The sequence below is a fragment of the Candidatus Planktophila sulfonica genome, from assembly GCF_002288065.1.
GTDB classification, from domain to species: Bacteria; Actinomycetota; Actinomycetes; order Nanopelagicales; family Nanopelagicaceae; genus Planktophila; species Planktophila sulfonica.
Map to the genome: position 1 here is coordinate 397595 of NZ_CP016773.1, position 112014 is coordinate 509608.

A 112014-nucleotide genomic window follows, 5' to 3' on the forward strand; every position below is an offset into this window, starting at 1 on the left:
GAAATCCGGTACACCTTGCCGCTTGCAGAAATTGTCTTCGACTTCTTCGATCAACTTAAGTCACGTACACGCGGTTACGCATCTCTTGATTACGAAGAGATGGGCGATGAAGAAGGAAACCTTGTAAAGGTCGACATCTTGCTCCAGGGCGAAGCAGTTGACGCATTTAGCGCAATTGTTCACCGCGATAAGGCTTACTCATATGGTGTGATGATGACCGGTAAATTGCGCGAACTCATTCCTCGCCAACAGTTCGAAGTTCCTATTCAGGCAGCTATCGGTTCTCGCATCATTGCTCGCGAATCTATTCGCGCGATCCGTAAGGACGTTCTTGCTAAGTGCTACGGCGGAGATATCTCTCGTAAGCGCAAACTTCTCGAGAAGCAGAAGGAAGGTAAGAAGCGCATGAAGATGGTGGGACGTGTTGAAGTTCCACAAGAAGCCTTCGTTGCAGCTCTTGCTACCGATGCCGATATCGAAAAGATTAAAGCAGCCCGCAAGCTCGAAGGCTAGTTAGTCATGCTCTCGTTCTACGTCCATATTCCATATTGCGTACGACGCTGTGGCTACTGTGATTTCAACACCTACACACCTTCTGAACTACAAGATGGCGCAACTCTAGAAATCGTTTCAGGCGATTACATCGATGCTGTTCTCAAAGAACTCGATGCCGCACCGGTAGAAACAGTTCCAACCATCTTCTTTGGTGGCGGAACTCCATCGCTCTTGCCACCTAAAGATCTAGGTCGCGTTATCACTGCCATTAAGGCGCGCAATGGCGTTACCGATGATTGCGAAATTACCCTTGAAGCTAACCCAGATTCTGTAACACAGGAGAAGCTCAACGAGCTCTTTGCAGTCGGCTTCAATCGAATCTCATTCGGAATGCAATCTTCTAACCCAGACGTACTTAAGGTTTTGGATCGCACACATAACCCAGAGAACGTTCGCAAGGCTGTCGATATGGCGCGCATTGCGGGTTTCCAATCTGTCAGCGTTGATCTTATTTACGGAGCGCCAGGGGAGTCCTTAAGTGATTGGGCTGCCACAGTAAAAGAGGCGCTCTCACTCAACATTGATCACATCAGCGCCTATGCACTCATTGTTGAAGAAGGCACAAAGCTTGCGGCACAAATCAAGCGCGGTGAATACACAATGCCTGATGATGATTTGATGGCTGATATGTATTTGCTCGTTGATCAGCAATGCTTGCAAAAAGGTTTGAAGTGGTACGAGCTATCTAACTGGTCAAAGCCAGGACATCAATGTCGCCACAATATTGCCTACTGGAAATCAAATAACTGGTGGGGCTTAGGACCTGGCGCGCATTCACATATCGATCAGAAACGTTTCTGGAATGTGAAGCACCCAAATGCTTACAAGGAAAAGGTCTTTGCGGGCATTTCACCGATTAAAGATTCAGAAATTTTGAGCGATGATGAGAAAAAGTCCGAATACATCATGCTCGCAATCCGCATGCCTGAAGGTGTGAAGAAGGCAGCTCTTACTGTTGCCCAATATGAGCGAAGCATGGAATACATCAAGAGCGGCCATGTAATAGAGAAGGAGAACGCGCTAGCGCTTACTCCTAAGGGGCGTCTTATCGCTGATCGCATCACGCATGAAATGCTTCGTTAGCACTCGCGCGATAAGATTGCCAAACTATGACCACTGATCGCCGCCTCGAGATTCTTCGAGCAATCGTCGACGAATATGTCGAAACCCAAGAGCCAGTTGGCTCAAAGGCGATTGCTGATAAGCGCGCACTTGGAATTAGCCCAGCAACTATCCGAAACGAGATGGCAGTACTTGAAGAAGAAGGTTTGATTACTCAACCTCATACAAGTGCAGGTCGCATCCCAACAGATCGTGGATACCGCCTCTTTGTAGACAAGCTTTCTGCCGTAAAGCCACTATCAACTGCCGAACGTCGCGCCATTGAAACTTTCCTTGAAGGTGCCCACGATCTCGATGATGTTGTGAAACGTTCAGCGAAGTTATTGGCAGATATCACCAAACAGGTAGCAGTTGTGAAGTATCCGAAGATTGGTGACTCACAAGGTCGCGAGATGATGGCAATTTCCGGAACAGCAAACCTTGCACGTTCTGGTGAAGATCTTGGAAATACCCTTTCTCCTATTCTTGAAGCACTCGAAGAACAAGTAGTTTTGCTTCGCTTGCTTAGCGATGCGCACTCAACTGTTCATGTCACTATCGGCAGCGAACAAGCAGATTCAAGCTTGCAGACAACATCCCTTGTCACAGTTGGTTATGGCACCGATGCATCCCTTGGAATCCTTGGACCAACACGTATGGATTACGCAGGTTCTATGGCTGCTGTATCTGCTGTAGCTCGCTATGTAGGTCGCTTCATCACTGAAGGAAATAAGTAATGGCTGATTTCTACGACCTATTGGGACTTGATCGCACTGCGACAGCTGATGACATTAAGAAGGCTTATCGCAAGATTGCGCGCGAATTACACCCAGATGTAAACCCAGATCCAGAAGTTCAGAATAAATTTAAAGAAGTAACTGCTGCATATGACACCTTGTCTGATCCGCAGAAGCGTCAGCAATATGACATGGGTGGTCAAGGTGGATTCGGCGGCGGTTTCGGCGGAGGTGGGTTTAGCGACATCATGGATGCATTCTTTGGTGGCGGTGGAAATCGCGGACCTCGTCCACGTATGCGCCAAGGACAAGATGCACTTATTCGCCTAGAAGTAGATCTCAATGAAGCATGCTTCGGAACTGAACGCGACATTACATTGGAATCAGCAGTTGTCTGCCAGAAGTGTGAAGGACAAGGAACTGCAAATAACACAGCGCCTTCTATGTGTCCTGTCTGTAAGGGTCGCGGAGAAACTCAATTTGTTCAGAAGTCATTCCTTGGACAGGTAATGACATCTCGCCCATGTAATAACTGTTCTGGTTACGGAAGTGTTATTACCGATCCTTGTCGCGAATGTGGTGGCGATGGTCGCGTACGCGCACGCCAGACAATCAACATCAAAGTCCCCGCTGGCGTTGAAACCGGCAACCGTATTCAGATGGCTGGTCGCGGTGAAGTGGGACAAGGCGGAGGACCTGCAGGAGATTTGTACGTTGAAATCGTTGAAGCAGAACATGAATTCTTGCTGCGCGATGGCGATAACTTGCACGTGGCAATTGAAGTTTCATTTGCCGCAGCAGCGCTCGGCACATCTGTTCAAGTTGAATGCCTAGATGGGCCAGTAAAGGTTGAAATCAAGGCCGGAACTCAGAGCGGAACAACGATTCCAGTGAAGGGCAAGGGCATGACTCGCCTTCGCACCACACACCGCGGAGATTTGATTGTGCACGTTGATGTGGCAACTCCGAACAAGCTCAGCCGTGATCAAGAGAAGTTGCTCAAAGAATTTGCCTCATCTCGCGGTGAGAAAGATGGCGATGTAAAGATAAAGGGCCACAGAGAAGGTCTCTTCGCTAAATTCAGAGATGCCTTCGGTCGCTAATGCTGACCCTGTTCTTCGTTGAAGATCTGCCAACCACAGTTGGTGCTACCTACGAATTCGATAATGAAGATGCCAACCACGCTATCCGTGTATTACGCATGAGCACAGGTACCATCTTCAATCTCTCAGATGGAAATGGTTCATGGGCGCAAGTTCAAGTACTTACTGTTGCTAAGAAATCTATGCAGGTAAAAGTTCTTGAGACTGGTCGCCAAGATCCACTTGATACACATTTCACCGTCATTCAAGCTATTCCTAAAGGCGATCGCATTAAGGAAAGCATTGAGATGTGCACTGAAGGTGGCGCCGATCGCATCGTGATGTGGAAGGCTGCTCGCAGTATCGGAAAATCTGATGACAAGATTGAAAAGCTTCAAACAACTGCGCGCGAAGCATCTAAGCAGTCACGACGTTTTCGTATCCCTGAAGTAATCGGTGTTGCTGCAACGAACGCAGTTGTTGATCAGATCGCGCAAGCAGATTTAGCAATTGTCTTCCACGAATCGGCGACCATGAAGGTTTCAGAACTCGTAGTTCCTGGATGCAAGAAGGTTGCCATCATCATCGGACCCGAAGGCGGGTTAACGGAAGATGAAATCGACACCTTTGCAGCAGCTGGTGCCAAGGTTGCCCTGATGGGACGCCCGGTTCTGCGCTCAGCACATGCCGGCTTGGCTGCTTTATCTGCGGTCAACACCGCCCTTTCCGTGTGGTGATTTCACCTCAATACCGATAGATTTTCAGTTATATGGAACGCCTCTTAATCACCGTGCCGCCCGCAATCCCGATGGTTTCACTCGTCGGTATCAATGATGCAAATATGTTGGCCATCGAGGCAGCATTCCCATCAGTCAATGTCACAGTCCGCGGCAACGAAATCACTCTGCGCGGCCCACATATCGATTGCATCGCCATGGAGAAGTTGATTCACGAGATGATGCTTGTGATTCGCTCAGGTCAAGTGCTCACAACGGATGCAGTCACGCGCAGCATTGCAATGCTTGAAGCAGAACCTGCTCAACATCCAGCAGAAGTTCTCTCACTCAATATTGTCTCTAACCGCGGTCGCACGATTCGTCCAAAGACTGCAAACCAGAAGCTCTATGTAGACGCCATTGAAGAGAACACAATCACTTTCGGTATCGGTCCGGCCGGTACAGGTAAGACCTACCTGGCAATGGCAAAGGCAGTTGCTGCCCTGCAAGCGAAAAAGGTCAATCGCATTATCTTGTCTCGTCCCGCTGTAGAAGCAGGCGAGAAGTTGGGCTTCTTGCCAGGGACACTGAATGAGAAGATCGACCCATATCTACGTCCACTCTTTGATGCTCTGCACGACATGATCGATGTCGAAGCAATTCCACGTTTGATGCAGACAGGCGTTATCGAAGTAGCGCCCCTTGCCTTCATGCGTGGTCGCACGCTCAACGATGCATTCATCATCTTGGATGAAGCGCAGAACACCACACCTGAACAGATGAAGATGTTCTTAACTCGCCTTGGTTTCGGCTCAAAGATGGTTATCACTGGCGATGTCACACAGAACGATCTTCCAAATGGTCAGCGCTCAGGTCTTGCCATTATTCGCGACATCCTCGATGGCGTTGATGACATTTCATTTATGGAGCTGACAGCAGATGACGTTGTGCGTCACCGTTTGATCGGCGATATCGTCAAGGCATACGACTCATATGATGCAACCAAATCGGTTCCGCGTCCGATTCGTAACTCGTAATACATATATATGACGGTTGAATTAGTAAATCGCTCTGGCGCTTTGGTGCCAGAAACTCAGATGCACTCACTTATCAATTACGGCATCGAATACATGGAGCTCAACCCTGAGTGCGAAATCTCGCTCACCTTTGTCGATGTCACAGAGATGGAAGAGCTTCACATTAAGTGGATGGATGAAGCTGGCCCCACAGATGTTCTTTCTTTTCCCATGGATATGCCCGAAGAAAAGGGCGAAGTGGTAACGCTGGGCGATATCGTCATTGCACCTGCTGTTGCTGCAAAGCAGGCACAGGATGCTGGCCATAGCGTTGAAGATGAAATCTACATACTTGCTACACACGGCTTGCTCCATATCTTGGGCTATGACCACGCAGATCCTGACGAAGAGAAAGTCATGTTCGCGTTGCAAGAGAAGATTGTGAAGGAGTGGTCGCTAGCAGCGACTGACACAATATGAAAGTAGATTTAGGGTGAAGAAAAACATTATTAAGAAGATCAACTTGGCATTTAAAGGCTTTGCCTGGGGACTCTTATCCGATGAAGAAGAGCTCCGTGATTTGATGGATCGCGCTCACACACGTGGGCTTGTTGAATCTGATGAACACGAGATGATCCACAATGTATTCGAGCTCGGCGATACCTTGGTGCGCGAGCTCATGGTTCCACGTATCGATATGGTCTGGATTGAGAGCGATAAGACCTTGCGCCAGGCTCTTTCGCTCGCGCTACGTTCTGGTTATTCACGTATCCCAGTTGTGGGAACAGGTATCGATAACATCATCGGAATTACCTATGTAAAAGATTTAGCAAAGCGCGCATTGGATCACCACGAGGCTGAGACAACTGAAAAGGTTGAGCAGCACACCCGTCCTGCTGTCTTTGTCCCAGAAAATAAGGAAGCTGCTGAACTCTTGAAAGAGATGCAGCGCGATCAGATTCACCTTGCCATCGTTGTTGATGAGTACGGCGGAACAGCCGGAATCATCACTATCGAAGATATTATTGAAGAGATCGTGGGCGAGATCGCCGATGAATACGATGATGGCGTTGAAGCATTTACCTGGATTAGCGAGAAGAAGGCACGCGCCAAGGCGACGATGCACGTTGAAGATTTGGCCGATGAACTCAAGATTGATATCGATCGCCATGAATTTGAAGATGTAGACACTATTGGTGGATATATGGCAGAAAAGTTGGGCCGCGTTCCAATTGCCGGTTCGACAATTGATTTGCAAGGTTGGTCGATTACTTCTGAACGTCCTGTAGGTCGCCGCCGCCGTATTAGCTCAGTTATTATTGAGCGTCCAGAGAAGGAGATTGATGAGCATGAATAATCCAGAAGATTCAAAGCTGGTAACTCTTGCTACCTCAACTCTTGTTCGTAGCGGCGCACAACAAGCTGCAGCACTGCGCGATAACACTGGACGCACCTACGTTGCAATCAATGTGACTTCACCATCGCTTAACCTTGATGCCTTCGAAGCAGTTCTTACTGTTGCACTTGCATCAGGTATCACCGGAATCGAGAGCGTTGTCGCAACAGGATCACAGCCTGCAAATAGCAAGGCGATTAAGGATTTCGCTCCCACTGCAACTATCTTCTTTATCGATTCGAACGGCACCGAAAGCGCGCTTTAGCCTTATTTACCCCTTAAAGATAAGATTGCCCAATGCGCGTAGTTCGTTTTACTCCTCAGCCAGATGCTGGCCTAGGTACTGATCCGCTCTTTGGAATCCTCGAAGAAGATAACCAAATCTCGATTATCTCTGGCGATCCCATCTATCACGGCATCCAGAAGACAGCGGCAAAGGTCGAACTCACCAAGGTGCGCCTCTTAGCACCAGTTATTCCTCGCTCAAAGATTGTTGCAGTAGGCAAAAACTATGCAGATCACGCCGCTGAAATGGGCGGCGTTGTTCCTGATGAACCCATCATTTTCTTAAAGCCAAACACTGCTGTGATTGGCCCTGGCGACACAATCGTCTGGCCGGCGATGGCACCCACAATTGATTACGAAGCAGAGCTTGCCATCGTCATCGGTCGCGTCTGCAAAGAAGTCCCTAAAGAGCGCGTGAAAGATGTGATCTTCGGATACACGATGGCAAATGACGTTACTTCTCGCGAACTACAGAAGCGCGATGGACAGTGGATGCGTGCAAAGTCATTCGATACTTTCTGCCCACTAGGCCCATGGATTGAAACCGAGTTCGTTCCTGGCACACAGCGCATCACCACAACTCTTAATGGTGAAATCAAGCAAGATGCCAAACTTTCCGACATGATCTTTAAAGTCGAAGATATCGTCCACTTTGTTACCCAGGTAATGACACTTCTTCCAGGCGACGTCATCATCACCGGAACTCCTGCAGGAATTGGCCCAATGCCTGAAAAATCAACCATTGCTATATCCATCGAAGGCCTCGGCCAACTAACTAATAAGGTGAGCGCTCGTCCATGACAACTGCTAAAAAGGTAAAGGTACGTTTTGCGCCATCTCCAACAGGTGACTTACACGTTGGAAATATCCGCACCGCACTCTTTGATTGGGCATATGCACGCCACACAGGTGGAACATTCCTTTTCCGTATCGAAGATACCGATACCACTCGCGTTACCGATGAATATATCCAGGCAGCAATCGACACTTTAAAGTGGCTCGGTCTGCAATGGGATGAGGGCCCAGAAGTCGGTGGCGATAACGGTCCTTACCTGCAATCACAGCGCCTTGGAATTTATGCCGAATGGGCACAGAAGTTCCTTGATCAAGGCGATGCTTACTACTGCTACTGCTCACCTGAAGAACTTGAAGCAGTGCGCGAAGAACAGCGCAAGGCAAATGTTGCACCGGGTTACAACGGACATTGCCGCGAGTTAACGGCAGATCAAATCACTGCATTTAAGGCTCAAGGCCGCGAAGGCGTAGTGCGCATGCGCATGCCTGATGGCACAACAACATTTACCGATGAGATCCGCGGAGATGTCACCTTCGATCACAAGTTTGTTCCTGACTTTGTACTCGTGCGCGCAGATGGTTCACCCCTGTACACACTTGCTGTTGCAGTCGATGACATCTTGATGGGCGTCACCCACGTGCTTCGTGGAGAAGATTTGCTCTCATCAACTCCTCGCCAGATCCGCGTCTATCAGGCGATGGGCGTGAAGATTGAGGATTACCCAGTCTTTGCTCACTTGCCATTCGTTATGGGCCAAGACAACGCCAAGCTTTCAAAGCGCAACGGTGAAGTTTCAATCGCTTGGTATCGCGAACAGGGTTACTTGCCTGAGGCAATCTGCAACTACCTCGCACTCCTTGGTTGGTCACCAGGAGATGACCGCGAAAATATTTCGATGAAGGAACTCACAGAGCTCTTTACCGTTGAGAAGGTTCACTCATCTCCAGCACGTTTTGATATGAAGAAACTTGAAGCAATTAACGGCGACAAGATTCGCGCGCTCAGCCTTGAAGAGTTCGCTACTTGGACGATGCCATTCCTTATTAAGGCTGGCGTCATCACTGGCACCGATGCTGAAATCGAATTGGTGAAGAAGGCCCTGCCTCTTATCCAAGAGCGCATCGTGAAGCTAGATGAGGCTCCTCAGCTTCTCAAGTTCCTCTTCATCGAAAAGTTTGCAGTCGATGGCGATGCAGTTTCAAAGATTTCCGATGCTGCCGCTAAAGATATTTTGAAGCGCTCACTTGCAGATCTTGAAGGCGTTGCATCATGGAACCACGAATCAATCGAGGCCGTGCTTCGCGCATCTCTGATTGAAGAACTAGGCCTCAAGCCACGTATTGCATTTACCGCTCTGCGTATTGCAACAACCGGCAGCACTATTTCTCCGCCGCTCTTTGAATCTATGGAGTTGCTCGGGAAAGAGGCTTGCCTAGCCCGAATTACGCAGGCTCTCAGCCTCTAATTTTTGGGGTAAACTTCAACCTCGCGCCGCCAAGCGCAAAGTAAAAAATAGTGGGGTATGGGGTAATTGGCAGCCCTGCTGATTCTGGTTCAGTAAGTCTAGGTTCGAGTCCTGGTACCCCAGCGCAGTACAAAGCAGTAAGCAGTACCTACAACTTCATATGTTTGTCCTAGTTATTTTTTGGCACGGCCCCGTCGTCTAGCGGCCTAGGACTCTGGCTTCTCAAGTCAGCTACGAGGGTTCGAATCCCTTCGGGGCTACAGTTCTTCTTCTTACGTAGTTAAGAATCGAGATAGTGATGGCTTTTACAGAACGCATTGATTTATCTGATGCGCAAGTAAAGGCCATTTCTGCTTTAGTAAATGGTCGTATCTCTCAGAACGAATCTGTTCTTGATGCACATGGGCGTGATGAATCTGCTTTTCCTCCTATTCGTCCATCTGCCGTAGTTACCGTTCACTCCACTGAAGAAGTTTCAAAGGTGCTTGCTTATTGCAACACGGAAAAGATTCCTGTCACAGCATTTGGCGCTGGATCATCTTTGGAAGGCCATGTTCTGCCGCTCTTTGGTGGAATCTCATTGGATTTAAGTGAGATGGATAAGATTGTAAAGATTTCACCAGATGACTTAACTGTCACTGTTCAGGCTGGCGTGAAGCGAATGGCGCTCAATAAGAAGCTAGCTAATGATGGGTTGTTCTTCTCGGTAGACCCAGGCGCTGATGCAACTATCGGCGGAATGACATCAACCGGCGCGGCTGGCACGACCACAGTTCGCTACGGGTCGATGCGCGAGAATGTATTGAAGTTAACTGCCGTTCTTGCAGATGGAACAGTGATTGAGGCAGGACGCGAGACCCGCAAACTATCGGCTGGCTATGACTTAGCTCGTCTCATTGTGGGTTCAGAAGGAACTCTGGCAGTTGTCACCGAAATTACTCTTCGCGTATTTGGTATCCCTGAAAAGATGGCTGCAGCTGTTTCGCGCTTTCCATCTCTTGCCGATGGCGTGCAAGCAGCGATTGCCATTGTCCGTTCTGGTGTTGCTATTGCTCGCTGCGAATTCCTCGATGCGCAATCGATTAAGAACGTCAACGCCCACGATGGCTTAACTCTTCAAGAAGCGCCCACACTGCTCTTTGAATTCCATGGTTCACCTCGTGGCGTTGAAGAAGATGCCAAAGTTGTTCAAGAGATCACCAGTGATTTCGGCGGAACAGATTTCGAATGGACTTCCGAAGAAGGCGAACGCCGTAAGTTATGGCAGGCACGCCACAACGCTTACTGGGCAGGCATCACAGCGTTTCCTGGAATGCGCGCAATCAGTACAGATGCAGCTGTTCCGCTATCAAAGCTTGCTGAAGCTGTTGGCGTTGCAGAAAAAATCTTGAAGGATTCACCATTCCCGCATTCAATTCTGGGACACGTTGCAGATGGCAACTTCCACACCTTTATCGTTACCGATCCCAAGAAGCCACATGAACTCGATGAAATCCGCGAGTTAACCCATAAGACCACTTCGGCGATAATCGCTATGGGTGGCACATGTACTGGCGAACACGGAATCGGCGCGGGAAAGATTGATTCACTGCTTGAAGAAGCAGGAGCTTCATCAGTTGCAGTGATGAAATCAATTAAGGCTGCGCTTGATCCCAACGGAATTCTCAACCCAGGGAAGATCTTTAACTAGAGATAGCTCTTGCAATCTTGGCGCCCAATTGAGTGACTAGGGGAGCAGGGTTAGCAATGCACTTATCTGTATTGGATTCAATCGAAGTAAGCGTGTGAATACCTGCATATCCAGAGGCATGATGCGTATCCGCATCACCGCAGACTAAGTAGGTAGGAATCGATAACTTCGCTGCGCGCTGCAAGATTCCCCAAGGGGCTTTGCCGTGCACGGTCTGTGAATCAAAGCGACCTTCACCAGTGATGATTGCATCAGCGCCGGCAATCTTGGAGTGAAATTCAACGAGATCAAGAATCAAATCGATTCCGCTGCGTGCCTCAGCTTTCAAGAAGGCATATGCCATAAAGCCAAAACCGCCTGCAGCACCTGCACCTGGCGTTGTTGAGTATTGACCACCCACAAGGGAAGCAAAGTGAGAAAGGGAACTTTCGAGAATTTCTACCTGCTCTGGCGTTGCACCTTTCTGCGGAGAAAAGACGTGCGCCGCACCCTGTGGGCCAAGCAGAGGATTGGTGACATCGCTAGCTAAGGTAAATGAAACATGTGCAAGGCGAGGATCAAAGTTAGATGTATCGATACTTGCGCAGTTAATTAATGAAGCACCACCCGGCGCAACTTCAGCACCTGTTGAATCAAGCAGCTTTACTCCAAGTGCTTGAAGCGCTCCAGCGCCAGCATCTGTCGTTGCAGTTCCACCGATAGCAAGAATGAATTTCGTGGCACCTTTATCGAGTGCTGCCAGAATCAACTGTCCTGTACCGAAAGATGTTGCGTTCAGCGCATCTTTCTTACCATCAGGTAACTGAGATAAACCAGATGCCTGCGCCATTTCGATAAAGGCGGTATCACCCTTGATTGCAATCTGTGCAGAGACGGGATTACCTAGGGGTCCTTGTACTTCAACAGAGTGCGCAGTAAATCCTGCGTGCAGCACGGCATCGAGAGAACCTTCGCCACCGTCACCGATTGCAATCTTTATCGTTTCACAATCTGGGATTACCGAATGAATTCCTGATTCAATCCATGTAGCAATGTCGCTGGAAGATGCGCTGCCCTTAAATGAATCAGGGGCGATAACAATCTTCATGTATGAATACTAAGAGCGCTGCGCTAATCTTCCATCATGAAAATCGCGAGATTCGGCCAGGTAGGTTCAGAACGTCCGGCAGTGATGGTTAGCCAGACTCAAGCAGTCTATGTAGATCACTTGATTAAGGATTGGAACCGCCCCGAACTCGAAGCTGGCGCATACGAGAAGGTGAAGTCAGCAGACCTTTCTGCGCAGGCTCCCTTTGATATTGCAGGCCTTCGCATTGCAAGCCCGGTTGCTCGTCCAACCAAGTTGATCTGTATCGGTCTTAACTATGCACGCCACGCAGCTGAATCTGGAATGACTCCACCACCAGAACCCGTTGTCTTTATGAAGGCACCTGATTGCCTTATCGGTCCTAACGATGAAATCGCTATTCCACCGAATTCAACGGCCACAGATTACGAAGTAGAACTTGCCATCGTTATCGGCAAGCGCGCTCTGTATTTGAAGAATGAATCAGAAGCTCGTAGCCACATCCTTGGATATTCAATTAGCCAAGATGTTTCAGAGCGCCACTGGCAGATTGAACGCGCTGGCCAATGGGTTAAGGGAAAATCATTTCCAACATTTAACCCAATGGGTCCAACGATCGTTACAGAAGATGAATTCAAGCCAGATGATGTTCGCTTGTATTGCACAGTCGATGGCGAGAAGCGTCAGGATTCACGCACCAGCGACTTGATCTACGGCATCGATCACATCGTCTGGTACTTGAGCCAATTTATGGAGCTATTCCCAGGTGACATCATCAATACCGGAACACCTGAAGGTGTCGGTATGGGCTTTAAGCCAACGAAGTATTTAGCTGCAGGTCAAGAAGTAATTACAGGTATTGAGGGCATCGGAGAGATGCGCTCAAAGACTAAAGCTTCTTAACTTTTAACGTTCAGACTTGTGGCGGTCAGCCATCATCTCCATGAGTGCAAAGAGAACGCCAGATACAACGAAAGTCATATGAATTCCGATACGCCATCCTTCACGGTTGGCATCGAATGTTCCTTCTTGCATAAAGTCTTTAAGAAGTTCGATGACTGAGATAGCTACGAGTGAACCGATGAGCTTGATCTTCATGCCGCTTGAATCAACATGTCCCATCCAGTGTGGGCGATCTTCTGCGCCATCTGCAATTGCAATCTTTGATACAAAGTTTTCATAGCCAGCAAAGAGCACCAAGATGATGAGATTGCCGAGCAATACTGTGTCGAGAAGTTCGAGAACCTGAAGCGTAATTTCGCTCATTGTTGAAGTAGTGATGTGGCTCATGATGTGCCAGAAAGAGTGGAAGAAGCGATAGAGGATTGGAATAAGGGCTAGAAGCAGACCGATATAAAGGGGAGCCAATAACCAGCGTCCGGCGAAGATTACTTTTTCTAGAAAGTGCTCGAGTTTCAACATGGGCAAAATTATGGCAGTCCAGTGTGACAAAGCTCGGTAGACATACAAAGATGCACCAATGAAGTTACGCCTGCTCGCCCTGATTGCGCTAACTCTGGCATCTCTATCGCCTGCAGATGCGGCACAGACCTTTACCGTCGGCGGCGATCGCCCTGTGACTGTCCATCTGCCAAACCAACTTTCTGATCCCGCGCCACTTCTTATCTTGCTTCACTCAGCTTCTACTTCGGGTTCGCACCTAGAGAAATACATGGGAATTGCACCTCTTGCTAAGAAGTCAGGCGTTATCTATATCGCACCCGATGGAATGGTGAACCCCATTGGAAAACGATTCTGGAATGCATCGAAATCTTGTTGCAATCGCTTTAAGCAAGAAGTCGATGACGTTGCCTATATCAACTCACTCATCGATGAGATCAGCGCAAAGCAACCCGTTGATCCAAAGCGCATCTATTTAATTGGCCATAGCAATGGCGCATTTATGTCATTTACCTTTGCCTGCAAGACAAACAAGGTTGCAGCAATCGTTGCTATTGCAGGTGCAATGGATGACGCAGCCGACTGCACACCATCAACGCCGCTCTCACTTCTTAATATTCACGGCACCGCCGATAAGACCATCAAGGTTGGCGGGGGAGTCATGAATGACTTCCCCTACACAAGTGTGAAGACCACAGTGAAGAAGATTGCTGCTGCGAGCAAGTGCGTTGATCCGGTGAAGGTAAAGAAAGATTTCGAACCCACCATCAAGGGCCAAGAGACAACAATCTTTGACTACACCTGTGGTACACCGACCCACTTGCAATATTGGGAGATCAAAGACGGAGCCCACCGTCCCAACCTTCCATCTGATTTTGCGCAGCAAGTGATGGACTTCCTGCTCAAGCAGCATAAGTAAAGAACTGGCAGAATCCACCCGTGCATGAATTCACCGCAGAGGTAGAAGAACTCGCAAAAGCTGTCATGGAGTACAGCCTTGCGCGATTGAAATCAGATCCACCTCTAGATGGCCCTCGCACAGAAGCAGATCTCTACTCAGAACTTGGTAACACCATTACCGCCCAAGGTCTTGGCGGCAAAGAAACTCTCAAGGTATTTACCGACACTCTTGCACTCGCTTGTATTTCAACAGACCACCCGCGCAACCTCGCATTTATTCCATCTGCACCAAGTGAATACTCAAACCTCTTTGATCTCGTAGTCGGTGCATCTTCACTCTATGGCGGTTCATGGCAAGAAGGCGCTGGTGCAGTCTTTGCGGAAAACCAAGCAATCAAATGGCTCATTGATATTGCAGGACTTCCAAAGTCTGCAGGCGGTGTATTTGTTCAAGGCGGAACGATGGGAAATCTTTCCGCCCTCGTTGTTGCTCGCGATCAAGCACGCAAAACACATCCTGATACTCAGCGCTGGGTAGTTGCCTGCAGCGCCGAATCACATTCATCAATTACATCTGCAGCCCACGTGATGGATGTTGACGTCCTGAAGATTGAAACAAATGACGAGCTTCGACTTGATGGTGCACACGTTGCTAAGGCAATCGATGAACTACATGCCACCACCAATAAGCGCGTCTTTGCAATTGTTGGAACTGCAGGCAGCACCAACCTCGGAATCGTTGATGATTTAGCGACGCTTGCCAAGACTGCCAAAGAGCGCAATATCTGGTTCCATGTCGATGGCGCATATGGTCTTGCTGGTCTTTGTGCACCATCGGTTCGTCATCTCTATAACGGCGTTGAAGATGCAGATTCATTTATCGTCGATCCGCATAAGTGGCTCTTTGCTCCATATGATGCCTGCGCACTTGTCTATCGCAATCCAGCGCTAGCTAAAGAGACTCACACTCAGCACGCCAGTTACCTTGAAACTCTTCACGATGATTCTTGGTCGCCATCTGATTATGCAATCCACTTAACTCGTCGCGTGCGCGGATTACCGTTCTGGTTCTCTTTGGCGGCACACGGCACAGATGCTTATTCAGAAGCTGTAGAAGAAGGAATTCGCCTTGCTAAGGAATCTGCAAAGCGCATCGTTGCTCACCCAAACCTTGAGCTAGTGCGCGAACCAGAACTATCTATCGTTGCCTTCACTCGCAAGGGTTGGACACCGGCCCAATATCAGCAATGGTCTGATGCGCTACTAGAAAAGCAGATTGGCTTTATTCCGCCTTCAAAGCATGCAGGTGAATCAATCTTGCGCTTTGCTTTCGTAAACCCTTGGACATCGATGGATGATGTCCAGATGATTCTCGATACGCTCTAGATTATTTAGCGGTCCAATAGGTTCTGTGTTGGATCATATGTAGAACCGTTACGGCGCTTAGCAATTGCACTGAGTGCTTCTAGAACAACGCGGTTAGCCAAGATCGCAGTGATATCTGCGCTATCAAATGCTGGTGCAACTTCGACCACATCGATTCCTACAACAGGTAGCTCAAGACAGATACGGCGAACTGCTTCAAGCAATTCACGTGAAGTCATTCCACCTGGTTCAGGAGTTCCTGTTCCTGGCGCCATTCCTGGATCAACTACATCGATATCGACAGACAGGAAGACTCCATCGCAACCATCGGTGAGTGTTGCAAATGATTCGTCCAATACAGCCTTAAGCCCACGGTGATGAATTTCAGTCATCTCGTATGAGCGCATTCCTTGATCGCGCATCCACTCGAGAGTCTTGTTATCTGGCCAGTAACCACGAAGACCTAGTTGTAAGAAACGATCTCCACGCACATAACCTTCATCAATCAAGCGACGCATAGGTGTTCCATGCCCAACGAGTGCGCCCCATTGATCTTCGCCGGTATCAGCATGTGCATCAAAGTGCACCATTGATACCTTGCCGTGGCCCAAGTGGTTTGCAATACCTGCAACATCAGCTGAAGCAATCGAGTGATCTCCACCCAACACAACTGCAATTGCTCCTGCTCGTGAAATCTTTTCAGTAGCTTCGCGCAATACGGCAAGGGATGCGACTAAATCTCCACCAGGCATCAATAAATCACCAGCATCAAAGACCTTGAGATCTTTCAAACCATCTGTGCGCAGAGCTAAATGTGGGCGTTCTCCATCATGCGGCAAGTAATCGCCACCGCGAATAGCTTGTGGACCAAACTTCGCACCTGAACGATGCGATGTTCCACTATCAATCGGTGCACCCACGATGATGACATCAGCGCCCTTATAGGTCGCAGGATCATCGAGATCGCATGCGGGAATTCCTAGAAAGGTAAATGCCGGTCCATACATATTGCCGTGGTTAACCATGGCTTGAGGATATTGGTTATTGCGGAGTTGCTGCAATTACCCCGAGACACATTTCATCAGAAGAACCTTCACCCCATGTGATGTAGCGCGGCGCCAGTGACTTTAATTGCGGAATCTTCTGGCGCAGCGTTGGATCGAATGTGCACTTCACGCGAATCGTGTCTCCTGCAACAACTTTTACCGGAGTCTTTAAGACTGTCGCAGATTGGTCATCGAAGTTGTAGTTCTTCACATCGAGGAGCAGCTTCTCAGTTGGCTTTCCTGGATTGAGGATGATCGAAAGAGAGCGGCCCAACAAGTGCATATGTGGGGCTGCCGCAATCACGGTGAAGTTGCTATTGATGACCTTGTCGCATTGCGAAGTTAAAGATGCAACAGGCTTAAATGGATCTTGGCCACAGAGGGCGTTGATACCAGCTGATTCAAAAGCACTGGTCGTGCTTGTGCGCGCAGCCAAATCAATAAGCGATTTCTTTCGGTCACAGAGTGGGCCAGTTACTCCAGCAGGGCATGCCAATTCAACAGGTGCCGGAAAGAGTTCAACATGGAGTTGTTTAACAGTTGATCCCTTTGCAGGAACTGTATCCATCACAATCTTTGATTGATCTGTCTCTACCTTGCCACCGTTAGCTGCCAGTAAGTTGTAGTGAACCTGGAGAACGAATCTTTCATTCTTCTTAAATGGTGTTCCATATCCCGCAGGTGAAACATCTTTGCCACGACCTGGCGCCCATGAGCTGAGCCAAGGGGATGAGATGAATGTTGAAAGCATTCCGCCGAGACCAGAACCACCAAAGCATGGCCAGCCTGTCCCATTCTTATCTGCAGCAATTGCTTCTTCAAGATCTGCATCAGTGACGCGGAAGATGATTGCGTGGTGAACATAATTCTTACGTTGTGGAATAAATTGAATTGAGCGAATGATGGAATCTTCAGTGACCTTTGGATCCAGTAAGAAGCAGCGATAATCGTCGGTGCCATTCTTAGGAGCAGCAGGTAGATGCGCCTTCTTCATCGTCACGGTATATCGCTTGGTCTTAGCTGGTGCGGCTTCGGCAACATGTGGCAAAAGAGATGCAGATAACACAGCAATAAGAGCAAGTGGAAGAATTCGTAACTTCATAACGGTGAGAATACCGAAAATTCGGAAATGCAGCGAAGCGAAAATCCAACTACCTTTACCAAGTGAGAATCAGTGGAGTTAAATTACAAGCGGTAGCAGCACTTTTTGTTCTATCAGCCATCTCCCTGACTCCGATTTCAGCCACAGCAGACTCAGTGCAAATTCGCACAATTGATACAGCAAATGCGGTTTCACTTGATACATCGCTCTACCTTCCGAAGAAGGTTCCAGCTCCTGCAATCTTGATCGCCCATGGATTTGGTGGCAGCAAAGATTCTGTGGCAACCGACGCTCAGTTCTTCGTAGATAAAGGTTTTGTTGTTCTTACATGGACTGCGCGCGGTTTCGGTAAATCAACTGGCCAGATTTCGATGAACGCCCCTGATGCAGAAGTTGCAGATACCAAAGCGCTGATTTCATATCTTTCTCGCAATAAGAATGTGCTTCAAGATAATTCAGGAGATCCTCGCGTAGGTATCATGGGAAGTTCCTATGGCGGAGCCAATGCGCTGATGACAGCTAGCGCTGATTCACGCATCGATGCAGTAATCGCCGACATCACCTGGAATGATTTACAAAACAACTTATTCCCACAAAGTGCAGCAAGCGTCACAACACCTGGGCCTTTTAAGAAGGTGTGGGCGGGAACATTCTTCTCGGCTGTATCGCTACAGGGTGCATACCTCGGTGAGTGCGGCACCTTTACTCAAGCTTGGTGCGACGCATATTCCAATGCTGCAATCAACGGCAAGCCAACTGCTGCCGAAAGCAAACTTCTTGAGTCTGTCTCGCCAAAGAATTATCTGCAGACAATCACTGCGCCAACCTTGCTCAGCCAAGGACAGGCAGATTCGCTCTTTCCACTGACTGAAAGCTTTAACTCGGCCAAAGCAATCGAAAAGGCGAAACCAAATCTTCCACTCGCCCTTATTTGGCACGCCGGGGGACATGATGGCGGGATAGACCAGACGAGTTACCTGCGCGAGCAATATCTGCAATGGTTCAAGAAGAATTTATTGAAAGAGAAGATTGAATTCCCAGTTTTCCAATTTACAAAGACCAACGGTTCAATCTCATTGCAAGATTCCACTGTTATTCCCAAGGTATTTGCTAGTTCTAAGCTGCCAACAGAAGCGACGGTAAAGCAGCTTCAGTTACTAACTCCAACCGTTGCACTTTCATTTCCTATCGGTGGAATTCCAAGTGCTATCTCGGCACTTCCTGGAATTGGTTCAGCCGGAGCACTTGCGTCTCGTGTTGCTTCAACCATCGCTGGATTTAGCCCAGCGCTATTGCCCGGACAAAGTGGCTTGATTGAAAGCGCTCCGCTGACAGAGCCAATCTCTGTTGTCGGTCCATCATCGATCAAAGTTCGCATCACCAGCACAACAGGAGATGCCACCCTCTTCTTCTCTCTTGTAACAAAATCACCAAGTGGTTCTATCAATCAACCAAATGGTGTTGTTGCACCAGTGCGTCTTGAAAACATTCCGCAGTCCGGAACCGAAGTAACCATTAACCTGCCTGCCACAATTCTTGATGCATCAGTCGGCGACGTCCTTGCAGTGGGTGTTTCAAGCACTGATCAAGGCTATGAATTGCCTAAGCCATCGCGCTTCTATTCAGTATCAGCGCTATCGCCACTTTCTTACACAACATCTGATGCAACCGCATCACGTGCAGGATCTGCCAACTTAATCTGGCCGATTGCTGCAGTACTTTCTGTTCTACTTGCCGCGGTTTATATCCGCGTACGCAGACCAAAGATTGCACCGAGCCACGAGAACAGCACCGCACTCGTTGAGGTTGAAAATCTAGGCAAAGTTTATAAGGACGGATACCGCGCAGTCACTGACCTTTCATTCTCGGTAGAACGCGGACAAGTTGTTGGTTTGCTCGGTCCAAATGGAGCTGGAAAGACCACAACTCTTCGTATGTTGATGGGCTTGATCTTCCCAACAGAAGGTTCCATCTTTATCGATGGCAAGCCTGTCTATCCAGGTTCCGAGGCGCTAGCTAATCTCGGTAGCTTCGTTGAAGGTCCAGGTTTCTTGCCACACCTTTCCGGTCGCGAAAATCTTTCGCTCTACTGGCGCAGTATCGGCCGCGATGGCGAGCAGTACCTTGATGAAGTAGTTGCAATTACCAAACTTGGAACCGCACTCGATAAGAAGGTTCGCTCTTACAGCCAAGGCATGCGCCAGCGTTTAGCAATCGCACAAGCAATGCTCGGTATGCCAGACCTACTTGTTCTCGATGAACCAACCAATGGTCTGGACCCACAACAGATTGCTGAGATGCGCCAAGTACTTAAGGATTACGCAGCAACTGGTCGCACCGTCATCATCTCTTCACACCTACTTGCCGAAGTTCAGCAGACCTGTAGCCATGTTGTTCTAATGCACCGCGGTCAATTGATCTCATTTGGTCCGATGAAGAAGTTGCTCGCTAAGAATCGCAAGGCCAATAACCTTGAAGAGATATTCCTCGAACTTATCGGCGATGACCTAGTCATCGGAAAGGAGAAGAAATGAGCTACACAGCTTCGAAGACTCTTCCCTATAACGTAGAGCTCTATCGCCAGTTAAAGCGCAAACGCACCGCCTTTGCTTACGCATTCGTACTTTCACTGCCAATCCTTGTTGCTATCGCAGTGAAGTTCGGCCCATCAGGAAACAGCGGGGGACCAACCCGTCTGGGTTCTGGAACAACTGACCTTATTGGTCTTGCAACCATTGGCGCTGCCAACTTCACCACCACTATGTTGTACTTCGCCACACCGTTCCTTCTTGTCACAGTAGTTGCGCTCTTTAATGGCGACACTGTTGCATCAGAAGCATCGTGGTCAACGCTTCGTTACCTACTTGCATCCCCAGTTCCACGTCGACGTTTGTTGATTCAAAAGATCAAGGTAAGCCTCACACTTTCAGCGATTGCTGTACTGCTGATGCCGATATCCGCCTGGATAGTTGGCACCATTGCATTCGGAACAAAACCTTTACAGACGCCACTTGGCGCAACTTTCACCAACTCTGTTGCCCTTTCGCGAATCGCAATCATGACTGGCTACCTTGCAATTTCACTTCTCTTCGTCGCAGGCCTTGCCTTCTACTTAAGCGTTCGTACCGATGCACCACTTGGCGCCGTCGGCGTCGCAGTTGGTATCTCAATCTTGCTCAACATTCTTGATGCCATCACCGCGCTCGGCAGCATTCGCAACTGGCTTCCTGTTCACTACGCCTTCTCATGGTTTGACGCCCTGTCCACCACCATCGATTGGTCAGTCATGATCCGCGGTGCCAGCTACTGCTTCATCTCCGGAACTGTTCTATACGCGCTAGCCATCAATCGCTTCGCTCATAAGGACATCACTTCCTAGAAGGACTACTCTAGAAACTATGCAGATCACAATTGATAAGAAGACCGGCGTATTTCTCGCCATCATTGCGCTACTTCTTGCCACAATCGCATCCCTTGCCATCAACCGCGGAGATCGCGGCGACCACAATGGCTCTCAAGGCATGGGCCACCACAACGATTCTTCTCATGGCAAAGCTTCTGGTAATTACACGGGTGCCGACATCATGTTCTTGCAGATGATGATTCCTCATCACCAACAAGCAGTTGATATCTCAGACCTTGCCATCAGTAAATCTAAGGATGCGGAACTACTGGCTCTTGCAAAGAAGATTCGCGCAGACCAGGCAGCAGAGATTGTTCAGATGAAAGCCTGGCTTAAAGATGCCGGTGCATCAGAAGATATGGGCCACTCCATGGATGGCATGGGCGGAATGCTCAACGATGCTGAACTATCAGCTCTGAAAATAGAGAGCGGCTCCAAGTTCGACATTTTGTGGCTCAAGGGAATGACAGGCCACCACGATGGTGCAATCCATATGACTCAGATGATTGAAGATGCGCAGAATGCCGATATCAAGGCTTTCGGTGTAAAGGTCATTGCTGATCAATCAGCGCAAATCGCTCAGATGAAAGAGATGCTCAACCGCATTAAATAAGAAATTCAGTGGAAGAATAGAACTATGGCAACTACAAAGAAGACTGCAGTTTCAAAGACAGCAACTAAAGCCCCAGCTAAGAAGTCCGCATCCCTAGCACCAGCCCATGCAGGCATTGATTGGCGCTCTCTCTATCTCTACGCAGTCTGTCTCGTCACCTTGCTCGTCGTACTCTTCTCAACAGTTGCCCTCGTTAACGCAATCCTCGATGCAGTATTTCCAGATCCTGCCTACGTAGACCCTTATCTCAAGGCCGAGAACGCACCAGACCCTGCGCTCTTGCAGCAGCAAGAAGATAACAATCAGCGCCAGGCGCTAAAGAACATCTTCACAACTTTCTCAACGATGGCGATAGCAGCACCTGTCTATCTCTATCACTGGCGCCAAGCTCGCAAGACAAGCAACTAATTTTCCAATGCGCCGCACCCTAACCACTGCAATCGCACTTGCACTAGCTTTCACCATCGCACCATCTGCTTCCGCTCATCAACCTGTCGTGCTTCTTGATACAGATACCACTCCAGCTGCTGGTCCACTTCTTGCCGACGGCACAGTTTCATTTGCGGTTCGAGCTTCATTTACCAAGTCAGGTCAGAAGAAAGCTTTTCGCGCAGCGCTTAAAAATGGCGATCAATTCGATCTGCAGTATTTGATTGTCGATAAGAAGCCTGAGAACGCAATGAAGAGCACCTTGCTTCCTCAGCTGGTAATTACTTCACCAACAGGTAAGAAGACCACAATCAAATACACTGAACGAACAAAATTCTACGAACCATTTGGCCGCACCAATTTCCTCTATCTAGCGCGCTATTCAGTCCCTGCAGAAGCTGGTATCTACAATTTTGTAATCACTTCCCGTGCAAAAGCCGCAATTACAATCGCAGTCGGAGATCGTGAAACACAAGGAGAAGTTCTCCGTGGACCGGCGCCAACACCGACTCCTGCAATGGCTGCAACCCCGACAGCTACTCCAACCAAGGAAGCACCACAACCTTCTGCATCACCAACTCCTGAAGTAACAACACAATCTGCCTACACAATGGCAAAAGTGAAAGAGAACAACTCAGCAGCAAGTTGTTGGACCGTTGTCAGCGGAAATGTTTATGACCTGACCCAATGGATTAAATCCCACCCTGGTGGATCTTCTGCGATCTTGAGCCTTTGTGGCACAGATGGAACCGCATCATTTAAGGCACAACACCGCGGTTCAGGTCGACCAGAATCAACGCTGGCCGGATATTTACTCGCGCCGTTAGCTAAATAGTTTTAACCAATAATTACTTTGCTGCCGCTTACTTTGGCGCGCACCTGAGGCAAGCGAGTTGTTGCTGGCCCGAAAGTTAGCTCGCCATCTGATTCGAATTGAGAACCATGCGCCTTGCACTCCCACCCAGTCTCACTTTTAACGACTGTGACTCCTTGATGTGGGCACATCAGTGAAAATGCGATGAAAGTTGAAGGGCCAGTGCGAGATAAACCCACTGGCTGGCCCTTCAAACTTCCGACCCGTACAGAACCGCCTACCTCTTTCAAGGCAGGAAGAGCTTTGATATTTACTGAAAGACGTCCATCGGCAAGTTTCTTCACCGCACTTGCAGATGCCTGGGGAGCGCCAGCCACACTCAGAGCTGCTATCCCGCAGACACCTGCAAGAACTTCACGACGAGAAACTTGCGCCATGTATTTACCTACTACTTCTTCTTGATCTTGCCGTACAAGGTGACATCTGCGCTTCCGAATGCTGCGCCATCTGGCAACGCACCTTCAGGAAGACCGAGAAGTGAGGCAAGTGCTGCGCCAATTCCTGGTGCTAGTGCCAATGTTGCTCCTGCATATGCAGTTGTGCTTACTCCGGCCTTGCGGTCATTGGTGACCTTTGCCTTCAAAGCTGCAGCATTGGTGATATTCAGAACTGCCATTGCATCTGCAGATGCCTGAGGAATTACTGCTGTGATCTGACCCTTTGCCAAATCGATTACTGGGTTCTTCAAAGTAACTTGCTTGTCATTGCTTGTATTAAAGAAAACGATATTGCTGCCAACGTGCTGTACACCTGACTTTGTTCCAGTAATGGGAATATGGAATACCACTTGGCCGTTTGCTGATGCGATGGAATCTCCCATTACTGCAGAAGTTGCTCCACCTTGAACGTATAGAACTACTCCGGCTCCCTCGAGGAGCGCTGAAAGTCCTGCACCGGTTTTCATGTGAGTCATGCTCTGACCAGGCTTTGATGTGTCAGCTACTGCGTAGCCGGTACCAGTTGCAGCTAGTACTGCGACGGAAAGTGCACTTGCGATTAACTTTGAGCGCATACGTTTCTCCTTTGTTGGATGTGTAAAAGAGAAGGTAAGTCAGGCCAATATGCCCAGCAACTTGAAGCCTTACGCCCTCACGCTCGCTCCACAAACGCACAGGAAACCCACAAGTTCCGGTAACTAAGGCAGCCTCACAACCAAATCAACTATCGAATCCGCATCAGCACTTGCTCCAAGTTCAACGCTGACATTGGTACTAAATCCACGCAACGTCGCTTCAGACAACACCACCATCTGCGCCGCAATATCTGTCATCCAATAAAAGGCACCTGGCCCCACTTGTTCAATAATTTCAGCAGCTCTTTCAAGCGCTTCATCGCTGAACTTCTCAACGCCATCGCGATTATCTGCAAGCACCTGCAGCAAGAAATCCCTTATCGCCTGCGCATCGCCTCGCACCCGCGCGTGCTCATCAAGAATCTCAGTGAGTTCGCGATCCATTGCCCTATGCCTTAACCATTTGAACATGCCTCAAAGCTAGAGCCACCCGCTGACACGGACGCGATAAGTGATATCATGATGCATCAAGATTCATCAAGAAATCCATTGGAGGCCTAGATTGACCACTCAACGTGAGAAATTCTCGTCCCAAGCCGACCCCGAAATCTTGGCCGCCGCTCGCGAGCTCGCGCAGAAGCAAGGGCGTCAATTCCAGTCTGTTCTAGAAGAAGCGCTCACTGAATATTTAGAGCGCAATCAACTTGATCGACCTCGCGCGCATGTACTTGAAGCATTTGGGCTGAGCATGGATCAGTTCGATGATCTATATCAAAAGCTCGCCCAGTAATGCCAGCTATCCAATACCTCACTGTTCCTGATGTCCTCGCCATGCATATGGTGCTCATTAAGAAATACGGCGGCAGCGATGGCATTCGCGATATGGGTGCACTTGAATCTGCCTTAGCCAGACCCCAATCGGGGTATTACAAAGATGTCATTGAATCAGCAGCAGCGCTACTTGAGAGCCTGGCTATCAATCACCCGTTTATCGATGGTAACAAGAGAGTTGCATTTGCTGCGACCGATACTTTTTTGAGAATTAATGGATACACAATCAATTCCGATAGCCAAGCACTCCATAAGGCACTAATGAAATTTTTCGATACTGGTCAATTCAAAATGGGAACCTTGGAGCCGTGGCTTCGTAAGCTATTGTGATTTAGCCCCCCACTGACATCTCCAGTAACCTCAAGCCATGAATCCAATCGCCACAGTCATCTTCGATGGCGAATGCAGATTCTGTCTCGCATCCCTTAACTGGCTACGCCTCAATGCAGATATCAACGCACACCCATTCCAACAGGCAGACCTCGCCTCCTTCGGCCTGACCCGCGCCGAGTGCGAGAAAGAAGTCATCGCAATCATCGACGGCACCACACACCGCGGCGCCGCAGCCATCGCACACCTGCTCGCACTTCGCGGCAACGGCAACCTTTCACGCCTCATCTCTTCCTCAGGAAAACTGGGCGATGCTAGTTATCACTGGGTAGCAACGCATCGAAACTCACTCGTGATCCAAGCTTTCACTAGAGTGCTTGAGCTTTCACGAAAAAACCCCGCCAGCGAATGAACACCGGCGGGGTTTTCTCCTTACGTGAGATTAACCGAGCTTACTTTCTCCAGCGCAAATCGCGCCCGTTTGCCTTACATGTAAGGTCGGCGCTCTTAGCTCCTTCTGTCAGGCATGCTTTACCGAACTTAGCCAGAGCAATCTCTGGAGTCGTAGGCAGCGCTACTGCCAACTTGATAGTTAGGAATGATGATTTAGTCGAACCGTTTTCGACCTTGCCTGTTGTTGCGTTGTAGGCAAAGTTGAAGTCATTGTCGTTCACAACAACGATATGGTTTGAATCGATAACTGCAACGCCTTCAATCTTCATCGGCATAGTAGGAATCGAAGTTGAGTTGAAGATGATCTTCTTCTGTGCCAAAGCAATCAACGCTTCAACTTCAGCATGCGTGCCAGCACCCGTGTAGCTCTCAAGTGATGGAGTTGTTGATGCGAGATCCCATTTTGTGCCAAGGATATTTGCTGAATTTTCTATTTCGATTGTAGAGAGCAAGAAAGAGTTATCAGTGCGTTCCTGAACAATCAAAGTATCTGAATCTAGAGCAACAAGAGCTGAGAGTTTAAGATCACTCGCCTTTGTTGATTTGGCATCCACGACAGACTGCTTCTCAAACCCAAAGACGAACTCACCCGTAAAAGTCTTTGAGCGAATATCAAAGCGGAGGATTCGAGTAGCAAGGCTGGCATTTCCAACAGTTGATGAAGGGTTAAGAAGTGGACTCTGTAGGCCGATGAACAATGTGCGTTCATCAGGCGTGACTGCAAGAGCTTCAAATCCACGGTTAGCCTTACGCTTGAGATAAATCTCAGGGATCGACTTTGAAATTGAGAATTCTGTGCTTGATCCAAGCCAATTTGTTGGAACGTAACGACGCTTCACCACTGCATCGGAGGTCAAGTTGGTCAGGCTCGGTGCATATTCGTCAACAATCCAGTACTGGCCATTGCTGAGACGAACAATCCCTTCTGAATCTTGTCCAGCTACGTTATACAGAGCTGAGGAGGTAATTCCCTTCACATCGGTTGGAACTGCGTCATAGCCCTTTACGTTTGGAAGTCCAGAGACACCTTTGCGGTTCTTGAGGGTAATTGCCTTTGTCTCAAGTACTTCAACATCAGCGCCTGTAATGCGCACCTTCATGATGATGGGAGAGAAACCTGGGACAACAAAGCCCGTTCCTGCTGACTTATCTGGCTGCACAGTGTCGTTATTGGGACCGCGATCTGTGATGACGTAGAAAATATCTTTTGGGTCACTTGGATCGTGATACAAATCCGATCCGATACCTCCGAGCAGTACGCCCTGGTCATCGCTGACAGCATCTGTAACAGCGGCATTCGACACGTTCTTCAGCGAGATATCGCCAAGGGTCGCAGTCGAGACAAGCGATGGTGCATCAGCAGCATTTCCTGCAAATGGAATTTGAATAAGTGCCACAGCGAGTGCGGCAGCGAGGAGTTTCTTCATGGGTTTCCTTTCAATGGGTGTGGGGATTTTGGAGGGAAGAGATGAACCCGGCTAATCAACCAGATGTCCTGTCGGTTAACGCAACGCATACTCTGAGGGGTCAACTCGGAGTAATCTCACTCCATGCAGGCAAAGATCAAGAACGGCTTCCCACCCAAGACCTGCCTGCGCTGTGAACGCCCCTTCGAATGGCGTAAGAAATGGGCGCGCGATTGGGAGAACGTGAAGTACTGCTCCGAAAAATGTAAAGCAGGAAAGTAAGTGCCCGAACTTCCAGAGGTTGAAACAGTTCGCCGCGGCCTCGATCACCTCATCACCGGTTATCGCATCACCGAAGCCCAGAACCTGCACCCACGCGCACTCAAACCAGAATCCATCGCACCACTTGCATCCCTTGTCGGCGCAAAGATCACCGGCACCAATCGCCGCGGAAAATTCCTCTGGCTCACACTCAATCGCCCCTATGTCTTAGTCGCACACTTGGGCATGAGCGGACAATTTCTCATCCACCAGAAAGATCGCCCCAAAGCCACACATATCCGCGCACAATTTCAATTGAAGAAACCACTGCGCTCACTCGATCTCGTCTTTAACGACCAGCGCACCTTTGGTTGGTTATCAGTTGAAGAGACCACCAACAACGTCCCCACATCTGCCCAACACATTGCACCAGATCCATTTGATCCACTCTTTAACAAGCAAACCACCGTCAACAATTACTTAAAGCGCAATATCAAGATAAAGACCGCACTCCTCAATCAAGAGATCATGTCCGGAGTCGGCAATATCTATGCCGATGAAACCTTATGGCGCGCCAAGATCCACCCTGAAACTTTGACCTCAGAACTAACTCCCAAGAAAGTAGCAACCATCATCGACTTCGCCACCGAAGTGATGCAGGAAGCAATCAACCAAGGTGGAACTTCATTTGATGACCTATATATCAACGTCAACGGTGAATCCGGATTCTTTGAACAATCCCTTGCCGCCTATGGCCAAGAAGATGAACCATGTCCGCGCTGTGGAACACCCATCAAACGCATTACCTTTGGAGCCCGCTCATCTCATTTCTGCCCACGCTGTCAAAGGAGAAAATAAGATGAAGAAGTTCCAAGGCCTGCGTAAAGCTTCACACTTTGGTCCCACACTCATCGTCACCACAATCGGTTTCGCATTCGCCACTCACTACTGGTGGGAAGGCCCGGCATATGTCATCGCCTTCGGAATCTTCTGCGGCCAACTCATTGTCGGTTGGACCAATGATCTCTATGACTACCAAGACGACTTAAGCCACAACCGCACCAAGAAACCACTCGTTGCAGGACTCATCACTCCTGCTTTCTTGCGCAAGTGGATCTACTTCATGACTCCCTTTGCATTCATCGCTAATCTCCTTGGCCCACTCGGCTTCTACGGAGGACTCGTCTACATGCTCGGCATCGCATGTGGCCTTGCCTATAACTTCTACTTTAAATTCACTCCTCTTTCACCACTTCCATATGCCATCGCATTTGCGGCCCTTCCATCATCGATAGCAATCTCAAAAGAGATCACACCACCTACATGGATGTGGCTCGGGGGAGCGCTCTTTGGAATGGCTGCACACTTCATCAACGTCATCAAAGATATGGATGAAGATCAGAAAAGCGGCATCAACGGCCTACCTCAACGCCTCGGTAAGCGCCGCTCCATCATGGCAGCAACGATTCTTATCGCTCTCGGTCTTCTCGCTCTACTGTAAATCTGCGCAGGCTTCCGCAGCCTTCTCATTCGCATAATCCAAGTTTGAACCTGTCTCATCAAGCCACTTAGCAGCTTCTGTCTCAAGGCACTTGTTATATGCAGCAGGATCGCTTTCCACTGTATCTGCACTACTTCCACAACCAGCAAGCAGGAATACAGATGCGATAGCTAAGGCCAAAGTTTTCTTCATCATCCTTGAATAGTAATCAGGGGTGAAAGTTGGTCAAGAGCTAAACCTCGAACTGGCGTCGAAAGCCAACCCATTCGCAGGATTTGCAGCCAACGTCTTCGGCTTGGGGAATACACCCGCCAACGATATTCTTCTTGAAATCGAAATTATCGTCGGGCATTCCGTAAACGATTCTCTTCAAAGCTTTTGCCCCGCAGTTGGGGCAATTGAAACTATCAATTCGCGTCTTGCGCTTAACAGAAGGAGCCAGCCCAAGAATCTTGAGAGATTGTTTAGTGATCTTCCCGCCCCACGTGCCTTTCTTGGGAGCTGAGATATATCCAAGGCTCATTGCGGTTTCCACCATGTCGCCTACTTGAGCAAAGGGGAACATTAATTTCATTCCCATATCAATGATGGGTTCATGTGTCCCTGTCTTCACGATATGGTCATAAAGAAAAGCGACTTCAGCCAAATACTCGGGTGTATGCCATGCATCTGCATGTAGCTGTTTGATACGCGCGATGCAGAAATCTATTGAGTCTTTCACTTCGTTATTGCCTCAGCTTGTTCAACTAACTTCCACTTGATCGCCAGGCGGATAACCCACTTTGGCCACTTGCCACGCAACATATAGAGAATCAGTAAACCCAACCAGATTGGTGGGTAGAAGAGATCCTCAATTCCCCACAGAATGCCTTCAAGGATTCCAACAGAGTAATCCTCGCCGCCAATCGTGTTTCGTTTATCGAAAACCACGGTCCAGTCAGCGAGGGCATGAAATACGACAACAATCCAATAACTTCTAGTTGCGATAAAGAGCGCACAGGCAAAGAACCCAAAGCCCGTAGCGCTCATAACGTGCCAATACGCCGCCCACCCATCCCACTCAGGTAGATAGACGTTGACATGCATAAATCCGAACATGAATGATGAAACAACAACCGCAAAGAGAGTTCCAAATCTGCGTAAGGTTCCAAAGATCAATACGCGGCTGATCATCTCTTCCGCTAGCCCAATGGAGAGTATGAAAAGCACTCCGGCAATCTTTACGCGAAAAGGCTGCTTGATGTCATACCCAATAGAGATTTCCATGATGGACCACACCACTGCAATGGAAACAGCAAATCCAGCAATAATTCCCATTCGCGGCCAACCCAAGAAAGTAATCGTCGGGGGTTTAACCATCAAGACACAAATCAATCCGAACAGCGCAATCAGGCTAAATTGCAAAGTCTCGTTGAAGTAAATGCCCTTGAAGTATGAAACCTCGGGCAAGCGAAAGAGCAGCAATGCCAATATAGTGACAATGGACAACGCCACAATGGATTCAAACTTCCCCAATGACCAATACCAACTCCGTACGCGCTCTATCGACATGCCCCAAACGCTAGAGGTCTCCACTGACAAACCCACCTAAACTCGCCCCATGAACGCATTCATGCGTAAGGCCACACAGATCCTCTTAGGTGCCACCCTCATCTATACCGGCACACTCCACCTCACAAGTAGTCGCCAAGAGTTCCAAGCTCAAGTTCCACCATGGGCACCATTCACACCTGACTTCATTGTTCTTGCATCAGGAGTAGTCGAGATAGCTCTTGGTCTAGCCCTCATATTTCTACAAGGTAGAAAAGCAGTCGGAATAGCCACAGCCGCCTTCTTCATTGCAATCTTCCCTGGAAACATCTCTCAGTTCGTCAATGGAATCGATGCCTTCGGATTAAACGATGACCGCGCTCGCGCAATCCGATTACTCTTTCAACCGCTCCTTGTTCTCTGGGCGCTTTGGTCAACAACAGCCATGCCCAAAGAAACCTTCAAGCGATTCTGGAATTATCTAAAGGAAACTATCCGCGAAAACAAATTAGCGACCGTGATCGGAATCCTCATTGGGGGAGTAGCGACGAGGTTTCTGGAGGATGGGAATTTGTTGGTGACGACTGTGTTGACGGGGATGAGTACTGTCGGGACATTAGCGTTTGTGCTTGGAATCAAGAAAGTTTGGCAGAAGAATAAAAGGCAAACCAAATAAATTGTTAGCTAGTTATCTTCAGAACAGATCAAGTTGATCAGGCTGAACGCGCATCTCCTGTGAGCTAGACACCAGCCACTTCAAAATAGTGTCTTCATCCATTTTGCCTAGCAAAGAAACATAAATTGCCGCCGACCTTGCCTGACAGTTGAACGACTTTCCAACCTTGGAGTTCAAAGTGTTTTGGTTGAATGCGATGTCACTGAATGCATCAAATTGCAAAAGCTTTCTTCTGTTCACGTTCTCGATAAGTGCGCGGATGTAGAGATAATCATAGAAATTGGGTGAGGTCGTAAGTGGCCAATCCTGATTCTCGAATCGGAACCCAATAAGCTCCCCAGAATTCTTCAGTCGCAAATCTTTTTTAGAATCAAGTGCACTTGCAGACATTAAATCTAGGAATGGACCACCATTTTGGAATACTTTCGAGGCTTGGTAAACGGCTTCGACCGGGTAATTTCGCCCCGCGATCGAAACTTGGAGATTGAAGGCACTTAGTGAAATTCCGAGTTCATTTTGAGATCGAGTTGAAATCTCTAGAATTCTTTGGATGCCGTGTTTTGAAATGGCGGCTTCATGTAGGTTGATCACGGATTTTCGACCTTGTGAAATAGCCAAGCCAGGAACCCATTGAAACTCCACTAATTCCTCTGTGAACAGGATCTCCTCTTCGCCCTGTTTAGGTCTAAAAATAATTCTTGCGGTCACGAGGTAATCCGCCATCCTGCATGAAATCTACGTTGGTCATAAGGTTTGTATTGGTAGGGTCGAAAGAAAGCACAGTCACAATCCAAATGATATTCGGGTGTCGGAAATAGCATCGGAAAATTAAGACTTTTCGCGAGATTAACAGGAATGTGGATTTTTGAAATATGGGAGGCCGCTATGTCTTTTAGAATCAGAATTTCAGATTGAATATCGGTTGGCTGATTTGATTCTAGATTATTCAGATTTCTAACATGAGGACTCAGAAACAGATTCTGGATGCCACGTAACCCTATATATTCTGTTGGATTCTCTAGTCGATGCTCGAGGAAAGCGCCGCCGGCAGCATTTCCTGGAAATGCCAAAAAAGGATGGGACAAAAGCAGGCTTGCGGGTAGTTGAAGCACTACGAAATTGAATCCGAATTGGCGAATCTTGTGTCTGAGTAACCACTCATTTGGATATTCGAGTGAAAACGAAATTGATTGAGTTATACCGTCGAATCGTTCGTTATCTGTTTCAATGAAGTCAATTGACTGACTTGTGAGTACTGCTTTTGGTTTAAAGCCAATCCTAAATATTGATTCCAGGTTATCGACGTGCGTGAAGTGGAAAAGATTTTTTACTTTTCTCCGGTTCAGCTCACCGACCAAGTTGTATCTTTCTTCATCTTGGCTTTCTCGGGCCAGGTCGAGAACTTCCTTCAGTTCTCTAGGTTCCTGCATGTCTGCCCTCAATTGGTGTCGAAGTAATAGGGGAATCCTCCCACTTGTTGGAAGCTATACAGGTGTTGCAAGAGTGGCCACTCGCTAGATCCCAAAATGAATTTGCGGGCGGCATCTATCGGAGGCACGTTCGGAATCCGAACACCCCGTTCGGTTAGCCGAACAGGCTCAAACCTGTCCGTTCACGCTCAGCCGTAGGATTATCCTACGAACATCTGTTCGAATTTTATGTTACTCTCCGCTTCCCCCAAAAAATCCGCTCGAGCAGCAACCCCAGGCCCAAAGCGGAGATGTCAGTGACTGTCTGTAACTTCTCCATCCGTCAGAAGCTCCAGTATCTATATGAAGGGAAACGGTGAGCGCCGAAAACAACGAGAAAGATATCCGAGAGCAAGAACTCTGGGATCGCATCAGCACGTCCGAAGGGACTGAACGAGCTGAAGTTCTAGATGAACTCAGCCACATCGCTTACAAGCGAGATAACTACATAGAGTGCTTACATTTAGTAGATACCTCAATTGATATCTACTTTAAACAAGGTGGATTAGAAATCTACCTCAAAGAGATCATGCATCTCTACCATGGCAAAGTGCATTGCTTTGAAAATCTCAAGCGCCACGCAGAAGCTGCAGAAATGCATCAAGAACTCGCCAAGATGAAGAATCTTGATGATGACATTGAGGCACAAGCAGAAGAGCTGCGAGCAGCAGGGCGTGCTTGGTACAAAGTAGAAGAATGGCGCAAGTCGCTCGACAATCACCTCGCCGCAAAGGCACTAACTTATCCAGACATTACAACCATGACGATGGGAGTTGATAACCTCAACATCGGAATGGCACTAGCGAAACTTAATAATTACAAAGACGCTGTCGATAGTTACTTAAGCGCTCGCACGCTCTGCAAAGAGGCAAAGAACCCCGAATTCGTTAACTGGTGCGATAACTACTTAGCGCTGGCATACATCGCCCTAAGCAACGGCCCAGAAGCACGATTCCACGCACAGCACTACTTCAACTACTGCAAAGTAGCTGAAGATGTTGGAATGGAAGGTTACGCACGTTACCGGCTCGGTACAGCACACCTTCTCTGCCAAGAGTATGAAGAAGCAGAAAAGCATCTGCATCGGTCACTCGAGCTACTTACCCTGGAAGAAGATAAGGATTGGGAAGATATCGTCGCAATCAACAAAGACCTGGCGAAAGCTTTAACAGCCCTAGATCGAGCAGAAGAGGCCCAAGCCCGCCTGGAGCGTGTCAAAACTATTGAGGAAACAATTGCAGCTTGATTTCGTCGCCGAAAGCGCTGAACAAGAATATTGTGGCATTCTACTAACAAGCGAATTTCCTGAATTAAAGAGTGCGGAGAATTGTGTTGAAGCAAATGTCGACGAATGCTGGAACTCATTGAAAACTATTGGATTAATTGGGAGTATAACCCCGTGTTCAACTCAACTAAAACGTTTGCAGAGAATTTGAATGGATAAAGTTGTTTCAGTTGATTTGAGTGACATAACACTTGGTTTCGAGAATGCGTTTATTAAATGTCCTGAGTGGTTTGGCGCTTTTGTAAATTTTGCTGCTTCGGAAGCTTTCAATGATTTACCCGGAGATGGAATCCAGGAGATTTCTATACTTACGGTACCTTCGCTAGAAGGTGTTACATCGGCACTTGCCATAGGTGCGCTTTATGGAGAAGTGCTAAAAATTAGAAAAAAAGCGACTGTTGAAAAAATTGAACTTGCCCAACTTGCGGTTGGCATGCATGTCTCTGTCCTATGTGGAACCGGTGGCCATCAAGCAGTGGGAGAGGTAACTAGCATCGATCTGAAGAATACATCTCCCCGGGTAATAATTGGAAGCACGGTTCTGTCAATTAAATCCATCAGAGAGATAACCAAACTCCCTACTGAAGTTGGTAATCCTAAACAATTCAAAAAGATGCAGGTAGCTGCTAACAAGAACCCGGAGTCACTGTTCGCCGTTCTTGCTGATTCCTCTATCCCGATATTTCGTTCTCTCTTAATGATGCGGTCAACCTCAGGAATAACTGAGGCGGAATTTGAAATTGAACTCCGAGATGAAACAACCGGGGAGACTAAGAGTATAAAAGAGTTGCTAAATCCGATTTCTGGAGGCAGTAAAGAGCTGGGTACCACCATTGTCTTGAATACAAGCACTGATGAGCAAATCGAGTGGCTAAACAATCAATTAAAGCTTACTGGTCAAAGTGCTACTTCAAATATTTCCGTAATGGGCTCATCCGCGGCAATTCTCTCTCAAATTGAGAACATATCCAATCCAAGAGTTATTGCTGTTGTCGGAAGAAATGAGCGACAGATAAACGCAGCAGTTGATGCGGTTCGAACCGTATTTGCATACAGTCAAGATATAGGAGAAAGAGATCATTGGGTCTCGCTTCCTAGAAATACAGAATTAGTCTCTTTCCGGAGAGCGATATGAATTCAATATTTACCAATAATCAATTGTATTTAGATGCTAGTGCTATCAAAAATGTGAGTATCGACGATAAATTATCAAAACAACTCTCAACAAATGTGCGCAAACTTGCCATGACCCTTCAGGATTGGATTGAACTTTCAACAGACTGGGATATTGCAGTTGGGCGCCTTCGTAGGGCAGATTGGCTTCTACGTAATGACCCTGCTCCATTGAATGCAAATCATCAAGCAATCATTGAACTCAGTGAAGGTGTCAGAACCCTTGAAGGTCTATTTAAGAATATGTCTTCTGATATCCAGCAAAACTGTACAAACATAATTGCTAGTGGTCGAAAAATACTAGAACTCAATACTTCTGAATTGACCAACATAGTTCTGCGGAATATGCAAGAAGCAAACCCAGAACAAAACGGAAATATACTTATTGTTAGACAGGAAAGTATAAGAGTAGGTGTGATTAATTGGTTGAAGGAAATTGGGATCAGTCATTGGCAGGTGTTTACAGCAAATCAATTTATTCATTCGGGAGTTAATTGCAGGCGAATGCTTGTGGTGGGATTAACCCAAGATTACCCAATTAGCCTTTTTAATTCTGTCTACCCTGAAGACGGAATTCTCACCTTCAGCCACTCGTGGATCAAGGAACAAAATGAGATTCCGGGATATTTCTCTGATATCGCTCAGATTAGAATAGAAAAGAAAATTCTCACTGATTTAGTCTCTGTTAAACAAACTGCGGACACTGAAAAAGCTGGCAACTACTTGGAACCAACTGCGGAGATAGATGGTCGCAGGTTAGCCATTGCTGCAAAAAAGGCGCTACTTAATATCAATGACAGTTCAGAGGGGGAGGAACTGCTGAAATGCAGGGCTTACTTACTTGGTTCCTCAGAAATGGTCTTTCTTCCTATTTCTTCTGGAGCAATTGATGCTGTAGACGCTACTGCTCCTGTTGGTGAACGTGTTCAGCGGATAGCGATTTCGAGCATTACGACAGATTCGATATTGCTTCTTAGAGTGGGAAGTTCTGAGGGTGAAGCGATAAGTCGGATGGCGAATGATATTGGCGGATCAGAAGCTAAACGATGTAGAAATATACAAGCGTTCTGGAAATCCAAGCTTAGAGATAAAATCTCAATTATTGGCGGGCCGAAAGTTATTCGCGACTTAAAAGACTTAGGGATAGCCAATCCTTGGATTATCGATTGGTCCCATCCATCAACGATACGTCCAAATTCTATTGATAACTTCAAAATCATATTGACGTATTTGAATATTGAACATGAGGAAACTATAGAAGCCATGAACATTTTACGTCACCTACACCAAGTTGCCGGTATGAGATTTCGCGCTATTCTGAAGCAAAAATTTGAAACTTTGGACTTGGATGAAATCTCATTGAACGGATATGTTTTGGTCGAACTAGGAAATGATTCTGAAGTTGCTAAATTAGGGGCATTCAGATGTGTTTCAATTGGAAATGAAGTTTTTGAAGTTCCAGAGTCAGCTGTTAAGCAACTTCAACCAGGAATCAAAGTGTAATCATGGCCAGAATGATTCCAAATTACTGCATAACTACTTCCCCCGGTGAGAAGCAGCTATATAAGCTTTTGCGTGACGATCCTTTAACAAAAGATTGGGTTGTGCTTCATTCGCTTCATATTGCGAATCATGTGAGTAAGGCAAAGGGTGAAGCAGATTTTGTGCTACTCATTCCAAAATATGGCATCGCTATTCTTGAAGTGAAGAGCCATAAAACTGTAAGCGTGAGTTCTGGAAGCTGGTATCTTGGAAGCGATAAGACGGCACACGAAAGCCCTTTTGTGCAATCAGAAAGAGCGATGTTTTCAATACGAGAACGGTTGCATGAGAGGGTATCTTTTTCAAAAAACGTAACATTTTTGAACTTTTGCTGGTTTACTGAAGTTCCTTTTCCCAGAGAAAGTACTTTCGAATGGCAGGGCTGGCAAGTACTCAATAGCCAAGATTTGGAAACCCCGATTGATTCCATCTTAAGTTCATTCAACTCAGGAATTGAGCATCTCAAGAATAAAATAAATTCCCAAATCGGTCATAACCCGAGTTTTAATGAAGTTCAAATTTCAGCCGTGATTGATTGCCTTCGACCAGATTTTGAATATGCCATGAGTGAAAAGCAAGTTAGGTCACAGCGGAGAGCAGAGTTGATAAAGTTTGTAGAGGATCAATATCAAGCATTGGATTTAATTTCTTCCATACCTCGGGTTATTTTCAAAGGTCCGGCAGGAACAGGAAAATCACTCTTAGCGATAGAGGTGGCTAGAAGGGCTTCTCTTGAAGGCAAGAAGGTAATGCTTCTCTGCTTCAACACATTACTAGCTGCATATTTAAGATCTCAGTATCAGAATCCAAATTTAGAGATATCAACCATTGATTCATTCGCCTACAGAATTGCTTCACTTGTAAACAAAGAGCCACTCCTAAAAAATCCAATAGAAGCTTTAAAGTCAATAGATTTTGATTCTCTTTCAGTACCGTTGGAGTCAAAAGTTGATCTACTAGTTATTGATGAGGCACAAGATACGTTGAATTCTAACTATTTCTCTCTCTTGAATTCATTGCTAGACAATGGTCTGAGTTCTGGCAGTTGGATTGCCTTTGGCGATTTTGATTCTCAACAAATTTATAACTCTGAAGATGGATTGAAAGTTGTTATGGAAAGATTTGGGGACGTTCCTGTTGCTACCCTTAGCAAGAATTGTCGTAACGTAATCCAGATAGGGCACTTTGCTGAAGGCATATTATCTTCTATGCCTAAGTGGAATTCGTTTCTGCGCACAAGTGATAATCCAAACCCAAGGCTCGTAACAATCCCTCCCGATACAGATATGGTTCCCATGCTTGATGATGTTATTAGTGAACTACGCAGTGAACATTTTTCATGGGACGAGATAATCATTTTATCTCCACTTGAAATTCCAAATCCGGCCGATTTGTTTCGTGATTCAAAGTATTCTGACAAATTTTCTGCAATCGATTCTAAACGGAGTGGGCAGATTGGCTTTTCTACGATAGGTAGATTTAAGGGTTTGGAATCATCGTGCGTAATTGCACTGGATCTTGAACAATTGAAAAACTGGTCTACAAAAAATGAACTTCTTTACATCCTGTTTACACGGGCTACTGATAGATTGGCAATTATGGCCAATAATGAGGCAAGAGTGATGCTAGTTAAAACGGTAGGTTCATCAGGATGAGCGAAGCAAAAGACAGCCAACGAGGGAAGATAATTGACTTTCTTTCCGGTGAAATTCTTGGTCCTAGAAATGAAGGAAAAAAACTCGATCTTTCTAAATCAGTAGTTTTCACATCTTGGGAGGAGAGCCATGGCCCTTGGATAGATTCTGAAACAGGAGAAGAAGTCATACCCATAAAACCTCGAGACCGTTATGGATCGGGCGTGCTTGAGCCTGTTCATGGGAGTGCTCCGCGAATAACCGAAGAGGAGGGCGACACACCTGTGGAGGAGGATTTAACTTCTTCGGTGGGCGATAGTCCGGACATCGGCGATATGGAAAAACTTGAGACAAGACCTGCTGTCGGGTCTGACGAAAATAGAGATCATTTAGATATTGAAGTTCGATCGAACAAATCTTGGTTAAACCCAAGGACTATAGGAATTTCGTTTCTCATTAAGGATGCAAATAAAGGTCAGATTAGAGTTTTGATCTCAGGTGGAACTTATAGGCCTTTCGTTGTGGGTATCAAGCCAGGGGAGCCTAGCAAAAATGATTCAGAAGCCGCTGCGCCAAGCAGGGTCTATGAGAATACCTGGTACGTACGTCAGAGCTTTTCAAATACATTCGTTTTTGATTCAAGTGATTTACAGGAAGTTAAAGTGAAGGAGTTCCTTACTGGAAAATTGGTAGATAGCCAGGGAAGAAAACTCAATATCGAAGTGAAGTTACTTGTCCGACGAGAATCAGAAAGCAGATTTCTTTGCACACTTTCTTGTGTAAATCGATCAAGTATCGTTTCAGACGAGAATATCTTGTACCAAGCAAAATTAGTGGCGATGACGGAAGACGGGCCAAGTTTTGGACCATATCCAGAGTCTGCGAGAGATTTTGAAATGGATTTAGATGACGAAAGTGCATTATTGCTATACAAGAATTATCCAACATTCGGTATTGGACACAATGCAGGCGTTGAGTGGGATAGAGATCCTAAAGCAAGCATCATAAAGTTAACCTTGACTTCACTTCCTAAATTCGAAGCTCCTAGCATTACTCCGACCGTCTATTTCGAAGACGGTTCAGAAGCAATAATTGATATGCGACTTATGGCGGATAAATCAAGAAAAGAAGAGGCTTTGGGCGAGTTAGAAAAACTTGTCTCTTCCTATTCAAATTGGATCTCTAATCAGGAGACTAAATCAAAGTCTGATCCTGACATTCTTCAGAAATACACAAAGTCTGCCAAATCTAATATTGAGGATTGCAGAAAAGCTTGCAGCCGCATGCTTAAAGGAATAGATTCATTGAGAAATAACCCCGAAGTATATGAAGCTTTTAGGTTAGCGAATTTCGCGATGCTTGAGCAGCAATATCGTTCAAGATTAGAGACCAGACAAATTAATTACTCGGGTCGGATTTCGATAAGTGGTAACAAGCCGAGCGAAGCTATACCCCCATCGGGTGGTCTTTGGAGACCGTTTCAGATTGCCTTCTTTTTGTCCGTGATTGAATCAAGCTCAAATGAGTTGAGTGAGGATCGTGACTTAGTTGACCTAATCTTCTTTCCGACAGGCGGTGGTAAAACGGAAGCTTACCTAGGTGTGGCAGCTTTTGTTATATTGCTTAAGCGAATGAAGGATTCAAATGATTCCGGCACTACAGTATTAATGCGCTACACCTTGCGACTTTTAACTACGCAGCAATTCTTGAGAGCAGCCTCACTCATTTGTGCCCTAGAAAAAATTAGGCGGCAAAACGAAGAAAAATTCGGTAAAACTCCTTTTTCAATTGGCGCCTGGCTTGGAGGAGTGGTTACCCCTAACTCAAACCAGAAAGCACTCACAGCACTTGCAGAAATGAAGAAGCGTGGAGAGGACGCACCAAATCCATTTCTACTATTGCGTTGCCCTTGGTGCGGAACTGCGATGGGTCCGGTAAAAAGTGATCTAAATTCAGGCCCAGATAAGAATTTCACGGCTGGCTATAAGATTTTAACGACTTCTCCAAAACAGTTTAAATTCCACTGCCCAGATCTTGAGTGTGACTTTGCAGGTGGCCTTCCATTAAATGTAATTGATGAGCAGATATATCAAAATCCACCCACGATTCTGATTGGCACAGTAGATAAATTTGCGCAGATGAGTTGGCAAGAGGGTGCGCGAAGCATATTTGGACTTGGTGCTGACGGCCAAAGAATTTCCACGCCTCCAAGTCTAATTATTCAAGATGAATTTCACTTGATCTCAGGCCCACTCGGTTCTCTTGTCGGAATTTACGAAGGAGTAATCGAAGAATTGTGCACCATCGATATAGATGGTGTGAAAACACTGCCAAAAATTATTTCTTCTACGGCAACTATCCGAAGATTTCGAGCTCAAGCGGAAGCGATATATGGAAGAAAGAAAGTTTCACTGTTTCCACCCCCATGTATTGATGCATCAGATTCATTCTTTGCGGTCTGGGATCGTCACAAAGATGGAACTCTCAAGAATGGAAGAATGTATTTAGGGGTGAATGCACCAGGTCTTGGCTCTGTGCAATCAGCACAGGTCCGAGTTGGAGCTGCATTGGCTCAAGCGCCGATGGGTATAGATAATGACGAGGAACGAGATCCTTGGTGGACAAACTTATGGTTCTTCAACAGCATCAGGGAACTTTCAAATACAGTGTCACTGTTTCAGAGTGATATACCAAATTATTTGAAGGACATGAAGCGAAGATATGGCCATCAGAGTCGCCACTTAAATGTAATAAACGAGTTAACGAGCCGTCGCCAAAGCCACGAGCTGCCCAAAATCCTGAGAGAACTCGAGGAACCCTATCGTGGGATTGCAGAGCCATCCCAGCGTGGGATTTGGGATGCTTGCTTAGCATCAAACATCATTGAGGTTGGAATCGATATTAATAGGTTGTCTCTCATGACGATTGTCAGTCAGCCAAAATCCACGGCCCAGTACATTCAGGTTTCAGGTCGTGTGGGAAGAGATCCTTTACGTAAACCAGGGTTAGTTGTAACGATATACACGAGTAATAGACCAAGAGACTTATCGCACTTTGAACATTTCCGGTCTTATCATGAAAAACTCTACGCACAGGTCGAACCTACAAGCGTTACCCCGTTCTCCGCACCCGTAATAAAACGCGCTTTAAGAGGCGCTGCAGTGTCATATTTGAGAATGGTGATTCCAATGGGGACTCCTCCCAAGGAAGTAGACACGCGAAAACTTGTATTCATTTTGACTCAATTACGCACTAGAGCTGACAGGTTGAATTTGTCTTCCGATGACTTAAAAATTCTCGATGCAGAAATCCAACTCATTTTGAAAGAATGGAATGTATACAGAGCTGATGAATGGGGTGCGCAAGAGGGATCGCCAAATGGCTTGCTCGCCGCGCCCAGTGAAGACAAAAATATAACTGGTTACCGCTGGGTCATACCTGTTTCTATGCGTAACGTAGATGCCAGCGTTGAATTAGAAATTTCCAGAAAATACAGACTCGCCCAGATGAATGACGAGGAACCAATCAGTGTCTAATTTCAATAATCAACTCCGGAGAGAACAACTCATAACACCCTTCGGTGTGGGTGCAATGACTGTTTTGCCAGATGGAATGAGCATAATAATGGCAGGTACAGACCATTGGTTTGGAAACGATGGTGGGGTACTGAAGTCAGAGTGCGAAATTGATGATTGGCGGTTATCTGGAAGACTAGGCGTTAAACATCTTTATAGCCCGCCAACCGTAAAATCTAACGACGGACAAATGTTTGTAAGAGGAAGATTACCTGATCCGAAGGTTCCGGTTCTTAGGTTTCCTACTTGGTACTTCTGTAAGTATTGCAGCCGAATGGAGAAAAAAGAACTAGATTTTTTTGGACCTTTGAGATGCCCTAATACAAGTCACTTAGAAAAAGGCATGAGACCGCCAGTTATGTTTCAGGTCCCATATGTTGTTATGTGTAAGAGCGGCCATTTAGATGACTTTCCTTGGCGAGAATGGGCTCATCGATCTGCAAGCATTACTTGTATGGGAGTGTTGAGGTTTGCTCCATCAGGGAATTCAAATCCACAAGGTACGAGAGTTTATTGCGACAGTTGCAAAGCATCACGAAATCTGGAATTCATAACTTCAGAACGAAATGGGCGTACCTACCTATCAACTGCACTAGAAAAAGGAGAAGAATTTCTTTGTAGTGGAAGAAGGCCTTGGCTTGGTGATAGCAGCGATGCAAAAGAAACCTGTGCAAATGACATTAGAGGTTCATTCCGAGGCTCCTCTAACCTTTACTTTTCTTTAGTAGAGACGTCGCTGTACGTACCGCAAAGCTCAAGTAATGTTCCTGAAGAATTACTGGAATTACTCTCGCGCACCTATATGAACGCTTGCAAAATTTTGGCTAATGGTGATTCAGTCATGGCATCTTCTATGGCTCGACAAATTGACTTACAAAATAATGGTGGCTTAAAGAGTTATACCGACGAAGAAGTAATTGCGGCTTATGATGATATTTTTGGATTGAATGGTGCAACAGATTTCGCAAGAGATCAATCAAGAGAATCCTACTTGCGAATGGAGTACGAACTATTCCAAAGTACATTTGAGAATGATCGTTTACGAATTCAAGAATCAAGCACTCCTTATTCAGAAACAGTCTCTAGATATTTTGATTCGATAAAATTGGTTCCAGTGCTTGTAGAAACCTCAGCTCTTTGGGGATTTACCAGATATGAATCTAACCCATCCCTTTCATTTGAGGATGGCCGAAAAATGCTTGCTCTAAATCCAAGTTCTTCTTTTGCACCGGATTCATGGCTTCCTGCTAAACAAACTAAGGGAGAGGGCATCTATCTTCAATTTTCCGATGCTCTATTGAAAAAATGGGAAAGTCGTCAAAGTGTAATTTCGAGAGTTTCTAAATTTACTAACACAGAGTTTTCAGATTCATTCCGATCGGTGCAACTTTCCCCTAGATACGCAATGATTCATACATTTTCACATTTGCTTATTAAGCAATTAGTTTTTTACTGTGGTTATAGCCAAGCAAGTTTGAAAGAGAGGCTATATGTGAGCGATGGGGATCAAAGCATGTCAGGACTTTTGATCTATACAGCTTCAGGAGATTCTGAAGGAACGCTTGGTGGTCTTGTGAGAATGGGAAAGCCTGGGTTCCTAGAACAGATCATCGAACAGGCTCTTCGTGAGGCGGAATGGTGTTCGAATGATCCAGTCTGTTCTGAAAGTGGTGAAGTTCAAGAAGATGGGGATGTCATAAATCGGCTCTCAGCCTGCTATGCGTGTGGCTTAATCCCGGAAACAGCATGTGAATCATTTAATCTTTTCTTGGATCGTTCACTAATTGTGGGCGAACTTTTAGCCCAAGATTTATCTTTCTTCCAGATCTCGCGGTAAGCCGACGGGGCGCAGTCCATGCTTGTCAGTGGTGGCAGATAATCTCTTGATATGAGAAAAGTATGTCCAAAATGTGGGTCAAAGAGCGGAATCCGGGAAATCATCTACGGGCTTCCAGATGAGCCTAGTGACGACTCCAAATTTGTACTTGGGGGCTGCAGTATTTCTGATCAAGACCCAACTTCGACTTGTATTGAGTGTGGGCGGGAGGGTGATTATGAGGATCTCGCCCGTGTTTTTAGAAGCTGATATGCGGAGTCAAACTCTTTACACCAAAGAATTTTCCCAGAATCGACGTTTTATCCTGGATTTTTTGACTAGAAGTTGGAATACTCCGAACATAATAGAGGAGCTAAATTGTTGACAGTAGTTGATTTGTTTGCCGGATGCGGTGGCCTTTCCCTTGGGCTCGAGCAGGCTGGTTTTGAAACAGTATTTGTTAATGAGTTACATCCTGATGCGATGAAAACATTTGTGATGAATCGGCCGAATTCGCCGATACAAAATACCAAGTACCAAGTTTTAGATATTTTGAAGCTAACGCGAAAAAAAGCTGATTTAACATCGCTTGCCGCACACCTCAATAAACAATATAAGGGGATTGATTTAGTTGTTGGTGGGCCACCCTGTCAGGGTTTTAGTGGAATAGGACACCGTCGCACGTTTGAAGTTACGAAAGAAGACATTCCGACCAATTACCTCTATCGTGAAATGGCTAAAGTCGTAGCTGAGATCGCACCTAAAGCGTTTGTTTTTGAAAATGTACGAGGATTGCTTACATCCAGATGGACGCCGGAAGGCGAGAAGGGCGAGATTTGGAAAGATGTCTTAAAAACTTTTAGCAGAATTACCGTAAAAGTAAATGGAAAGACTCTTTCTTACCAAATCGGATATGAATTGGTGTATGCGAAGGACTATGGTGTCCCACAAAATCGCCCAAGAATTGTCATGATAGGTATTCGAGAAGATATCCCTGTTGCCACTAGTTCGAAACTAGTTGGCAATGGCTTGCTCCCTCAACCAACGGGTGGCGCACCTGATCCATATGACTTGCTCTCGGATCTCGTCGATCCCAAATGGGTCCCAGGTGGGTCAACTCTGATTTATCCGAAGGAAGCACGTAGCGCTTTCCAAAAGTTACTGAGAGATGACCCAATTACAGGGAAGATCCTCGCCAAAGGTTCTCCGATTAGTGATCATGTGTATTCAAACCACTCTGAGCTTGTAATGAAGAAATTTCAATACATGATTGAGCATGATGGCAATATCGCTGCCTCGATGAAGACTAAGAAATTTGCACAGAGATTATTGCCAGAGAAGTGGGGCCCAGGAGGGCCTAATATAACCGCAACTTCACTTCCGGATGACTATGTTCATTTCTCACAACCAAGAGTACTGACTGTAAGAGAATGGGCACGTCTTCAAACTTTTCCTGATTGGTATCAATTCAATGGAAAGCGAACCACTGGAGGCAGAAGGCGTGCTGGAGACCTTGAGGTGGGAGACTGGACGCGAGATCTTCCGAAGTACACACAAATCGGAAATGCCGTTCCTGTCCTACTTGGTGAAGCAATAGGAAATCATTTGAAAAAAATATTGGGAGTTAAATAGTTAACTTTGCTAAGTCAATAATTCTTGGCGGTGGGAAGAGGCTTTCAAAAGAGTTATTAGCAATTTTCCAAAGATATCCATGATCACGTGCAAAAGGAGCTCCGCTTGGCCTCAATTTTGTTGATAATGTGTAATCCATAGAGATCTGGCTAGAAAGAACCAAGGGGCCAAAATAGGAAACAAATGGCGATGCAGTAGCCATAACTTCAAAGTAATGAAAGTACTCATGTCCAGATTCAGGGCGGTTCTTAGCCTTGACCCAAAAAGTTTGCTTGTGTTTTTTTGAAAGTTCTTCTTGTAGCTCATTCAATTTCCAACTTACAACCGGTTTCCTAGTTCCGTTGCATTGATGCACATTAACAATCAGGCCATTCTTTGCATCTAAGTCAAGAAATAACCCCTGTCTATTTGGCTGGTGTTTAACGGTTACATACAATTCAACTTGTTTTGTTGCAGGCGACAGATAACCGTAAGTTTCAAGAATTTCAGCGCCATTTTTAAGTTCGCTTATGCCCCAATTAGGAACCATGCTAAAAAGCACGCTTCGTTGGGTCTGATTTGGATTATTTCGTCTCGATGCCTTGATCTCTATACCCTTATAGTCAGGATTCTTACTTGAATTTCTGCTTATCCCAAGCAACTTTTCAAGAGTATCGCCTACTCCGCTTGCGGCATTTGTTGTGGACCGTACAAATCCAGCTGCCTCGATTTCCTTTAGTTTTCTGAGGAGCTCTGTTTCAACAAGTGAGTAATTTGAACCTGCTGACATTAGTGCTAAATAAAGCGGGGAATTTGTATTGTTCATTGACTTCCAGACGGTTGGGTCAGAGGCATTGAAAACAAAGAGCTGACCGTTACTGACAAACAATGCAATCAAATTCCAGGGCTTTGAGTGCGCATTGAGTTTCGAAATCCAAATTCTTGGATCGCCAGACTTTGTATTAGGTCTATAAAGCGATGCAAACGACCCAATGACGCCACTTTCAGTAATTATGTTTGCAGGGATTTTGACTTTGTTTTCAGGTCCCTGTCCTTGATGATCAAAATAATGTAAACCAGATTTGGCTAAAAAAATCCGTAAATCCTCGTGGGCGTCAAGAATTGATTTTTCTAAACCAGTTGGGGTGGGAACTAAGAATCCAGCCTCAACACGAAAAGACGAAAGAGAAGCTATTACTTCGCTTATGGAGATGTCAGCCTTAGTTAACATTCAACCTCTCCAATCAAGAACGTTGCTAGGCGAAAGCTCAAACTTTCTCGCTGTGGCCCATGACTTAGGCTACTGTCATATAAGTCTTTTCTCACCAAGTTCTGGGATCTAACAGGCCATGGGATCAATCCGAAGCAACTCTTAGGGTTATAAACATTGAACTTTATGGTTTGACTATACGGCTAGGACAGCCTAATTGGAATATCATTCCGCACTGGCAAACGTCGTTTTGTATGTGAGCGAAGTCGTCTAAAATGAACACATGTACTCCGTCCTCCCTTTCTTGATTCCCGTAATAGTTATTCTCATTTTGGTAATCCGTCGCACCCCGAAGAGCACTCCCGCTTCGATGGCACGCCCTGACTACTTTGAACAAGCGCCTCAATCTAGATTTGTTACGAGTGACCTAGGCGCATTTGTTGTCGTGAACCAATCGGGCGATGACGATTCTGAATACAACTACGGAGTAGTGGGCGAGAGTTTCCAGAGAGATCACTTGATGGCGTTGATTAGAGCGCATAAGGCATTTGAGACGGGGGAGATATTGGCGACGGCTGTTCTTGAGCCAGAGCCTACGAATCCCTTTGATTCGACTGCGGTGAAGGTTGTTATTGAGGGTGTGCAGGTTGGGTATATCGCAAAGTTTGATTCAGCTGCGGTGACGAAGATGATTGAGAAGAGCGGGAAGAAGAGTTATGAAGTTCCGGCAAAGATTGGTTTTGATGCCGAATCACCAGCTCCGCTTATTGGAGTGAAGATTGCACTGACGGTGGAGTGAGCTTCGGTTCCTCTTCGTAAATCCTTTTCTCAATGTCCTTGAGTTCCTTCAAGACTGCTTCGATTCCATGTTCATTGACTGCTGTTGCAGAGCCTAGGAATCTATTGAATTCGCGGCCGGTTGTGGGATCGAAGCGGACTCCTGAGGTTTTCTGGCGGTTGGAGACGCTGAGGAAGTAATCGGATTGGTCGGGAGTTGTTGAGGCCATGAGAAGTTTGTCGAAGTCCCATTGTTGAGTCTTGATGGGGCCAGTGAAGATGAGGCGGTCGGTGGTGAGCATGACGACGCCTTCATCTTTATCCATCTGTAGTTCTTCACCGGGGATTACTTGGCCTTGCATGGCTCCTACGCGAAAGCGGATGCCTCCGCCGATGGGAATGCTGACTCCGGATGATCCGCCGGTGTAGCGAGAGGGAGTGCGGCCTGCTTCGTGGAAGATGCCTGTGGCAGACCAGAGAGTGTGTTCACCTTTTGCTTGCATGAGTGAGTTGGGGACTGAATCTTCGCCCTTGGATGCGGCAGTGAAGACGGTGATGAGTTTGGTGAGCGTCTCTTTATCTTCTTGCCAGATTGCGTGAAGGCGGTTGTATTCATTGGTTGCGGCTTTGTCGGCGCGCTTAGCTTTGAAGTTTGCTATCCATCCCATGGCATAAGGGTAGTGACTGGGAGTGACAATCGGCGTACCTTTAACTATGGCTAAAGAAGAGAAAGACCGGGTAGAGACTTCGATCCTGCCCCTTAAGTATGTAGATCTCGTTGAAGATATCTTCCATGCGGTGCTGGCTATCGCACTCTTTGCTATTGGTGTGGGGGCCTTCTTCTTCAGCATCAAGCGCTTGCTTGAGACAGCGCCCTTCTTTCCTAATGGAATGATTCAAGGCGTTAATGACATTTTATTTATCGTCATCATCTTAGAAATCTTGCGCACCGTTATCTCGCGCTTTACCGATGGCGTGTATCAGCTCGATAAGTTCCTGATTATTGGCGTGATCGCGGCTGTGCGACATATCTTGACTGTGGGCGCATCTCTTACCTTGGAAAGCGGAAAGAGCGATACGGCGTTTGAGAGAGCGATTTATGAGATGGGGCTTAATGCCCTGATTGTTGTGGCGCTGGTCTTTGCAATCTTTATGTCAAAGAGCGCGCATAGAAAAGCGAAGTAGCTTTACTCGAAGTCACCGCCGCGCCCTGTTAGGCGCTGGCGGTTCTTTCGAGGTCGATCAGCTCTCGTAATGAGAAAGATAACCGCGGCTGAATAGATCGCGATGAGAGCTAATCCGAATCTCATGGCTATCCGAGTACTGCTAAGACAACGAGTGCGAAGATTGCAAGGTCAAGGGCGACGATTGCAATTGCTGAGAGCGAGAGCAAGCCGCGTGAATCTGCGATTTTCTGTGAGAGTGCAGATGGCTTATCAATCTTCTTAAGGTCAAGTAGGAGCGCTTCGCCTTCGCGAACGGCTGCGTATTGGCTGATGGTGGCAAGGATTCCGGTTGCTGCTGCAACGCCGAGTGCTAAGTACTTTGCGCCATCTGATGCTGTTTCAAATGATCCGATTGCAGCGAGAACTAGAACGCCGATCAATACAAGTGCTGGTGCAACCTGTGCTTGAATGATTTGGGCGCGCATCTGGTTCCACTGCTTGAGTAATGATTTTTCATCCATGGTGTTGCCTCTCTCCGTGAGCTATCCAAAGTGGATACGTAAGAGGTTAAGGGGTGCGGGGGCGAAGTGCTACCCCAAATTTCTGTGTATTTGGGTGGGGTGGTGACATTGTCGGTCTGGGGTTTTAACCTCGGGGGATGAGAAAGCATCTGCGCTTGGTCGCTTTGTTAATCCCAATGGTTCTTGTTGCCTCGAATTCATATGCTGCAGTTAAAGCTGGAAGTGCGTGCACCAAGGCGGGTACGAAGAGCGTCAGTGGTGGAAAGAGTTACACCTGCATTAAGAGCGGTAAGAAGTTGGTCTGGGATAAGGGTGTAGTTGTTGCTAAGCCGTCGGTAGCAAAGCCAACCCCGGCGCCATCTGCAAGTGCATCGACTGCGCCTGTTGCGAAGCCGGAAGTTATAAAAGTCGATTTCAGCAATACATTTTCAACTGATCAGGGGTACTACACAGATTTTACGGATCCTTGTCAATGGGATTCTGCGCTTGACGGAAAACTGATGGAGATACAGCAGTACTTCTGGAACATCAATCGATGTGCAGGTCAGATGCGTATCAGTAAGTACACATTAGGCAATGCTCGACCGTCCAGCACTTTTGATTCGAAATCACTATTCGCTAATCCTGAGCCTTGCAAGTTAGTAACTCCAAAAGGAGTGATGACTAATAATGGATACTCCACCGCAGAGCCAGAAAGAAACAGATGGTCGGATGAAAGACGTTATCCATCACCCGACACAGTTATTCAACTTGTGCCGATCTATTCTGAAGACACAGCGGAACCGAGGAATTCACCATCTGAGGACTATGTGGTGTACCTGAATTTTTTGAAGGATTGGATTAATTACTCAAGCGATCTTGGATCAAACGTGGAAATTCGCATTCCAAGCAAATATATAAAGATGGATAAGAAACTTGGTGATTACGGGATTAGCCATACAAATCGCTACGACTCGCCAGGTCACGTTGCATTCAATAAGGCGGTGGTCGTAGCCACTGATGACTCGATTGACTTCAAGGGCGTAAATATTGCGATTGTTGTTCCGCCTGCGGGCACTGACACTTCTGTGTTCGCGCAAGCGTCAATTGGTTCATTGGTAACAAAAGAAGGATCTGTTGGCGTGGCAATGTCTGAATACGGAGTAAAAGCCGCAAGACCTAATGCATCCAATTTTTCAGGGCTTGGACACCCATTCTTCTGGATTCACGAATTAATGCATTCAGGATATGGATTCGATGATCATTACGGGGATACACAGCAGAATTTGAATACTGAATACGGCATGGGGTGGCTCACCTTAATGACTCCATATGGAGGCGATCTAACTACTTGGGAAAAGTGGATTCTTGGATTTATGAAGGATTCGCAAATCCAATGCGTAACTGGAGGTCCATCATCTACACATTGGATTGCACCCTCGACAGTAAAAACTACGGAGAGCAAAGCAATTGTTATCCGAGTCTCCGCTACGAAAGCGATTGTTGTTGAAACTTTGAGGCCTGGAGGTCTCTATTACAAAATTCCAAAAGATACGCAGGGAGCTCTCGTCTACGAGATAGACCTACTGCAGGCAAATCATGGAATGGGTATGAAACTGTCTCTTCCGATTGGGCGTAACGTGAACAATAAGCCATTCTTTATGGCTTCGTATCCACTTAAACAAGGAGAGTTCACGATTTCAAATGGATACAAGATCACAATTGTTGAATCAGGTACTTTTGGTGATGTCGTGAAAGTGGAAAAGGTGTAGTAGATGAGAAGAAATATTCTTACATGGGCTTTGGTGGCTGGCATTGCTTCTGTATTTCTAGTTCCGAATTCATCTGCGGCAGTCAAGGCAGGCGCCGCCTGCACCAAGGTGGGTGCGAAGAGCGTCACTGGTGGAAAGAGTTACACCTGCATTAAGAGCGGTAAGAAGTTGGTTTGGGATAAGGGTGTGGTTGTTGCGAAGCCAACTCAGTCTGCAGTTCCTTCTTCAACTAGTTCAGCAAAACCAAGCGTGGCAAAGTCACCGACCCCCATTCCTAATGCCACTGCCGAATCGGTCTCCATGCCAACTAATTTTTCTGATTTATTTGAGAAGCGCAGAGGTATTGCAGTTGCAACTTGGAACAAAATTAATTCAAAACTGAATTCTGAAGTGCAACTTCCACCTGTTGAGGTTTACAGGGGGCCTAATACTCCGGTGTGGGTGAATGATCCGACAGAATATTTCAATTTTGTTGCGAAGGTTTTCTCAGGCAAGAAACTTCCGAAGAAGATTGTTGTATTTTACTGGAGCAACGAAGACAGGGCTGCTGTTGCGGCAAAGGCTCTTTCAATTATGGGATCAGAAAATGACAAGAAACACACCACGGAGACCACGGGTCCCTTTGTTGACTGTTACACCCCTACGAGTTGCGATGTTGGCCATGCATTCATTGGGAATGATGGAGTCGCCTACCTTGGCCTGGGAATACCAGACACCCTTGAAGAAGCCAAGAGAGCTGCTGGCGGATTTGGCGGCGTAGAGGTAGTTGAGTTTTACCACTCGTTAAATTTGCTTCCCTATCATTTAAATTCTCTTTCTGTGGCCGCGCCAAAAGCGAATACCAAATCTCCCTTCCAACCGCCGTTCTGGTTGAAACAGGGCTCCGAGAATCTCATATCATCTTCTTTGGCATTTAAAAAAGATCTTAAGGGCTACACTCAAAATAGTGGACGAAAAGCTTGGGTAGATCAAACAATTCCAAATTTTGGCCCTGAATGGATTGATGAGTATTTGAGCATCGAGAATCTCGGAAATCGATGGTCGGATTCCAGTTTTAAGAATTCTAAACCTCACCTCATAATGGGCATGTACCTGATTGAAATTCTGGTGGCATTGAAAGGACCTCTGGTAATGCTCGATTTTTTTGAAGAGATGAGCGAAAAGAAATCCTTTACAGATACATTTCAAAATATCCTAGGCGTTTCTTGGAACGAGGCAAAACCTGAAATAGCAAAAGTTATCTACGATAGATACCTGTACAACTACTGAGTTAAGAGAGAGCCATGACAACATTTAATTGGGGTTTTGTTGGGGCGGGAATGATTGCCAAGAAGGCGTTATATCCTGCTATCTCCAGATCTAATGTGGGCGAGATTCATGCAGTGGCATCGCGCGATGCAGATAGGGCGATGACTATCTCGCCTAAGGGTTTGATTTATACCGATTACGACCAGTTATTTGCTGACCCTGCGGTAGATGGTGTCTATATCTCTTTGCCGAATGCTTTTCACTTGCCAGTTGCTATAAGAGCGATGAAGGCAGGCAAGCATGTCTTGTGTGAGAAGCCGCTGGGAATGAATGCAGCTGAAGTAAAGGAAGCGATTGCTGTTTCAGAGGCGATGGGCGTTTTATTTGTTGAGGCATCATGGAATAGATGGCATCCGCGTACACAAAGAATTCAAGAGATTGTGCAGTCAGGTGAATTGGGTGCGATTAAACGTATTCGTGCAGCCTTTACATACGATGGATTAGATGGCGGCAATATTCGCCTTGATCCAACTATTGGTGGGGGAATCTTGTATGACTTGGGGCCATATTCAACTGTGGCACCGTTGTGGTTGATGGACTTCCCTGAAGTTTCTAATTTATCTGTGCAGTCGGTGAAGCATTCAGGTGGAGTCGATGAGACAACGCGTGTGAATTACACGTTGGGCAATACAGTGTGCGAGACGGTGGCATCGTGCAATATTCCTGAGACAAGCTGGTTAATTGTTGATGGCGAAAAGGGAAGTGCGAAGATGTTGGGCGATAACGTCTTTAACTCACGCCATGCGGGAAGCTTGCTTGAGGTTGAAGTGGGTGGGGTTAAGCGGGTGGAAGAGTTTGGTCCAGTTGATCCGTATCAAATCATGGCCGATAACTTTGCGCGCAAGGCCATGGGTGGAAGCGATTGGGTAATGCCGCTGACAGAATCTGTGCGCTTTGCAGAACTCTTTGATGCAGCCTTTGCTCAGATAAAGATGTAACTACTTCGTCTCTGCAATACGAGCTTTGACCATATCGAGGATTAACTTCTCTTCGACTTTCCAATCACTTGGAATCACGATGGTCTTCTTATTTACCTTCAAGTGATCCATCTTGTCGCGGAATGCATCGAGGACATCGGTGCTCCATGGAGCGATGGTGATGTGGTTCTTTGAACAAGATCCGCCGAAAATGTAGTCATCACCTAGCTTGAGCATGGGCTGGTTCCAGGCGATCACAAGTTCAGTCTTTGGGTATTTGGTTTGAATCACTTTAAAAATCTTGCGCAGAGTTGTTGCCTGCTTTGGATGAATGGTCTTGTAGTAATCAGCTGGGGTGTCGTGGCGACGTGATGAAGTAGAGCCGCGGGAGTACATAACGAGTGCGTTTGCATGGGCTTGAGAGAAGCCGTAGTTCTCGCGCAGGTGTGCAATCTGTTGTGGGTACTTCTCGTCCTTGATTTCCTTCATGACCTTGAACCAGTAGGACATCTTTTCGCCATAGCGCTTTTCAATAGCGGGGAAGTGAGCCTCACGTGAAGGATCTTTAGGCATAGGCCCAGAATACGCGAGATTGAGGCATAGACTGAAGGTATTGCATTCGATGAGCGGAGAATAATGAAGCGCCAGAAGAAGTTAGCCCAAATTGATTATGTCGTGAGCTTAATGGGAGCCATGATGCTGGTCTGCTTCTGGCTCATCATCTCGACACTTCCAGACTTTTTCTTCATTAATCCGCAAGGAACCAGTAGCGAAATCCGCCGAGCCGAATTGGTTCTATCAACAATTGGTTGGATTCTGCTCTCTACAGTAGCTCCGCTACTGCTATTTCTCTATGCAGCAGGTCTTCACGGAGCTCGAAAATTTCTTCCGGTTGCTGCCCTGTGGTGGCCCATCAGTCTCACCATCTCTCAAGTAACTGTGTACATACTCGATGGTGCTTTCTATTTAGACTATTTAGTTAAGTTTCCAATCTTTATCTTCACCGACATCATTCTTCCGATATTCGTCCTGATTCTCTGGCATGACCTTCGCGAAGATAAACCGCTTGAGATTCATGAAGATGCACGAGACCTGCCGCAACCATGAAAAGTAGAAATCGCTTAGAAGGCTTTTCCTTAATTGCAGTAATTTTTGGCTTGCTTCTCTCATTTGCTGTTTCACAGGCGCTTTCTCCGCTTCCTTCATCTGCACTTCTACTTAAGGAAGATAAAGAAGTCGTCTATGAGACCGCGGGTGAATCTGTGGGCAGCGCATCCGTTTTACCTGTAGTTGTCGCTGGTTCAACAGGATCTCCTGGTCAGGTTGGATCTAAGGGAGCGGTTGGTCCGATTGGACCCCAAGGCGAACAAGGGATTCAAGGTCTTCAAGGTGAAGATGGTTTACAAGGACCAGCAGGTCCACAGGGCGAAAAAGGTGACAAGGGCGATCAGGGAATTCAAGGCGTGCAAGGAGAGCAGGGAATTCAAGGTGCAACGGGCGCAACAGGTGCAACGGGCGCAACAGGAAGTTCTGGATCTTCGGGTGGCACGGGATCTCAAGGTGCAACGGGCGCAACAGGTTCTATTGGTCCGATGGGACCAACTGGCCCCGCTGGCACTTTTTCTTCCTCTGGTTTTGTTGAAGTGAGAGCATGCAGCTACGTGAGCGGTAAAGAGAAAATCCCCGTAGGAACGTTGATTATGGGATCGTGCGCAACAGCAGGAGTAACTGGAACCGATGTTGTGATTGTGATGCGCCCCTAGAAATTATGAACGTTTCACTTGCAATTGATGTCGGAGCTACCAAGGTAGCGGTCGGCTTAGTGACGCTTTCTGGGCAGGTGCTTGCTCGTATTGATGTGAATTCAAAGGCTGGCTCGATTGCAGAGCTCAATGGTTCATTGGCGGACGCGATTAAGAGCGTGATGGCCACACCTGATGTGGTTGTGGTGGGTGCGGGGATTGGATCAGCAGGTCCTATCGATAATGTGAAGGGCACAATCAATCCGGTCAATATTCCGCATTGGGTTGATTTCTCACTCGTTGATTTTGTCCGTGAAGTTTCTGGTCTTGCTTCTGTTCGCATTATTGGAGACGCAAGTGCGCTTGCTTATGCTGAGTTTGTTCTGGGTGCAGGTCGTGGTGCAACGAACTTGATGGGTATTGTGGTTTCAACAGGAATTGGTGGTGGCGTTGTTTTGAATGGCGCATTCCATGTGGGGCGCACAGGTAATGCGGGAATGATTGGCCATAGCGTTGTTGTGCAAGGTGGAAATGAATGTGCGTGTGGTCAACGCGGATGTGTTGAGGCGTATTCGAGTGGAACCAATATGGCGAAAGATTTTGGTGCAGCTAACTTTGAGGCCGTGGCTAGTGCTGCACGTTCTGGTGATGGTGCAGCAGTTGCTGCAATCGAAAAGGGCGCAGCTGTTTTAGCTCTTGGGCTTTTAAATGCGGTGGCGCTAATGGATCTCGACACCATTGTGGTGGGCGGGGGAGTTATGTTGGCCGATGATGTCTATTGGCCGATATTGGTGAAGCACTTTGAAAAAGAGATGAAAGTGCTCAATTTCCCTGGGAATGTGGCGTTAAAGAAGGCAACACTCGGCAAAGATTCAGGACTTGTTGGCGCTGGTTTGGTTGGATTCATCTCACCAACAGAAAGGGCATAGCGTGCTGGAATTCTCAGAACGTCCGTGGGGCACTTATCAAGTGCTTCATAGCAATGCCTTTTCACAGGTGAAGGAAATTACCGTGAAGGCCGGAGCTCGCCTTTCTTATCAAACACATGAAAAGCGCGCAGAGCACTGGTTTATTACCCAGGGGCCAGCGATTGTCACCATCGATGGAGTAACAAAGACACTGCAGATGGGTGACTCAGTAGATATTGCTGTCGGTGTTGCACACCGTATGGCAGCACCTGAAACAAATGGTGTGACATTCATTGAAGTACAAACAGGTACTTACTTTGGCGAAGATGACATCGTGCGCCTTGAGGATGATTTCGGCCGCAACTAATGAAGGTTGTGCGGCGCAGCGTTACTGAAGGTTTCTCGCTCGCACTCGATACACCGCAAGGCCATAAGACATTTCCGGCTTCAGTTCCGGGTTCAATCCATACAGACCTCATTGCATCAGGCGTAATCGGTGATATTCGCATTAATGGCACAGAAGCTGAACAAGAGTGGATCCGTAGCGCTGATTCGGTTTACTCGGCGCAGATTCCAGCAAGGAGTGGTGGCGGTAAGTACGAACTGAAGTTTGATGGCTTAGATACCTTGGCAACAGTTTCGGTCAATGGTGCGGTGAAGTTGCAGAGTGAAAACATGCACCGCGCGTATTCGATTGATGTAACCGACGTTGCTTCTGGTGCGATGGATCTAAAGGTGGAATTTAAGGCACCTCTCCCTGAAGCGTTGAAGAGGCAAGATGAGATGGGTAAATATCCCAACCCATATGACATGCCCTATAACTACTTTAGAAAGATGGCGTGCAGCTTTGGTTGGGATTGGGGTCCCATCACAGTAACCAGCGGAATTTGGAAACCTATTTGGTTGATGCAGTGGGATGAAGGAATTCTTGATGAAGTAGGAGTTGTTGCAGATGTAGTTGGTGGGGTTCCACAGTTGCGTGTGCGCACAGTGGGACGCGGAAGTGCAACGGCTGTTTCAGTGCGCATTAGTGGCCATGGCAAAGAGAAAAGCTTCACGACTACTTTAGGCAGCGATGAAGTAATTAACTGCGAGGGCTTTGAGTTGTGGCATCCGCGTGGTTTCGGTGAGGCTACGCTGTATTCAGTCGAGGTAGCACTGCTTAACGCTGCAGGTGAAGTCATTGATGAAGTCAGTAAGCGAGTGGGCTTTAGGCATGTATCTCTTGATCAAAGTAATTTCGGAGATCGTCAGATGTTTGCCATCTGCGTCAATGGCAAGCGCGTCTGGGCCAAGGGAGTGAACTGGATTCCAGATGATCCTTTCCCGCATCGAGTATCGAAAGAGCAGTATGCGCAGAAGATTCATGATCTTTACTCAGTTGAAGTAAATGCCATCCGTGTGTGGGGTGGAGGAATCTATGAGTCAGATGATTTCTATGACCTATGTGATGAACTCGGAATTATCGTCTGGCAGGACTTCCTCTTTGCATGTGCGGCATATCCCGAAACTCCTGCGATGTTTGAAGAAGTTGCTGATGAAGCACACCAAGCAATTACGCGATTGGGTTCACATGCCAGCCTTGTGATGTGGTGCGGTGGCAATGAATGTATTGAAGGCTTCCAGCATTGGGGATGGCAAGAACCGTTAGCTGGAAAGGCGTGGGGGCTGAACTTCTATCTCGATACTTTGCCTACAGCATTAGCTGCTTTCGATGGTTCGCGTCCTTATATTCCAGGTTCTCCTTTCTCGACGCTGAAAGAAGATGTGAAAGATTTTTCATCAGGAACAAATCACATCTGGGATGTCTGGAATGACACTGGATATCAGCGCTATGAAGAATATTCGCCATCGTTTTCTGCAGAGTTTGGATATAACGGTCCTGGTTCTTGGCGCACGCTAACCAAGGCGATTGGTAAAGCGAATCTAGATTCAGCAGATAGTGATTTAGCAACGCATCAGAAGGCATTCTTCGGAATGGATAAAGTGGCAAATGGTTTGGTGCGTGAATTTAGTAAGCAATTCACACAAGGCCCCGCTTGGTATTTTGCAGCGCAGTTAGTGCAGGCGCGTGCTGTTGAAGTTGGTTTGAAGCACTTTAGAAGTCAGTACGAAACCTGTTCAGGATCTGTCTTGTGGCAATACAACGATATGTGGCCAGCAATTAGTTGGGCAGTTCTGGATTCAGCATCTTCGCGAAAGTTATCTTGGTATGCCATGCGCGAGGCATATAGGCCGCAGGTATTGCACTTCTCAGGCGTTGAGCGAAAGCTGATTCTGATTAACGATACGGATGCGCCTTGGCACGACATGCTCAACCTGCATCTGGTGGGTAAGAACGGTGAAGTCATTGAGCAGAGCTCACGAGAAGTAGTTCTTGCCCCGCGTTCGCAGGCAAGCTATGAATTGGGCGAAGTATTTAAGACCTCAGATATTGCAGCGATTGATGGATATCTGGTGGCTGAACTTGGAGAGATTCGTACTGCGCGACGCATCTGGGATGCAGCAGTGCAGGAAGTATGCGGGCATAACGTGGCATTGGTTGAAAGAGTTGAAGGCAAGCAGGTGCAAGTTCTTGTGCAGGCCGAGTGCTTTATTCACGAACTTTCAATACTGCCTGAATTAGTTGCAGCAGATCGCGTCACGGTATCGGTTGAGCGAGTTACTTTGCTGCCGGGTGAATCAATCAACGTTGTAATTGATTGTTCTAGTAATGAGGATGCTCAGCTGGTTGCAGCAAAGATTGAAGAGATTACCTGGAGCCTGAACCGCTTAATGAATTAAAGCGAGCGCAGTACTGCTGTAACGATTCCTAGAACTTATCAACAGAGAGCAGAATTCTTAGCTCATAGCGGGGTAGGGGCACCTACCTTCCGCCGATGGATTTCATATACAGCCGGCATGCACGCCGGCAAATGTTGGAACGCAGAGTAACCGAAGAGGAAATTAATTACGTTTTACATCGATATTCACTGACCTACCCAGCTGACAAGGGAGGAACATCTCTCTTTGCAGAACTTCCAGATGGGCGCAAATTGGTGGTCTGGCTAGCAAATAGTCGGCCGCTGAATAAACCGTTCTTTATAAAATCAGTAGCTAGGAGAGATCGACATGTGTAATTCGATTATTGAAATTGACCTTGAAGTCGAGGCTGCGGCAGTTAATTTCCTGCAAAAGGGTTCGGAACGCACTGATCCTTTTGGAGAAGATATAAATGTAGATTTCGCGGCAACAGGCGAGGTGGTGTCGGTGGAATTTCTGAGTTTTAAGAAACTCGACTTGACCGAAGCGGAATTAATCGCTTTGAATCCTCATGCAAATATGGAAGCAATTTATGCCATTGAGTTTGCACAACGCTTCTTACTCGCAACGCTTTCAGAGGCTTCCTTGCAAGGTAAGGCAATCGAGGAAGCGAGTTAGAGCGAGCGCAGTACTGCTGTAACGATTCCCAAGACTTCACAGTTATCGCCATCGATTGGCGCGAAGTCATCGTTTGCAGGAAGCAACCAGATGTGGCCTCCTTTTCGTGAGAATGTCTTTACAGTTGCTTCGCCATCAATCATTGCTGCAACGATGTCGCCATTGTTGGCATCTTTCTGCTGACGAATAACAACGTAATCGCCATCGCAGATTGCTGCATTGATCATTGATTCACCCTTAACCTTGAGCATAAATAATTCGCCCTTGCCAACGAGTGATTCAGGAAGTGGGAAAGTTTCTTCAACTTGCTGATCTGCAGTAATTGGAACACCTGCGGCGATGGAACCAACGAGCGGGATAAAGCGAGTCTTATCTGTGTGGGCACCTTCACCGGTCATTGAATCGGGAAGTACGACCTCCATTGCGCGGCCTCGGTCGGCATCGCGGCGGATGAAGCCCTTCTCTTCCAAGATATCGAGCTGGTACTTAACGGATGCGGGGGAGTTGAGCCCTGCTGCCTCACCGATTTCACGCATAGAAGGGGCATAGCCCTGGGATTCGGTCGAGGTCTTGATGAAGTCGAGGATCGTTACCTGGCGGGTGGTCAGCTCAGGCTTGGGTGTGGGGTTCTTGGCCATACACAGATTCTTCCACAGGTTGGGGATAAATTCAAACAAATGTTCGAAAAAATGTTGCAGATGTCAGTGGGCAGGTATATGGTTTTCCTATCGAACAAGTGTTCGAAAACCTTCCCCAAGGTTTACGTCGATAGCAGGAGAGACGAACCATGAGCACCATGACTCTTAACCAAAGCAGTGTAAATCAAGCACTTTCGACCGTTCCGTCTGGCATTCGTTTGAATCGCCGTGGTCGTCTAGCGCGCACCTTTGTGGTTCTCTCTCTCGCTATCGTCTTGGGGTCAGTTGTCAGCGCAAAGGCAGGGGCTGGTACGGATGTAGCTCCTCAAGCTGCCGGATCCTTCATCACAGTCACTGTGGCACCCGGAGATACCGTCTGGTCGCTGGCTACACGCCTTGCAGACGGCGGCGATGTGCGCTCGCTCGTCTCAGAGATCATCTCGGTCAACTCATTGGCCTCAGTCGATGTTGCAACAGGGCAGAAGCTGCGTATCCCGCTTAACTAGCCAGATCTGCAGGGTTGGCCGCGACACGAAGACGCGCCACGCCTTTCATCCTGCAAACTCTCAAGATTTGCTTTACAGTTCCCACTATATGTAGGGGTCGAAGACGCAAAAACTTCCATAAGTAGTGTTTTTACGGTAGTTTAGCGAATTCGCCAATACACCTGAATTTGGGAAAAACTGAGCATTCGAAGGGAGACACGCCGAAATGATTTGTCCGTTCTGCAGACACGATGATTCTCGAGTCGTCGACTCCCGTCCGGTCCAAGATGGCACAGAAATCCGCCGTCGCCGCGAATGCCCTAAGTGTGGCCAACGCTTCTCAACACAAGAGGTGGCGCTGCTCAACATCATCAAGCGATCAGGGGCTACTGAACCATTTAGCCGCGAGAAAGTTCTTGTGGGCGTCCGTAAGGCATGCCAAGGTCGCCCAGTAAATGAAGATGATTTGGTTCTCTTAGCCCAGCGAGTAGAAGAAACCCTTCGCTCAACCGGTCAAGCAGAAATCGAAGCTCAAGAAGTAGGGCTGGCAATTCTTGCGCCACTACGCGAACTCGATGAGGTGGCTTACCTCCGATACGCGTCTGTGTACCGTAACTTTGCCTCCCTTGAAGATTTTGAAGGTGAGATTGCACTTCTCCGCGCCCTCCCATCAAATGCAACAACAGCTACAAAAGCAGTAAAAACACCAGATACAACATCAACAGTTCAACAGAAGACGGGGAAATAACACATGTCAGATACGGTCATCAATCGACCAGTAAAGATCAAAGCTCACAACACCCTCAAGGGTAAGGGCTTAACGATCGAACGCATTTATACAAAAGAAGGCGTTCATCCATACGATGAAGTTAAGTGGGAACGTCGCGACGTCGTTCAGGCTAACTGGAAAACAGGCGAGACCGTATTTGAACAACGCGGTGTTGAATACCCTGACTTCTGGTCAGTGAATGCTTCAACAATCGTAACCACCAAGTACTTCCGTGGCGCAGTCGGTGCTGAAAACCGCGAATGGTCTCTTAAGCAGGTCATTGATCGCGTTGTACTCACCTACACAAAGGCCGGAAAAGAATTCGGTTACTTTGCAACTGATGCAGATGCAACAATTTTCGAGCACGAACTTACACACATGCTCATGCACCAAATCTTCTCTTTCAACTCCCCAGTTTGGTTTAACGTCGGAACTGCTGCCCCACAGCAAGTATCTGCATGCTTCATCTTGTCTGTTGATGACACTATGGATTCAATCCTTAACTGGTACCGCGAAGAAGGAATGATCTTTAAGGGCGGTTCTGGTGCCGGTCTTAACCTTTCACGTATCCGTTCTGCAAAGGAACTTCTTAAGTCAGGTGGAACAGCTTCAGGGCCAGTTTCATTTATGCGCGGTGCTGATGCATCTGCAGGAACAATCAAATCTGGTGGCGCAACCCGTCGCGCTGCAAAGATGGTTGTTCTCGATGTAGATCACCCAGATATCGAAGAATTTATCGAGACCAAGGTCAATGAAGAGGACAAGATTCGCGCCCTCCGTGATGCTGGCTTTGATATGGACCTTGGTGGAAAAGACATCATCTCTGTCCAGTACCAGAATGCAAACAACTCAGTACGCCTTTCAGATAAGTTCATGAAGGCTGTTGAAAACGGTGAGCAGTTTGGTCTAACAGCTCGTTCAACTGGTGAAGTTATTGACACAGTTGATGCGCGCGAACTCTTCACAAAGATCGCACAAGCTGCATGGGCATGTGCTGACCCAGGAGTTCAATTTGATGACACCATCAATGATTGGCACACAACTCCAGAGACAGGTCGCATCAATGCGTCAAACCCTTGCTCTGAGTACATGTCACTTGATAACTCATCATGTAACTTGGCTTCACTTAACTTGATGAAGTTCCTCAAGGCAGATGGTTCATTCGATGCAAAGACATTTGCAAAGGCATCTGACTTGATCATCACCGCAATGGATATCTCAATCTGTTTCGCAGATTTCCCAACCGAAGCAATTGGTGACACAACTCGTGCCTTCCGTCAGCTCGGAATCGGATACGCAAACCTTGGCGCGCTTCTAATGGCATCAGGCCTTGCATACGATTCAGAAGGCGGCCGTGCTCTTGCTGGTTCAATCACATCGCTTCTCACCGGAACGACATACAAGCGTTCTGCTGAACTCGCGGGAATCGTTGGACCATACGCAGGCTTCGCACAAAATGCTAAGCCACATGCACGCGTTATGCGCAAGCACGCTGCTGCTTCATCTGCTGCAAAGCAAGAAACCACACTCGATATCGATGTATGGGCAGAAGCAAATAAGGCGTGGGATGCATGTCTTTCAATTGGTGACAAGAACGGATGGCGCAACGCGCAGATCTCAGTTCTTGCACCAACAGGAACAATTGGTTTGATGATGGATTGCGATACAACCGGTATCGAACCTGACTTCTCACTCGTTAAGTTCAAGAAGCTTGTCGGTGGCGGATCTATGCAGATCGTTAACCAGACAGTTCCACAGGCTCTTCGTAAGCTTGGATACACCGAAGAAACCATCGAAGCGATCGTTGAATTTATCGCTGCAAATGGACACGTCATCGATGCCCCAGGACTTAAGCAAGAGCACTACGAAGTATTTGACTGTGCACTTGGTGCACGATCAATCGCTCCAATGGGCCACGTCCGCATGATGGCTGCTTGCCAGCCATTCTTGTCAGGTGCAATTTCAAAGACAGTTAACCTTCCTGAAGATGCAACTGTTGAAGAAGTTGAAGAAGTTCACCTCGAAGCATGGCGTATGGGCATCAAGGCACTTGCTGTCTACCGCGATAACTGCAAGGTCGGTCAGCCACTTTCAGATGGCAAGGCTAAGAAGAAAGAAGCAGTTGTTGAAGAAGACGTTGCAACTCCAGTGCGCAAGCGCCTTCCTAAGTCACGTCCTGCAACAACAACTTCATTCTCAGTCGGAGGCGCAGAGGGTTACATGACCGCTGGTGCATACGCTGATGGTGCACTCGGTGAGGTATTCCTCAAGCTCGGTAAGCAGGGTTCAACTCTTGCCGGCGTCATGGATGCATTCTCAATCGCAGTATCGATCGGTCTTCAGTACGGAGTACCTCTCGAGACATTCGTAGAGAAGTTCACCAACCTACGCTTCGAACCAGCAGGTATGACAGATGATGCAGATGTTCGCATCGCACAGTCAATGATGGATTACATCTTCCGTCGCTTGGCACTTGATTACCTTCCATTCGAACAGCGTTCAGCAATGGGTCTTTACACAGCAGCAGAGCGCGCAGCAGCTCTCGATAACGGTGGTGAGTACGTTGAACTCGCTAAGGAAACCGATAGCCCAAAAGCACCTGTTGCGGCGGCTCCTGTAGCTGCTCCAAGTAAGCCGGTAGCAGTAAAGATTGAAGCAGCGCCAGCTGCTCCACTTGCTGCAACGATTGGTTCATCATCTGATCTCCTAGAATCAATGGGAATCAAATCAGATGCGCCAATGTGTATGACATGTGGCGTGAAGATGCGTATGTCAGGTGCTTGCTACGTATGCGAAGGTTGTGGAAACACATCTGGTTGCAGCTAATAGCTAACTGTTAGTTAAGAAATCCCCCGACTTGGTTACAGGTCGGGGGATTTCTCTTTCTTAATTCAAAACTTTCATAAATTAAAGAATCAAAAATGGTTCCAAATGCTATTTTTCCCTTGGCGAACAGATGCGCCTCTGAGGACTCGCATCTGGTGGCCGGCAAGTCAGCTTTGATTCAATTCGAAGGTGGCTACCGGCCTCGTCACCAAAATGGAACGCCGCCTTGAGAATTCTCAAGACGACGCCCAACTTCCGTTACGAAGTATCTGAATGCCCGTCGTTCTTGCGGCGGGCATTCTTCATTTCTATAAATAGAAATATGAATCTGCACGTGCACAAAACGATTTCGAGCGCTTCTTCTAGCTTCATAACTCCTCCCTTCTCTCATCCGCCACGGATGCGGCGGAATAATTGGGGGAAGTCAGTGACGGACCCAACGAGATCTGGAAGCGAAGTGCGCGAAAAATAGGTCTTTGAACCAAGCGTTTTATTTGATTTCTCGACCCCTGTGGATGAGTAGTAGACTCACGGTGTTGTTATCGGGGTCGATGTAATTTCGAACCGGCGGTTATAGTCCGCGACCCGCACATATCCAATGGGCGGTTGACTCAGTGAAACTCTGGGACCGACGGTTAAAGTCCGGATGAGAGATAACAGCGGAATCGGTGCACCATGTTTATCGATGACGCCTACGCGCATCTGTACTCACTGAGCCTTCAGGGTCTCGGTGTGAGTACCCCCAACCCAAATGTTTCTGCCGCAATTTATGGCAAAGATGGGTCACTAATCTCTGACGGTTTCCATAACCGCAAAGTCTCAGTAGATCACGCAGAAGTTGTGGCTCTTAAAAAGGCCGGCAGCGCAGCGCGTGGAGCGACGATGGTTATCTCGCTTGAACCCTGTGCGCATACCGGAACAACTCCACCATGTGTTCAAGCAATCATTGATGCCGGAATCGCGAAGGTTATTTACGCAGTTGCCGATCCCAATCCGATTGCAGCTGGGGGCGCCCAGAAGCTCGCAGATGCTGGAATCGTTGTCGAGCATCGCGAATCTGCAGAACTTAACTTTGTGCAACGCGCATGGCTACATAAAGAGCTCACAGGTCGCCCGCTCATGATCTGGAAGGTTGCGACAACCCTTGATAGCAAAGTCGCTGCCAGTGATGGAACTTCGCAATGGATTACAGGCCCTGAGTCCCGTGAAGATGTTCAGGAACTTCGTGCGCAATCTGATGCAATCTTGATTGGCACAAATACGGCTCTGGTTGATAACCCACATCTGATTCCACGCGGGCATGAAGCACGCCCTGTGCGCGTGATCTGCGGCGAACAAGAAGTTCCTGCCACCAACAAAGTATTTGATAACGAAGCTCGCACCATTGTCGTGAAGAGCAAATCAATCCCTGAGCTAATCAAGGTATTAAGTGATGAAGGCTTTAATCAGGTGCTTGTCGAAGCAGGTCCCACTTTGGGTTCAGCTTTGATGGCTTCTGGAAAGATCGACGAACTGATTGTCTATCAGGCGCCAAAGATGCTGGGCGCAGGCAAAGAATTTGTGAGCCATCTAGGTATTTCAACTCTTAATGATCATCTCAAGTTGCAACTTCTTGGTGTGCAGCCATTTGGTGGCGATATCAAATCTCACTATCTAGTGAAGGGGCGCTAAATGTTCACAGGACTCATTACCGAGCTCGGCACAGTGCAATCAATTGAACGTGGCGAAAGCTCAGCGATCTTCACAATCAAAGCCCCAGAGTCAGTACAGGACTTAGCGATTGGCGATTCCATTGCAGTTAATGGAACTTGTTTAACTGCCACCTCATTGTCCGCAGATTCATTCACAGCAGATGTAATGGTGCAGACACTGTCACTGACATCTCTTGGTCAATTAGAAGTTGGTTCGCCTGTAAACCTTGAGCTAGCAGCGCAGATGGATATGCGTATGGGTGGCCATATCGTGCAGGGCCATGTCGATGGCACAGGCACTGTGGCGCAATTGGCACCAGGTGAAAAGTGGGCACAGTTTGATGTTGTGGCGCTCGATCATTTAACTAAATATGTCGTGGCACAGGGTTCAATCACCCTCGATGGAGTCTCACTCACCGTGGGCGGCATCGATGATGCAACCAACACCATCACGGTTTGGCTCATCCCTGAAACTCTTGCAAAGACAAACCTGTCTACTAAGAAAGCTGGCGATCTCATCAATATCGAAGTCGATATCTTGGCTAAATATGTCGAACGCTTGATTTCGAAAGGGGTTGCTCGTGGAGAATAATTTCAACGCAGCTCTCGATCGCTTTAGACGCGGTGAACTTGTCATTGTTGTCGATGATCACGACCGCGAAAATGAAGGCGATCTCATTATGTTGGCAGAGAAAGCCACTGCTGAAAAGACAGCTTTCATGGTTCGCCACACCACCGGAATCTTGTGTGTAGCAATCACTTCAGAACATGCGCATCAACTTCGTCTTCCTTATATGGTCGAACAGAATCAAGATGTTCGTAAGACTGCCTTTACTGTCTCCGTCGATTTGGCTGAAGGAATCACAACGGGCGTCAGTGCAGTAGAACGCACCAAGACAATTTGCGCCCTCGGTTGTGCAACATCACGTGCCACAGATTTCATTCGCCCAGGCCATATCTACCCACTCATTGCACATAAAGATGGTTTGGCAGCACGTGGGGGACATACCGAAGCAGGAATCGCACTTGCTGAACTCACTGGCTCGTACCCAGCAGCCCTGCTCTCTGAAATTGTTGCCGAAGATGGATCGATGGCACGTGGTGAAACTCTGCAAGCATTTGCTGCACAACACCAAATCCCGATTATTTCTATCGCAGAAATTAAGAGGCACCAGGAATCACTTGCTCCGGTTGCTCGTGTTTCTACATACCCGACTCATGAATTCGAGTGGGTTCCTGTGCAGTTACGTGATGCCGAATGGGATCTTGCAACGTACCCATCACTGAAACACCGCGAGCAAGTAGTGATGCGTTTCTGTACCGAAGATAAGGTGCCGATGGTCCGAATTCACTCGGAATGCTTTACAGGAGACGTTGTTCATTCGCAGCGTTGTGATTGCGGACAACAACTCGATGCATCTATTGCAGCAATCGAAGCCTATGGCTGTGGCTACATCATCTATATTCGCGACCACGAAGGCCGCGGCATTGGACTAACTGAAAAGCTCAAGGCATATATCTTGCAGAATGAAGGCCTCGATACCGTCGATGCTAATCTCAAATTAGGCCATGTAGTTGATTCACGTGATTGGTCTGAGGCCATTGCAATCTTAAAGAACTTGGGCGTATCAGCAATAAAGCTATTGACTAACAATCCTGAAAAGGTGAAAGCTGTCGCCGAAAGCGGAATAGCTTGCGAGCAGGTTTCTTTAAGCGTTGAACCTAATGAATTTAATAAGAAGTACCTAGCAACTAAGGCAGAGCGCCTTGGTCACACTGGAGGAAAATAATGGCCGGCCACGCACCCGAAATCGCAGTACCGAAATTTCCTAAGGCAAAGGTCGCCATCATTTCTTCTTCATGGCACCTCGATATCTGTAACGACCTCATCGCTGGCGCAACTCGCGCACTAGAAGCTGCAGAAGTTAAGAAGATCAAAGTTGTCTACGTACCTGGCTCATTTGAGATTCCGCTGGCCGCACAGAAGATGTTTGAAAAGGGTTATGACGCAGTAGTTGCTGTGGGCCTAGTCCTTAAGGGTGAAACACCACATTTTGATTACGTCTGCCAAGGCGTTACACAAGGTGTTGTCGATGCTCAACTGAAGTGGTCGAAGCCAATCGGTTACGGCGTATTGATGTGTAACGACCTTGATCAAGCAATCGCACGTTCTGGCCGTCCCGGAAGTAAAGAAGATAAGGGATACGACAGCGCCATTGCTGCCCTTGCTTTGATGGGTCTTTAATTCTCCTCATGAAGAACGTCGCATGGAATGAAGGCAGCTGGACTCGTGAACCTGTCTCGCAATCACAAGAGGGCGCTCTTCTCACAGTAGAAGCAGCTGCTGAAAGCGATTGGTGGCGCACTACTTCCTACGGCTTTATCCATGATGACGGCCACGCCCTCGTTAAAGAATTTCCCAACGAATCAGCGATCGAAGTGACATTCGTTTTAAATTACACCGAACAATTCGACCAAGCTGGAATTTTTATTACTGCAGATAGCGAAAACTGGATTAAGGCAGGCGTTGAATTCTGCGATGGTTTTCCTCAGGTCGGAGCAGTTGTTACGCAGAAGAACTCAGATTGGTCGGTAGCTCCTGTTGCTGAATGGATGAATAAAGAGGTAACTATTCGCGTCAGTCGTTCAGGGGATGCAGTCACTGTCCGAGCGGGAATTAACAATGATTTACGCCTAGTTCGCGTGGCTCCTCTTGATCCATCGCGTACATGGAAGGCAGGCCCAATGTTCTGTGCACCAACGCGAGCCGGGTTGAAGGTAAGTTTCACAAAGTGGTCTGAAGGACCAGCTGATTCAGATCTGCACTAATTTATTTAAAATTAGGCAACGAGCAGCGAACGCTTAGAAAGCCCCATCCAAAAACCCTCAATCAAAGTCTCTGGAATTGCATCGGCTTGCGTTGCCGCGCCAAGAGTTACAAATAACGGAGTGAAGTGCTCAACGGTTGGGTGGGCATAGTTCACAGCTGGCGCTAAATCCTTATAAGAAGCGAGCATGTCTACATCACCGCGAGAAAGTGCATCAGCGGCCCACTGATCAAAGTCTGATGACCAGCCCGGAGCCTTGGCATCAATCGACCAATCGCGAAGGAATGGAAGTCCGTGAGTCATAAAACCTGAACCGACAATCAATACGCCTTCTTCGCGCAATGGGCGAAGACGCTTTCCAAGTTCAATGAGCTTTCCAGGATCCGATGTCGGCATAGACATCTGTAGAACAGGAATATCTGCATCGGGATACATGATGCGAAGTGGAACCCAAGCGCCATGATCAAGGCCGCGACGAGATTCGTGAAGCGGTTCGTTGTCAGGCATCATCGCGGCAATGCGTGCAGCAAGTGCTGATGCATCAGGAGTTTCGTATGTCATCTCATAGAACTTTTGAGCAAAACCACCGAAGTCATAGACAAGGGGAGTGCCGGCGACAGGAGAGGTAATTGAGATGGGTGCGGATTCCCAATGTGCTGAGACAATCAGAATCGCCTTTGGCTTCTCAAACTTCTTGGTGATTTCAGCGATTTCAGAGGACCAGACAGGATCATCGAGCAGCAACGGTGCGCCGTGGCCGATGTAGAGAGCTGGCATCTGTGTCATACATGCAGGCTACACCTAAGTAGTTGAAATTTCAACTACATCTCAACCTAGTAAGGTGCACCCATGAGCGATCTATCGGCACAGGTGCGTAGCGCACTCGATGCTGCGGTCACCGCAATTGGTGGATCTGCTCGTGAAGGCCAGATCGAAATGGCTGAGGCAGTTGCCAATGCAATGACTGATCGACATCACTTGATGGTCCAGGCAGGTACAGGAACCGGAAAGTCACTTGCCTACTTAGTTCCGGCTTTAGTGCATGGCCGTAAAGTCTTAGTCGCAACAGCAACTCTTGCGCTGCAACGCCAGCTAGTAGAACGCGATTTACCGGCTGTTGTTCCAGCACTTGAAAAAGCTTTAGGTCGCGACATCACGTATGCAATTTACAAGGGCGTAGGAAACTATGTCTGTCTGCAGAAGATGAATGCAGATGAGCCTGACCCTGATGGCGAGCTTTTGCTCGAGGCTTCATATCTAGAGAAAGATGCAAAGCGTCTGATTGCATGGGCGAAGACTCCTGGAGTTTCGGGAGATCGTGATGATGCTCCAGAAGTAGATCGCAGAGTATGGGCAGCCAACTCTTTATCGGGGCGCGAATGTGTGGGCGCTGATTCATGTGCGTGGGGAGCCCAGTGCTTTGCAGCGAAGGCGAAGGCGAAGGCGCAAGATGCTGATGTTGTCGTTACTAACCACACCTTGCTCGCAATTGAGATCGTTGATTCGCATCCCATCTTGCCTGAACGCGATGCGGTGATTCTGGATGAAGCGCACGAATTTATGGATCGCACGACGCAAGCAGTTACCGAAGAGCTAACATCTGGTCGCGTTCAACGCGCAGCTGCAATGGCCCGTAAGTACATGCCTGGCAAGCCATCGGATGCCTTTACCAATGCAGCAGATAGCTTTCATGATGCGATGGCTGATTACGGCGAAGATGTAAAGGGCGATTTCTCGGCGCAAGGAAGACTCGAAGAGATTCCAATGTCACTGGAAGCACCGATTCGTAAGGTGAAAGAAGCAGCTTCTGCGCTGGTGCAGTTGATTAATGCTGATGACGAAATTATTGATCCTGATGAGAATGCTGAGCGTGCTCGTGTTAAGGGCGCGGTCCAAGAGATTGCAACAACAGCAGGCAAGTTGCTCAAGATGGGTAACGAGCATGTGCTCTGGTACGAGCCAACGTTTTCAACTCTGCACTTGGCGCCACTTTCGGTTTCGCATGTTTTACGTAGCAATCTGCTGACGCAAAACCCAGTGATTGCAACGTCTGCAACGCTGACAGTTGGAAATAATTTCGATGCGATGGCGCGCAGCATTGGTTTCGTTGTCGGTTCTGACTCTGATGAAGAGATCAAACCTGGCGAGATAGACCCAGCAAATTTACAGATGCTCGATGTGGGATCTCCTTTTGATTTCGCTAATCAAGGCGTTCTCTATATGCCTAAGCATCTTCCTGAACCAGGCCGTGATGGTCCAAGCCAAGAGGTATTAGATGAACTGGGCGAACTGATTGATGCAGCTGGCGGCCGCACATTAGCTCTCTTTAGTTCATGGCGCGGAGTCGAGGCAGCCGATGCTCATCTGCGCAAAGTATTGGTGGACCTACCGATTTCAATCATTACCCAAAAACGTGGCGATGCAGTGGGTCCATTGGTAGAACGTTTCGCTAAAGATGAAACATCAATCTTGCTCGGCACAATGTCTTTATGGCAGGGCGTCGATGTTCCCGGAAACTCGTGCATCTTGGTCGCTATCGATCGCATTCCTTTCCCGCGTCCTGATGAACCAGTGATGTCTGCCCGTTCTTCCTTAGCCGATGCATCAGGTGGAAGTGGATTTATGCAGGTATCAGTTCCGCGCGCAGCGCTGTTATTGGCGCAAGGTACGGGGCGATTGATTCGCAGTATTGATGATCGTGGGGTCGTGGCAATTCTTGATTCACGCATTGTGACAAAGCGCTACGGAAGTGTCCTACTTAACTCGATGCCGCCCCTATGGCGCACTAGCGATGGGGCGGTAGTACGAGATTCACTGCGCAGACTTGCGAGCAGCGTGGAAGACTAGGGGAATGCCGAGAATTTCGACCACATCGCTTGCGCAGCACCGAGACTGGCGTCGCAACCAGCTCATCGAAGCTGCAGCAGCGATAGCTCTCGAATCTGGCGGAGAAGCAGTCACTGTTGCTGCAGTTGCGCAACGTGCCGGACTTTCGCGAACTTCTGTCTACGAGTATTTCGCCAGCAGCTCAGATCTCATCGCAGATCTCATCATCGATGAACTTCAGACTTTTTCACTTACTCTCGAAGAAGCGATTGCTGGGATTTCTGAACCAACTGATGCAATCGAACAATGGATTACGACTTCACTTATTTATGTTGCAGATGGCAGACATCTCTTGGCAAAGGCACTGAACTCAACTCAGCTGCCGCAAGAAAGAAGTGCCGCGATTGGTACAGCTCACCGCCGCTTGCTCTCTTCCCTTACTCAGAACCTACAGGGTTTAGGTGTTACCGATATCCATCAGGCGCTTTCGCTTATTCAAGCTGCCACGGATGTTGCGACAAAGCGCATTGAAAGCGGAAACGATGCAGAATCAGAGATCTCGATGACCTCACGATTCTGCATCGCTGGAATCCGCGCCCTTATTTAATAGGGATTGAGATAGTTAGATCCAAAGCTTGCCAGGTATCTGCCTTTGCTCCGGCTGTTGCGCTTAAGTTGCACTTTCCAGATTTCTTTGCGCTCACAAGATTTCCTTCAACGGCGCAGCTCTTATTCAAAGACTTGTAGGTGATGGTGCTACCGAAGTTTGTCTCTAGAGGAAGCGCCTTTGTTCCGTTCTTTTTAATGGACTTTGTCATGCCAACGATCTTCTGAGTTCCTGGCACCAAGATGAACGGGAAGTTTCCAGTTGCTGCAGCTGTCGTTGCATTTCCTGCAGTCGAATATCCAAGTGCACATTGGCCTTTACCCTTGAGTGCAGTGAAGATTCCATTAGAAAATGTGCAATCAGGTGTGAGTGATGTGAAGTTGACCGCGAGCCCTGACTTTGCAGTGGCAACAATCTTTGCCTCTGCGCGATATGCCAAGTTACGTGGAACGTTGCGCACTAGCGGAGTTCCATTCAGAGTGACGGTGATTTCATCAGCTGCAAGTACAGGTGCTGCTGCCCCCATAGCAAAAGTCATCGGGTAGAACTTATCTTCCGAGAAATCTGTTGGAGCTGTGTGGTCAAAGCGGAAGAAGAGCCCACATTGCGCTGTAGTGCAATCTACGGTGACACCTTTACCGGTGATTGAGCTGGCGACCTTCAAAGCAATTGGGCCTGTTGGGCTTGTAGTTCCTGGTCCACCCGCTGCGGTTACCCATAACTGAATGGTGTCACTACACGTTACTGGGCGCGCTGTTCCGACGGGTGCGATGCACTGCTGAATATAGAGTCCAGCTTTTGTAGGGAATTTAGTGAAGCCACCGTTGATGGTTGCTCCTGCTGGATCAAGATTTGTCAGCGGGCTGCTTGCGAATGCAAATGTTTCAGCCTGCGCTGGGGTAACCATCGAAGCTGGGGCAATCAATCCAATGGCAAGGGCAAGGGCGATAGCTCTTTTACGTCGTGACAACATTTCTTCTCCTTAAGTAGTTTCTTACTTTGAAATTGTTATTGGAATAAAGAGATCTTGAGAACGATCTCCTTCGTGTAGATGATCTGATCTCACGGTGATTGCACATGTAACTTTGGTGCAATCAAATTTGCCTATCTTCTTGGTAACGGTAACTTTCTGAGAGAAGCGACCCCCAGGAATAAATGGAGTAGCTAGCCCTTTGCCGTATGTCGGAGCGTTGGAAGATATCCAGTGAGAAACACCTTGAGTGCCTGATTTATCTGCGCCGCCTCCACAAGGTGAAGGTGCAACACCTTTCTTTGGCTGTACGCAGTAGGCAAGATAGATCCCGATGGTTTCATCGAAACCTTTCCCTGTAACTCGAATATCTGATCCTGCTTTAACAGTGGTGTTCTTGATGCTGATGCTCTGGCCTTGCGCACCTGTAGCAGTTGCAGCCGCCCAAGAGGCAGTGTTTGAGAGCATGGAGATTCCCAGTGCCATCAAGGCCATCAGCGACGCTTGCATCTTCATATGGCCAAAATCTTAAAGTTCGCTTGATCCAGCGTTATCCGACAAGACCAGCAGACGTGTCGGAAAGAAATTTGAGAGGATATATCCATGCGTGCCAGAGCCAAGATTTCGTTGATTTCTGTTGCCACTATCACGCTCTTACTTCTCTCTGGTTGCGCGTCGCAAGAGAGCGCAGTTCTTGAAATCTCCTCGGCAAAAGCAGTAAATGTCTCCACAACGCAAGCGCCTCAAGTAACTCGAGTCATCGCGCTGGCCAATGGTTCGGCTGAAATAATTGCATCCCTAGGTTTTATGTCGATTCTCATCGGTCGAGATATTGCAAGTACCGATAATCAGTTGCGCGATATTCCGATTGTTACTTCCGGACATCAAGTAGTCGCTGAGAAAATCATTGCTCTTAATCCGCAGTTAGTAATCATTGATAAATCAACTGGTCCAGCATCTGCACTAGCAGCGCTTAGGAGCGCTGGCATTGCAGTGGTTCAAACCCCTGAAGCCTGGACCCTTGCCGACATTCCATTAAAGGTCACGCGTATTGCCCAAGCGATTGGTGCTCCACAAAGCGGTGAAGCTCTCAATCGTGCGATGGCTCGCACTCTCGAAATCTCTACGCAGAGCAAAGTGAAGAAGAGAATTGCCTTTCTCTATCTCAGAGGCGGAAGCGCCATATACCTGATTGGCGGAAAAGAATCGGGTGCGGATTCACTGATCCAAGCGATTGGCTCAATCGATGTCGGAGCCGAAAAGTTCTCGAATCCTTTTACTGCAATGACAAGTGAATCAATACTTTCACTCAACCCAGAAATCATTCTTGTCATGAGCAAAGGGCTTGATTCGGTTGGGGGAGTAGATGGCTTGCTGGCGCTGCCCGGCATTGCGCAGACAGATGCTGGTGAAAATAGACGAGTGATTGCTGTCGACGATTCGCTTTTGCTCTCATTTGGTCCGCGCACTCCAAATCTGATTAATCGCTTAGCAACAGCGGTGCAGAAGGTGGCGCCATGATTAAGCGGTTAGCGCCTCTCGTACTAGCTGTTCCGTTTCTCTCGATGTTCGCACTTTCTGTTGGGGCCGCTGATGTAATTGATATCTGGCGATACATCTTTAATCCATTTCTTGATACACAATCACCATCACATCAAATCATCTGGGAGATCCGCGCCCCACGTGTGGCAGCTGCGCTTTTAGTTGGAGCAGCACTTGGAATTGCTGGTTCGCTCGCTCAAAGTTCAACAAATAACCCGCTCGCCGATCCTGCGATTCTCGGTACATCTGCCGGTGCTTCACTCGGCGTCCTTCTCGGCGTCCTTCTCAACGTTGTCACTATCGGATCATTGGGATCAGTTATCTGCGCAGCAGTTGGCGCACTGGCTGCGACGCTGCTTACATTCTCTTTAGCAAGATCAGCTCTCTCCTTGATCACCATTGGAATCGGTGTCTCAGCAATTCTCAACGCCATTGTCGGTCTGACCATTACTGCAATTAGTCGTCCGGATGCGCGTTCCATTTCATTCTGGTCCTTTGGTTCGCTCTCATTGGTGACAGGCAAGAATTTGGTGATACTCACACCGATCCTTGTTGCGGGCGCGCTCTTTGCCTGGAAGATGGCGCCACGATTGGATTTACTCTCACTTGGAGATTCATCCGTTCGCCACATGGGATTTAACGCATACCGAATCCGTCTTGCCACATTTGCAGTTCTAGCAACTCTCGTCGCTGTCACTGTTTCAACCGTTGGTTCAGTCGCTTTTCTAGCACTTGCGGCTCCACATATTGCTCGCTACTTACATGGTCCAAGAAATCGAAACTTAGTTATCTTTGCCGGACTTATAGGCGCACTAATCTTATTAATCGCCGACACCGCTGCGCGCGCACTCATTCCACCTTTCGAACTTCCAATCGGTTTACTCACCTCATTAATTGGCGCGCCCATCCTGATTGCCACGCTTAAGAAAAGCGGCGATATATGGCGCTAGTAAAGATTGAAAACGTCTCTATAGAACGTGGAGCTCGTGTTGTAGTGCGCGACTTCAGCGCAACTTTAGAACCCGGGAAAATCACTGCAATTATCGGCCCCAATGGAAGTGGTAAGAGTTCGCTACTCGGTGCAATTGCAGGTGACCTTCCATTAATCGCGGGCAATATCTACTTTGGTGATAGAAATCTGTGCGAGCTTTCAGATGCCGAGCAGGCAAAGATTCGCAGCGTCGTGCAACAAAATCGTAATTATTGGCTTTCATACACCGCTCGTGAAGTGATCGAAATGGGCCAGAGCGGTGAAGCGCTTCTGAAGGTAGATGAAGTGATGCTTGCCTTAGAAATTAATCACTATGCCGATCAGAGAGTTACAACTCTTTCAGGAGGTGAGGCGCAACGTATTGAGATTGCCCGGGCGCTTATTCGCGATAGCGAGGTCTACCTCTTCGATGAACCACTTTCAGCGCAAGATAGCGCGAGTAAAGTCCGCATCATTAACTATTTAAAGCAATTACGCGATGCTGGAAAGACCGTTGTGGTGATTGCTCATATCGATAGAGAAGCTTTAACGTGGTGCGATCAAGTCATCAACACATTGGCGAATTAACGGCCACGTTTTTGCAAAGCTGGGATGTAGCGGTAGTCGCGTGACATCATCAAATTTCACCCAGCGCACTTCATGAGATTCATCGTTTAATTCGTGGCCCTCTAGATTCTCGTTGGCGAAGGCGATAACGGTTGAGTAGCTCCAACCTTCGTGATCATCAGTAAAGGTATGAACGGGCTGCAAATCTTCAGGTTTGATACCGGTCTCTTCAACTGCTTCTCGGATAGCGCCTTCAATAATTGTTTCGTGCGAATCGCGAGCACCGCCTGGAATTCCCCAGGTATCGCCGTTATGCACCCATGGTGCTCGATGCTGCAAGAAGACTGAACCATCGCGAATAATCAAAAGGCCTGCTGCGCCGTGCTTGCCCCAATGTTTTGAGCCGCATGCACATTCGATCCAGCCATCACCATCGCGCGCAGTCATACTCCTAGAGTATCCACAGTTCGTAGTTTTTGAACTTTAAAGCGGTACACGCGCACTTACCCTCCCGCGCATGAAGAAGTTAATTGCGTTCTCATTAATCCTTACATCTATTGCACTTCCCGCACATGCCACAGATTGCATAGAAAAGGCATGCATTGATGTCTATACCCAAGATGGAAAGATCATCATCGAGGGGCGAAAGGGAAGTGGTCTGCCTGAGAAGAAGGCAGTGGCACCAGCGCCTGTGAAGACTCGCAAAGCGATTGTGCGAAAGCCAGTTGCGCCAAAGCCAAAGGTGACAGGAAGTGCAAAGCCCAAAGTAATTACGTCAACGAAGAAGCCAGTGGTGCGAAAGAAACCCACGCCATCAGCTACTGCAAGTGCAACATCGCTGAGCGACAAGTTAGTTGAAATCCTGCCAAGTGCCGGAATCGCATATTCACCTTCTTTTCAGCCACTGATCAAAGTTCCAGTCTTCTTCTGGAGCGATATTCCTGAAGTCATCACAAAGAAGATTGAGATTGTTGGCGAGGTAGTCGATGTAAAGCTCAAACCAACCTTTCTCTGGCATTACGGAGATGGCGTTGTATTTGTAACGCGAAAAGTTGGCGCTCCTTATCCCGAAGGCGAAATCCAACATACCTATTCCAATCCGGGCCATTACTTAATTCAACTTATAACGCGGTGGGAAGGCAGCTTCACCATCAGCGGAGTCACCGCGCAAATTCCAGGAAAGATCGACACCGTCTCCATTCTTCCCATCACCGTAGTTGCAGCACCTACTCGTTTTACTCCACCCGTTCTCTATAAGAAAGGCAGACCATGACAACCCTTACTTCCCCTCACGATCTACTTGCCGCAATTCCATTTCTTATCGGCTACCACCCAGATCGTTCTCTCGTCCTTGTTTCACTGAAGAACGAAACAATTGGTATGGCGATGCGCGTTGATTTACCGAGCGATATTGCACCTGAAAGCTATGACTTACTTGCTTCCCACTTAGTGCGCGAAGAAGCCGATGGGGCATTTATCGTTGCTTATAGCGGTGAATCCGAAAGCGATGCCGAAAGCGCTGTTATCAATACTTCTGCGGCTCTTATCCGCGCGGGCCTGGATATCAAGGAATCCCTGGTCGTTCGCAATAACCGATTCCGTTCGATGCTCTGCACAGATCTGACATGTTGCCCGCCTGAAGGAAGTGAAATTCCTGACCTCGATACTTCACGAATTGCTGCCGAACATGTCATCGCAGGACACCCGATGCCGTACGAATCAGTTGAAGGTCTTGTGCAATCCATCGCTGCCGTTCCGTCTTCGTTTGAACTGAGTTGGCAGGATGAAGTACTGGCCTTCATCGTTTCCAGTGATGCTGAAGAACTCAATGATTTACAGCGCGATGGTGCAACGGCGATTATTGATTTGGCGGGCGAATACCGAGAAGGGCGAGGCGCCGAAGATCGTGAATTAGTAGCTCGGGTTATTGGTCGTATGAGCGATATTCAAGTGCGCGACTTTGCGCTAGGTTCACATTCTGAAGAGAGCGCCGATCATTACTGGTCGATGTGGCATCAACTTCTGCGCATCGCACCCCGTGGCTTTGTTGCTCCCATTGCTTCTCTCTTTGCGGCGATGGCGTACGAGCGCGGAGAAGGAGCGTTGGCACATAAGGCGCTCGACCGGGCGCTCGATGATGATGACCAGTACTCCTTAGCCCTCCTTCTGCGACGAGTCTTCACTGCAGGCTGGCCACCTCACTCATTTACGGCGATGCGGGCTGAACTTCACCCCAAAGTGGTGGCGACAATCTTCGGGTAATATTTACACCGGTCACGAGTTCTCATCGATAGCCCCGGCTGATGAGACGGCAACCCTCCACCGCGGTGGGGTGCTCCGGGTGACGACCAGGCAGGTGCGTGTAATGCGCAGTTGCAAGTGCGTGAAGGATTTTTCTATGAGCAGAACACCTAACTTCGATGTCACCGGTGCGTGGCTTGAGGGCGATGACCCAGGCGATCGTGAGTTCGTCAAGATTGGTTTCTTACTTCTTGAAAATGGCGAGACCTTGCCAGATATCACTATCGCGTATCAAACATGGGGAACTCTCAACGCAGATAAATCCAATGCAATCTTAATTAACCATGCGATGACCGGTTGGTCTGATGTCACAGGGTGGTGGCCACAGATGGTTGGTCCTGGTCTTCCTTTTGATACAGATAAATACTTCATCGTCTGTCCCAATGTCATTGGTGGTTGCCAAGGATCTACTGGTCCTTCAAGTATTGCTCCCGATGGAAAACGTTACGGTTCACGCTTTCCCATCATCACGATTCGCGACATGGTCAACGCCGAAGTTGCCTTCAGTAATGCACTTGGAATTGATAAGTATCTATTGGCAGTTGGTCCATCTCTTGGTGGAATGCGTTCGCTGGAATGGGCTGTCCAACTTCCAGATCGCGTCGGTGCAATCTGCACCATCGGTTCATCAGCTGTTGCCACAGGAGACCAAATCGGCACAGCTTCGATTCAAATTCGTGCCATCAAAGCGGACCCACATTTCAATGATGGCGATTACTACGAGCAAGAGCGCGGACCAATCGATGGCATGGGAATTGCCCGCCGCATCGCGCACCTGACCTATCGCACCGAATCTGAGATGGATGTTCGCTTTGGCCGCCAGCTTCAGGGAGATGAGACCGGCCGTTACGCCGTTGAGTCATACCTGGACCACCAGGCGACAAAGCTGGCCAAGAGATTTGATGCCAATACCTATATCGCTCTGACTGATGCGATGAACTCACATGACATCGGCCGCGACCGCGGAGGAGTGGCAGCAGCCCTTGAAGCCATCACAGTTCCGGTCGTTGTGGTCTCGATTGATACCGATCGCCTCTTCCCACCTCGACTTCAGGTTGAGATATCTGAGCTAGTTCCGACTGCAGATGCGCCAATAACCATCAGTTCTGACTTTGGACACGATGGATTCTTAGTTGAGGCAGAGGCGATGGGCGATGCGATTCGGCACGCCTTGAAGGTTGCGGGTACAATATAGGTATTGCTTCGAGAAGTTCGAAGAAAACAACCAAAGGACAATTGTGGCTGTATTTAGTGCGCTCAAAAACAAGGCAAAGGGCAAGAAAGCTGCAGCAAAGCCAGCAGCAAAGAAGGCCGTAGCTAAGAAAGCTCCTGCAAAGAAGGCGGCACCTGTTAAAAAGGTCGTTGCAAAGAAAGCAGTTGCGAAGAAGGCAGCGCCAGCTAAGAAGGCAGCACCGGTTAAGAAGGTTGCACCAGCAAAGCCAGTCAAGATTGAACTGAAGAAAGATCTCTCTGCCAAGGAAGTACAACAACTCGTTGATTTGAAGAACGCAGTTGCGCGCCAGAAAGAGATCATTGAAACTCTTGCAGCGAGCGGAATTGATAATTACCGCAAGGCAGTGAAGAAAGAATTTATGGCGCTCGCTCTTGAAGCACGCCAGCTCGACATTGAAATTCCAGAAGCAACTGAGAAGGCACGAAAGGCCGGACTTGGCGCACCAAGCCGCATCTTGTCGAAGGCACAGCTTGCTCTCATTGCACCGAAGGAAGAGCCAAAGCCAGCCGCAGAAAAGGGCGGCAAGGCTGCAGTTGTTCTCGATGAAGATGGCAATGAAATCGTTGTCGAAGAAGTCGAGCTCGAAGATGTAGAAACACTTATCGCTGAAGCTGCTGAAATCATTGATGCAGAGGCAGATGGAAAAGATCAGCCACGCGTCGTCACTCTCTCAGATGAGACAAAGAATGAAGAAGGTTCATTTACCCTTCTTGATACCGATGCAGATGATGAAGAAGAAGATAAGAACGAGCGCGAAAAGCATAAGAAGGATCTCAAGAATGTAAACCTCGTTCTTGAAGCAATCAACGGCAAGATTCAGGGCGTTGAAGTCGCTCCTAAGCACAATATTGATCAGGCTGATGCAAAGGCTCTGACCTTCAAGCAGATCCAACAGCAATTTGCGATGAATACCTTCAATGAGAAATCAGCGAAGATGATTGCAGAAGCTGTAAACCAGGGTTACCTCAAGAACCTTGAAGATTTGCAGTACTTCTTCAACGAGCAGGCCCGATTTATTCAGATTGAAATCAAGCGCCTCCCACCAGAACAGACTGTTCTTACAGCAGGTGCAACAGCTGACCCAGTTAAGGATTACCTCAAGCAGATCGGTCGCGTAGCACTTCTTAACGCAGAGCTTGAAGTAGAACTTGCTACACGCGTTGAAGCTGGCCTCTTTGCTGAAGAAGCGCTGAAGAACACTAAGAAGATTGATAAGAAGCTTAAGCGCGAGCTCGAGTGGATCGTTGAAGATGGAAAGCGCGCAAAGAACCACTTGCTCGAAGCAAACCTTCGTCTCGTTGTCTCTCTTGCAAAGCGCTACACAGGTCGCGGAATGTTGTTCCTCGACTTGATCCAAGAAGGAAACCTCGGTCTTATCCGTGCTGTCGAGAAGTTCGACTACACAAAGGGCTATAAGTTCTCGACATACGCAACATGGTGGATCCGTCAGGCAATCACCCGCGCGATGGCAGACCAGGCTCGCACAATCCGTATTCCTGTTCACATGGTTGAAGTCATCAACAAGCTTGCACGCGTGCAGCGCCAGATGCTGCAAGACCTAGGTCGCGAACCAACACCTGAAGAGCTCGCTAAGGAGCTCGATATGACACCTGAAAAGGTTGTCGAAGTTCAGAAGTACGGTCGCGAACCAATCTCGCTTCACACACCACTTGGTGAAGAAGGCGACTCCGAATTCGGTGATTTGATTGAAGACTCTGAAGCTGTAAAGCCAGAAGAATCAGTGACATTCACGATCTTGCAGGAGCAGTTGATGCAGGTTCTCGGTGGGCTCACCAACCGTGAGGCTGATGTGATCAAGGCTCGTTACGGACTTACAGATGGTCAGCCAAAGACCCTTGATGAGATCGGCAAAGTTCACGGCGTAACCCGCGAACGTATTCGTCAGATCGAATCAAAGACAATGTCGAAGCTGCGCCACCCTTCACGTTCGCAGTCATTGCGCGATTACCTCGATTAAAAAGATCGGTTTTCGCAATGTCTGATGCAAAGGCTTTTATCAACCCTAAGAGCGGATCTATTCGCATCACAGGAGTTGTCGATATCGTCGATGCAGATGGCAATGTGATTGAAACTATCGAGAATCCAAAGTTCTGCGGTTGTGGTCAATCAAAAGAAAAACCCTTATGCGATGGTTCGCATAAGGGCCTTCGTAAAGAAGAGTAATTACTTAACTTCAACCAACTTCTCTGACTCGTCCTGAATCTTTGCAGCGACAGTCTTAAGCTTTTCGGCATATTCCTTGCCATGATGTGCGCAGAACATGAGTTCGCCACCAGTTACCAAAATCGCACGCACGTAAGCCTGTGCGCCACAACGATCGCATCGATCGAGGGCATTTAGAGGTGTGGATTCGAGGATTACTTGCTCGGTCATCGCGCTCTCCGTTTCGCTTCAGTCTTGCCTTGGTCTGTGGGAAGTTCTGTACATCTATGGAACATCATGCCAGTTCTCTTTATTCCCCGCTCGGTAAAAAGATTCGAATATTGTGTGAAATATCGATTTTCTTGAGATATCTCACCCTAATTAATCAATATATGAGACCTTCGGCGCGCTTAACCAGATGCGAACCATTCGCTGGCTAACCTTTGCCACCGTGGCAGATGAATTGAACTTCGACGTAGCGGCGGACTCTAAGGATTCCTATACCGCCAAAGACTTAGCTGTCCTCGAAGGTCTCGATGCCGTTCGTAAGCGCCCAGGTATGTATATCGGTTCAACCGATTCCCGCGGCCTTCAGCACTGTCTCTGGGAAATTATTGATAACTCTGTCGATGAATCCTTGGCAGGTCATTGCAAGAAGATCGAGATTAATCTTGAAGCCGATGGCTCTGTAGAAGTTCACGATGATGGCCGCGGTATTCCTGTCGATAAGGAACCAAAGACTGGCCTTACCGGCGTTGAAGTTGTTATGACCAAGCTCCACGCAGGTGGAAAGTTCGGTGGCGGTTCATATGCTGCCTCCGGCGGTCTCCACGGTGTGGGTGCATCCGTTGTAAACGCACTTGCAGAACGCCTTGATGTTGAAGTCGACCGTAACGGCAAGATTTACTGGATGTCATTTAAGCGCGGCGTCGCTGGCGTATTCGATGGCGATGGACCAAAGGCTGAATTCACGCCGCAATCAGGTCTTCGCACTATCGGCAAGATTTCTGCAAAGGTAACTGGAACACGCACTAAGTGGTGGTCAGATCGTCAGATCTTCCTGAAGGATGCTGAACTCGATCTTGAAGATATTTACGCACGAGCACGCCAAACATCATTCTTGGTCCCAGGACTTTCAATCACCGTTAACGATAACCGCAAGAAAGAGAAGACCACTCAGGTCTTCTTCCATAAGGGCGGAATCTCTGAGTACTGCGACTTCTTGCAGCCAGATGCACCAGTTGGTGAAGTAATTCGTATTTACGGTACTGGCCACTATCAAGAGACTGTTCCAGTTCTCGACGATAAGGGCCACATGGTTTCAACTGATGTCGAGCGCGATATGGAAGTTGATATCGCGATGAAGTGGGGCGTTGGCTTTGATTCAACCCTTCGCTCATTCGTGAACATCATTGCTACCCCAAAGGGTGGATCTCACGTACTTGGCTTCGAGCGCGCAATCACGAAGGCATTTAACGAAGCGATGCGCAGCGCAGGTATCTTGAAGAAGAATGAAGCCGATGTCATTAAAGATGACGTCATGGAAGGCCTCACAGCCGTTGTCACAGTGCGTATGTCTGAGCCACAGTTCGAAGGTCAGACCAAGGAAGTCTTGGGCACAGCAGCTGCCACAAAGATTGTCTCGGCAGTCGTTGCCGACAAGTTGAAGGAATTCTTCGCAACAACTCGTCGTATTGATAAGGCCAACGGCAAGTTGATCATGGAAAAGATTGCCAATGCCTCACGCACACGAATTAGCGCGCGTGCTCATAAAGATATTCAACGTCGTAAGAACGCTCTTGAATCTTCATCACTTCCAACAAAGCTTTCCGATTGTCGTTCAGAAGATGTCACTCGTACCGAACTCTTCATCGTAGAAGGTGACTCAGCGCTAGGCACAACAAAGGCTGCCCGAAACTCAGAATTCCAAGCAATCTTGCCTATCCGCGGAAAGATCCTTAACGTTCAGAAGGCATCACTTTCACAGATGCTCGATGATAAGGAGTGCGGATCTATCATTCAGGTTATTGGCGCTGGCTCAGGTAAATCATTTGAACTTGATGAAGCTCGCTATGGCCGCATTATCTTGATGTCAGATGCTGACGTTGACGGCGCGCATATTCGCTGCCTCTTGCTTACATTGATGTATCGCTACATGCGTCCAATGCTCGATGCCGGACGCGTCTTTGCTGCTATTCCACCACTGCACCGCATTGAAACAATGGGCGCAGGCGGCAAGAAGGGTGAATACATCTATACATACTCAGATGATGAGATGAAGAGCGTCACCGCAGATTTGAAGAAGAACGGCAAGCGTTGGAAAGAACCAATTCAGCGCTACAAAGGCCTTGGCGAAATGGATGCTGATCAGCTCCGTGAAACCACTATGGATCCTGATGTTCGTACGCTTCGCCGCATTACTGTCCCAGACGGTGAAGCTGCTGAGAAGATGTTTGAGCTCTTGATGGGTTCAGAAGTTGCTCCTCGTAAGGAATTTATTGCAACTGCTGAGATCGATCGCGAACAGATCGACGCTTAAGCCTTAGTTTTTAGTCAATCGAAACTAAGTCGAAGTACTCTTCTTTCCAAATATCTTCATCGCCATCAGGCAGCAAAATCACGCGCTCTGGTTTAAGGGCTTGCACGGCTCCCTCATCGTGAGAAACCATGATGACTGCGCCTTGGTATTCACCAAGGGCTCCAAGGATTTCTTCTCGAGATGCTGGGTCTAAGTTGTTTGTAGGCTCATCGAGAAGCAGAACGTTTGCAGCCGATACAACCAATGTTGCGAGTGCAAGACGAGTTCTTTCGCCACCAGATAAGACCTTGACTGGCTTATGAACATCATCGCCAACGAAGAGGAATGAACCTAGAACGTTACGGGCTTCTGGTTCACGCAAGTCATCCTTTGAGGACAACATATTTTCAAGAATGGTGCGCTCGAAGTCGAGCATTTCATGTTCCTGGGCGTAGTAGCCGAGTTTCAAACCGTGGCCATGTTCAACTTTTCCGGTATCGGATTCAAGTTGGTTGGCAAGAATCTTAAGAAGAGTGGTCTTGCCAGCTCCGTTAAGTCCCAAGATCACAACGCGTGAGCCCTTATCGATAACGCAAGAAACGTCGGTAAAGATTTCAAGAGATCCGTAGTTCTTAGAAAGCTCTTCACCCGATAGGGGAGTCTTGCCACAAGGAGCAGGTGTAGGGAAACGAAGCTTTGCGACCTTATCTTTAACGCGAACATCTTCAAGACCGGCGCGCAATTTATCTGCGCGACGCAACATTCCTTGAGCCGCGGTTGCCTTAGAAGCCTTAGCGCGCATCTTCTCGCCCTGCTTCTGCAAAATTTCAGCTTTCTTCTCGGCGTTAGCGCGCTCTTTCTTTCGGCGATGTTCATCTTGTTCGCGCTGTAAGAGGTACTGCTTCCAACCCATGTTGTAGACATCGATAACGTTACGGTTGCCGTCGATGTAGAAGACCTTATTGACAACAGTTTCAATCAAGTTCACATCGTGGGAGATGATGACCAATCCACCGGCATAGTTGATGAGGTAGTTACGCAGCCACATGATCGAATCAGCATCAAGGTGGTTTGTAGGCTCATCGAGCAGAAGTGTTTCAGCGCCTGAAAAGAGGATGCGAGCAAGCTCGATACGACGACGCTGACCACCAGAGAGCGTGTCGAGCTGGTTGTTAAATACTGACTCTGAAACTCCCAGAGAGGTTGCAATCGCCTCGGCTTCAGAAGTTGCGGCATATCCACCGGCTGCTGAAAACTCTGCATCAACGCGTGTATAGCGTTCCAAAGCTTTTTCTAGTTCGGCGCCTTCAGTAGTTGCCATCTCTTGTTCTACTTGGGTCATACGCGCAGCGATTTGATCGAGATCGCGGGCAGACAAGATGCGATCTAAAGCTGTTCCTTGGTCTTCACCAGTACGAGGATCCTGGGGGAGGTAACCAATCTTTCCTGTGCGCTGAACGCCGCCACCTGCAGGCAGGTTTTCGCCAGCTAATACTTTTGCAAGAGTTGATTTACCAGCACCGTTACGGCCAACGAAGCCGACGCGGTCGCCATGGTTGATGCGCACATTAACGCCAGATACTAAGAGGCGCGCTCCGGCACGGAGTTCAAGAGCGGATGTGGAGATCATTTGGCGTATCTTCCCACAGTATTCCTATTACCTTGTAATCAGCCTAGAATCTTCAAATGCTCAGCCTGATGATTCTGCTCATCGCACTCTTACTTCTTGCGATTTCCTTCTATCAGATTCGAATTCTGAAGCGCATCAACGAAAAACTTATCAAGTTAGTAGCTCCTGAAAGAGATGTGCGTCGCATTGCCAAGGCACAGAGCGAAGCAGCTTGGGAGAACTATCGACAAGGTGAGTTCTATTCGCAATTACTTCGATTGATCGATCTCAGCGCTCCGATTCCATCTACTCGCAGCTGGGCAGCATCACCTGATGTTTTGCTGACACTTCTTGATCTGGCTAAGAGTTCTAAACCAACGCGAATACTCGATTTGGGTTCAGGAATGTCCACCTTGGTGCTTGCAAAGAGCGCTCCTCAAGCAACAATCACAAGTATTGATAACTCTGCTGAATACGCCGGAAAGACAAAGAGACTTCTTGCTGCCCATGGTGTTACCAATGTTGATGTGCGTATTGCTCCGCTTACACCACATGCTTCAGGAGTCGATTGGTACGACTTATCTCAGCTCAACGATGTAACCAATATCGATCTTCTCTTTATTGATGGACCTCCGGGATCTAAGAATCCCAAGGCGCGCCACCCAGCTATCGTTGAATGCATTTCGAAGTTGAGTCCACGAGCAATTATTGTCATTGACGATGCTGGGCGAGAAGGTGAAAAAGATATGGCTCACGAATTTGCAAAGGCTCTTCCAAGCCACACCCTTGAATTTCTATCTCACGAAAAAGGAACGGCAGTTCTACTGCCTAACTAATTACTCTTTGCCGATACGTGTGCGGCGTGGAACTGCGAATGATTTACCGACAGCAGTGAGTTCTTCTGAAACCTGCTTGCGGATTGCATCCTCATTCTTAAGCAAAGTTGTGAGGGCTGCGATGATTGCCTTGAGTTCTTTCGACTCTGTTTCAAGTTCGAGCTTGCTCATCTTTGTCAGGCGACGAAGTGGCATATCCAAGATGTAGGTTGCTTGTTCATCGTTGAGCTTGAAATCCTTGATGAGCTTCTCTTTTGCAGCTGCTGCGTCATCGCTTCCGCGAATAATCTTGATGACCTTATCGATATCAATGATTGCCTTGAGCAATCCATCAACCAATGAAAGGCGATCTTCAGCCTTTGCCTTACGAAATTCTGAGCGACGACGCACAACTTCAATGCGGTGATCGATAAATACCTGCAAGAGTTCCTTGAGGCCAAGTGTCTGTGGCTTGCCTTTAACGAGAGCAACAGCGTTGATTGCGAATGCATCTTCCATTGGAGTGAGCTTGAAGAGCTTTTCAAGGACATCTTCGGGCTCGAAACCGTTCTTGAGTTCGATAACTACGTTTGTGCCTGTCTGGCCATCGGTGAGATCGACGATATCTGAGATACCTTGAATCTTCTTTGCCTTAGCAAGGTCTGCAATACGTTCAACAATCTTTTCAGGACCAATGTTGAACGGCAGCTCCTTGATGATGATGCCCATTTTGCGTGAAGTAACTTTGCTGATCTCAACAGTTGCGCGGACTTTAAATGAGCCCTTACCTGTTGCATACGCTTCACGAACACCTTCGAGTCCAACGATTTCTCCACCTGTTGGGAAATCTGGAGCCGGTACATGCTTCATGAGCTGATTGAGAGTCGCCTTAGGGTTATCAATGAGAAACTTTGTTGCAGCGATAACTTCACCGAGGTTATGGGGAGCCATGTTGGTCGCCATACCGACTGCGATACCTGAACCACCGTTGACCAATAGGTTAGGAAAAGCGGCTGGAAGAACAAGTGGCTCTGAAAGCTGACCGTCGTAGTTAGGGCCGAAGTCGACTGTATTTTCATCTGCTTCTGCCACCATCGACATTGCCGCTGATGCAAGGCGCGCTTCTGTGTAACGCATCGCTGCAGGACCTGCATCGAGTGAACCGAAGTTTCCGTGGCCATCGATCAGAGGAATCTGCATTGAGAAAGATTGAGCCATACGCACAAGTGCGTCGTAAATTGCTGAGTCACCGTGAGGGTGCAACTTACCCATTACTTCACCGACAACACGGGCGCTCTTTACGTGCCCGCGCTCTGGGCGAAGACCCATATCGCTCATCTGGTGAAGGATGCGACGGTGTACAGGCTTTAATCCATCGCGCGCATCAGGAAGAGCGCGTGAGTAAATTACTGAGTATGCGTACTCAAGAAAAGATTCCGACATTTCAGAAGAGACATCGATATCAACGATCTTGCCAGGAAATTCTCCTGGCTTAGGTCCGACGACCTTCGCTGATTTTTTTGGAGCTGCTGTCTTCTTTGTTGCCATGGCGCGTATTCTGCCAAGCGAAGTAGCTAAATCTTGGTACCTACACGCGGTCTAGCCCCAATGATTGCCACACATTGGGCTGCAATCTCGGCGCCAGCCATTAAAGCTCGGTTGAGGTCCTTATGAATCGCAAAATGAGAAATAAATCCAGCTGCAAATGAATCGCCAGCCCCGGTTGTATCTGCAACGATTGCAGGAATTGCTGGGATAGAGATTGATTGCCCACCGCGTGACTTTCCTATAGCGCCATGTGATCCACGTTTAATGACAACGGTCTGGCACTGCTCGAGAAGATTGTTGAGAGCAACTTCAATATCACTCGCTCCTGAAAGATAGATCGCCTCTTCTTCATTGAGAAGAAGTACATTCATGAGCGGAAGCCAAGATTTCACTTCATCGATAGCAACCTCCTTCATCCCACCAACAGATGCTGGGTCAAAGTAGATAGGAATATTTGCTTCACGAATCTTTGCAATCATCTCTTTAATGCCAGGAAGTGAAAGAGGATCGAGCGGGGAGTACCCAGAGATATAGACCGCGTCATAACCCTTTAGTTCTGGCAGATCACCAATATGAAGACCGGAGTTGGCACCATTGTCGGGAAACATTGTGCGCTCACCTGTTGGGTCAACCAGAACTACGACAACTCCTGAATGACCGTGATCAACTACAAGATTGTGATGCTGTACGCCCAGCGCATCGAATTCACTTACTAGCGCTGATCCTGCTGCATCATCGCCTACATGGCCCACGATCGTTGATTGAGCACCAGCTCGAGTAAGCCACGAAGCTACATTTCCGGCAGCGCCACCACCGTGCGTTGAAATCGTTGCGGGTGTATCGCTGCCGTAATTAATCTGCGAAGGGAGTACGCCAATCTTGGTAACAACATCGAGCATGACATCGCCAATGCATAAGACCTTGGCGCTCATGAAATTACTTTGCGACCGCTACTGCGATATCTGCAGCAAGAGCTGAATTCGACTTAATGATTTCGATATTAACCTTGAGTGATTCACCTTCGGATGCGGTATGAAAATGCTCGAGAAGGAATGGAGTAACTGCCTTGCCGACTATTCCATTCTTGGCAGCGCCCTCAAGTCCGCTCTTCAAGATGGCATCGTGGCGTACGCGATCCATCTCTTTAAGAACAGGGTTAGCGACTATGAGTGCATGGATATCTGTCTTCAAAGAATTACGCGCATGGATGATCGCTGCAATTTCATCGGCCGTATTTACTTGATGCTCAAGTGTGTAGCCAGAGTCAGTGAGGTAGAAACCAGGGAAGTGGGTTGTCTTATAACCAACGAGTCCAATAGCGAGAGTCTCAAGGCGCTCGAGCGTTGCTCCGACATCGAGAATAGATTTCACTCCGGCACAGACAACGGTGATATCAAGATCAGAGAGCGCAGTGAGATCGGCTGATTCATCGAATGATTCATTTGCTCCGCGGTGAACTCCACCGAGGCCGCCAGTTGCAAAGACATGGATACCAGCCAAGACTGCAAGGTGAGCTGTTGCTGCAACAGTTGTTGCCGCTGACTTTCCAGTTGCTGCGATGATTGCAAGATCACGGCTTGAAGCTTTGGCGATGTCATCGCGGTTTGCAATGGCAACGAGCTGATCATCGGTAAGTCCGATGCAGACCTTTCCATCGAGAATCGCAATCGTTGCAGGCGTTGCTCCGTGATCACGAACAATCTGCTCAACTTCGCGCGCTACATCAAGGTTTGATGGGCGTGGAAGTCCGTGGCTAATAATCGTTGATTCAAGTGCGACAACAGGCTTGCCTGCTTTAAGGGCCGCAGCAACTTCAGGAGATGGAACGAATTCATACGAGTTCATGGCGGCAACAATACCCGTGAGAAGATAGCGCCGTGCATTTATCGCAAATCATGCCCTCGATCTTCTCGAGTCTGGGTTTAACAACAGCGCATGATTCAATCAACTGTGGCGAAAGTCCTAGCGGCCGCGAACTCGTATTTCTTGTCGATGGTCTTGGCGCCGATGTCTTAAGTAAATTTGCAGAAGTTGCTCCAACTCTTTCGCGCATGGTTCTGCACGGAACAATCACGACATCTTTTCCATCTACAACAGCAACAAGCTTGGCAACTCTGACAACAGGTGAAATGCCGGGCGCCCATGGAATGTTGGGATACACAGTCCAAGTTCCGCGCAGTGGGGGACGAGTACTTAACTCTTTAAAGTGGGATGAACGCGTTGATCCGGTTATTTGGCAACCAGTGCCAACCCTCTTTGAACGAGCAAGTGCCGCGGGAATCGCCACAACGCATGTTGCTGCCAAGCGTTATGAAAATACTGGATTTACTCGCGCCGTATTTCGCGGAGCCCATTACAAGGGCGCCAATGTTTCGGCCGATTTGATTTCAGAGACTGTCGCAGCACTTCAGAAGTCACCTTCATTTGTTTATCTCTACGTTAATGATGTTGATTCGGCTGGCCACTCAGATGGAGTTGGTTCAGAAAAGTGGTTAGCGGCCTTGAAGAGTGTGGATGAATTGGTGCAGGCGCTTATGCAGAAGTTACCCAACGGAACTCGCATTTGGCTGACTGCCGATCACGGAATGATTAACGTGGAAGAGAAGATCATCCTGGGCCAAGATAATGAATTGCTTACGGATGTGGCTGTGATTGCGGGAGAACCGCGTATGCGCCATCTCTACCTTTCATCAGATAGCGCAAATGCAGAGAATGAAGTGATTGCTCGTTGGCAGAGCGCGTTGGGCGCAAAGGTCACAATGCATACGCGTCAGAGCGCAATTACTGCAGGGCTCTTTGGCCCAAATGTTTCACTCGATGCATCAGAACGTGCCGGTGATGTCATTGCGATTGCTCAAGCCAACGTTGTTCTGCTTGATCCAGAACGCGCAGATAAAGAAGGCGCGATGATTGGCCACCATGGTGGCGATAGCGTTATTGAAAGTTCAGTGCCGTTATTGCTGCACAGCGTGAAGAATTAGTTATCTTCCTCAGTAGGTTCTTCAGACTTTCGTCCAAACATAATTTCATCCCATGAAGGAACTTTTGCGCGAGCTGTAATTCCATCTTGTGAATCAGCAGCTGATGGAGTCTCGCGAATAACAGCAAGACGTGGTGTCTCAGCCTTTTCTTCAGGAGCGTTGAGAAGATCTGCGATACGAACGATTTCTGGTTCTGGAGCTACTTCTTCACGTCGTGAAGAATGTGATGGCTCTGAATAAATGATTGCTGTTGATGGAGCGCGAACTGGTGCTTCCTCATCAATAAGCCAAGCGCCGTTATCGTCTGATGCATCGAGTGCGCGACGTGAAAGATCAAAGTTCCAGGTTGCGATGCCATTGCCGTCGCGGTTTGGGTAGTGAAGTTCGATATGCCAAGTGCCATCAAGTTGGCGCCATGTATTCCATGAAACTTCATCGGTATCGACGCCACGTGCTGCAAGCTTGGCAAGAACTACTTCGCGGAATGTGAGATCGATGCGGTGAATATCTCTACGCATGATGAGGTTACGAGCATTTTCAAGGATGTATTCGCGCTCTTGCATGACGGGGCCTGAGAAACGTTCGACCTTATCGACAGTTGTCTGGCCCTCGCGCGCAATCTGTTCAAAGCTATCGCCGGCGCGAAGTCTGCGCTGAATCTCTTTGACCGAAATTGTTTCAACTGCATCCATTGCAGGAACTGAAGTCAGACGTGGCTGATTCACAGTTGCGCGGAGAGTGTCGCTGATACGAAGTGAATAGTTATTCCCATCGGTATCGACAAGCGAGAGATGGCTTCCATCATCTGTCTTGCCATCTAAACGAAGCTCAGTCATGGGGTGAGAATAACCGATGGGGTGGTATTTTCTCGAGAGTTAGACCCTTTAGACTTCATATATGCATGAAGATTTGCTCGAACTTGCGAAGAAAGTCGGCGCCGAGGCGGCTGCGCTCCTCATGGACCGCCCACCCGCCTTTGAAATCGAAGAGAAATCCACTGCCATCGATATCGCCACTCAGATGGATAAGAAGGCAGAAACTTTTATTGTGCAATCACTTCTTGCAGCTCGTCCCGACGATGGAATCATCGGCGAAGAAGGCGCTGAGGTCGCAAGTAAATCTGGCATCACATGGGTTATCGATCCACTTGATGGAACCGTTAATTACTTTTATGGACTTCCTGGCTGGAACGTCTCCATCGCTGCAAAAGATAAAGATGGCTCTGTAGTCGGAGTTGTCGTTGCACCTACGATCAATTCAACGTGGTGGGCTTCTCGCGGTGGCGGAGCTTTCTTCAATAGCAGCAAGATCAAGACCAATGAGCCAGTTGAATTCAATCGCGCATTCATCGGAACAGGTTTTCAATACGATGTTGCTCATCGCGGACGTCAGATCGAGAACGTCGGTCGCATGCTTCCGTTGATTCGCGATATTCGTCGCAATGGCGCAGCAGCTGTCGATATCTGTTCAGTTGCCATGGGCTCACTCGATGCTTACTTTGAAGATGGGTTGAAAGAGTGGGATTGGGCAGCAGCTTCCCTCGTTGCCACTGAGGCAGGGGCGCGCTTCGGTCTCTACGGTCAGGCTCCCTATATGACCACCTTGGCGGCAGGTCCAACCTTGTTCGCCGAACTCGAGGGCTTCCTCAACCTCCACGCGTAATTCCAGGGGGTCATTTGACCGATTTACGCTCAGAGCCCCTTCTATGGCAAGATACGCAGTCTGCACGGCGATACCCGTGCTTATAGATAAGTAATGAACAGGAATCACCATGAATATTCTCGACGTCGTAGATGCAGCCTCACTTCGTAAGGACATCCCACAGTTCCGCGCAGGCGATGAGCTCAAGATTCACGTCCGTGTTATCGAAGGTAACAAGTCACGTCTTCAGGTATTCCAGGGAATCGTTATCGGTCGCCAGGGCGACGGAGTCCGCGAGACTTTCACAATCCGTAAGGTTTCTTACGGCGTTGGCGTAGAGCGCACATTCCCAGTTCACACACCAGTTATTGAAAAGATCGAGCTTGTCACTAAGGGCGATGTCCGTCGTGCAAAGCTCTACTACCTCCGCGATCTCCGCGGTAAGGCTGCAAAGATTCGCGAAAAGCGCGATGGCATTGTTGGCTACGGTGATGGAATTCTTTCAACACCGGCTCCTGTCGTAGAAGCTGTCGTCGAAGTGTCCGAGCCAGCTGCGGTCGAAGTTGTGGCAGAGGTTCCAGCTGAAGTTACGATTACAGAAGATGTCGTAGTAACAGAAGCTGTAGTTGAGACTCCTGAAGTTGCTGCTGAAGCAACTGAAGAATCTAAGTAACTTCACCTCTTCACATGCCACGCAAGGGCTCAGTCCTTCGTGAGTTCCCGATTCTTATAATCGTTGCGCTCGCCGTTTCACTTCTAATCAAGACTTTTCTTGTGCAGTTTTTCTATATCCCTTCGGGCTCTATGGAGAACACGCTGCAAATTGGTGATCGCGTAGCCGTTAACAAGCTGCCATTTATCTCAAAGACAATTAATCGCGGCGATGTTGTGGTCTTCCGTGATCCTGCTAATTGGCTTCCTGAACCATACGAAGCATCTGGAAATAAAATTCTTGGAAAAGTTAAAGATGGCCTCGTAACTGTGGGCATACTTCCCAACCCTGCAAAGCAATACCTGGTTAAGCGCGTCATTGGCGTAGCTGGTGACAAGGTCATCTGCTGCGATAACGGCAAGCTGACAATCAATGGAAAAGAAACTTCTGAGCCATATATTTTTGCAGGCAATAAAGCCAGCGATTTAGATTTCAACATCACCGTCCCAGAAGGAAAAATCTGGGTAATGGGCGATCACCGCGGTTCATCTGCTGACTCTCGTTATCACCAAGATGATGTCAATAATGGTTTTGTTCCGGTCTCTAAAGTAACTGGACAAGTCTTTGCAACAATCTGGCCAATCAAGAGCGTTGGATTAGTTCCAGGCCAGAACCCCATCAAGTAATCAGACACCGCAAACATTATGAAAGCGATCGAAGAACTTCTTCGTAACGCAGGAATCTCACCTATTGCAGGTGTTGATGAAGCTGGTCGCGGTCCATGTGCGGGTCCACTTGTTGTTGCCGCAGTCATTCTCAAAGATCCGAATGCGCCAGAGCTAGCTGAAGTGCGCGATTCCAAAGAAGTCTCTGAAAGCAAACGCGAAATTCTCTTTGATGTGATTATGAATATCGCCGAAAGTGTTAGCGTCATTATTGTCCCGCCATCTGAAATCGACGAACGCGGTGTGCATGCGGCAAACCTCGATGGAATGCGCCGTGCGGTGAAGGGGCTTTCTATTGAACCGGCATATGTACTGACAGATGGTTATGCAATCGAAGGTTTAGCTATTCCCAATGTTGCGGTGTGGAAGGGCGATCAAGTTGTTACTGCAATTAGTGCAGCATCAATTATCGCCAAGGTAACTCGTGATCGCATGATGATTGAGCTAGATAAGACTTATCCGCAATATGGCTTTGCAAAACATAAGGGCTATATCACTGCCGTTCACACAAAAGCCCTTGCCGAACATGGCCCGTGTATAGAACACCGTAAATCGTTTTCAAATATCGCTGCCCTTCTTCAATAGTTTCCACAGGCGCCTGCTTTTCTTAATATCAAGTAAGGACCAACCTCTAACCTCCCGCGCATGGTGGCTAGAGTTAAACGTCCAGGAGCGAAGCAGCGCACAGGTGCCTTTGGTGAAGAATTAACTGCGCAATATTTATTGGCGCGTGGAGATGAAATCCTCGATCGCAACTGGCGGATACGTGAAGGTGAAATAGACCTTGTTTCACTCAGTAGCGATGGTGCTTTTCATTTCGTCGAAGTTAAGACTCGTAGCTCACTCGCATTCGGTCATCCCTTCGAGGCAATTAATCGGGATAAAGCACATCGCATGCAGCGGCTGGCGATGGGATGGCTGGCAACACACGGATGCTTGGGGTGCGAATACACCATTGATGTCGTTGCAATTCTGATTGCTGCAGATGGAACTCATACCTTGGAATACCGAGGTAATTTGCTATGAGTATCGGACAAACTCAGAGCATCGCATTACTGGGGCTCACCGGAAGTGTTGTTGAAATCGAAGTTGATATCTCAGATGGCATTCCCATGTATTCATTGTTGGGGCTTCCGGATGCTGCGTTGCAAGAATCCCGTGACCGGGTACGAGCTGCGATATCAAATTGCAATGAGGTCTGGCCCAATAGAAAGGTGACTGTCTCGCTATCGCCGGCTTGGTTACCAAAGAGTGGTTCCAGCTTCGATCTCTCCATTGCACTAGCGATTCTGATTGCGCATGGCACCGCTCCACAAGAACCCTTTGCATCCATGGTAGTACTTGGCGAGCTGGCACTCGATGGCAAAGTTCGCTCGGTGCGAGGTGTATTGCCAGCCCTCATTGCAGCTTATAAATCTGGAATCACGCGGGCAATTGTTCCGGCTGCTAATCGTTCTGAAGCTGCACTGATGACACAGATGCAGATCCTTACCTTTGAATCACTTCGAGAAGTTCTTCTATGGGGTCGTACGGGCGAGCATCCTGTTGCCCAAGAACTCGATTTAGAGAAGACAGATGTCGATGAATATCTCGACTTCGCCGATGTCGCAGGACAAACCAAAGCGCGCTTTGCTGCCGAAGTCGCTGCCAGCGGTGGACATCATCTCTTGCTTATTGGTCCACCAGGAACTGGCAAGACGATGATTGCTTCGCGCATCCCAACAATTCTTCCTTCTCTCACTATCGATCAAGCACTCGAAGTTACGGCAGTGCATTCCATTTCAGGAGCGCTGGGTTCACGTTCACCGATGTCACTTATTGCCCCCATAGTTTCGCCGCACCACACGGCTTCGCGCGCTTCCATAGTTGGCGGAGGTTCTCATGTCATCAAACCAGGTGCGTGCAGCTTGGCTCATCACGGAGTGCTCTTTATCGATGAAGCACCTGAATGCGCGATCGGAGTTCTCGATTCGTTACGCCAGCCTCTTGAATCCGGAACCATCACTATTGCCCGCAGCGTTGGAAACATAACTTTCCCTGCACATTTTCTCTTAGTGCTTGCTGCAAACCCATGTCCTTGCGGAAAGTACACAGGCAAAGGTCGCAACTGCACCTGTTCTTCAGTGCAGGTTCGTCGCTATTTAGGAAAACTCTCCGGTCCGCTCATGGACCGCATCGATATGCGAGTACAAGTTGATCCTGTCAGCCGAGTCGAAATGGCACAGACAGACCTTGGCGAAAATAGCGCCGAAATTCGTGCTCGTGTAATCAAGGCACGAAAAGCTGCGGCAGATCGTTTTAGTAATGATCCATGGCAACTTAATGCTCAGATTCCAAGTCGTGAACTTCGCGGCAAGTATCGCCCACAACGCGATGCCATGAATTTTCTCCACGATGAACTAGATCGCGAACGAATTACTGCGCGCGGACTTCACAAAGTTATCCGCTTGTCATGGACCCTTTCAGATTTAGCAGGGCACACAGTTCCGACCCTCGATGATGTCGAACGAGCACATTCACTACGCGAAGGAACTGATCTATGAAAGAACGTGCACAACGCCTAGCGCTCTTTTCAGCCATTGAAGGTGGAGCAACTTTCTGGAGCCGGGAAATCACAGAACGAGGTGTGCAATCAGTTTTCGATCGCATCAAAGGCAATGTGTATGACTCTGTAAAGCATGCGGCGTTAGTTGAAAAGGTTCAAAGTTTTGATAGCCCTACAGCTTTTCAATCGATAGAGAAGTTAGGCGCCCACTTCATCATCCCAGGAGATGCGCAATGGCCGCTGCGCGTGGATGAACTTGAGTGCCCGCCCATTGGTCTGATTGTTAAAGGAAATATTGAAATCCTAAGTAATCCTTCTCTTGCAATTGTTGGTACACGTAACCCAACACCGTATGGCGTTCGTATCGCAGGAGATTTCGCTGCGGGCTTTGTTGATCGCGAATGGGACATTGTGAGCGGGGGAGCATATGGAGTTGATACGGCAGCTCATCGCGGCGCACTCGTTGCCGAAGGTCGCACCATTGCAGTCATTGCATCAGGAATTGATCTGCAATACCCATCAGGAAATAGCAGGCTCTTTGAAGAAATCTGCGAGAACGGGGCGATAGTTACTGAAGTAATGCCCGGAGTTCCGGCGCTTCCACATCGTTTCTTGACTCGCAATCGACTTATCGCAGCGCTTTCACAAGCAACGCTGGTTGTCGAGGCGGCTTTTCGAAGCGGTTCGTTGCGAACTGCACGAGATGCAGCCGAACTCATGAGACCTGTAATGGCGATACCTGGGCCAATCAATTCACCTTCATCAGAAGGCTGCCATCGACTTATCGGCGAGAGAGCAGCTGAACTTGTGACATCTGTGCCTGATGCAATCGAGTTAATTTCAGCGCTTTAGGTTCTTCTCGCATGTAATGAGAGAATACCTATATGAGTGATTTCCGTTCGGGCTTTGTGGCTATTGTCGGCCGCCCTAACACTGGTAAATCAACTCTTATTAATGCACTCGTTGGAAGCAAGATTGCGATTACATCGCCTCATCCCAACACCACTCGTCATGCTATCCGCGGAATCGTTAACAATCCTGATTATCAGGCAATTCTTGTAGATACACCTGGAATCCATAAGCCAAAGACGCTGCTTGGATACCGCCTCAACGCTGTCGTCAACGAGAGCCTTGATTCAGTCGATATTGTGATGATGTGTCTACCTGCTGATGAAACTTCAGGTGCCGGAGATGAATTCCTCGCTGCTGAAATTGCAAAGTATTCACGTGCCAAGAAGTTCGCACTGGTTACCAAGACAGATTTAGTTTCAAAGAAGAATTTAGCAACTCGCTTGCTTGGGATTTCCTCACTTGCAAAGGGATTTACTTGGGATGAAATCGTTCCTATCTCTGCAGCAATTCACGAGCAGATTGATCTCCTTGAAAAGTTGATTGGCGATAACTTGCCTGTAGGTCCTGCCTTTTATCCAACAGATGTAAAGAGTGATCAGAAGATTGAAACTCTCATCTGCGAACTCATCCGCGAAGCTGCCTTACGCGATGCTCGCGAAGAACTTCCTCACTCAATCATGGTCACCATCGATGAGATGGCAGAACGTGAAGAGAAAGGCAGCCGTCCTTTCTACGATATTCACGCAACTATTCACGTTGAGCGCGATTCACAGACCGGCATCTTGCTTGGCCACCAAGGCGAGCGATTGAAAGATATTGGAATGCGCGCACGAAAAGATATTGAGCGCGAACTCGGTGCACGTATTTTTCTTGGACTTCACGTTAAGGTTTCAAAAGAATGGCAGCGAGATCCAAAGCTGCTTGAGCGCCTCGGATTTACTGAGCGCTAATAAGACCTGTTGCTAAGGCAACAAGTAGAGCTGAACCCAGCACAACGCGGTAAATCACAAAAGGTGTAAAGCTCTTCGTTGAGATGAACTTCATCAACCAAGCAATCACGGCATAACCAATTAGAAACGCGGTGACCGTTGCCGCGAGTATCTCTGGCATGGAATAGACCGAAACTGTTGAATCATCCATTGCTTGCTTGAGTTCGTAGAAACCACTTCCGAATACCGCAGGTACTGCCAATAAGAATGAGTAGCGCAGTGCTGCTTCTCGCTTGTATCCCAAGAAACGACCGAGAGCGATTGTTGCGCCAGAGCGAGAGACGCCAGGAATCAGAGCCATGGATTGTGCGAAGCCGTAAATAACTCCATCGCGCACAGAAAGGTTCGATAAATCTTTAGCGCTCTTACCGACACGATCGGCGAATCCGAGAATCAACCCAAAGATAATGAGCGTTGATGCAATAACCCACAAAGAACGGAAGTGGTTGGTGATGTACTCCTGGCCGAGATAGCCCAACACAACAATCGGCAAAGTTCCGACAATGATGAGGCTTCCCAAGCGGGCCTCAGCAGATCCATCACGTTTAATCCAGGCACGTGCGATATTGAGAATATCTCTGCGGAAGTAGAGCAAGACTGCGAGCTCGGTACCAATCTGCGTAATGGCAGTAAAGGCTGCGCCCGGGTCAGTTGCATTGGGTAGAAACTCTCCAACGATACGGATATGCGCACTAGATGAAATAGGCAGGAACTCAGTAAGTCCTTGGACTATTCCTAAAAAGAGCGCTTCTAACATGGAAGTTAGTATCTCAATAATTACTTCGCGACAGGTTTACGGCTCGCGAAGTAAGAACCAATTAATACCAATGGAAGTCCAAGGACGATTCCAACTGTGAGTGGTTCATTCAAGATGATGACTCCCAAAATCACTGCGATTGCTGTGTTGAGGTAAGTAACTAGAGATCCACGGGCGACGCCGATGATGGATGCAAGAGTAAAGAATGCGGCAAAGGCAGCTCCCGTAGATAGAACTCCCAGTCCCACGATCGCGCGGATTGCGCCATCTGAAATCTGATGTGTCGGCCATTGTGCAATAGTGAAAGGCATATAGAAGATTGCAGTCATCAACATCGCGACCGCATTAATTGCAATTCCTGATACATGGGGAAGTGCACCTTGCACCATCATCACAGCGTACGAGTAACCGATAGATGCGACCAGAACCATTGCAATCGAAAGTGGATCAGCAGATCCGGTAATGCTTTCGATACCAACGACAGCTACGAGGCCGATAAAACCCGCGATGATTCCGAATAAGCGCGTGTGATGCCAGACTGATTTATCGCCACGCATTGAAGCAAAGATCGTTGCCCAGATAGGCACTGACGCGACAAGGAGCCCAGCCAGCCCTGATGAAATCTTCTGCTCTGCAGTTCCGATCAGAATCCAAGGCCCAATCATTTCTAGCAGCGCATAAGCAAAGACATAACGCCATCCACGAACAGCTGCAATGAACTGACGTTGCTTAATGGCGATAGGAATCAATATTGCTGCGCCGATTGCTGTTCGAAGACAGACAACAGTTGCGGGACTAAATCCATTATCTGGATCAACGGCTACCTTGATGAAAAGGTAAGGAATACCCCATAGGAAGCCGACAAGAATGAATAAGAACCAACCGCGACGTGACATGTTTTCCTTACTTGTTGATGACGCTCTTATAGAGCGCAATGGTTTGGGCAGCGACGGCATCCCAGCCGAACTCTGATTGGGCACGTGCACGTCCTGCTTTTCCATACTTTTTAAGCAGGGCAGGATCTGCCATCAGTGATGAAATAGCTGAAGTTAAATCTGCTTCAAACTTTCCGTGATCTATTGTGTAATCAACGAGCTCACCGGTCTGCTTATGTGAAACAACTTCAGGGATTCCACCGACACGAGACGCGAGCACTGCAGTTTCGCACCCCATCGCTTCAAGGTTCACGATTCCAAGAGGTTCATAAATAGATGGACAGAGGAATAAATCCGCATGAGTAAGTGCTGCTGTCAGCTTGTCATGGGGGAGCATCTCTTTAATCCACCAGACGTTAGAACGCGTGCTCTGAAGTTCTGCAATCAGTGCGGCAACTTCATTGCCAATCGTCTCTTCATCAGGACTTCCGGCAGCAAGCACCAGCCCGTATTCGGCTGGAACTTTCTTCCAGGCACGGAGTAAGTGAGCTAAACCTTTTTGGCGAGTAATGCGGCCGACGAACATTGCGTAGCGACCAGTGATTCCAAATTCCTTCAACACTGCATCATCGTGATTTGGCGCGAACTTTTCAGTATCAACGCCATTGCGGATTGTGACCACCTTGGCAGGATCAACTTCTGGATAGGCGTTTAATACATCTGCACGCATTCCATCGCTGACAGCGATGATGGCAGCAGCCGCTTCGTAGGCAGTCTTCTCAGCCCATGAAGAAATCTTGTATCCGCCACCGAGTTGTTCTGCTTTCCATGGGCGCAAAGGCTCGAGCGAATGTGCGCTGACGATATGAGGTGTGCCGTAGAGAAGTGAAGCTGTATGTCCTGCCATATTGGCATACCAAGTATGTGAATGGATTACGTCAACGTTGTGAAGGTTTTGGGCAATCGCTAAATCTGTAGCAATCGCTTGAAGCGCAGGGTTTGCAGATGCGAACTCGGCGGGAGTGTCATAGCCATGAGATCCATCGGTGCGAGCTCCACCAAAGCAGTGAATATCGACTTCGACACCTGAAACTGCGCGAAGAGCTTGGGTTAACTGAACAACGTGGACGCCGGCTCCACCATAAACCGCTGGAGGCCACTCTTTGGTAACGATTCCGATTCGAGTAGCGCTCATGAGGTAAGAGTATCGGTGACTCTAGATAGATTGAAAGTTGTTGGGTAGCCTTGCTCCATGCCTCGCTACGAAGTTCCTCTAGGAATTGTTCTTGCGGGCGGCGAAGGCAAGCGTTTGATGCCACTTACTGCAGATCGCGCAAAGCCTGCAGTTCCGTTCGGCGGTTCTTATCGCCTCATCGACTTTGTACTTTCAAATCTTGTAAATGCTGAAATGCGCAAGATTGCAGTTCTTACTCAATACAAATCACACTCACTCGACCGCCACATCACTACTACCTGGCGTATGTCGACTCTTCTTTCAAATTACATCACTCCAGTACCTGCACAACAGCGTCTTGGACCACGTTGGTACACAGGTTCTGCCGATGCCATCTTGCAGAACTTCAACTTGATTCAAGATGAAAATCCAAAGCATGTTCTTGTCTTCGGTGCTGACCACGTTTATCGCATGGATCCAAGTCAGATGTTTGAACAACATCTCGAGACAGGTGCAGGAATCACAATTGCTGCAATTCGCATGCCGCGTGCAGAAGCACACGACTTCGGCGTTATCGAACTCGCAGAAGATGGAATCACCATTAAGGCATTCCACGAGAAGCCTTCAAATCCACCGGCGATGCCAGGACACCCTGACCTCTGTCTTGTCTCCATGGGTAACTACATCTTTAAGCGCGATGTCATGGAAGAAGCGCTCATTCTCGACTCTGAAGATCTTGAATCACGCCATGACTTAGGTACCAACATTATTCCGATGCTCACAAAGGCAGGCCTTGCAAAGGTCTATGACTTTGAAAATAACGTGGTACCTGGTGCAACCGAGCGCGATAAGGGTTACTGGCGCGATGTAGGTTCTATCGATGCTTACTACGACGCGCATATGGATCTAGTTTCGATCCATCCAATCTTCAATCTCTACAACCGCGAATGGCCGCTGCTTACCAACCCACCTTCACTTCCACCTGCAAAGTTCAGCGCAAGCGGAATCGCACAAGATTCAATCGTGGGTGCAGGCTCAATCATCGCGGGTGGTCACGTTAACCACACCGTCACTTCTTACGATGTACACGTAGGAAATGGTGCATTTGTTGATGGCGCAGTCCTCATGCCAGGTGTAAAGATTGGCGATCGCGCTGTAGTTCGTAAGGCAATCATCGACAAGAACGCGATTGTCGAAGCAGGTGCGCAGATTGGCGTAGATCTCGAACGAGATCGTCAGCGCTTTACCGTCACCGAGAGCGGAATCGTCGTCGTCGGCAAGGGAATGATCGTTACTGCGTAAGCTTCTTAATCTCTCCAGCTACAAAATCAATCGATTCCTGCGCAGTAGGCGTCACAGCCATATTGGTAAAGAATCCATGAATCATTCCTGCGTACTCTTTATAAATCACGGGCACCCCATCGCGCTGCAATAGCTCAGCATATTTCTCGCCATCACTAATCAGTGGGTCATATTGGGCGGTAATAACTATTGCAGGGGCAAGGTTCGCAAAAGTAGTTGCTTTCATTGGCACCGCATATGGATTTGTATCGTGCTGACTTCCTTGTAAGTACTGATCCCAGAACCACTTCATCGCTTGCGTTGAAAGCCCATAACCGGTGGCGTTGTTGATATATGAATCCGTTTGAAAATCGCGGTCATTGCACGGATAGATAAGAAGCTGAAAAGCAACACCCACTTTGTTATCGCGCGCCTTGATTGCAACACCGGAAGCCAAGTTAGCTCCTGCGCTATCGCCAGCAACTCCGATTTTTGTAGGATCAATCTGCAATAGCGCGGCGTTGGTGATTACCCATTGAAGAGTTGAGTAGCAATCATCGAAAGGAATCGGGAATGGATGTTCGGGCGCCTTCTGATAATTGACGCTGATGATTGTCGCTCCACTTTGATTAGCTAATCGCGCAAGTGAAGCATCATAAATATCGAGGAAGTTAAGAACCCACCCACCGCCATGGAAATACACAATTGCCGGTGCGCTGGTAGCCGTTGTCGGCCGATAGATGCGGATAGGTAAATCAGCAGTTGGCCCTGGAAAAAATCTATTGATGACTTCGTGCACTGGTTCTACGGGACCAGCTAATGCAGGACGTGATTGCGTGTTCTTGCGAATGACATCGACAGGGGCTTCCCACACTTGTGGAAGACCAGCTGCAGCACCTGCTTCAAGGAAAGCTTTGATTTCTGGAGCAAGTGACATGGAGTTATTGAATCAGAGTTCACCACGAGAGAGAAGGTCTAACACTTCTTTCGCGCGCTCTCGCAATTCCGGTAAATCACTCAATCGTTTCAACCCGGCTAATTGCTGGCCCATGCGATGGTTCTTTGCAAAACGTTCTTGATTGCGATCAAGGAAATCCCAGTACAGCGTTGTAAATGGACAGGCGTCATCACCGATGCGTTTCTTGGGATCAAAGGCGCATCCCTTGCAGAAACTTCCCATCTTAGAAATATATGAACCACCTGATGCATATGGTTTGGTAGCTAACTTGCCGCCGTCTGCATGCAAACTCATTCCAATCACGTTGGGAACCATGACCCAATCTGCAGCGTCGATAAATGCTCGGCGCATCCAATCTAAGAATTCTTGTGGTGAGGTTCCGGTGATGAGTGCGAGATTACTTAAGACCATCAGACGTGGAATGTGATGAACCCAGGCGCGTGCTTCGATATCTCGCACCTGAGTTGATACGCATTTCATCTCAGTTTTGCTCGAATCTGTGAAGAGAGGCAAGAGTGGGCGAGACGCAGCTAAAGCATTTTCATTGCGATAGAGATCGCCGAAGTGCCAATAGAGACCATTGATGTATTCGCGCCAGCCAATGATTTGGCGAATAAATCCTTCAGCACTCGGTATCGGAATATCACCCTTAGCAAAGCGCTTGAGCGCTGCAGCAATTACCTCTTCAGCATGGAGCAATCCAACATTGAGATAAGGACTTAAGAGTGAGTGATTGACCGCCCAGGAATCAGCAACCATCGCATCTTCATAAGCTCCGAATTCAGCAAAACCTGTCTTAAAGAAGTGTTCCATTTGTTTAAGTGCAGCAGCACGAGTTGTGCCCCATGTTGTATCGGGATCATCGCCAAAGACAGGAATCTTGCGCTTCTTAATACCTGCAATTACTGCCGCATCGATTTCATCGCGTGGGTGTTCAAGATAAGCGGGCCATGTGTGTGCACTCTTGGGAGGCGGAAGACGATTATCGGCGTCGTAATTCCATTTGCCACCGACAGGGTCACTGCCTTCCATCAAGATATTCAAGCGAACACGTTGTGCACGATAGAAGTTCTCCATCACCAAGCTCTTCTGTGCATTTGCCCATTGCGCAAAAAGTGGGCGGGATGTCAGAAAGAAATCGTTAGGGATAAGTGTCAGTCCGAGGCCCTTTAACTGTTCGAACTGTTGATGTGAAGAAGGTTCGGTAACTTCAATCTCAACGCCTGGATGAGTTGCTCGAAAATCGTTGATTCCCACTTCAGTGTTAGCGCTTTGGATGAAAGTGACTGTAAATCCTTCATTGCGTAGCTCTTGCAGGAAGTGATCGCGAGCAGACATCAGAAAGAAGAGGCGCTGAATATGCCAAGAGCGAGTAGTGAGCATGCGTTCACTCTCGATGAAGAGAATCTGATGGGTCTTTGGATCAGCTTTCTTCAGCGCTCCGTAATTGCGATTCAGTTGGTCGTTAAGAAGAAGTACTGTCTTTTTAGATTGAGCAGTTACCAATTGGTTGTTCTATCTCGCAGGGTTCGGTATGCGCTCACAACATCGGGCGTTGCAGGTGAATGAGTAGATGTGACCTCACCCAAATTCCATTGTGGCGGGGTATCTCCACCCAAGAGCGCCCACGCAGCTTGTCTGGCAGCGCCATCAGCAACATATTCACCAGGTTGTGGCACAAGTACTTCGCGACCAAAGAGTGATGATGCAATAGATGAAATAGCAGGATTCTTGGCAGCTCCACCAATTAGTAGAACACGATTAATCGAAACTCCTAATTGTTCAAGAGCATCAACTGCATCAACGAGGCCACACAACATTCCTTCAATCATGGCACGTGCGATATCTGCAGGATTTGAGTTTGAAAGGTTCATGCCAGCAAAGACACCGGTTGCATCAGGACGATTTGGAGTGCGTTCACCTTCGAAGTAAGGAAGGAGAGACAAACCATTTGCACCTGGCTTTGCGCTCAGCGCTAGAGCGCCCACTTCATCATGAGTCTTTCCTAAGATACGAGTGGCTGCATCCAAGATTCGCGCAGCATTGAGCGTGCAGACCAGAGGCAGGAAGCGACCTGTTGCATCAGCAAAACCTGCAACCGCGCCACTTGCATCATGGGTTGGCGTATCGGAAACTGCAAAAGCGGTTCCACTTGTACCAAGAGAGACAACAACGTCACCAGGTTGGGCTTGAACACCAAGAGCTGCTCCTGCATTGTCGCCTGCTCCTGCTGCGATAGGAATACCTGAAAGCGTTTCGCCACCAAAGGCGCTTGGCGCAACGATACGTGGAGTAACAATCGCTCGATCTGTTCGTAGCGCTGATTTCAATAAATCGTCGCGATATGTTGAAGTGACAGGATCAAAGTAGCCGGTACCTGATGCATCAGAGCGATCGGTAAATAGCTTCTCGAAATCTTTTCCACCTTGTAAGCGCCATGAAAGCCAGTCATGGGGGAGCGCAACTGCTGCAACTTTATCTGCGTTTGCTTTTTCATTTTCAGCAAGCCAGCGAAGTTTCGTTGCAGTAAAGGATGCAACTAGAACAGATCCAACTTTCTTTGCAGCTTCAGCATCGCCTCCCATTTCAGAATTAAGATCGCGCGCCGATTGTGCAGAGCGAGTGTCATTCCATAAAAGTGCGGGGCGAATAACTTCGCCATTGCTATCGAGTGTGACCATTCCATGCTGTTGTCCGCCGATTGAGATTGCAGCAACATCGTCTAATCCGCCGGCATCGGCGATCGCACTTTCGAGGGCTTTCTCCCAGAGGGCTGGCTCTACTTCTGTTCCATCAGGGTGAGAAGCGCGACCCTGGCGAAGTAACTCACCAGTATTAGCGTTGCGAATAACGACCTTTACGGATTGGGTCGAAGAGTCCACACCAGCGGTGAGTTGGGGTTTTGCCATGGCGAAAGGCTAGACTGTGCCAGTCAGTGTTGACCACAGTGCGGCTTATTTATTTAGCCAAATCTCACTTAATTTTGGAGCGTTGCAATGCGTATTGGAATTCTTACAGGCGGCGGAGATTGCCCAGGACTTAACGGCGTTATTCGCGGAGTAGTTACAAAGGGAATCAAAGAGTACGGATACGAGTTCGTAGGATTCCGTGATGGTTGGAAGGGTCCTCTTGAGGCTCTCACCATGCCTTTGGATCTTGCAACTGTAAAGCCAATCCTTGCAAAGGGCGGAACCATCCTCGGTTCATCACGTACCAACCCATTTAAGATGGAGAACGGCGTCGAGCGCATCAAGCAGAATCTTGCTGATCAGGGCATCGATGTTCTCATCGCAATCGGTGGCGAAGACACACTCGGCGTTGCAACAAAGCTCGACGCGCTAGGCGTCAAGGTCATCGGTGTTCCAAAGACAATCGATAACGACCTTAACAACACAGATTTCACATTCGGTTTCGATACTTCCGTCAACATTGCAATGGAAGCAATCGATCGCCTTCACACAACTGCAGAATCACACCACCGCCCATTGATCGTTGAGGTCATGGGTCGTCACGCTGGTTGGATTGCACTCCACTCAGGTATTGCAGGAGATGCGGCATGCATCTTGATTCCAGAAGTTAAGTTCTCTGTCGACAAGGTATGCGAATACGTAAAGTCACGTTTTGAAACAGGTACAGCTCCAATCATCGTTATCGCTGAAGGTGCAATTCCTCAGGATGGCGACATGATCACTAAGGATCAGCCACTCGATGCATTCGGCCACGTACAGCTTTCAGGTATTGGCGATTGGCTCGCAGCTGAGATCGAGACAAAGACTGGATACCAGACGCGTTGCACAGTTCTTGGTCACATCCAGCGCGGTGGAACTCCATCAGCTTTTGACCGCGTTCTTAGCTCACGCTTTGGACTAGAGGCAATCACAGCTGTTCACGAAGGTGACTTCGGCAAGATGATGGCTCTTCACGGAACAACAATCGCTCGCGTGCCTTTGGCATCAGCGACAGATGTTCTTAAGACTGTTCCAATCGAGCGCTACGAGGAGATCACTTCGTTCTTTGGATAATCTCCCTCCGAGATTGCCACTGAATTACCTATTCTTATGACTATGAATACCTCTTCCTCGCAGCTAGATAATCTCTTCGACCCATCACTCGTCGCTGCCCAGCAACCTAATTGGCCGGGCGGACATGATGGCGAGCAGATGAAGAAGGCAGTTGCTGATCTTCGCGCTCTTCCTCCACTTGTCTTTGCTGGCGAGTGCGATGATCTTAAGGCGAAGATCGCAGAAGCTGCAGCAGGTCGAGCATTCTGGTTACAAGGTGGAGATTGCGCCGAAACATTTAATTCAGCAACTGCTGATTCAATTCGTAACCGCATCAAGACAATCTTGCAGATGGCTGCTGTATTGCAGTACTACTCAAGCTTGCCTGTCATCAAGGTAGGCCGCATGGCCGGGCAGTTCGCAAAGCCACGCTCCAATGACCTTGAGACTCGTGGCGATGTCACACTTCCTGCATACCGCGGCGATGCTGTAAACGATATTGAATTCACAGAAGCAGCTCGCACCCCAGATCCAAATCGTCTTGTGCGTGTTTACAACACATCTGCTGCAACTCTTAACTTAGTTCGCGCATTTACCCGTGGTGGTTTTGCAGATCTTCGTCAGGTGCACGAATGGAATAAGGGCTTTATCCGCGATTCTAAGTTCGGCGATAAGTACGAGCAGATGGCAAATGAAATCGGTCGCGCACTTTCATTTATGCAATCAGCTGGCGTAGATCCAGAACAGTTCAAGGCTGTTGATTTCTATGCAAGCCACGAAGCTCTCATCATTGAATACGAGAAGGCACTTACTCGTATCGATTCACGTACGCAGCTTCCATACGATGTTTCAGGACACTTCATCTGGATCGGAGAACGCACACGTCAGCTCGATGGCGCACACGTTGATTTCGCATCAAAGGTACGCAATCCAATCGGTATCAAGCTTGGACCAAAGTCGACTGTAGAAGATGCACTCGCACTTATTGCAAAGCTCAATCCAGATAACGAGCCAGGTCGCATCACTTTCATTACACGTATGGGTGCGGGCACGATTCGCCAGGCACTTCCAGCGCTTGTCGAAGGTGTTACAAAGAGCGGCGCGCAAGTTCTCTGGGTATGCGACCCAATGCACGGCAACACTTTTGAATCCAAGAATGGCTACAAGACTCGTAACTTCGAAGATGTTCTCGATGAAGTACGCGGATTCTTTGAAGTCCATAAGAAGCTCGGAACCCACCCGGGTGGAATCCACATTGAGCTCACTGGTGACGATGTCACTGAATGCCTTGGTGGCGGAAACGAAGTATCTGAAAAGGATCTCGAATCACGCTATGAAACAGCATGCGACCCACGCTTGAATCACTCGCAATCACTCGAGCTTTCATTCTTGGTTGCTGAAATGTTGCGCGACCGCTAATTTAGCGAGCGTGACGCTGCTTCTTTCCACCCTTGCAACACCTATCGGTAATCTCAATCTGATTGCAGATCAACACATCCTGCTTGCGGCAAATCTCTCCAATCTCAAGGCGCTCAAAGAGAGCCTAGGTGCCGATGATGCCGCGCACGACATCAAGAGTGTTGCAAAGATTCCTGTCATCACGGATCTGATTAACGATTACTTTGCTGGAGATATCTCAGCGCTTAATTCGATTCAAGTACGTCAACCTGGTGCTCCATTTTCACAAGCAGCGTGGAAGGCGATGAGGAAGGTAAAGCCTGGCGCAGTTATCTCTTACGCTGATCTAGCAGATCGCGCTGGAAGCCCTGCAGCTGTTCGTGCTGCCGGTAGTGCGTGTGCAAAGAATGCAATTGTTCTCATTGTTCCCTGCCATCGCATCGTAAAAACTGGCGGAGCGCTAGGAAATTATGCCTACGGATTAAGTAAGAAAGAGTGGCTACTTCGCCATGAGGGCGCTCTTTAATATTTTTTCCAGGATTTCAATCGCCTGAGAACACTGCGCATCATCGAAATCAAGATGAGTAACAAGACGTGCATAGTGAGGACCCAGTGCGCTAATCCATAGACCAGCTTCTTTGCAGCGCGCAGTTAAATCAGCGGCTGTTATTCCGACCTTTGATAGATCAAGACCCACAATATTTGTCATAACCTTTGCAGGATCTACGAGGGATGCATCAACGGCAGCGAGTGCAACAGCAATCTTCTTTGCGCGAGCATGATCTTCGGCAAGACGAGCAATATTGTTATCAAGAGCGTAATGAGCTGCCGCTGCAATGATTCCTACTTGTCGCATTCCAGCGCCGTAACGTTTTCGCCAGATGCGCGCTTCGCCAACACGTTCCTTCGTTGAAAGCATGACTGAACCGATGGGTGCGCCAAGTCCCTTTGAAAGACAGACGCTAATGGTGTCAAAGTGCTTGCCGTATTCAGCGAAAGAGACACCGGATGCAACATGGGCATTCCAGATGCGTGCGCCATCGAGGTGCATGGCGATTCCGCGTGCACGCGCAGCTGTTGAGAGCTTGGCAATTTCCTCAATCGGCTGAACAGTTCCGCCACCGAAGTTATGTGTGTTCTCAACTGCAATTGCCTTAGTTGAAACCAAATAAGGGCCAGCGTTCTCATGTGCAATAGCTAAAGGATCTTCAGCCTTCAGAAGGCCATCAACTGATGGCCAGGTACGCGTTGTGATTCCGCTAAAAGTTGCCGCAGCTCCAAGTTCGGCTCGGACAATATGTGATCGCGTTTCTACGAGAAGTTCTTCGCCGGGCTTTACCAATGTACGTATAGCTAGCTGGTTAGCAAGTGAACCTGTGGGGGAGAAGAGGCCAGCTTCCTGGCCGAACATTGCAGCAACGCGTTCTTCGAGTGCATTAACGGTTGGATCATCGCCATATACATCATCGCCGACTTCAGCAGATGCCATAGATTCGCGCATTGCAAGGCTGGGCTTAGTGACAGTGTCAGAGCGTAGATCAATAGCCATTTACTTATTCTCCGATGATGAATTCTCAGTGAGAACGATGACGAACATTGCAGTCAGAACCATAAGACCACCAAGGGTAGCTTGAATGGTCAAACGTTCACCACCGAAGATAAATGCAAAGATTGCCGCGAAGACAACTTCCATCGTGAGAATTACGGCAACCTTAGTCGTGGTCATATGCGCCTGAGACCAGGTCTGAACCACAAAGGCAACGGCAGTACAGATAACGGCGGTAAAGATAACGACTGCCCATACGCCTGAATCTGGTGGCGCTGAATAGCCTTCGGGGATTGATGCGATTCCAGAGAGAAGTGCGCAGACTGCAAGCTGTACAACTGTCATCGCATAGACGTCGCGACCCGATGACCATTTACCTAGCGCGATGATGTGAGCACCAAAGAAGAAGGCGCTTGCAAGAACCAGCATCTCTCCAAATCCAACCGAGAAGCCACGGATGGAAAGTAGCCCAAGTCCAACCGTTGCCACAAAGACACAACCCCAAATTAATTTGGTGAGCTTCTCTTTCAGAAAGTAACTAGCTAGCAATGGCGTAAAGACAACATAGAGCCCGGTAACAAAACCTGTGATGGCTGCTCCTGTGCGTGCTAGCCCAAGAGTTTGAAAGATATAGCCCAGCCCTAGAAAAATGCCGGCATAGCTTGCGGGTAGAAGTAACTCGCGATTAAATTTCTTGATCACACTTGGTTTCAAAGCAATCATGACAATGACTGCTAGCGAGAAGCGAGTAAAGAGAAAGTTATTAACGCTCTGACGTTCGATGGCATCTTTCATCACAACAAAGGCCATACCCCACGCAGCAGAAACTGAGAGAAGCGCCCAGGGCGCAAGGCGAATCTTTAAAGCGTGAGATGAACTCATCCACGCAGCTGCTTTAGAAGTGCGATTTCCTCGCCATGTTCAGGTTCCATTCCTGGAGTTTCGAGAATAAGTGGAGCATTCGCTACCGCAGGATGCTTCAGCAATTCCGCGAATGGATCGACTCCGATAAAGCCCTTACCGATATTTTGGTGGCGGTCTTTAAGCGCGCCACAGACATCCATTGAATCATTGGCATGGATAAGTTGAATTCGTTCGATGCCAGCAACTTGAACGAGAAGATCGAGGGTCTCCTTCATTCCACCCTTCTTGGCAATGTCGTGCCCTGCTGCAAAGACGTGACAGGTATCAAGACAGATGCCGACCTTTGGGTGGTATTCCAGAGCTTTCAAGTAGTTCTCTAAATCTTCTAGGCGCTTCACAAGTGATTGACCTTGTCCAGCAGTAGGTTCCAGCAAGAGCATTGGTGCATCATCATCGAGCGCTTCAAGAATAGGCATAACGCCCTTCTTAATCTGCTTCCATGCGTTATCGACGTTATCTTCCTTCACAGCAGATCCTGTGTGAATAACAACTCCGAGTGCGCCAATCTCTTGGCCGCGCTTAAGCGAATAAGCAGTCGATGCCAATGAGTTCTTATATGTATCTTCAGTTGGCGAACCTAAGTTAATGAGAAATGGTGCGTGCACATAAGTTTCAATATCGAGCGCCTCAGCCTTTTCGCGAAAGAGCGCATCAGCTTCATGATTAGTCTCAGGCATCGCCCATCCGCGTGGATTCGATGTAAATACTTGAATTGCTTCAGCTTGTGTTAACTCGGCATATGCAATGGAACGCTTAGCCATTCCTCCTGAAGTAGGAGTATGAGCGCCGATACGTGGCTTTTTTGGTGACTTAGCAGCTGGAGACATTTGCCTACCCTACTGTGATGGTCACCGTACTGCCACGTTTGACCTTGCTTCCCACCTTCGGAGAAATATTTGTCACCTTCTTGACCGCTTTCTTACCGATCTTCTTGACGACGACCTT

Annotated in this window: 115 protein-coding genes, 2 tRNA genes, 2 pseudogenes and 2 riboswitches (2 of these 121 only partly in view); of the genes and pseudogenes, 81 read left to right on the plus strand and 38 right to left on the minus strand. The window is 48.0% G+C overall.

Annotation, left to right across the window (positions count from 1 at the left end):
- The 14 genes from lepA to A1sIA56_RS02055 all read left to right on the plus strand — a co-directional run.
- Nucleotides 1–513, plus strand: the end of a protein-coding gene (gene lepA, locus A1sIA56_RS01990; protein WP_095673286.1) for a translation elongation factor 4. 1368 nt of this gene lie to the left of the window's left edge; 513 of the gene's 1881 nt are visible here — the last part of the coding sequence; the start codon falls outside the window, past its left edge; it ends in the stop codon at nt 511–513.
- Nucleotides 514–519: 6 nt separating this feature from the next.
- Entirely contained in the window at nt 520–1638 is a 1119-nt protein-coding gene (gene hemW, locus A1sIA56_RS01995) for a radical SAM family heme chaperone HemW (protein WP_095673287.1), read from the plus strand.
- Nucleotides 1639–1664: 26 nt separating this feature from the next.
- Complete coding sequence (locus A1sIA56_RS02000) at nt 1665–2393, plus strand: HrcA family transcriptional regulator (RefSeq protein WP_095673288.1); 729 nt, start codon at nt 1665–1667, stop codon at nt 2391–2393.
- Nucleotides 2393–3496: a molecular chaperone DnaJ gene (gene dnaJ, locus A1sIA56_RS02005; RefSeq protein ID WP_095673289.1), complete on the plus strand. Its 1104-nt coding sequence runs from the start codon at nt 2393–2395 to the stop codon at nt 3494–3496. Before A1sIA56_RS02000 ends, dnaJ begins: the two co-directional genes overlap by 1 nt.
- Entirely contained in the window at nt 3496–4212 is a 717-nt protein-coding gene (locus A1sIA56_RS02010) for a 16S rRNA (uracil(1498)-N(3))-methyltransferase (RefSeq protein WP_095673290.1), read from the plus strand. The genes dnaJ and A1sIA56_RS02010 overlap by 1 nt, the downstream gene beginning before the upstream one ends.
- 32 nt (nt 4213–4244) lie before the next feature.
- Nucleotides 4245–5228: a PhoH family protein gene (locus A1sIA56_RS02015; protein ID WP_095673291.1), complete on the plus strand. Its 984-nt coding sequence runs from the start codon at nt 4245–4247 to the stop codon at nt 5226–5228.
- A gap of 9 nt (nt 5229–5237) precedes the next feature.
- Nucleotides 5238–5687, plus strand: a complete 450-nt coding sequence (gene ybeY, locus A1sIA56_RS02020; RefSeq protein WP_095673292.1) for an rRNA maturation RNase YbeY — start codon at nt 5238–5240, stop codon at nt 5685–5687.
- 13 nt (nt 5688–5700) lie between these two features.
- Complete coding sequence (locus tag A1sIA56_RS02025) at nt 5701–6564, plus strand: hemolysin family protein (protein ID WP_223298464.1); 864 nt, start codon at nt 5701–5703, stop codon at nt 6562–6564.
- Nucleotides 6557–6868 carry a cytidine/deoxycytidylate deaminase family protein gene (locus A1sIA56_RS02030; protein WP_095673293.1) on the plus strand — a complete coding sequence of 104 codons (312 nt, stop codon included), beginning with the start codon at nt 6557–6559 and terminating at the stop codon, nt 6866–6868. The genes A1sIA56_RS02025 and A1sIA56_RS02030 overlap by 8 nt, the downstream gene beginning before the upstream one ends.
- Before the next feature lie 32 nt (nt 6869–6900).
- Nucleotides 6901–7689, plus strand: a complete 789-nt coding sequence (locus tag A1sIA56_RS02035) for a fumarylacetoacetate hydrolase family protein (protein ID WP_095673294.1) — start codon at nt 6901–6903, stop codon at nt 7687–7689.
- Nucleotides 7686–9149, plus strand: a complete 1464-nt coding sequence (gene gltX / locus A1sIA56_RS02040; protein ID WP_095673295.1) for a glutamate--tRNA ligase — start codon at nt 7686–7688, stop codon at nt 9147–9149. Before A1sIA56_RS02035 ends, gltX begins: the two co-directional genes overlap by 4 nt.
- 51 nt (nt 9150–9200) lie before the next feature.
- Nucleotides 9201–9272, plus strand: a tRNA-Gln gene (locus A1sIA56_RS02045).
- Between the two features lie 64 nt (nt 9273–9336).
- Nucleotides 9337–9409: transfer RNA gene (locus tag A1sIA56_RS02050), tRNA-Glu, on the plus strand.
- Between the two features lie 38 nt (nt 9410–9447).
- A complete protein-coding gene (locus A1sIA56_RS02055; protein WP_095673296.1) occupies nt 9448–10839 on the plus strand; it encodes an FAD-binding oxidoreductase in 1392 nt (463 codons plus the stop codon).
- Here the strand turns inward: A1sIA56_RS02055 and A1sIA56_RS02060 are convergent.
- Nucleotides 10832–11926 carry a glycerate kinase gene (locus A1sIA56_RS02060; RefSeq protein WP_095673297.1) on the minus strand — a complete coding sequence of 365 codons (1095 nt, stop codon included), beginning with the start codon at nt 11924–11926 and terminating at the stop codon, nt 10832–10834. The two genes, A1sIA56_RS02055 and A1sIA56_RS02060, sit on opposite strands and share 8 nt — an antisense overlap.
- Before the next feature lie 36 nt (nt 11927–11962).
- On the opposite strand from A1sIA56_RS02060, the gene A1sIA56_RS02065 reads away from it, so the two are divergent.
- On the plus strand, nt 11963–12808 hold the full coding sequence (locus tag A1sIA56_RS02065; protein WP_095673298.1) for a fumarylacetoacetate hydrolase family protein: 846 nt from the start codon (nt 11963–11965) through the stop codon (nt 12806–12808).
- Nucleotides 12809–12811: 3 nt separating this feature from the next.
- On the opposite strand, the gene A1sIA56_RS02070 is transcribed toward A1sIA56_RS02065, so the two are convergent.
- Nucleotides 12812–13327 (minus strand): TIGR00645 family protein, encoded by a 516-nt coding sequence (locus A1sIA56_RS02070; RefSeq protein WP_095673299.1) that lies wholly within the window; start codon nt 13325–13327, stop codon nt 12812–12814.
- A 58-nt stretch (nt 13328–13385) separates the two neighbouring features.
- On the opposite strand from A1sIA56_RS02070, the gene A1sIA56_RS02075 reads away from it, so the two are divergent.
- Together A1sIA56_RS02075 and A1sIA56_RS02080 are read left to right on the plus strand one after the other, a co-directional pair.
- On the plus strand, nt 13386–14225 hold the full coding sequence (locus A1sIA56_RS02075; RefSeq protein WP_095673300.1) for a CE1 family esterase: 840 nt from the start codon (nt 13386–13388) through the stop codon (nt 14223–14225).
- A 20-nt stretch (nt 14226–14245) separates the two neighbouring features.
- A complete protein-coding gene (locus A1sIA56_RS02080; RefSeq protein ID WP_095673301.1) occupies nt 14246–15592 on the plus strand; it encodes a pyridoxal phosphate-dependent decarboxylase family protein in 1347 nt (448 codons plus the stop codon).
- A 5-nt stretch (nt 15593–15597) separates the two neighbouring features.
- Here the strand turns inward: A1sIA56_RS02080 and speB are convergent, their stop codons facing one another.
- Together speB and A1sIA56_RS02090 are read right to left on the minus strand one after the other, a co-directional pair.
- Nucleotides 15598–16596: an agmatinase gene (speB, locus tag A1sIA56_RS02085; protein ID WP_095673302.1), complete on the minus strand. Its 999-nt coding sequence runs from the start codon at nt 16594–16596 to the stop codon at nt 15598–15600.
- 16 nt (nt 16597–16612) lie between these two features.
- Nucleotides 16613–17719 carry a monooxygenase gene (locus A1sIA56_RS02090; protein WP_095673303.1) on the minus strand — a complete coding sequence of 369 codons (1107 nt, stop codon included), beginning with the start codon at nt 17717–17719 and terminating at the stop codon, nt 16613–16615.
- A gap of 62 nt (nt 17720–17781) precedes the next feature.
- On the opposite strand from A1sIA56_RS02090, the gene A1sIA56_RS02095 reads away from it, so the two are divergent.
- Genes A1sIA56_RS02095 through A1sIA56_RS02115 form a run of 5 tightly spaced genes read left to right on the plus strand, consistent with a single transcriptional unit; the run spans nt 17782 to nt 22999 of the window.
- Complete coding sequence (locus A1sIA56_RS02095; protein ID WP_095673304.1) at nt 17782–20253, plus strand: alpha/beta fold hydrolase; 2472 nt, start codon at nt 17782–17784, stop codon at nt 20251–20253.
- Entirely contained in the window at nt 20250–21098 is an 849-nt protein-coding gene (locus A1sIA56_RS02100) for an ABC transporter permease (protein ID WP_095673305.1), read from the plus strand. Before A1sIA56_RS02095 ends, A1sIA56_RS02100 begins: the two co-directional genes overlap by 4 nt.
- Nucleotides 21099–21117: 19 nt before the next feature.
- Entirely contained in the window at nt 21118–21735 is a 618-nt protein-coding gene (locus A1sIA56_RS02105) for a DUF305 domain-containing protein (RefSeq protein ID WP_095673306.1), read from the plus strand.
- Nucleotides 21736–21759: 24 nt separating this feature from the next.
- A complete protein-coding gene (locus A1sIA56_RS02110) occupies nt 21760–22143 on the plus strand; it encodes a hypothetical protein (RefSeq protein ID WP_095673307.1) in 384 nt (127 codons plus the stop codon).
- A gap of 7 nt (nt 22144–22150) precedes the next feature.
- A complete protein-coding gene (locus A1sIA56_RS02115; RefSeq protein WP_095673308.1) occupies nt 22151–22999 on the plus strand; it encodes a cytochrome b5 domain-containing protein in 849 nt (282 codons plus the stop codon).
- A gap of 2 nt (nt 23000–23001) precedes the next feature.
- Here A1sIA56_RS02115 and A1sIA56_RS02120 read toward each other — a convergent pair whose 3' ends face one another.
- From A1sIA56_RS02120 to A1sIA56_RS02130, 3 genes are all read right to left on the minus strand, one after another.
- A complete protein-coding gene (locus A1sIA56_RS02120; protein ID WP_095673309.1) occupies nt 23002–23415 on the minus strand; it encodes a QcrA and Rieske domain-containing protein in 414 nt (137 codons plus the stop codon).
- A gap of 11 nt (nt 23416–23426) precedes the next feature.
- Nucleotides 23427–24050 (minus strand): hypothetical protein, encoded by a 624-nt coding sequence (locus A1sIA56_RS02125; RefSeq protein ID WP_095673310.1) that lies wholly within the window; start codon nt 24048–24050, stop codon nt 23427–23429.
- Between the two features lie 123 nt (nt 24051–24173).
- Entirely contained in the window at nt 24174–24494 is a 321-nt protein-coding gene (locus A1sIA56_RS02130; protein ID WP_223298465.1) for a hypothetical protein, read from the minus strand.
- A gap of 118 nt (nt 24495–24612) precedes the next feature.
- Here A1sIA56_RS02130 and A1sIA56_RS02135 point away from each other — a divergent pair, with 118 nt between their 5' ends.
- The 3 genes from A1sIA56_RS02135 to A1sIA56_RS02145 are packed head-to-tail and all read left to right on the plus strand — an operon-like array spanning nt 24613 to nt 25623.
- Entirely contained in the window at nt 24613–24840 is a 228-nt protein-coding gene (locus A1sIA56_RS02135) for a hypothetical protein (RefSeq protein WP_095673312.1), read from the plus strand.
- Nucleotides 24840–25211, plus strand: a complete 372-nt coding sequence (locus A1sIA56_RS02140) for a type II toxin-antitoxin system death-on-curing family toxin (RefSeq protein ID WP_095673313.1) — start codon at nt 24840–24842, stop codon at nt 25209–25211. The genes A1sIA56_RS02135 and A1sIA56_RS02140 overlap by 1 nt, the downstream gene beginning before the upstream one ends.
- 37 nt (nt 25212–25248) lie before the next feature.
- The gene (locus A1sIA56_RS02145) at nt 25249–25623 is read left to right on the plus strand and encodes a DCC1-like thiol-disulfide oxidoreductase family protein (RefSeq protein WP_095673314.1); all 375 of its coding nucleotides are present in this window, start codon (nt 25249–25251) and stop codon (nt 25621–25623) included.
- A gap of 40 nt (nt 25624–25663) precedes the next feature.
- Here A1sIA56_RS02145 and A1sIA56_RS02150 read toward each other — a convergent pair whose 3' ends face one another.
- Nucleotides 25664–27091 (minus strand): esterase-like activity of phytase family protein, encoded by a 1428-nt coding sequence (locus A1sIA56_RS02150; protein WP_095673315.1) that lies wholly within the window; start codon nt 27089–27091, stop codon nt 25664–25666.
- A gap of 123 nt (nt 27092–27214) precedes the next feature.
- On the opposite strand from A1sIA56_RS02150, the gene A1sIA56_RS02155 reads away from it, so the two are divergent.
- The 3 genes from A1sIA56_RS02155 to A1sIA56_RS02165 are packed head-to-tail and all read left to right on the plus strand — an operon-like array spanning nt 27215 to nt 28832.
- On the plus strand, nt 27215–27352 hold the full coding sequence (locus A1sIA56_RS02155) for a DUF2256 domain-containing protein (RefSeq protein ID WP_095673316.1): 138 nt from the start codon (nt 27215–27217) through the stop codon (nt 27350–27352).
- Nucleotides 27353–28189 (plus strand): bifunctional DNA-formamidopyrimidine glycosylase/DNA-(apurinic or apyrimidinic site) lyase, encoded by an 837-nt coding sequence (mutM, locus tag A1sIA56_RS02160; RefSeq protein ID WP_095673317.1) that lies wholly within the window; start codon nt 27353–27355, stop codon nt 28187–28189.
- A gap of 1 nt (nt 28190) precedes the next feature.
- Nucleotides 28191–28832 (plus strand): UbiA family prenyltransferase, encoded by a 642-nt coding sequence (locus tag A1sIA56_RS02165; RefSeq protein WP_095673318.1) that lies wholly within the window; start codon nt 28191–28193, stop codon nt 28830–28832.
- Here A1sIA56_RS02165 and A1sIA56_RS02170 read toward each other — a convergent pair.
- The 3 genes from A1sIA56_RS02170 to A1sIA56_RS02180 are packed head-to-tail and all read right to left on the minus strand — an operon-like array spanning nt 28824 to nt 30383.
- Entirely contained in the window at nt 28824–29027 is a 204-nt protein-coding gene (locus A1sIA56_RS02170; protein WP_150121988.1) for a hypothetical protein, read from the minus strand. The two genes, A1sIA56_RS02165 and A1sIA56_RS02170, sit on opposite strands and share 9 nt — an antisense overlap.
- A gap of 37 nt (nt 29028–29064) precedes the next feature.
- On the minus strand, nt 29065–29553 hold the full coding sequence (locus A1sIA56_RS02175; RefSeq protein WP_095673320.1) for a hypothetical protein: 489 nt from the start codon (nt 29551–29553) through the stop codon (nt 29065–29067).
- Nucleotides 29550–30383, minus strand: a complete 834-nt coding sequence (locus tag A1sIA56_RS02180) for a CPBP family intramembrane glutamic endopeptidase (protein ID WP_095673321.1) — start codon at nt 30381–30383, stop codon at nt 29550–29552. The genes A1sIA56_RS02175 and A1sIA56_RS02180 overlap by 4 nt, the downstream gene beginning before the upstream one ends.
- Before the next feature lie 49 nt (nt 30384–30432).
- Here A1sIA56_RS02180 and A1sIA56_RS07025 point away from each other — a divergent pair.
- Nucleotides 30433–30807 (plus strand): annotated as a pseudogene (locus tag A1sIA56_RS07025) (DoxX family protein); the annotation flags it as partial.
- A gap of 249 nt (nt 30808–31056) precedes the next feature.
- Here A1sIA56_RS07025 and A1sIA56_RS02190 read toward each other — a convergent pair.
- Both A1sIA56_RS02190 and A1sIA56_RS02195 read right to left on the minus strand, forming a co-directional pair.
- Nucleotides 31057–31746 (minus strand): DarT1-associated NADAR antitoxin family protein, encoded by a 690-nt coding sequence (locus tag A1sIA56_RS02190; RefSeq protein ID WP_095673322.1) that lies wholly within the window; start codon nt 31744–31746, stop codon nt 31057–31059.
- Nucleotides 31743–32468 (minus strand): DarT ssDNA thymidine ADP-ribosyltransferase family protein, encoded by a 726-nt coding sequence (locus tag A1sIA56_RS02195; protein ID WP_095673323.1) that lies wholly within the window; start codon nt 32466–32468, stop codon nt 31743–31745. The genes A1sIA56_RS02190 and A1sIA56_RS02195 overlap by 4 nt, the downstream gene beginning before the upstream one ends.
- Before the next feature lie 355 nt (nt 32469–32823).
- Between A1sIA56_RS02195 and A1sIA56_RS02200 the strand changes: the two genes are divergently transcribed.
- The 7 genes from A1sIA56_RS02200 to A1sIA56_RS02230 all read left to right on the plus strand — a co-directional run bounded on the left by A1sIA56_RS02200 (nt 32824) and on the right by A1sIA56_RS02230 (nt 45164).
- Nucleotides 32824–33753 (plus strand): tetratricopeptide repeat protein, encoded by a 930-nt coding sequence (locus A1sIA56_RS02200; protein WP_095673324.1) that lies wholly within the window; start codon nt 32824–32826, stop codon nt 33751–33753.
- Nucleotides 33754–33943: 190 nt separating this feature from the next.
- A complete protein-coding gene (locus A1sIA56_RS02205) occupies nt 33944–34927 on the plus strand; it encodes a hypothetical protein (protein ID WP_095673325.1) in 984 nt (327 codons plus the stop codon).
- Nucleotides 34924–36468, plus strand: a complete 1545-nt coding sequence (locus tag A1sIA56_RS02210) for a hypothetical protein (RefSeq protein ID WP_095673326.1) — start codon at nt 34924–34926, stop codon at nt 36466–36468. Before A1sIA56_RS02205 ends, A1sIA56_RS02210 begins: the two co-directional genes overlap by 4 nt.
- 2 nt (nt 36469–36470) lie before the next feature.
- Nucleotides 36471–38162 (plus strand): nuclease-related domain-containing DEAD/DEAH box helicase, encoded by a 1692-nt coding sequence (locus A1sIA56_RS02215; protein ID WP_095673327.1) that lies wholly within the window; start codon nt 36471–36473, stop codon nt 38160–38162.
- Nucleotides 38159–41677, plus strand: coding sequence for a helicase-related protein (locus A1sIA56_RS02220; protein WP_095673328.1), 3519 nt, complete (start codon nt 38159–38161; stop codon nt 41675–41677). Before A1sIA56_RS02215 ends, A1sIA56_RS02220 begins: the two co-directional genes overlap by 4 nt.
- Nucleotides 41670–43553 carry a DUF1998 domain-containing protein gene (gene drmB, locus A1sIA56_RS02225; RefSeq protein WP_190277019.1) on the plus strand — a complete coding sequence of 628 codons (1884 nt, stop codon included), beginning with the start codon at nt 41670–41672 and terminating at the stop codon, nt 43551–43553. The genes A1sIA56_RS02220 and drmB overlap by 8 nt, the downstream gene beginning before the upstream one ends.
- Nucleotides 43554–43913: 360 nt before the next feature.
- On the plus strand, nt 43914–45164 hold the full coding sequence (locus A1sIA56_RS02230) for a DNA cytosine methyltransferase (protein WP_223298467.1): 1251 nt from the start codon (nt 43914–43916) through the stop codon (nt 45162–45164).
- Here the strand turns inward: A1sIA56_RS02230 and A1sIA56_RS02235 are convergent.
- Nucleotides 45157–46374: an MvaI/BcnI family restriction endonuclease gene (locus A1sIA56_RS02235; protein WP_095673331.1), complete on the minus strand. Its 1218-nt coding sequence runs from the start codon at nt 46372–46374 to the stop codon at nt 45157–45159. The two genes, A1sIA56_RS02230 and A1sIA56_RS02235, sit on opposite strands and share 8 nt — an antisense overlap.
- 262 nt (nt 46375–46636) lie before the next feature.
- Between A1sIA56_RS02235 and A1sIA56_RS02240 the strand changes: the two genes are divergently transcribed.
- Entirely contained in the window at nt 46637–47152 is a 516-nt protein-coding gene (locus tag A1sIA56_RS02240) for an HIRAN domain-containing protein (RefSeq protein WP_150121989.1), read from the plus strand.
- On the opposite strand, the gene A1sIA56_RS02245 is transcribed toward A1sIA56_RS02240, so the two are convergent.
- A complete protein-coding gene (locus A1sIA56_RS02245; RefSeq protein WP_095673333.1) occupies nt 47118–47798 on the minus strand; it encodes a hypothetical protein in 681 nt (226 codons plus the stop codon). The two genes, A1sIA56_RS02240 and A1sIA56_RS02245, sit on opposite strands and share 35 nt — an antisense overlap.
- Nucleotides 47799–47844: 46 nt before the next feature.
- Here A1sIA56_RS02245 and A1sIA56_RS02250 point away from each other — a divergent pair, with 46 nt between their 5' ends.
- Nucleotides 47845–48315 (plus strand): phosphate-starvation-inducible PsiE family protein, encoded by a 471-nt coding sequence (locus A1sIA56_RS02250; RefSeq protein ID WP_095673334.1) that lies wholly within the window; start codon nt 47845–47847, stop codon nt 48313–48315.
- Between the two features lie 127 nt (nt 48316–48442).
- On the opposite strand, the gene A1sIA56_RS02255 is transcribed toward A1sIA56_RS02250, so the two are convergent.
- Nucleotides 48443–48817 (minus strand): hypothetical protein, encoded by a 375-nt coding sequence (locus tag A1sIA56_RS02255; RefSeq protein ID WP_095673335.1) that lies wholly within the window; start codon nt 48815–48817, stop codon nt 48443–48445.
- Between the two features lie 137 nt (nt 48818–48954).
- Between A1sIA56_RS02255 and A1sIA56_RS02260 the strand changes: the two genes are divergently transcribed.
- The 3 genes from A1sIA56_RS02260 to A1sIA56_RS02270 are packed head-to-tail and all read left to right on the plus strand — an operon-like array spanning nt 48955 to nt 52814.
- Nucleotides 48955–50568, plus strand: coding sequence for a hypothetical protein (locus tag A1sIA56_RS02260; RefSeq protein ID WP_150121990.1), 1614 nt, complete (start codon nt 48955–48957; stop codon nt 50566–50568).
- 3 nt (nt 50569–50571) lie between these two features.
- On the plus strand, nt 50572–51837 hold the full coding sequence (locus tag A1sIA56_RS02265; protein ID WP_095673337.1) for a hypothetical protein: 1266 nt from the start codon (nt 50572–50574) through the stop codon (nt 51835–51837).
- Between the two features lie 14 nt (nt 51838–51851).
- The gene (locus tag A1sIA56_RS02270) at nt 51852–52814 is read left to right on the plus strand and encodes a Gfo/Idh/MocA family protein (protein ID WP_095673338.1); all 963 of its coding nucleotides are present in this window, start codon (nt 51852–51854) and stop codon (nt 52812–52814) included.
- Here the strand turns inward: A1sIA56_RS02270 and A1sIA56_RS02275 are convergent, their stop codons facing one another.
- Complete coding sequence (locus A1sIA56_RS02275; RefSeq protein ID WP_095673339.1) at nt 52815–53366, minus strand: DUF4287 domain-containing protein; 552 nt, start codon at nt 53364–53366, stop codon at nt 52815–52817.
- A gap of 63 nt (nt 53367–53429) precedes the next feature.
- On the opposite strand from A1sIA56_RS02275, the gene A1sIA56_RS02280 reads away from it, so the two are divergent.
- The 7 genes from A1sIA56_RS02280 to A1sIA56_RS02305 all read left to right on the plus strand — a co-directional run bounded on the left by A1sIA56_RS02280 (nt 53430) and on the right by A1sIA56_RS02305 (nt 58863).
- Nucleotides 53430–53900: a hypothetical protein gene (locus tag A1sIA56_RS02280; RefSeq protein WP_095673340.1), complete on the plus strand. Its 471-nt coding sequence runs from the start codon at nt 53430–53432 to the stop codon at nt 53898–53900.
- Nucleotides 53897–54556, plus strand: coding sequence for a collagen-like domain-containing protein (locus tag A1sIA56_RS02285; RefSeq protein WP_095673341.1), 660 nt, complete (start codon nt 53897–53899; stop codon nt 54554–54556). The genes A1sIA56_RS02280 and A1sIA56_RS02285 overlap by 4 nt, the downstream gene beginning before the upstream one ends.
- A gap of 5 nt (nt 54557–54561) precedes the next feature.
- Nucleotides 54562–55464: an ROK family protein gene (locus A1sIA56_RS02290; protein ID WP_095673342.1), complete on the plus strand. Its 903-nt coding sequence runs from the start codon at nt 54562–54564 to the stop codon at nt 55462–55464.
- Between the two features lies 1 nt (nt 55465).
- Nucleotides 55466–55810, plus strand: coding sequence for a phosphomannose isomerase type II C-terminal cupin domain (locus tag A1sIA56_RS02295; protein ID WP_150121991.1), 345 nt, complete (start codon nt 55466–55468; stop codon nt 55808–55810).
- Nucleotides 55810–58227, plus strand: coding sequence for a glycoside hydrolase family 2 protein (locus A1sIA56_RS02300; RefSeq protein WP_095673344.1), 2418 nt, complete (start codon nt 55810–55812; stop codon nt 58225–58227). Before A1sIA56_RS02295 ends, A1sIA56_RS02300 begins: the two co-directional genes overlap by 1 nt.
- Nucleotides 58228–58322: 95 nt before the next feature.
- The gene (locus tag A1sIA56_RS07030; protein ID WP_150121992.1) at nt 58323–58562 is read left to right on the plus strand and encodes a DUF4258 domain-containing protein; all 240 of its coding nucleotides are present in this window, start codon (nt 58323–58325) and stop codon (nt 58560–58562) included.
- Nucleotides 58555–58863 (plus strand): DUF2283 domain-containing protein, encoded by a 309-nt coding sequence (locus A1sIA56_RS02305; protein ID WP_095673345.1) that lies wholly within the window; start codon nt 58555–58557, stop codon nt 58861–58863. Before A1sIA56_RS07030 ends, A1sIA56_RS02305 begins: the two co-directional genes overlap by 8 nt.
- On the opposite strand, the gene lexA is transcribed toward A1sIA56_RS02305, so the two are convergent.
- Nucleotides 58860–59501, minus strand: a complete 642-nt coding sequence (gene lexA, locus A1sIA56_RS02310; RefSeq protein ID WP_095673346.1) for a transcriptional repressor LexA — start codon at nt 59499–59501, stop codon at nt 58860–58862. The genes A1sIA56_RS02305 and lexA overlap by 4 nt on opposite strands.
- A gap of 149 nt (nt 59502–59650) precedes the next feature.
- On the opposite strand from lexA, the gene A1sIA56_RS02315 reads away from it, so the two are divergent.
- The 8 genes from A1sIA56_RS02315 to A1sIA56_RS02350 all read left to right on the plus strand — a co-directional run bounded on the left by A1sIA56_RS02315 (nt 59651) and on the right by A1sIA56_RS02350 (nt 68101).
- The gene (locus tag A1sIA56_RS02315) at nt 59651–60007 is read left to right on the plus strand and encodes a LysM peptidoglycan-binding domain-containing protein (protein ID WP_095673347.1); all 357 of its coding nucleotides are present in this window, start codon (nt 59651–59653) and stop codon (nt 60005–60007) included.
- A 205-nt stretch (nt 60008–60212) separates the two neighbouring features.
- Nucleotides 60213–60734, plus strand: coding sequence for a transcriptional regulator NrdR (gene nrdR, locus A1sIA56_RS02320; RefSeq protein WP_095673348.1), 522 nt, complete (start codon nt 60213–60215; stop codon nt 60732–60734).
- Between the two features lie 3 nt (nt 60735–60737).
- Nucleotides 60738–63581: a vitamin B12-dependent ribonucleotide reductase gene (locus A1sIA56_RS02325; RefSeq protein WP_095673349.1), complete on the plus strand. Its 2844-nt coding sequence runs from the start codon at nt 60738–60740 to the stop codon at nt 63579–63581.
- A gap of 534 nt (nt 63582–64115) precedes the next feature.
- Nucleotides 64116–64243, plus strand: a riboswitch (FMN riboswitch).
- Nucleotides 64244–64256: 13 nt separating this feature from the next.
- Nucleotides 64257–65252, plus strand: a complete 996-nt coding sequence (gene ribD, locus A1sIA56_RS02330; RefSeq protein ID WP_095673350.1) for a bifunctional diaminohydroxyphosphoribosylaminopyrimidine deaminase/5-amino-6-(5-phosphoribosylamino)uracil reductase RibD — start codon at nt 64257–64259, stop codon at nt 65250–65252.
- On the plus strand, nt 65253–65864 hold the full coding sequence (locus A1sIA56_RS02335; protein WP_095673351.1) for a riboflavin synthase: 612 nt from the start codon (nt 65253–65255) through the stop codon (nt 65862–65864).
- Nucleotides 65854–67062: a 3,4-dihydroxy-2-butanone-4-phosphate synthase gene (gene ribB, locus A1sIA56_RS02340; RefSeq protein ID WP_223298469.1), complete on the plus strand. Its 1209-nt coding sequence runs from the start codon at nt 65854–65856 to the stop codon at nt 67060–67062. The genes A1sIA56_RS02335 and ribB overlap by 11 nt, the downstream gene beginning before the upstream one ends.
- Nucleotides 67062–67517 (plus strand): 6,7-dimethyl-8-ribityllumazine synthase, encoded by a 456-nt coding sequence (gene ribH, locus A1sIA56_RS02345; RefSeq protein WP_095673352.1) that lies wholly within the window; start codon nt 67062–67064, stop codon nt 67515–67517. Before ribB ends, ribH begins: the two co-directional genes overlap by 1 nt.
- Before the next feature lie 8 nt (nt 67518–67525).
- Complete coding sequence (locus tag A1sIA56_RS02350) at nt 67526–68101, plus strand: DUF1349 domain-containing protein (protein ID WP_095673353.1); 576 nt, start codon at nt 67526–67528, stop codon at nt 68099–68101.
- A gap of 11 nt (nt 68102–68112) precedes the next feature.
- Here the strand turns inward: A1sIA56_RS02350 and A1sIA56_RS02355 are convergent, their stop codons facing one another.
- A complete protein-coding gene (locus A1sIA56_RS02355; RefSeq protein WP_095673354.1) occupies nt 68113–68886 on the minus strand; it encodes a dioxygenase family protein in 774 nt (257 codons plus the stop codon).
- A gap of 63 nt (nt 68887–68949) precedes the next feature.
- Between A1sIA56_RS02355 and A1sIA56_RS02360 the strand changes: the two genes are divergently transcribed.
- Nucleotides 68950–70947: an ATP-dependent DNA helicase gene (locus A1sIA56_RS02360; protein ID WP_095673355.1), complete on the plus strand. Its 1998-nt coding sequence runs from the start codon at nt 68950–68952 to the stop codon at nt 70945–70947.
- Nucleotides 70948–70951: 4 nt separating this feature from the next.
- Nucleotides 70952–71533, plus strand: a complete 582-nt coding sequence (locus A1sIA56_RS02365; RefSeq protein WP_095673356.1) for a TetR/AcrR family transcriptional regulator — start codon at nt 70952–70954, stop codon at nt 71531–71533.
- On the opposite strand, the gene A1sIA56_RS02370 is transcribed toward A1sIA56_RS02365, so the two are convergent.
- Both A1sIA56_RS02370 and A1sIA56_RS02375 read right to left on the minus strand, forming a co-directional pair.
- Nucleotides 71526–72506, minus strand: a complete 981-nt coding sequence (locus tag A1sIA56_RS02370; protein ID WP_095673357.1) for a hypothetical protein — start codon at nt 72504–72506, stop codon at nt 71526–71528. The genes A1sIA56_RS02365 and A1sIA56_RS02370 overlap by 8 nt on opposite strands.
- Before the next feature lie 21 nt (nt 72507–72527).
- Nucleotides 72528–73019, minus strand: coding sequence for a hypothetical protein (locus tag A1sIA56_RS02375; RefSeq protein ID WP_095673358.1), 492 nt, complete (start codon nt 73017–73019; stop codon nt 72528–72530).
- Nucleotides 73020–73106: 87 nt separating this feature from the next.
- Here A1sIA56_RS02375 and A1sIA56_RS02380 point away from each other — a divergent pair, with 87 nt between their 5' ends.
- Genes A1sIA56_RS02380 through A1sIA56_RS02390 form a run of 3 tightly spaced genes read left to right on the plus strand, consistent with a single transcriptional unit; the run spans nt 73107 to nt 75603 of the window.
- Nucleotides 73107–74024: a heme/hemin ABC transporter substrate-binding protein gene (locus tag A1sIA56_RS02380; RefSeq protein ID WP_095673359.1), complete on the plus strand. Its 918-nt coding sequence runs from the start codon at nt 73107–73109 to the stop codon at nt 74022–74024.
- A complete protein-coding gene (locus A1sIA56_RS02385) occupies nt 74021–74995 on the plus strand; it encodes a FecCD family ABC transporter permease (RefSeq protein ID WP_095673360.1) in 975 nt (324 codons plus the stop codon). The genes A1sIA56_RS02380 and A1sIA56_RS02385 overlap by 4 nt, the downstream gene beginning before the upstream one ends.
- Nucleotides 74986–75603, plus strand: coding sequence for an ABC transporter ATP-binding protein (locus tag A1sIA56_RS02390; RefSeq protein ID WP_095673361.1), 618 nt, complete (start codon nt 74986–74988; stop codon nt 75601–75603). The genes A1sIA56_RS02385 and A1sIA56_RS02390 overlap by 10 nt, the downstream gene beginning before the upstream one ends.
- On the opposite strand, the gene A1sIA56_RS02395 is transcribed toward A1sIA56_RS02390, so the two are convergent.
- Complete coding sequence (locus tag A1sIA56_RS02395) at nt 75562–76029, minus strand: NUDIX hydrolase (RefSeq protein ID WP_095673362.1); 468 nt, start codon at nt 76027–76029, stop codon at nt 75562–75564. The genes A1sIA56_RS02390 and A1sIA56_RS02395 overlap by 42 nt on opposite strands.
- A gap of 70 nt (nt 76030–76099) precedes the next feature.
- Between A1sIA56_RS02395 and A1sIA56_RS02400 the strand changes: the two genes are divergently transcribed.
- The 5 genes from A1sIA56_RS02400 to A1sIA56_RS02420 all read left to right on the plus strand — a co-directional run bounded on the left by A1sIA56_RS02400 (nt 76100) and on the right by A1sIA56_RS02420 (nt 81301).
- Nucleotides 76100–76855, plus strand: coding sequence for a hypothetical protein (locus A1sIA56_RS02400; protein WP_095673363.1), 756 nt, complete (start codon nt 76100–76102; stop codon nt 76853–76855).
- Nucleotides 76852–77844: a DUF4192 domain-containing protein gene (locus A1sIA56_RS02405; RefSeq protein WP_095673364.1), complete on the plus strand. Its 993-nt coding sequence runs from the start codon at nt 76852–76854 to the stop codon at nt 77842–77844. The genes A1sIA56_RS02400 and A1sIA56_RS02405 overlap by 4 nt, the downstream gene beginning before the upstream one ends.
- Before the next feature lie 10 nt (nt 77845–77854).
- Nucleotides 77855–77970, plus strand: a riboswitch (SAM riboswitch).
- A 10-nt stretch (nt 77971–77980) separates the two neighbouring features.
- Nucleotides 77981–79078 carry a homoserine O-acetyltransferase MetX gene (gene metX, locus A1sIA56_RS02410; protein WP_095673365.1) on the plus strand — a complete coding sequence of 366 codons (1098 nt, stop codon included), beginning with the start codon at nt 77981–77983 and terminating at the stop codon, nt 79076–79078.
- Between the two features lie 397 nt (nt 79079–79475).
- Nucleotides 79476–81095: an RNA polymerase sigma factor gene (locus A1sIA56_RS02415; protein WP_223298481.1), complete on the plus strand. Its 1620-nt coding sequence runs from the start codon at nt 79476–79478 to the stop codon at nt 81093–81095.
- 17 nt (nt 81096–81112) lie between these two features.
- Complete coding sequence (locus A1sIA56_RS02420) at nt 81113–81301, plus strand: CDGSH iron-sulfur domain-containing protein (protein WP_095673367.1); 189 nt, start codon at nt 81113–81115, stop codon at nt 81299–81301.
- Here the strand turns inward: A1sIA56_RS02420 and A1sIA56_RS02425 are convergent, their stop codons facing one another.
- Nucleotides 81302–81511: a DUF7455 domain-containing protein gene (locus A1sIA56_RS02425; protein WP_095673368.1), complete on the minus strand. Its 210-nt coding sequence runs from the start codon at nt 81509–81511 to the stop codon at nt 81302–81304.
- Nucleotides 81512–81698: 187 nt separating this feature from the next.
- Between A1sIA56_RS02425 and A1sIA56_RS02430 the strand changes: the two genes are divergently transcribed.
- Nucleotides 81699–83819, plus strand: a complete 2121-nt coding sequence (locus A1sIA56_RS02430; RefSeq protein WP_420021860.1) for a DNA gyrase/topoisomerase IV subunit B — start codon at nt 81699–81701, stop codon at nt 83817–83819.
- A gap of 10 nt (nt 83820–83829) precedes the next feature.
- On the opposite strand, the gene abc-f is transcribed toward A1sIA56_RS02430, so the two are convergent.
- Nucleotides 83830–85428: a ribosomal protection-like ABC-F family protein gene (gene abc-f, locus A1sIA56_RS02435; RefSeq protein WP_095673369.1), complete on the minus strand. Its 1599-nt coding sequence runs from the start codon at nt 85426–85428 to the stop codon at nt 83830–83832.
- 56 nt (nt 85429–85484) lie between these two features.
- On the opposite strand from abc-f, the gene A1sIA56_RS02440 reads away from it, so the two are divergent.
- Complete coding sequence (locus A1sIA56_RS02440; protein WP_095673370.1) at nt 85485–86243, plus strand: O-methyltransferase; 759 nt, start codon at nt 85485–85487, stop codon at nt 86241–86243.
- Here the strand turns inward: A1sIA56_RS02440 and A1sIA56_RS02445 are convergent, their stop codons facing one another.
- From A1sIA56_RS02445 to A1sIA56_RS02455, 3 genes are read right to left on the minus strand one after another with little or no spacing between them, the layout of a single operon-like run.
- Nucleotides 86244–87770, minus strand: a complete 1527-nt coding sequence (locus tag A1sIA56_RS02445) for a DNA gyrase/topoisomerase IV subunit A (protein WP_095673371.1) — start codon at nt 87768–87770, stop codon at nt 86244–86246. It abuts the gene before it with no gap.
- Nucleotides 87771–87796: 26 nt separating this feature from the next.
- Nucleotides 87797–88702 (minus strand): carbohydrate kinase family protein, encoded by a 906-nt coding sequence (locus tag A1sIA56_RS02450; protein ID WP_095673372.1) that lies wholly within the window; start codon nt 88700–88702, stop codon nt 87797–87799.
- A 4-nt stretch (nt 88703–88706) separates the two neighbouring features.
- Nucleotides 88707–89615, minus strand: coding sequence for a pseudouridine-5'-phosphate glycosidase (locus A1sIA56_RS02455; RefSeq protein WP_095673373.1), 909 nt, complete (start codon nt 89613–89615; stop codon nt 88707–88709).
- 32 nt (nt 89616–89647) lie between these two features.
- Between A1sIA56_RS02455 and A1sIA56_RS02460 the strand changes: the two genes are divergently transcribed.
- A complete protein-coding gene (locus A1sIA56_RS02460; RefSeq protein ID WP_223298470.1) occupies nt 89648–90751 on the plus strand; it encodes an alkaline phosphatase family protein in 1104 nt (367 codons plus the stop codon).
- Here the strand turns inward: A1sIA56_RS02460 and sepH are convergent.
- Complete coding sequence (gene sepH, locus A1sIA56_RS02465; protein WP_095673375.1) at nt 90748–91587, minus strand: septation protein SepH; 840 nt, start codon at nt 91585–91587, stop codon at nt 90748–90750. The genes A1sIA56_RS02460 and sepH overlap by 4 nt on opposite strands.
- A 61-nt stretch (nt 91588–91648) precedes the next feature.
- On the opposite strand from sepH, the gene A1sIA56_RS02470 reads away from it, so the two are divergent.
- From A1sIA56_RS02470 to era, 8 genes and pseudogenes are all read left to right on the plus strand, one after another.
- Nucleotides 91649–92413, plus strand: coding sequence for an inositol monophosphatase family protein (locus tag A1sIA56_RS02470; protein WP_095673376.1), 765 nt, complete (start codon nt 91649–91651; stop codon nt 92411–92413).
- Between the two features lie 109 nt (nt 92414–92522).
- Nucleotides 92523–92864: pseudogene (rplS, locus tag A1sIA56_RS06975) on the plus strand (50S ribosomal protein L19); the annotation flags it as partial.
- A 215-nt stretch (nt 92865–93079) separates the two neighbouring features.
- Nucleotides 93080–93730, plus strand: coding sequence for a signal peptidase I (lepB, locus tag A1sIA56_RS02480; protein WP_095673378.1), 651 nt, complete (start codon nt 93080–93082; stop codon nt 93728–93730).
- An 18-nt stretch (nt 93731–93748) separates the two neighbouring features.
- Nucleotides 93749–94354, plus strand: coding sequence for a ribonuclease HII (locus A1sIA56_RS02485; RefSeq protein WP_095673379.1), 606 nt, complete (start codon nt 93749–93751; stop codon nt 94352–94354).
- Nucleotides 94355–94414: 60 nt separating this feature from the next.
- The gene (locus A1sIA56_RS02490; protein ID WP_095673380.1) at nt 94415–94795 is read left to right on the plus strand and encodes a YraN family protein; all 381 of its coding nucleotides are present in this window, start codon (nt 94415–94417) and stop codon (nt 94793–94795) included.
- Nucleotides 94792–96312: a YifB family Mg chelatase-like AAA ATPase gene (locus tag A1sIA56_RS02495; protein ID WP_095673381.1), complete on the plus strand. Its 1521-nt coding sequence runs from the start codon at nt 94792–94794 to the stop codon at nt 96310–96312. Before A1sIA56_RS02490 ends, A1sIA56_RS02495 begins: the two co-directional genes overlap by 4 nt.
- The gene (gene dprA / locus A1sIA56_RS02500; RefSeq protein ID WP_095673382.1) at nt 96309–97166 is read left to right on the plus strand and encodes a DNA-processing protein DprA; all 858 of its coding nucleotides are present in this window, start codon (nt 96309–96311) and stop codon (nt 97164–97166) included. The genes A1sIA56_RS02495 and dprA overlap by 4 nt, the downstream gene beginning before the upstream one ends.
- 32 nt (nt 97167–97198) lie before the next feature.
- Nucleotides 97199–98116, plus strand: a complete 918-nt coding sequence (gene era / locus A1sIA56_RS02505) for a GTPase Era (RefSeq protein ID WP_095673383.1) — start codon at nt 97199–97201, stop codon at nt 98114–98116.
- Here the strand turns inward: era and A1sIA56_RS02510 are convergent.
- Genes A1sIA56_RS02510 through glgA form a run of 3 tightly spaced genes read right to left on the minus strand, consistent with a single transcriptional unit; the run spans nt 98103 to nt 100982 of the window.
- Complete coding sequence (locus A1sIA56_RS02510) at nt 98103–98912, minus strand: undecaprenyl-diphosphate phosphatase (RefSeq protein WP_095673384.1); 810 nt, start codon at nt 98910–98912, stop codon at nt 98103–98105. The two genes, era and A1sIA56_RS02510, sit on opposite strands and share 14 nt — an antisense overlap.
- 20 nt (nt 98913–98932) lie before the next feature.
- Nucleotides 98933–99808, minus strand: coding sequence for a DMT family transporter (locus tag A1sIA56_RS02515; protein ID WP_095673385.1), 876 nt, complete (start codon nt 99806–99808; stop codon nt 98933–98935).
- Between the two features lie 7 nt (nt 99809–99815).
- Complete coding sequence (glgA, locus tag A1sIA56_RS02520) at nt 99816–100982, minus strand: glycogen synthase (RefSeq protein WP_095673386.1); 1167 nt, start codon at nt 100980–100982, stop codon at nt 99816–99818.
- 57 nt (nt 100983–101039) lie between these two features.
- Between glgA and glgC the strand changes: the two genes are divergently transcribed.
- Complete coding sequence (glgC, locus tag A1sIA56_RS02525; protein WP_095673387.1) at nt 101040–102263, plus strand: glucose-1-phosphate adenylyltransferase; 1224 nt, start codon at nt 101040–101042, stop codon at nt 102261–102263.
- On the opposite strand, the gene A1sIA56_RS02530 is transcribed toward glgC, so the two are convergent.
- The 3 genes from A1sIA56_RS02530 to xylB are packed head-to-tail and all read right to left on the minus strand — an operon-like array spanning nt 102253 to nt 106109.
- Complete coding sequence (locus tag A1sIA56_RS02530; RefSeq protein WP_095673388.1) at nt 102253–103179, minus strand: alpha/beta hydrolase; 927 nt, start codon at nt 103177–103179, stop codon at nt 102253–102255. The genes glgC and A1sIA56_RS02530 overlap by 11 nt on opposite strands.
- Nucleotides 103180–103191: 12 nt before the next feature.
- On the minus strand, nt 103192–104706 hold the full coding sequence (locus A1sIA56_RS02535) for a cryptochrome/photolyase family protein (protein WP_095673389.1): 1515 nt from the start codon (nt 104704–104706) through the stop codon (nt 103192–103194).
- On the minus strand, nt 104700–106109 hold the full coding sequence (gene xylB / locus A1sIA56_RS02540) for a xylulokinase (protein ID WP_095673390.1): 1410 nt from the start codon (nt 106107–106109) through the stop codon (nt 104700–104702). The genes A1sIA56_RS02535 and xylB overlap by 7 nt, the downstream gene beginning before the upstream one ends.
- A gap of 87 nt (nt 106110–106196) precedes the next feature.
- Here xylB and A1sIA56_RS02545 point away from each other — a divergent pair, with 87 nt between their 5' ends.
- The 3 genes from A1sIA56_RS02545 to A1sIA56_RS02555 are packed head-to-tail and all read left to right on the plus strand — an operon-like array spanning nt 106197 to nt 109125.
- Entirely contained in the window at nt 106197–107222 is a 1026-nt protein-coding gene (locus A1sIA56_RS02545; protein ID WP_095673391.1) for a 6-phosphofructokinase, read from the plus strand.
- A gap of 42 nt (nt 107223–107264) precedes the next feature.
- A complete protein-coding gene (locus tag A1sIA56_RS02550; RefSeq protein WP_095674171.1) occupies nt 107265–108620 on the plus strand; it encodes a class II 3-deoxy-7-phosphoheptulonate synthase in 1356 nt (451 codons plus the stop codon).
- Nucleotides 108621–108630: 10 nt separating this feature from the next.
- Nucleotides 108631–109125 (plus strand): methylated-DNA--[protein]-cysteine S-methyltransferase, encoded by a 495-nt coding sequence (locus tag A1sIA56_RS02555; protein WP_095673392.1) that lies wholly within the window; start codon nt 108631–108633, stop codon nt 109123–109125.
- On the opposite strand, the gene A1sIA56_RS02560 is transcribed toward A1sIA56_RS02555, so the two are convergent.
- The 4 genes in view from A1sIA56_RS02560 to pknB are tightly spaced (at most 4 nt apart) and all read right to left on the minus strand, a layout consistent with a single transcriptional unit that may run on beyond the window.
- Complete coding sequence (locus A1sIA56_RS02560) at nt 109099–110148, minus strand: threonine aldolase family protein (RefSeq protein WP_095673393.1); 1050 nt, start codon at nt 110146–110148, stop codon at nt 109099–109101. The two genes, A1sIA56_RS02555 and A1sIA56_RS02560, sit on opposite strands and share 27 nt — an antisense overlap.
- Nucleotides 110149–111027 carry a DMT family transporter gene (locus A1sIA56_RS02565; RefSeq protein ID WP_095673394.1) on the minus strand — a complete coding sequence of 293 codons (879 nt, stop codon included), beginning with the start codon at nt 111025–111027 and terminating at the stop codon, nt 110149–110151.
- Entirely contained in the window at nt 111024–111896 is an 873-nt protein-coding gene (locus A1sIA56_RS02570) for a deoxyribonuclease IV (protein ID WP_095673395.1), read from the minus strand. The genes A1sIA56_RS02565 and A1sIA56_RS02570 overlap by 4 nt, the downstream gene beginning before the upstream one ends.
- A gap of 4 nt (nt 111897–111900) precedes the next feature.
- Nucleotides 111901–112014: the 3' portion of a Stk1 family PASTA domain-containing Ser/Thr kinase gene (gene pknB / locus A1sIA56_RS02575; RefSeq protein ID WP_095673396.1), read on the minus strand. It continues 1785 nt past the right edge of the window; 114 of the gene's 1899 nt are visible here — the last part of the coding sequence; the start codon falls outside the window, past its right edge; the stop codon is at nt 111901–111903.

What these genes read in the sequence shown, in the direction of transcription:
- A1sIA56_RS02570 (WP_095673395.1), bottom strand. Translation starts at nt 111,896, where the DNA reads ATGTCTCCAGCTGCTAAGTCACCAAAAAAGCCACGTATCGGCGCTCAT.
- sepH (WP_095673375.1), bottom strand. Translation starts at nt 91,587, where the DNA reads ATGACTGAGCTTCGTTTAGATGGCAAGACAGATGATGGAAGCCATCTC.
- A1sIA56_RS02140 (WP_095673313.1), top strand. Translation starts at nt 24,840, where the DNA reads ATGCCAGCTATCCAATACCTCACTGTTCCTGATGTCCTCGCCATGCAT.
- A1sIA56_RS02375 (WP_095673358.1), bottom strand. Translation starts at nt 73,019, where the DNA reads ATGAAGATGCAAGCGTCGCTGATGGCCTTGATGGCACTGGGAATCTCC.
- A1sIA56_RS02280 (WP_095673340.1), top strand. Translation starts at nt 53,430, where the DNA reads ATGAAGCGCCAGAAGAAGTTAGCCCAAATTGATTATGTCGTGAGCTTA.
- A1sIA56_RS02350 (WP_095673353.1), top strand. Translation starts at nt 67,526, where the DNA reads ATGAAGAACGTCGCATGGAATGAAGGCAGCTGGACTCGTGAACCTGTC.
- A1sIA56_RS02355 (WP_095673354.1), bottom strand. Translation starts at nt 68,886, where the DNA reads ATGACACAGATGCCAGCTCTCTACATCGGCCACGGCGCACCGTTGCTG.
- glgC (WP_095673387.1), top strand. Translation starts at nt 101,040, where the DNA reads ATGCCTCGCTACGAAGTTCCTCTAGGAATTGTTCTTGCGGGCGGCGAA.
- A1sIA56_RS02210 (WP_095673326.1), top strand. Translation starts at nt 34,924, where the DNA reads ATGAATTCAATATTTACCAATAATCAATTGTATTTAGATGCTAGTGCT.
- A1sIA56_RS02250 (WP_095673334.1), top strand. Translation starts at nt 47,845, where the DNA reads ATGGCTAAAGAAGAGAAAGACCGGGTAGAGACTTCGATCCTGCCCCTT.
- A1sIA56_RS02470 (WP_095673376.1), top strand. Translation starts at nt 91,649, where the DNA reads ATGCATGAAGATTTGCTCGAACTTGCGAAGAAAGTCGGCGCCGAGGCG.
- A1sIA56_RS02065 (WP_095673298.1), top strand. Translation starts at nt 11,963, where the DNA reads ATGAAAATCGCGAGATTCGGCCAGGTAGGTTCAGAACGTCCGGCAGTG.
- A1sIA56_RS02115 (WP_095673308.1), top strand. Translation starts at nt 22,151, where the DNA reads ATGCGCCGCACCCTAACCACTGCAATCGCACTTGCACTAGCTTTCACC.
- A1sIA56_RS02380 (WP_095673359.1), top strand. Translation starts at nt 73,107, where the DNA reads ATGCGTGCCAGAGCCAAGATTTCGTTGATTTCTGTTGCCACTATCACG.
- xylB (WP_095673390.1), bottom strand. Translation starts at nt 106,109, where the DNA reads ATGGCAAAACCCCAACTCACCGCTGGTGTGGACTCTTCGACCCAATCC.
- glgA (WP_095673386.1), bottom strand. Translation starts at nt 100,982, where the DNA reads ATGAGCGCTACTCGAATCGGAATCGTTACCAAAGAGTGGCCTCCAGCG.
- A1sIA56_RS02030 (WP_095673293.1), top strand. Translation starts at nt 6,557, where the DNA reads ATGAATAATCCAGAAGATTCAAAGCTGGTAACTCTTGCTACCTCAACT.
- A1sIA56_RS02260 (WP_150121990.1), top strand. Translation starts at nt 48,955, where the DNA reads ATGAGAAAGCATCTGCGCTTGGTCGCTTTGTTAATCCCAATGGTTCTT.
- A1sIA56_RS02335 (WP_095673351.1), top strand. Translation starts at nt 65,253, where the DNA reads ATGTTCACAGGACTCATTACCGAGCTCGGCACAGTGCAATCAATTGAA.
- A1sIA56_RS02155 (WP_095673316.1), top strand. Translation starts at nt 27,215, where the DNA reads ATGCAGGCAAAGATCAAGAACGGCTTCCCACCCAAGACCTGCCTGCGC.
- A1sIA56_RS02300 (WP_095673344.1), top strand. Translation starts at nt 55,810, where the DNA reads ATGAAGGTTGTGCGGCGCAGCGTTACTGAAGGTTTCTCGCTCGCACTC.
- A1sIA56_RS02245 (WP_095673333.1), bottom strand. Translation starts at nt 47,798, where the DNA reads ATGGGATGGATAGCAAACTTCAAAGCTAAGCGCGCCGACAAAGCCGCA.
- A1sIA56_RS02550 (WP_095674171.1), top strand. Translation starts at nt 107,265, where the DNA reads ATGAATACCTCTTCCTCGCAGCTAGATAATCTCTTCGACCCATCACTC.
- A1sIA56_RS02070 (WP_095673299.1), bottom strand. Translation starts at nt 13,327, where the DNA reads ATGTTGAAACTCGAGCACTTTCTAGAAAAAGTAATCTTCGCCGGACGC.
- nrdR (WP_095673348.1), top strand. Translation starts at nt 60,213, where the DNA reads ATGATTTGTCCGTTCTGCAGACACGATGATTCTCGAGTCGTCGACTCC.
- A1sIA56_RS02145 (WP_095673314.1), top strand. Translation starts at nt 25,249, where the DNA reads ATGAATCCAATCGCCACAGTCATCTTCGATGGCGAATGCAGATTCTGT.
- A1sIA56_RS02495 (WP_095673381.1), top strand. Translation starts at nt 94,792, where the DNA reads ATGAGTATCGGACAAACTCAGAGCATCGCATTACTGGGGCTCACCGGA.
- A1sIA56_RS02180 (WP_095673321.1), bottom strand. Translation starts at nt 30,383, where the DNA reads ATGTCGATAGAGCGCGTACGGAGTTGGTATTGGTCATTGGGGAAGTTT.
- A1sIA56_RS02490 (WP_095673380.1), top strand. Translation starts at nt 94,415, where the DNA reads ATGGTGGCTAGAGTTAAACGTCCAGGAGCGAAGCAGCGCACAGGTGCC.
- A1sIA56_RS02015 (WP_095673291.1), top strand. Translation starts at nt 4,245, where the DNA reads ATGGAACGCCTCTTAATCACCGTGCCGCCCGCAATCCCGATGGTTTCA.
- lexA (WP_095673346.1), bottom strand. Translation starts at nt 59,501, where the DNA reads ATGGCCAAGAACCCCACACCCAAGCCTGAGCTGACCACCCGCCAGGTA.
- dprA (WP_095673382.1), top strand. Translation starts at nt 96,309, where the DNA reads ATGAAAGAACGTGCACAACGCCTAGCGCTCTTTTCAGCCATTGAAGGT.
- A1sIA56_RS02285 (WP_095673341.1), top strand. Translation starts at nt 53,897, where the DNA reads ATGAAAAGTAGAAATCGCTTAGAAGGCTTTTCCTTAATTGCAGTAATT.
- A1sIA56_RS02315 (WP_095673347.1), top strand. Translation starts at nt 59,651, where the DNA reads ATGAGCACCATGACTCTTAACCAAAGCAGTGTAAATCAAGCACTTTCG.
- A1sIA56_RS02130 (WP_223298465.1), bottom strand. Translation starts at nt 24,494, where the DNA reads ATGGATCGCGAACTCACTGAGATTCTTGATGAGCACGCGCGGGTGCGA.
- A1sIA56_RS02235 (WP_095673331.1), bottom strand. Translation starts at nt 46,374, where the DNA reads ATGTTAACTAAGGCTGACATCTCCATAAGCGAAGTAATAGCTTCTCTT.
- A1sIA56_RS02415 (WP_223298481.1), top strand. Translation starts at nt 79,476, where the DNA reads ATGGCGCTCGCTCTTGAAGCACGCCAGCTCGACATTGAAATTCCAGAA.
- A1sIA56_RS02440 (WP_095673370.1), top strand. Translation starts at nt 85,485, where the DNA reads ATGCTCAGCCTGATGATTCTGCTCATCGCACTCTTACTTCTTGCGATT.
- A1sIA56_RS02240 (WP_150121989.1), top strand. Translation starts at nt 46,637, where the DNA reads ATGTACTCCGTCCTCCCTTTCTTGATTCCCGTAATAGTTATTCTCATT.
- A1sIA56_RS02125 (WP_095673310.1), bottom strand. Translation starts at nt 24,050, where the DNA reads ATGCGCTCAAAGTTAATCGCAAGTGCACTTTCCGTCGCAGTACTAGCT.
- A1sIA56_RS02560 (WP_095673393.1), bottom strand. Translation starts at nt 110,148, where the DNA reads ATGGCTATTGATCTACGCTCTGACACTGTCACTAAGCCCAGCCTTGCA.
- A1sIA56_RS02275 (WP_095673339.1), bottom strand. Translation starts at nt 53,366, where the DNA reads ATGCCTAAAGATCCTTCACGTGAGGCTCACTTCCCCGCTATTGAAAAG.
- ribD (WP_095673350.1), top strand. Translation starts at nt 64,257, where the DNA reads ATGTTTATCGATGACGCCTACGCGCATCTGTACTCACTGAGCCTTCAG.
- abc-f (WP_095673369.1), bottom strand. Translation starts at nt 85,428, where the DNA reads ATGATCTCCACATCCGCTCTTGAACTCCGTGCCGGAGCGCGCCTCTTA.
- A1sIA56_RS02565 (WP_095673394.1), bottom strand. Translation starts at nt 111,027, where the DNA reads ATGAGTTCATCTCACGCTTTAAAGATTCGCCTTGCGCCCTGGGCGCTT.
- A1sIA56_RS02445 (WP_095673371.1), bottom strand. Translation starts at nt 87,770, where the DNA reads ATGGCAACAAAGAAGACAGCAGCTCCAAAAAAATCAGCGAAGGTCGTC.
- A1sIA56_RS02060 (WP_095673297.1), bottom strand. Translation starts at nt 11,926, where the DNA reads ATGAAGATTGTTATCGCCCCTGATTCATTTAAGGGCAGCGCATCTTCC.
- dnaJ (WP_095673289.1), top strand. Translation starts at nt 2,393, where the DNA reads ATGGCTGATTTCTACGACCTATTGGGACTTGATCGCACTGCGACAGCT.
- A1sIA56_RS07030 (WP_150121992.1), top strand. Translation starts at nt 58,323, where the DNA reads ATGGATTTCATATACAGCCGGCATGCACGCCGGCAAATGTTGGAACGC.
- A1sIA56_RS02170 (WP_150121988.1), bottom strand. Translation starts at nt 29,027, where the DNA reads ATGATGAAGAAAACTTTGGCCTTAGCTATCGCATCTGTATTCCTGCTT.
- A1sIA56_RS02000 (WP_095673288.1), top strand. Translation starts at nt 1,665, where the DNA reads ATGACCACTGATCGCCGCCTCGAGATTCTTCGAGCAATCGTCGACGAA.
- A1sIA56_RS02485 (WP_095673379.1), top strand. Translation starts at nt 93,749, where the DNA reads ATGAAAGCGATCGAAGAACTTCTTCGTAACGCAGGAATCTCACCTATT.
- A1sIA56_RS02110 (WP_095673307.1), top strand. Translation starts at nt 21,760, where the DNA reads ATGGCAACTACAAAGAAGACTGCAGTTTCAAAGACAGCAACTAAAGCC.
- A1sIA56_RS02205 (WP_095673325.1), top strand. Translation starts at nt 33,944, where the DNA reads ATGGATAAAGTTGTTTCAGTTGATTTGAGTGACATAACACTTGGTTTC.
- A1sIA56_RS02360 (WP_095673355.1), top strand. Translation starts at nt 68,950, where the DNA reads ATGAGCGATCTATCGGCACAGGTGCGTAGCGCACTCGATGCTGCGGTC.
- A1sIA56_RS02515 (WP_095673385.1), bottom strand. Translation starts at nt 99,808, where the DNA reads ATGTCACGTCGCGGTTGGTTCTTATTCATTCTTGTCGGCTTCCTATGG.
- A1sIA56_RS02545 (WP_095673391.1), top strand. Translation starts at nt 106,197, where the DNA reads ATGCGTATTGGAATTCTTACAGGCGGCGGAGATTGCCCAGGACTTAAC.
- A1sIA56_RS02100 (WP_095673305.1), top strand. Translation starts at nt 20,250, where the DNA reads ATGAGCTACACAGCTTCGAAGACTCTTCCCTATAACGTAGAGCTCTAT.
- A1sIA56_RS02010 (WP_095673290.1), top strand. Translation starts at nt 3,496, where the DNA reads ATGCTGACCCTGTTCTTCGTTGAAGATCTGCCAACCACAGTTGGTGCT.
- A1sIA56_RS02305 (WP_095673345.1), top strand. Translation starts at nt 58,555, where the DNA reads ATGTGTAATTCGATTATTGAAATTGACCTTGAAGTCGAGGCTGCGGCA.
- A1sIA56_RS02420 (WP_095673367.1), top strand. Translation starts at nt 81,113, where the DNA reads ATGTCTGATGCAAAGGCTTTTATCAACCCTAAGAGCGGATCTATTCGC.
- ribH (WP_095673352.1), top strand. Translation starts at nt 67,062, where the DNA reads ATGGCCGGCCACGCACCCGAAATCGCAGTACCGAAATTTCCTAAGGCA.
- gltX (WP_095673295.1), top strand. Translation starts at nt 7,686, where the DNA reads ATGACAACTGCTAAAAAGGTAAAGGTACGTTTTGCGCCATCTCCAACA.
- ybeY (WP_095673292.1), top strand. Translation starts at nt 5,238, where the DNA reads ATGACGGTTGAATTAGTAAATCGCTCTGGCGCTTTGGTGCCAGAAACT.
- A1sIA56_RS02090 (WP_095673303.1), bottom strand. Translation starts at nt 17,719, where the DNA reads ATGAAGTTACGAATTCTTCCACTTGCTCTTATTGCTGTGTTATCTGCA.
- A1sIA56_RS02385 (WP_095673360.1), top strand. Translation starts at nt 74,021, where the DNA reads ATGATTAAGCGGTTAGCGCCTCTCGTACTAGCTGTTCCGTTTCTCTCG.
- hemW (WP_095673287.1), top strand. Translation starts at nt 520, where the DNA reads ATGCTCTCGTTCTACGTCCATATTCCATATTGCGTACGACGCTGTGGC.
- A1sIA56_RS02215 (WP_095673327.1), top strand. Translation starts at nt 36,471, where the DNA reads ATGGCCAGAATGATTCCAAATTACTGCATAACTACTTCCCCCGGTGAG.
- A1sIA56_RS02120 (WP_095673309.1), bottom strand. Translation starts at nt 23,415, where the DNA reads ATGGCGCAAGTTTCTCGTCGTGAAGTTCTTGCAGGTGTCTGCGGGATA.
- A1sIA56_RS02105 (WP_095673306.1), top strand. Translation starts at nt 21,118, where the DNA reads ATGCAGATCACAATTGATAAGAAGACCGGCGTATTTCTCGCCATCATT.
- A1sIA56_RS02220 (WP_095673328.1), top strand. Translation starts at nt 38,159, where the DNA reads ATGAGCGAAGCAAAAGACAGCCAACGAGGGAAGATAATTGACTTTCTT.
- A1sIA56_RS02055 (WP_095673296.1), top strand. Translation starts at nt 9,448, where the DNA reads ATGGCTTTTACAGAACGCATTGATTTATCTGATGCGCAAGTAAAGGCC.
- A1sIA56_RS02035 (WP_095673294.1), top strand. Translation starts at nt 6,901, where the DNA reads ATGCGCGTAGTTCGTTTTACTCCTCAGCCAGATGCTGGCCTAGGTACT.
- lepB (WP_095673378.1), top strand. Translation starts at nt 93,080, where the DNA reads ATGCCACGCAAGGGCTCAGTCCTTCGTGAGTTCCCGATTCTTATAATC.
- A1sIA56_RS02265 (WP_095673337.1), top strand. Translation starts at nt 50,572, where the DNA reads ATGAGAAGAAATATTCTTACATGGGCTTTGGTGGCTGGCATTGCTTCT.
- A1sIA56_RS02430 (WP_420021860.1), top strand. Translation starts at nt 81,699, where the DNA reads ATGCGAACCATTCGCTGGCTAACCTTTGCCACCGTGGCAGATGAATTG.
- era (WP_095673383.1), top strand. Translation starts at nt 97,199, where the DNA reads ATGAGTGATTTCCGTTCGGGCTTTGTGGCTATTGTCGGCCGCCCTAAC.
- A1sIA56_RS02530 (WP_095673388.1), bottom strand. Translation starts at nt 103,179, where the DNA reads ATGTCACTTGCTCCAGAAATCAAAGCTTTCCTTGAAGCAGGTGCTGCA.
- speB (WP_095673302.1), bottom strand. Translation starts at nt 16,596, where the DNA reads ATGGTTAACCACGGCAATATGTATGGACCGGCATTTACCTTTCTAGGA.
- A1sIA56_RS02425 (WP_095673368.1), bottom strand. Translation starts at nt 81,511, where the DNA reads ATGACCGAGCAAGTAATCCTCGAATCCACACCTCTAAATGCCCTCGAT.
- A1sIA56_RS02395 (WP_095673362.1), bottom strand. Translation starts at nt 76,029, where the DNA reads ATGACTGCGCGCGATGGTGATGGCTGGATCGAATGTGCATGCGGCTCA.
- A1sIA56_RS02450 (WP_095673372.1), bottom strand. Translation starts at nt 88,702, where the DNA reads ATGAGCGCCAAGGTCTTATGCATTGGCGATGTCATGCTCGATGTTGTT.
- A1sIA56_RS02165 (WP_095673318.1), top strand. Translation starts at nt 28,191, where the DNA reads ATGAAGAAGTTCCAAGGCCTGCGTAAAGCTTCACACTTTGGTCCCACA.
- A1sIA56_RS02510 (WP_095673384.1), bottom strand. Translation starts at nt 98,912, where the DNA reads ATGTTAGAAGCGCTCTTTTTAGGAATAGTCCAAGGACTTACTGAGTTC.
- A1sIA56_RS02370 (WP_095673357.1), bottom strand. Translation starts at nt 72,506, where the DNA reads ATGTTGTCACGACGTAAAAGAGCTATCGCCCTTGCCCTTGCCATTGGA.
- A1sIA56_RS02325 (WP_095673349.1), top strand. Translation starts at nt 60,738, where the DNA reads ATGTCAGATACGGTCATCAATCGACCAGTAAAGATCAAAGCTCACAAC.
- A1sIA56_RS02405 (WP_095673364.1), top strand. Translation starts at nt 76,852, where the DNA reads ATGACAACCCTTACTTCCCCTCACGATCTACTTGCCGCAATTCCATTT.
- A1sIA56_RS02270 (WP_095673338.1), top strand. Translation starts at nt 51,852, where the DNA reads ATGACAACATTTAATTGGGGTTTTGTTGGGGCGGGAATGATTGCCAAG.
- A1sIA56_RS02365 (WP_095673356.1), top strand. Translation starts at nt 70,952, where the DNA reads ATGCCGAGAATTTCGACCACATCGCTTGCGCAGCACCGAGACTGGCGT.
- A1sIA56_RS02290 (WP_095673342.1), top strand. Translation starts at nt 54,562, where the DNA reads ATGAACGTTTCACTTGCAATTGATGTCGGAGCTACCAAGGTAGCGGTC.
- A1sIA56_RS02255 (WP_095673335.1), bottom strand. Translation starts at nt 48,817, where the DNA reads ATGGATGAAAAATCATTACTCAAGCAGTGGAACCAGATGCGCGCCCAA.
- metX (WP_095673365.1), top strand. Translation starts at nt 77,981, where the DNA reads ATGAGCAGAACACCTAACTTCGATGTCACCGGTGCGTGGCTTGAGGGC.
- A1sIA56_RS02195 (WP_095673323.1), bottom strand. Translation starts at nt 32,468, where the DNA reads ATGCAGGAACCTAGAGAACTGAAGGAAGTTCTCGACCTGGCCCGAGAA.
- A1sIA56_RS02150 (WP_095673315.1), bottom strand. Translation starts at nt 27,091, where the DNA reads ATGAAGAAACTCCTCGCTGCCGCACTCGCTGTGGCACTTATTCAAATT.
- A1sIA56_RS02075 (WP_095673300.1), top strand. Translation starts at nt 13,386, where the DNA reads ATGAAGTTACGCCTGCTCGCCCTGATTGCGCTAACTCTGGCATCTCTA.
- A1sIA56_RS02390 (WP_095673361.1), top strand. Translation starts at nt 74,986, where the DNA reads ATGGCGCTAGTAAAGATTGAAAACGTCTCTATAGAACGTGGAGCTCGT.
- A1sIA56_RS02400 (WP_095673363.1), top strand. Translation starts at nt 76,100, where the DNA reads ATGAAGAAGTTAATTGCGTTCTCATTAATCCTTACATCTATTGCACTT.
- A1sIA56_RS02455 (WP_095673373.1), bottom strand. Translation starts at nt 89,615, where the DNA reads ATGAACTCGTATGAATTCGTTCCATCTCCTGAAGTTGCTGCGGCCCTT.